The organism is Flavobacterium sp. RHBU_24 (assembly GCF_046613695.1).
Lineage (GTDB): Bacteria > Bacteroidota > Bacteroidia > Flavobacteriales > Flavobacteriaceae > Flavobacterium.
This window is the reverse complement of sequence record NZ_JBKJHD010000003.1, coordinates 115,344-230,686: the sequence shown is the minus strand read 5'-3', so window position 1 is coordinate 230,686 and position 115,343 is coordinate 115,344. Positions and strand designations below refer to the sequence as shown.

General features: G+C 43.5%; 98 protein-coding genes (2 of these 98 cut by a window edge). 55 read left to right on the top strand and 43 right to left on the bottom strand.

From position 1 onward, the window contains the following. From purL to ACLI09_RS05500, 5 genes are all read right to left on the bottom strand, one after another. Window positions 1-2,524 carry the 5' portion of a phosphoribosylformylglycinamidine synthase gene (purL, locus tag ACLI09_RS05520; protein WP_411418600.1) on the bottom strand. Its footprint begins 1,202 nt before the window's first position, so only the first 2,524 of its 3,726 coding nucleotides appear in the window; its start codon is at window positions 2,522-2,524; the stop codon falls past the left edge of the window. A 183-nt stretch (window positions 2,525-2,707) separates the two neighbouring features. Beyond that, window positions 2,708-3,502: a hypothetical protein gene (locus tag ACLI09_RS05515; protein ID WP_411418599.1), complete on the bottom strand. Its 795-nt coding sequence runs from the start codon at window positions 3,500-3,502 to the stop codon at window positions 2,708-2,710. 467 nt (window positions 3,503-3,969) lie between these two features. Further along, window positions 3,970-4,539, bottom strand: coding sequence for a DUF1579 domain-containing protein (locus ACLI09_RS05510; protein WP_411418598.1), 570 nt, complete (start codon window positions 4,537-4,539; stop codon window positions 3,970-3,972). A gap of 101 nt (window positions 4,540-4,640) precedes the next feature. Further along, window positions 4,641-7,010 (bottom strand): glycosyltransferase, encoded by a 2,370-nt coding sequence (locus ACLI09_RS05505; protein WP_411418597.1) that lies wholly within the window; start codon window positions 7,008-7,010, stop codon window positions 4,641-4,643. A gap of 123 nt (window positions 7,011-7,133) precedes the next feature. Then, window positions 7,134-7,397 carry a hypothetical protein gene (locus tag ACLI09_RS05500; protein ID WP_411418596.1) on the bottom strand — a complete coding sequence of 88 codons (264 nt, stop codon included), beginning with the start codon at window positions 7,395-7,397 and terminating at the stop codon, window positions 7,134-7,136. Window positions 7,398-7,746: 349 nt separating this feature from the next. On the opposite strand from ACLI09_RS05500, the gene ACLI09_RS05495 reads away from it, so the two are divergent. Both ACLI09_RS05495 and ACLI09_RS05490 read left to right on the top strand, forming a co-directional pair. Beyond that, window positions 7,747-9,936 (top strand): glutamine synthetase III, encoded by a 2,190-nt coding sequence (locus ACLI09_RS05495; RefSeq protein WP_411418595.1) that lies wholly within the window; start codon window positions 7,747-7,749, stop codon window positions 9,934-9,936. Window positions 9,937-10,053: 117 nt separating this feature from the next. Beyond that, window positions 10,054-10,839 carry an OmpA family protein gene (locus ACLI09_RS05490; protein WP_411418594.1) on the top strand — a complete coding sequence of 262 codons (786 nt, stop codon included), beginning with the start codon at window positions 10,054-10,056 and terminating at the stop codon, window positions 10,837-10,839. Here ACLI09_RS05490 and ACLI09_RS05485 read toward each other — a convergent pair. Then, window positions 10,829-11,398, bottom strand: a complete 570-nt coding sequence (locus tag ACLI09_RS05485; RefSeq protein ID WP_411418593.1) for a thioredoxin family protein — start codon at window positions 11,396-11,398, stop codon at window positions 10,829-10,831. The genes ACLI09_RS05490 and ACLI09_RS05485 overlap by 11 nt on opposite strands. A 53-nt stretch (window positions 11,399-11,451) precedes the next feature. Here ACLI09_RS05485 and ACLI09_RS05480 point away from each other — a divergent pair, with 53 nt between their 5' ends. Beyond that, the gene (locus tag ACLI09_RS05480; protein ID WP_411418592.1) at window positions 11,452-11,787 is read left to right on the top strand and encodes a tRNA-binding protein; all 336 of its coding nucleotides are present in this window, start codon (window positions 11,452-11,454) and stop codon (window positions 11,785-11,787) included. A gap of 36 nt (window positions 11,788-11,823) precedes the next feature. On the opposite strand, the gene ACLI09_RS05475 is transcribed toward ACLI09_RS05480, so the two are convergent. Continuing rightward, window positions 11,824-12,195 (bottom strand): hypothetical protein, encoded by a 372-nt coding sequence (locus ACLI09_RS05475; protein WP_411418591.1) that lies wholly within the window; start codon window positions 12,193-12,195, stop codon window positions 11,824-11,826. A 118-nt stretch (window positions 12,196-12,313) separates the two neighbouring features. On the opposite strand from ACLI09_RS05475, the gene ACLI09_RS05470 reads away from it, so the two are divergent. The 3 genes from ACLI09_RS05470 (at window position 12,314) to ACLI09_RS05460 (ending at window position 14,528) form a co-directional block, all read left to right on the top strand. Further along, window positions 12,314-12,826 (top strand): DUF6155 family protein, encoded by a 513-nt coding sequence (locus ACLI09_RS05470; protein WP_411418590.1) that lies wholly within the window; start codon window positions 12,314-12,316, stop codon window positions 12,824-12,826. A 113-nt stretch (window positions 12,827-12,939) separates the two neighbouring features. Next, window positions 12,940-13,560 carry an L-threonylcarbamoyladenylate synthase gene (locus ACLI09_RS05465; RefSeq protein ID WP_411418589.1) on the top strand — a complete coding sequence of 207 codons (621 nt, stop codon included), beginning with the start codon at window positions 12,940-12,942 and terminating at the stop codon, window positions 13,558-13,560. 113 nt (window positions 13,561-13,673) lie between these two features. After that, on the top strand, window positions 13,674-14,528 hold the full coding sequence (locus tag ACLI09_RS05460; protein ID WP_411418588.1) for an alpha/beta fold hydrolase: 855 nt from the start codon (window positions 13,674-13,676) through the stop codon (window positions 14,526-14,528). Between the two features lie 103 nt (window positions 14,529-14,631). On the opposite strand, the gene ACLI09_RS05455 is transcribed toward ACLI09_RS05460, so the two are convergent. From ACLI09_RS05455 to ACLI09_RS05435, 5 genes are all read right to left on the bottom strand, one after another. Further along, entirely contained in the window at window positions 14,632-16,209 is a 1,578-nt protein-coding gene (locus tag ACLI09_RS05455) for a T9SS type A sorting domain-containing protein (protein WP_411418587.1), read from the bottom strand. 111 nt (window positions 16,210-16,320) lie between these two features. Then, window positions 16,321-18,108: an ABC transporter ATP-binding protein gene (locus ACLI09_RS05450; RefSeq protein WP_411418586.1), complete on the bottom strand. Its 1,788-nt coding sequence runs from the start codon at window positions 18,106-18,108 to the stop codon at window positions 16,321-16,323. Between the two features lie 8 nt (window positions 18,109-18,116). Continuing rightward, window positions 18,117-18,851 (bottom strand): tRNA pseudouridine(38-40) synthase TruA, encoded by a 735-nt coding sequence (truA, locus tag ACLI09_RS05445; RefSeq protein WP_411418585.1) that lies wholly within the window; start codon window positions 18,849-18,851, stop codon window positions 18,117-18,119. Window positions 18,852-18,871: 20 nt separating this feature from the next. Continuing rightward, the gene (locus ACLI09_RS05440) at window positions 18,872-19,282 is read right to left on the bottom strand and encodes a thiol-disulfide oxidoreductase DCC family protein (protein WP_411418584.1); all 411 of its coding nucleotides are present in this window, start codon (window positions 19,280-19,282) and stop codon (window positions 18,872-18,874) included. A gap of 63 nt (window positions 19,283-19,345) precedes the next feature. Next, a complete protein-coding gene (locus ACLI09_RS05435) occupies window positions 19,346-21,514 on the bottom strand; it encodes an endonuclease MutS2 (RefSeq protein ID WP_411418630.1) in 2,169 nt (722 codons plus the stop codon). A 135-nt stretch (window positions 21,515-21,649) separates the two neighbouring features. Between ACLI09_RS05435 and ACLI09_RS05430 the strand changes: the two genes are divergently transcribed. Further along, complete coding sequence (locus tag ACLI09_RS05430) at window positions 21,650-22,315, top strand: uracil-DNA glycosylase (protein WP_411418583.1); 666 nt, start codon at window positions 21,650-21,652, stop codon at window positions 22,313-22,315. A gap of 115 nt (window positions 22,316-22,430) precedes the next feature. On the opposite strand, the gene ACLI09_RS05425 is transcribed toward ACLI09_RS05430, so the two are convergent. From ACLI09_RS05425 to ACLI09_RS05400, 6 genes are all read right to left on the bottom strand, one after another. Continuing rightward, entirely contained in the window at window positions 22,431-23,363 is a 933-nt protein-coding gene (locus tag ACLI09_RS05425) for a transglutaminase (protein WP_411418582.1), read from the bottom strand. Between the two features lie 18 nt (window positions 23,364-23,381). After that, window positions 23,382-24,227: a substrate-binding domain-containing protein gene (locus ACLI09_RS05420; protein WP_411418581.1), complete on the bottom strand. Its 846-nt coding sequence runs from the start codon at window positions 24,225-24,227 to the stop codon at window positions 23,382-23,384. A gap of 148 nt (window positions 24,228-24,375) precedes the next feature. Continuing rightward, window positions 24,376-25,248, bottom strand: coding sequence for a nucleoside phosphorylase (locus ACLI09_RS05415; protein WP_411418580.1), 873 nt, complete (start codon window positions 25,246-25,248; stop codon window positions 24,376-24,378). Between the two features lie 2 nt (window positions 25,249-25,250). Next, window positions 25,251-25,601: a translation initiation factor gene (locus tag ACLI09_RS05410; RefSeq protein WP_411418579.1), complete on the bottom strand. Its 351-nt coding sequence runs from the start codon at window positions 25,599-25,601 to the stop codon at window positions 25,251-25,253. Between the two features lie 54 nt (window positions 25,602-25,655). Beyond that, entirely contained in the window at window positions 25,656-26,036 is a 381-nt protein-coding gene (locus ACLI09_RS05405) for a GxxExxY protein (RefSeq protein WP_411418578.1), read from the bottom strand. Between the two features lie 46 nt (window positions 26,037-26,082). After that, window positions 26,083-27,033, bottom strand: a complete 951-nt coding sequence (locus tag ACLI09_RS05400; protein WP_411418577.1) for an isopenicillin N synthase family dioxygenase — start codon at window positions 27,031-27,033, stop codon at window positions 26,083-26,085. A gap of 157 nt (window positions 27,034-27,190) precedes the next feature. Between ACLI09_RS05400 and ACLI09_RS05395 the strand changes: the two genes are divergently transcribed. Next, entirely contained in the window at window positions 27,191-27,865 is a 675-nt protein-coding gene (locus ACLI09_RS05395) for a hypothetical protein (RefSeq protein WP_411418576.1), read from the top strand. Between the two features lie 70 nt (window positions 27,866-27,935). On the opposite strand, the gene ACLI09_RS05390 is transcribed toward ACLI09_RS05395, so the two are convergent. The 4 genes from ACLI09_RS05390 to ACLI09_RS05375 all read right to left on the bottom strand — a co-directional run bounded on the left by ACLI09_RS05390 (window position 27,936) and on the right by ACLI09_RS05375 (window position 30,189). Further along, window positions 27,936-28,517, bottom strand: coding sequence for a PhnA domain-containing protein (locus ACLI09_RS05390; RefSeq protein ID WP_411418575.1), 582 nt, complete (start codon window positions 28,515-28,517; stop codon window positions 27,936-27,938). A gap of 195 nt (window positions 28,518-28,712) precedes the next feature. Then, window positions 28,713-29,054 carry a nuclear transport factor 2 family protein gene (locus tag ACLI09_RS05385; RefSeq protein ID WP_411418574.1) on the bottom strand — a complete coding sequence of 114 codons (342 nt, stop codon included), beginning with the start codon at window positions 29,052-29,054 and terminating at the stop codon, window positions 28,713-28,715. Window positions 29,055-29,094: 40 nt separating this feature from the next. Beyond that, window positions 29,095-29,286, bottom strand: coding sequence for a hypothetical protein (locus tag ACLI09_RS05380; protein WP_411418573.1), 192 nt, complete (start codon window positions 29,284-29,286; stop codon window positions 29,095-29,097). Window positions 29,287-29,382: 96 nt separating this feature from the next. Continuing rightward, window positions 29,383-30,189: a hypothetical protein gene (locus tag ACLI09_RS05375; protein ID WP_411418572.1), complete on the bottom strand. Its 807-nt coding sequence runs from the start codon at window positions 30,187-30,189 to the stop codon at window positions 29,383-29,385. 511 nt (window positions 30,190-30,700) lie between these two features. Here ACLI09_RS05375 and ACLI09_RS05370 point away from each other — a divergent pair. Further along, window positions 30,701-32,677: a thiamine pyrophosphate-dependent enzyme gene (locus tag ACLI09_RS05370; protein ID WP_411418571.1), complete on the top strand. Its 1,977-nt coding sequence runs from the start codon at window positions 30,701-30,703 to the stop codon at window positions 32,675-32,677. Window positions 32,678-32,689: 12 nt separating this feature from the next. On the opposite strand, the gene ACLI09_RS05365 is transcribed toward ACLI09_RS05370, so the two are convergent. Beyond that, window positions 32,690-33,880: a serine hydrolase domain-containing protein gene (locus tag ACLI09_RS05365; protein WP_411418570.1), complete on the bottom strand. Its 1,191-nt coding sequence runs from the start codon at window positions 33,878-33,880 to the stop codon at window positions 32,690-32,692. A gap of 207 nt (window positions 33,881-34,087) precedes the next feature. On the opposite strand from ACLI09_RS05365, the gene ACLI09_RS05360 reads away from it, so the two are divergent. The 8 genes from ACLI09_RS05360 (at window position 34,088) to ACLI09_RS05325 (ending at window position 45,131) form a co-directional block, all read left to right on the top strand. Further along, window positions 34,088-34,930, top strand: a complete 843-nt coding sequence (locus ACLI09_RS05360) for a 1,4-dihydroxy-2-naphthoyl-CoA synthase (protein ID WP_411418569.1) — start codon at window positions 34,088-34,090, stop codon at window positions 34,928-34,930. 122 nt (window positions 34,931-35,052) lie between these two features. Then, window positions 35,053-35,658, top strand: a complete 606-nt coding sequence (locus tag ACLI09_RS05355) for a PH domain-containing protein (protein WP_411418568.1) — start codon at window positions 35,053-35,055, stop codon at window positions 35,656-35,658. Continuing rightward, a complete protein-coding gene (locus tag ACLI09_RS05350; protein ID WP_411418567.1) occupies window positions 35,648-37,138 on the top strand; it encodes a PH domain-containing protein in 1,491 nt (496 codons plus the stop codon). The genes ACLI09_RS05355 and ACLI09_RS05350 overlap by 11 nt, the downstream gene beginning before the upstream one ends. A gap of 89 nt (window positions 37,139-37,227) precedes the next feature. Beyond that, window positions 37,228-38,127 (top strand): 1,4-dihydroxy-2-naphthoate octaprenyltransferase, encoded by a 900-nt coding sequence (gene menA / locus ACLI09_RS05345; RefSeq protein ID WP_411418566.1) that lies wholly within the window; start codon window positions 37,228-37,230, stop codon window positions 38,125-38,127. Between the two features lie 93 nt (window positions 38,128-38,220). Further along, the gene (locus tag ACLI09_RS05340) at window positions 38,221-38,895 is read left to right on the top strand and encodes a metal-dependent hydrolase (RefSeq protein ID WP_411418565.1); all 675 of its coding nucleotides are present in this window, start codon (window positions 38,221-38,223) and stop codon (window positions 38,893-38,895) included. A 154-nt stretch (window positions 38,896-39,049) separates the two neighbouring features. Then, window positions 39,050-40,090: an o-succinylbenzoate synthase gene (locus ACLI09_RS05335; protein ID WP_411418564.1), complete on the top strand. Its 1,041-nt coding sequence runs from the start codon at window positions 39,050-39,052 to the stop codon at window positions 40,088-40,090. A 212-nt stretch (window positions 40,091-40,302) separates the two neighbouring features. After that, window positions 40,303-42,213 (top strand): acetate--CoA ligase, encoded by a 1,911-nt coding sequence (gene acs, locus ACLI09_RS05330; protein WP_411418563.1) that lies wholly within the window; start codon window positions 40,303-40,305, stop codon window positions 42,211-42,213. A gap of 194 nt (window positions 42,214-42,407) precedes the next feature. Then, the gene (locus ACLI09_RS05325; RefSeq protein ID WP_411418562.1) at window positions 42,408-45,131 is read left to right on the top strand and encodes a PAS domain-containing protein; all 2,724 of its coding nucleotides are present in this window, start codon (window positions 42,408-42,410) and stop codon (window positions 45,129-45,131) included. Here ACLI09_RS05325 and ACLI09_RS05320 read toward each other — a convergent pair. Both ACLI09_RS05320 and ACLI09_RS05315 read right to left on the bottom strand, forming a co-directional pair. Continuing rightward, entirely contained in the window at window positions 45,128-45,727 is a 600-nt protein-coding gene (locus tag ACLI09_RS05320) for a PolC-type DNA polymerase III (protein WP_411418561.1), read from the bottom strand. The two genes, ACLI09_RS05325 and ACLI09_RS05320, sit on opposite strands and share 4 nt — an antisense overlap. A gap of 6 nt (window positions 45,728-45,733) precedes the next feature. Further along, window positions 45,734-47,653 (bottom strand): DUF294 nucleotidyltransferase-like domain-containing protein, encoded by a 1,920-nt coding sequence (locus ACLI09_RS05315; protein ID WP_411418560.1) that lies wholly within the window; start codon window positions 47,651-47,653, stop codon window positions 45,734-45,736. A gap of 147 nt (window positions 47,654-47,800) precedes the next feature. Here ACLI09_RS05315 and ACLI09_RS05310 point away from each other — a divergent pair, with 147 nt between their 5' ends. Next, complete coding sequence (locus ACLI09_RS05310) at window positions 47,801-48,313, top strand: DUF2911 domain-containing protein (protein ID WP_411418559.1); 513 nt, start codon at window positions 47,801-47,803, stop codon at window positions 48,311-48,313. 206 nt (window positions 48,314-48,519) lie between these two features. Here ACLI09_RS05310 and ACLI09_RS05305 read toward each other — a convergent pair whose 3' ends face one another. From ACLI09_RS05305 to ACLI09_RS05290, 4 genes are all read right to left on the bottom strand, one after another. Beyond that, the gene (locus ACLI09_RS05305; protein WP_411418558.1) at window positions 48,520-49,701 is read right to left on the bottom strand and encodes a cytochrome-c peroxidase; all 1,182 of its coding nucleotides are present in this window, start codon (window positions 49,699-49,701) and stop codon (window positions 48,520-48,522) included. Between the two features lie 70 nt (window positions 49,702-49,771). After that, complete coding sequence (locus ACLI09_RS05300; RefSeq protein WP_411418557.1) at window positions 49,772-50,263, bottom strand: hypothetical protein; 492 nt, start codon at window positions 50,261-50,263, stop codon at window positions 49,772-49,774. A 10-nt stretch (window positions 50,264-50,273) separates the two neighbouring features. Continuing rightward, window positions 50,274-50,543 (bottom strand): hypothetical protein, encoded by a 270-nt coding sequence (locus ACLI09_RS05295; protein WP_411418556.1) that lies wholly within the window; start codon window positions 50,541-50,543, stop codon window positions 50,274-50,276. 19 nt (window positions 50,544-50,562) lie between these two features. Next, window positions 50,563-51,108 (bottom strand): RNA polymerase sigma factor, encoded by a 546-nt coding sequence (locus tag ACLI09_RS05290; RefSeq protein WP_411418555.1) that lies wholly within the window; start codon window positions 51,106-51,108, stop codon window positions 50,563-50,565. A gap of 62 nt (window positions 51,109-51,170) precedes the next feature. Between ACLI09_RS05290 and ACLI09_RS05285 the strand changes: the two genes are divergently transcribed. Both ACLI09_RS05285 and ACLI09_RS05280 read left to right on the top strand, forming a co-directional pair. Further along, entirely contained in the window at window positions 51,171-51,737 is a 567-nt protein-coding gene (locus tag ACLI09_RS05285) for a pentapeptide repeat-containing protein (RefSeq protein WP_411418554.1), read from the top strand. Window positions 51,738-51,742: 5 nt separating this feature from the next. Then, on the top strand, window positions 51,743-52,033 hold the full coding sequence (locus ACLI09_RS05280; protein WP_411418553.1) for a hypothetical protein: 291 nt from the start codon (window positions 51,743-51,745) through the stop codon (window positions 52,031-52,033). Window positions 52,034-52,256: 223 nt separating this feature from the next. On the opposite strand, the gene ACLI09_RS05275 is transcribed toward ACLI09_RS05280, so the two are convergent. The 3 genes from ACLI09_RS05275 to glyA form a co-directional block, all read right to left on the bottom strand. Further along, window positions 52,257-52,715, bottom strand: a complete 459-nt coding sequence (locus ACLI09_RS05275) for a hypothetical protein (protein ID WP_411418552.1) — start codon at window positions 52,713-52,715, stop codon at window positions 52,257-52,259. 69 nt (window positions 52,716-52,784) lie between these two features. Further along, window positions 52,785-53,360, bottom strand: a complete 576-nt coding sequence (locus tag ACLI09_RS05270) for a Crp/Fnr family transcriptional regulator (protein WP_411418551.1) — start codon at window positions 53,358-53,360, stop codon at window positions 52,785-52,787. Window positions 53,361-53,429: 69 nt separating this feature from the next. Then, on the bottom strand, window positions 53,430-54,704 hold the full coding sequence (gene glyA / locus ACLI09_RS05265) for a serine hydroxymethyltransferase (RefSeq protein ID WP_411418550.1): 1,275 nt from the start codon (window positions 54,702-54,704) through the stop codon (window positions 53,430-53,432). 119 nt (window positions 54,705-54,823) lie between these two features. On the opposite strand from glyA, the gene fahA reads away from it, so the two are divergent. The 6 genes from fahA (at window position 54,824) to ACLI09_RS05235 (ending at window position 61,936) form a co-directional block, all read left to right on the top strand. After that, window positions 54,824-56,107 (top strand): fumarylacetoacetase, encoded by a 1,284-nt coding sequence (fahA, locus tag ACLI09_RS05260; protein ID WP_411418549.1) that lies wholly within the window; start codon window positions 54,824-54,826, stop codon window positions 56,105-56,107. A gap of 523 nt (window positions 56,108-56,630) precedes the next feature. Then, window positions 56,631-57,341 (top strand): hypothetical protein, encoded by a 711-nt coding sequence (locus tag ACLI09_RS05255; RefSeq protein WP_411418548.1) that lies wholly within the window; start codon window positions 56,631-56,633, stop codon window positions 57,339-57,341. A 473-nt stretch (window positions 57,342-57,814) separates the two neighbouring features. Further along, window positions 57,815-58,510, top strand: coding sequence for an N-acetyltransferase family protein (locus ACLI09_RS05250; RefSeq protein WP_411418547.1), 696 nt, complete (start codon window positions 57,815-57,817; stop codon window positions 58,508-58,510). A gap of 21 nt (window positions 58,511-58,531) precedes the next feature. Next, the gene (locus ACLI09_RS05245; protein ID WP_411418546.1) at window positions 58,532-59,728 is read left to right on the top strand and encodes an argininosuccinate synthase; all 1,197 of its coding nucleotides are present in this window, start codon (window positions 58,532-58,534) and stop codon (window positions 59,726-59,728) included. After that, window positions 59,721-60,698: an N-acetyl-gamma-glutamyl-phosphate reductase gene (gene argC, locus ACLI09_RS05240; RefSeq protein WP_411418545.1), complete on the top strand. Its 978-nt coding sequence runs from the start codon at window positions 59,721-59,723 to the stop codon at window positions 60,696-60,698. Before ACLI09_RS05245 ends, argC begins: the two co-directional genes overlap by 8 nt. 110 nt (window positions 60,699-60,808) lie before the next feature. Beyond that, window positions 60,809-61,936, top strand: a complete 1,128-nt coding sequence (locus tag ACLI09_RS05235; RefSeq protein ID WP_411418544.1) for an aspartate aminotransferase family protein — start codon at window positions 60,809-60,811, stop codon at window positions 61,934-61,936. A gap of 55 nt (window positions 61,937-61,991) precedes the next feature. Here ACLI09_RS05235 and ACLI09_RS05230 read toward each other — a convergent pair whose 3' ends face one another. Then, window positions 61,992-63,809, bottom strand: coding sequence for an acyltransferase family protein (locus ACLI09_RS05230; RefSeq protein ID WP_411418543.1), 1,818 nt, complete (start codon window positions 63,807-63,809; stop codon window positions 61,992-61,994). 184 nt (window positions 63,810-63,993) lie between these two features. Between ACLI09_RS05230 and ACLI09_RS05225 the strand changes: the two genes are divergently transcribed. From ACLI09_RS05225 to ACLI09_RS05195, 7 genes are all read left to right on the top strand, one after another. Then, complete coding sequence (locus ACLI09_RS05225) at window positions 63,994-64,947, top strand: N-acetylornithine carbamoyltransferase (RefSeq protein ID WP_411418542.1); 954 nt, start codon at window positions 63,994-63,996, stop codon at window positions 64,945-64,947. Next, on the top strand, window positions 64,934-65,716 hold the full coding sequence (gene argB / locus ACLI09_RS05220) for an acetylglutamate kinase (protein ID WP_411418541.1): 783 nt from the start codon (window positions 64,934-64,936) through the stop codon (window positions 65,714-65,716). The genes ACLI09_RS05225 and argB overlap by 14 nt, the downstream gene beginning before the upstream one ends. A 14-nt stretch (window positions 65,717-65,730) precedes the next feature. Next, window positions 65,731-66,861, top strand: coding sequence for a M20 family metallo-hydrolase (locus ACLI09_RS05215; RefSeq protein ID WP_411418540.1), 1,131 nt, complete (start codon window positions 65,731-65,733; stop codon window positions 66,859-66,861). 19 nt (window positions 66,862-66,880) lie between these two features. Beyond that, complete coding sequence (gene argH, locus ACLI09_RS05210) at window positions 66,881-68,161, top strand: argininosuccinate lyase (RefSeq protein WP_411418539.1); 1,281 nt, start codon at window positions 66,881-66,883, stop codon at window positions 68,159-68,161. Between the two features lie 386 nt (window positions 68,162-68,547). Next, entirely contained in the window at window positions 68,548-69,225 is a 678-nt protein-coding gene (locus ACLI09_RS05205) for a GldM family protein (RefSeq protein WP_411418538.1), read from the top strand. A gap of 2 nt (window positions 69,226-69,227) precedes the next feature. Further along, window positions 69,228-69,878 carry a GldM family protein gene (locus tag ACLI09_RS05200; protein ID WP_411418537.1) on the top strand — a complete coding sequence of 217 codons (651 nt, stop codon included), beginning with the start codon at window positions 69,228-69,230 and terminating at the stop codon, window positions 69,876-69,878. Between the two features lie 106 nt (window positions 69,879-69,984). Beyond that, window positions 69,985-71,409: an L-serine ammonia-lyase gene (locus tag ACLI09_RS05195; protein WP_411418536.1), complete on the top strand. Its 1,425-nt coding sequence runs from the start codon at window positions 69,985-69,987 to the stop codon at window positions 71,407-71,409. Between the two features lie 98 nt (window positions 71,410-71,507). Here the strand turns inward: ACLI09_RS05195 and ACLI09_RS05190 are convergent, their stop codons facing one another. After that, window positions 71,508-71,885, bottom strand: a complete 378-nt coding sequence (locus tag ACLI09_RS05190) for a four helix bundle protein (RefSeq protein ID WP_411418535.1) — start codon at window positions 71,883-71,885, stop codon at window positions 71,508-71,510. 65 nt (window positions 71,886-71,950) lie between these two features. Beyond that, a complete protein-coding gene (locus ACLI09_RS05185) occupies window positions 71,951-72,385 on the bottom strand; it encodes a nuclear transport factor 2 family protein (RefSeq protein WP_411418534.1) in 435 nt (144 codons plus the stop codon). A gap of 116 nt (window positions 72,386-72,501) precedes the next feature. Here ACLI09_RS05185 and panB point away from each other — a divergent pair, with 116 nt between their 5' ends. Next, window positions 72,502-73,320, top strand: a complete 819-nt coding sequence (panB, locus tag ACLI09_RS05180; RefSeq protein WP_411418533.1) for a 3-methyl-2-oxobutanoate hydroxymethyltransferase — start codon at window positions 72,502-72,504, stop codon at window positions 73,318-73,320. Window positions 73,321-73,410: 90 nt separating this feature from the next. Here panB and ACLI09_RS05175 read toward each other — a convergent pair whose 3' ends face one another. Beyond that, the gene (locus ACLI09_RS05175; protein ID WP_411418532.1) at window positions 73,411-74,757 is read right to left on the bottom strand and encodes a DEAD/DEAH box helicase; all 1,347 of its coding nucleotides are present in this window, start codon (window positions 74,755-74,757) and stop codon (window positions 73,411-73,413) included. 199 nt (window positions 74,758-74,956) lie between these two features. On the opposite strand from ACLI09_RS05175, the gene ACLI09_RS05170 reads away from it, so the two are divergent. The 3 genes from ACLI09_RS05170 (at window position 74,957) to ACLI09_RS05160 (ending at window position 76,071) form a co-directional block, all read left to right on the top strand. Further along, window positions 74,957-75,208 carry a hypothetical protein gene (locus ACLI09_RS05170; RefSeq protein ID WP_411418531.1) on the top strand — a complete coding sequence of 84 codons (252 nt, stop codon included), beginning with the start codon at window positions 74,957-74,959 and terminating at the stop codon, window positions 75,206-75,208. Between the two features lie 84 nt (window positions 75,209-75,292). Further along, window positions 75,293-75,565 carry a hypothetical protein gene (locus ACLI09_RS05165; protein WP_411418530.1) on the top strand — a complete coding sequence of 91 codons (273 nt, stop codon included), beginning with the start codon at window positions 75,293-75,295 and terminating at the stop codon, window positions 75,563-75,565. An 11-nt stretch (window positions 75,566-75,576) separates the two neighbouring features. After that, the gene (locus ACLI09_RS05160) at window positions 75,577-76,071 is read left to right on the top strand and encodes a hypothetical protein (RefSeq protein ID WP_411418529.1); all 495 of its coding nucleotides are present in this window, start codon (window positions 75,577-75,579) and stop codon (window positions 76,069-76,071) included. Window positions 76,072-76,161: 90 nt separating this feature from the next. Here the strand turns inward: ACLI09_RS05160 and ACLI09_RS05155 are convergent, their stop codons facing one another. After that, the gene (locus ACLI09_RS05155) at window positions 76,162-78,549 is read right to left on the bottom strand and encodes a T9SS type A sorting domain-containing protein (RefSeq protein ID WP_411418528.1); all 2,388 of its coding nucleotides are present in this window, start codon (window positions 78,547-78,549) and stop codon (window positions 76,162-76,164) included. 246 nt (window positions 78,550-78,795) lie between these two features. Then, window positions 78,796-81,180 (bottom strand): T9SS type A sorting domain-containing protein, encoded by a 2,385-nt coding sequence (locus ACLI09_RS05150; protein WP_411418527.1) that lies wholly within the window; start codon window positions 81,178-81,180, stop codon window positions 78,796-78,798. Between the two features lie 229 nt (window positions 81,181-81,409). On the opposite strand from ACLI09_RS05150, the gene ACLI09_RS05145 reads away from it, so the two are divergent. Beyond that, a complete protein-coding gene (locus ACLI09_RS05145; RefSeq protein WP_411418526.1) occupies window positions 81,410-82,312 on the top strand; it encodes an NAD(P)H-binding protein in 903 nt (300 codons plus the stop codon). A 15-nt stretch (window positions 82,313-82,327) separates the two neighbouring features. Continuing rightward, window positions 82,328-83,236: a helix-turn-helix domain-containing protein gene (locus ACLI09_RS05140; RefSeq protein WP_411418525.1), complete on the top strand. Its 909-nt coding sequence runs from the start codon at window positions 82,328-82,330 to the stop codon at window positions 83,234-83,236. 49 nt (window positions 83,237-83,285) lie between these two features. Here the strand turns inward: ACLI09_RS05140 and ACLI09_RS05135 are convergent, their stop codons facing one another. Next, window positions 83,286-84,515, bottom strand: a complete 1,230-nt coding sequence (locus ACLI09_RS05135; RefSeq protein ID WP_411418524.1) for an aminotransferase class I/II-fold pyridoxal phosphate-dependent enzyme — start codon at window positions 84,513-84,515, stop codon at window positions 83,286-83,288. Between the two features lie 162 nt (window positions 84,516-84,677). On the opposite strand from ACLI09_RS05135, the gene ACLI09_RS05130 reads away from it, so the two are divergent. Further along, the gene (locus ACLI09_RS05130; RefSeq protein WP_411418523.1) at window positions 84,678-85,130 is read left to right on the top strand and encodes an Lrp/AsnC family transcriptional regulator; all 453 of its coding nucleotides are present in this window, start codon (window positions 84,678-84,680) and stop codon (window positions 85,128-85,130) included. A gap of 50 nt (window positions 85,131-85,180) precedes the next feature. Next, window positions 85,181-86,812, top strand: coding sequence for a carboxylesterase/lipase family protein (locus ACLI09_RS05125; RefSeq protein ID WP_411418522.1), 1,632 nt, complete (start codon window positions 85,181-85,183; stop codon window positions 86,810-86,812). A gap of 47 nt (window positions 86,813-86,859) precedes the next feature. Here the strand turns inward: ACLI09_RS05125 and ACLI09_RS05120 are convergent, their stop codons facing one another. After that, window positions 86,860-87,510, bottom strand: a complete 651-nt coding sequence (locus tag ACLI09_RS05120; RefSeq protein ID WP_411418521.1) for a porin family protein — start codon at window positions 87,508-87,510, stop codon at window positions 86,860-86,862. Between the two features lie 289 nt (window positions 87,511-87,799). Continuing rightward, entirely contained in the window at window positions 87,800-89,434 is a 1,635-nt protein-coding gene (locus ACLI09_RS05115; protein WP_411418520.1) for an NADP-dependent glyceraldehyde-3-phosphate dehydrogenase, read from the bottom strand. Between the two features lie 208 nt (window positions 89,435-89,642). On the opposite strand from ACLI09_RS05115, the gene ACLI09_RS05110 reads away from it, so the two are divergent. The 6 genes from ACLI09_RS05110 to pheT all read left to right on the top strand — a co-directional run bounded on the left by ACLI09_RS05110 (window position 89,643) and on the right by pheT (window position 97,382). Then, entirely contained in the window at window positions 89,643-90,530 is an 888-nt protein-coding gene (locus ACLI09_RS05110) for a sulfite exporter TauE/SafE family protein (protein ID WP_411418519.1), read from the top strand. A gap of 63 nt (window positions 90,531-90,593) precedes the next feature. Beyond that, a complete protein-coding gene (locus tag ACLI09_RS05105; protein WP_411418518.1) occupies window positions 90,594-91,442 on the top strand; it encodes an aldose 1-epimerase family protein in 849 nt (282 codons plus the stop codon). Between the two features lie 63 nt (window positions 91,443-91,505). Then, window positions 91,506-91,904, top strand: a complete 399-nt coding sequence (locus ACLI09_RS05100; protein ID WP_411418517.1) for a hypothetical protein — start codon at window positions 91,506-91,508, stop codon at window positions 91,902-91,904. A gap of 99 nt (window positions 91,905-92,003) precedes the next feature. After that, window positions 92,004-93,161, top strand: coding sequence for an ATP-binding cassette domain-containing protein (locus ACLI09_RS05095; RefSeq protein WP_411418516.1), 1,158 nt, complete (start codon window positions 92,004-92,006; stop codon window positions 93,159-93,161). A 12-nt stretch (window positions 93,162-93,173) separates the two neighbouring features. Further along, window positions 93,174-94,838 (top strand): hypothetical protein, encoded by a 1,665-nt coding sequence (locus tag ACLI09_RS05090; protein WP_411418515.1) that lies wholly within the window; start codon window positions 93,174-93,176, stop codon window positions 94,836-94,838. A gap of 117 nt (window positions 94,839-94,955) precedes the next feature. Then, window positions 94,956-97,382: a phenylalanine--tRNA ligase subunit beta gene (gene pheT / locus ACLI09_RS05085; RefSeq protein ID WP_411418514.1), complete on the top strand. Its 2,427-nt coding sequence runs from the start codon at window positions 94,956-94,958 to the stop codon at window positions 97,380-97,382. A 72-nt stretch (window positions 97,383-97,454) separates the two neighbouring features. Here pheT and ACLI09_RS05080 read toward each other — a convergent pair whose 3' ends face one another. After that, a complete protein-coding gene (locus ACLI09_RS05080; protein ID WP_411418513.1) occupies window positions 97,455-98,753 on the bottom strand; it encodes a tetratricopeptide repeat protein in 1,299 nt (432 codons plus the stop codon). 14 nt (window positions 98,754-98,767) lie between these two features. After that, the gene (gene gyrA, locus ACLI09_RS05075) at window positions 98,768-101,359 is read right to left on the bottom strand and encodes a DNA gyrase subunit A (RefSeq protein WP_411418512.1); all 2,592 of its coding nucleotides are present in this window, start codon (window positions 101,357-101,359) and stop codon (window positions 98,768-98,770) included. 262 nt (window positions 101,360-101,621) lie between these two features. On the opposite strand from gyrA, the gene ACLI09_RS05070 reads away from it, so the two are divergent. The 8 genes from ACLI09_RS05070 to ACLI09_RS05035 form a co-directional block, all read left to right on the top strand. Then, window positions 101,622-104,171 (top strand): ATP-dependent Clp protease ATP-binding subunit, encoded by a 2,550-nt coding sequence (locus tag ACLI09_RS05070; RefSeq protein WP_411418511.1) that lies wholly within the window; start codon window positions 101,622-101,624, stop codon window positions 104,169-104,171. Between the two features lie 445 nt (window positions 104,172-104,616). Next, a complete protein-coding gene (locus ACLI09_RS05065) occupies window positions 104,617-106,842 on the top strand; it encodes an NADP-dependent isocitrate dehydrogenase (RefSeq protein ID WP_411418510.1) in 2,226 nt (741 codons plus the stop codon). 115 nt (window positions 106,843-106,957) lie between these two features. Continuing rightward, window positions 106,958-107,686 carry a hypothetical protein gene (locus tag ACLI09_RS05060; protein WP_411418509.1) on the top strand — a complete coding sequence of 243 codons (729 nt, stop codon included), beginning with the start codon at window positions 106,958-106,960 and terminating at the stop codon, window positions 107,684-107,686. Between the two features lie 253 nt (window positions 107,687-107,939). Next, window positions 107,940-110,318 (top strand): TonB-dependent receptor, encoded by a 2,379-nt coding sequence (locus ACLI09_RS05055; protein ID WP_411418508.1) that lies wholly within the window; start codon window positions 107,940-107,942, stop codon window positions 110,316-110,318. A gap of 4 nt (window positions 110,319-110,322) precedes the next feature. Beyond that, the gene (locus ACLI09_RS05050) at window positions 110,323-111,153 is read left to right on the top strand and encodes a DUF4249 domain-containing protein (RefSeq protein ID WP_411418507.1); all 831 of its coding nucleotides are present in this window, start codon (window positions 110,323-110,325) and stop codon (window positions 111,151-111,153) included. Between the two features lie 91 nt (window positions 111,154-111,244). Further along, window positions 111,245-114,358: a WG repeat-containing protein gene (locus ACLI09_RS05045; RefSeq protein ID WP_411418506.1), complete on the top strand. Its 3,114-nt coding sequence runs from the start codon at window positions 111,245-111,247 to the stop codon at window positions 114,356-114,358. 80 nt (window positions 114,359-114,438) lie between these two features. Continuing rightward, on the top strand, window positions 114,439-115,101 hold the full coding sequence (locus ACLI09_RS05040) for a thiamine diphosphokinase (protein ID WP_411418505.1): 663 nt from the start codon (window positions 114,439-114,441) through the stop codon (window positions 115,099-115,101). 11 nt (window positions 115,102-115,112) lie between these two features. After that, window positions 115,113-115,343, top strand: partial view of an N-acetyltransferase family protein gene (locus ACLI09_RS05035; protein ID WP_411418504.1) — the 5' portion only. It continues 264 nt past the right edge of the window; 231 of the gene's 495 nt are visible here — the first part of the coding sequence; the start codon lies at window positions 115,113-115,115; its stop codon lies off the right edge, out of view.

The following is a 115,343-nucleotide window of genomic DNA, read 5'->3' as shown; positions in this document are numbered from 1 at the left end:
CGCCGCTGCCTATGTCGTGCCCCGCCGCGATTTTGCCTGCTTTTATAAGATCCTGAATGGTATTAAACGATGTTTTAAAACTGGCAGCATCGGTAATCGTAGGTACTTCAGTACCAACTTTATTCAGCACCTGTGCGAATGATGATCCGCCCAGTTTAAAGCTGTCGTTGCTCAGTTTGATGTAGTAAATGTTACCACCGTTGCGTTTCAGTACCGGCTCTACCACTTTAGTAATGTCGTTACAGTTACCCGCGGCAGAGATTATTACCGTACCCGGGGCAATCACGTCGCCCTCAGGGTATTTTTGTTTCATACTAAGCGAATCCTTACCGGTTGGGATGTTGATGCCCAGTTCGATAGCAAATTCACTACAGGCTTCTACGGCTTCGTACAGCCTTGCATCTTCACCCTCGTTTTTACATGCCCACATCCAGTTGGCCGAAAGCGATACACTTTTCAACCCATCCTTAAGCGGAGCGAACACGATGTTACTAAGCGACTCCGCAATAGCGGTGCGGCTTGCGGCAGCAGGGTCTATCAGCGCGGAAACAGGGGAGTGGCCTATGGTGGTGGCAATACCCTCTTTACCGGCATAATCAAGCGCCATAACGCCCACATTGTTCAGCGGAAGCTGTATGGGGCCGGCCGTTTGCTGCTTGGCCACTTTACCACCCACGCAGCGGTCTACCTTGTTGGTTAGCCAGTCTTTACAGGCAACGGCCTCAAGCTGCAGCACCTGGTTAAGGTAGAAGTGTATGTTATTTTGAGAATATTCCAGCGCGCTGTAGTTTGCAGGAACTGTTTTATCAGTCATTATGGTTTTTGGCGATGAACCAAACATATCTTCCAGCGCGAAGTCCATTGGTTTTTCGCCGGTAGTAGCGCTCTTAAACGTAAACCTGTGGTCGCCGGTTACTTCGCCCACGGTGTACATGGGGCTACGCTCACGGTCGGCAATACGCTGTAGCGTGTCAATATCTTTCTGGCCAATGATAAGGCCCATACGTTCCTGGCTTTCGTTGCCAATGATTTCCTTGGCGGATAGGGTAGGGTCACCCACGGGAAGCTTGTCAAGGTCGATAAGCCCTCCGGTTTCTTCAACCAATTCAGAGAGACAATTTAAGTGCCCGCCCGCGCCGTGGTCGTGTATCGAAACAATGGTATTATCATCGCTCTCTACCATACCGCGCACGGCGTTGGCAGCGCGTTTTTGCATTTCAGGGTTAGAACGCTGCACGGCATTAAGTTCAATACCTGAAGCAAACGCCCCGGTATCAGCACTGGATACCGCTGCACCACCCATACCGATGCGGTAGTTTTCGCCACCCAGTATCACGACTTTATCGCCTTCCTGTGGCTTTTGTTTTTTGCTCTGGCTCTCTTTACCGTAGCCTATACCACCCGCAAGCATTATCACTTTGTCGAAACCTAACTTACGTGGCTTTTGTTCTCCCCCTTCGGGGGAGTTAGAGGGGGATTCTTCGTGTTCAAACGTTAATACCGAACCCGTAATAAGCGGCTGGCCGAATTTGTTACCAAAGTCAGAAGCGCCGTTAGAGGCTTTTATGAGGATGTCCATAGGGGTCTGGTACAGCCATTTGCGTTCCCCCATACCGTTTTCCCAAGGCCTGTTTTCTTCTAATCGTGAATAGGCTGTCATGTACACGGCTGTTCCCGCAAGCGGAAGCGAACCCTGGCCACCTGCAAGCCTGTCGCGGATTTCACCTCCTGCACCGGTAGCAGCGCCGTTAAACGGCTCTACCGTGGTGGGGAAATTGTGCGTTTCGGCTTTTATAGAGATAACCGAGTCGAATTCTTTAATATCGTAAAAATCGGGCTTATCAGCCGTTTTTGGGGCGAATTGCTGTACGCGCGGGCCTTTTATAAAGGCGACATTGTCTTTATAGGCCGAAACAATATCGTTAGGATTTTCCTGCGATGTTTTCTTGATGAGCTTGAATAGGGAAGAGGGTTTTTCTTCGCCATCGATAACAAACGTACCGTTGAATATCTTGTGGCGGCAGTGCTCTGAGTTTACCTGGCTAAAGCCGAAAACCTCACTGTCTGTCAGTTTCCTGCCCAGTTTTACAGCAAGTTTGTTAAGGTAGTCTACTTCCTCGTCGCTAAGCGAAAGGCCCTCTTTAGTATTGTACCCCGCGATGTCGTCTATTTCAAGGATAGGCTCGGGCTGTATGTTTATGGTGTAAATGTCCTGGGTAAGGCCGTCGTATTTTTGCGACAGCATCGGGTCAAATTTGGCATCAGCCTCCTCAACCTTTACAAACTCCTCAATGCGGATAATGCCTTCGATGCCCATGTTCTGGGTAATCTCTACGGCATTAGTGCTCCATGGGGTAATCATGGTGGCGCGTGGGCCAACAAAAAAATCCGTGAGTACGGATTTTTCTATTTTATGCGCGTTGCCAAAAAGCCAGTTCAGTTTTGAAATATCCTCTGCCGAAAGTTCGTTTTGCGACTGTACCGCAAAAACCGTAGTGGTCTGGTTTCCGAAGAAATGGATCATTGTATGTGTTGTTGTGTTTAAGGCGCAAAATTAATCTATTTATTTCTTATTATGAAATGGTTTTTTCAGGTAATTCAGTTATGTGGTATAGGGTAACTGATAGCATAGCAATGCCCCGAAATATATAAAAAAGGGTTTAGCTAAAGAAGCTAAACCCTTAGGTAATAAATAATTTAGATGCTGTTATCTTTTAGCCAGGCATTTTATATGTTCCATTATAAGTCGGCCATTTTGAATTTGTTTTTCTTTATTGCCTACAAGTTTTTTTACCATAGGGCTTTCAGTAAGCAATTGTAGTTGTTCGTAGTTAATTTCAACCTCAGTGCGGTAATTATAACTATCCATAGAACTTTCTACAGCTACAGTTGCATCAGGAAACGATACTTCTTTACCATTTTCCAGGGTAAGGGTAAGCCCTTTAAGGCCTGTTTCTTTACGGTCTGACGGCGCGGTTATAAGCACATAGAGCGTGTATCTTCCGGAACTTTGATATAAACATATATCTTCTTTACAAGGGGTATGGCTCACGTAATAGTATTTTACATTTACCGAATCCCATTCTTTATCTACTATAATCTTATCACAGAAAAAACCTTCAGGAAAGGTTAATCCGCCTATAACTTCAAAAGGATAATTCCAGTCACCCTCCTTATTATATTTAAAATAAATTATGCCTGTTTCGGGATTTTCAAGTTTTAAAGCATAATCGTTATAATTAGGCTTATAAGACAATACTTTGAACACTTTGCCTACGAGTGCTTCATATTTAGTAAAAGGGCTTTTTTTCTTGTAAACTTTTGTAAGTGCCTCATCTGTATAGAAACCTTGGTACCCATTTTTCTGAGTAGATTCAGTCCCTGGTTTTACTTTTAGTTCTTTACCCTCAAGCATTTCAATTGATTTTCCGGGATAATCCATAGACTGGGAAAATACCTTAATGCTGATTAGACTTAATAATAAAAAAAAGATGTTTTTCATAGGTTGATTAATTTTGTTGATTAAATAAATGTTATACAGAATTAGGCGCATACAAGCGATTACGTTTTTTGATAGCGCACCACAAAAATATGTTTTTAATGTTATTTTCTTTAAAAAATGTAGTACAATATAAAATCCGCCAGTTTGTCCTGATTCTTTTTCTATTCAGCTGTATTGGGAACACTATAAATCTTCGTTTCATTGCGATTTCCATACTCTTAAATTCGGACCGGCCCTTGCATTCGTCAAAAGTTTCGAGCCTGTGTGTAGTGTCGTCCAAAAAAGTATAAACCTCACGGAATTTTATAACCCAGCCGGTAATCGAATCAATTGAATCGAATTTCATTTTGATGAATTTTTGAGCCTCATCATAGCACTGTATTAATTGCCTGTTTGTTAATCTGTTAAATAAAAAAATCCGGCACTATGGCCGGATTGATAAAATTAAAACATTGCGGTAAATGTTCCTAAGATTTCCTTTTCATTAAAATTTCCATACTTTTCCACTCTTTGCCGTCTTTGGTATCATACATCTCCAGTTTGCGTACGTTATCACTTAATACGGTAAATACCTCGCGGCACGGGTTTACTTTGCCATCAAGAGGGTTTACAACTTCGCCTTTTAACGTAATGGTTTTGCCGGTCTTGTCAGCACTGCCACGCATTATAATAACGCCGGTACCCATATTGTCTATCCAGGTAGAAATATACTCCTTAGTAGCATTGTCAAACGCAAGGGTGCTTTTCCCTTCAAAAGGCATACCCATTACCTGGCCCTTATAATAAATTTCCTGGTAGCGGCCATCAAATATCATCTTAGCTTCAGAGGTGGTAACTGCCTTTGTGGGCTGGCTTTTAGGGTCGTGCCAAAAGGTCATTTCATTATGCCAGATCCCATTTTCTAAAGTTAGCTTTTTGTGTTCCTTACCCGGGGTCATATAATCCATCCATGCTTTTTGTTCGGCTTCTGTTTGTGCGAGTGCTTTACTGCCGGCCATGCAAAGCGCAAGCAATACAATTGCGTACATTTTTTTCATGCTGTTTGCTGTTTAATGTTTGTAGCATAAAGGTAAAAAAATATAGCAAAAGGCCCCCGGTTATGGGAGCCTTTTTTGTTTGTATATGTGGAGGGCGGTAATTATTCGGTTACCCTTAACGCCGCTATTTTTGCAGCACGGTTTTTCCTGCGGAAGTATACACTGTCGCCGTTACCAAAGTACTTGGTTATGGTTAGCCTTGCCATGGCATAGCTTACAGTACTTTCAGCACCCTGGTTAAGGTTTACGCTGTACTGCTCAAGGCCATCAAAACAGCCGCCGGTGCATGGATTGTATATTACATGCTCAAGGTGGTTGTTGCCCAGGAACCAGTTAAAGGCGGTTTCCATCTTATTAAGGTATTCCTCGCTTTTATAAATGTCGTGGAATTTGCGCAGCGCCATGATAGTATATGCAACGTCAATAGGCTGCTCTCCAAAGGTTTCACGCTTTCCTCCTTTAACCAGCCAGCTACGGTTTGAGATAATTTTTATCGAATTTTCATCAAAGGTCTGAGATAGTAAAAAGTTAAAGGATTCTTTGGCCACATCGCCATACACGTCATTACCGGTTACAGCGTAGCATAATAATAAGGCTTCAGGCAATACACTATTTGCATAGGTAAGGTATCCTTCAAACCACTTCCAGTTTTCATCTGCCTCGTGGCGGTACATCTGCACCATCCTGTCGGCAAACATCTTCATAAAAATAAGCGTATCAGCATCTTTAACATGGCGGTTATAGTAGTATAGCCCTTTAATAACAAATGCCATAGCCCTTGTAGAATACATATTCTTGGTAAGCGGCAGTGTTTTTTGGAAAATGGCTTCCGCTTTTTCTATGTAGCTGGCAGGCAATACCCCCGCAAGCGATGTAAGGTACCCCAATGCCCACATGGCACGGCCACAGCTGTCTTCAAGGTTTTCATTAGTATTCTGGTCTGTAAATTCTTTGTTTACATCAGTATAATTAAGGAATGTACCATCTTCCTGCTGGCAGTAGCCAATGTAGTCCAGGTATATCTTTATATACTTAAGGCTGTCTGCCTCGCGGTATTTTTTGTAGTGCATGCACATGGTAATCATTGCGCGTGCGTTGTCGTCAACCGTGTAGCCTGAACCAAGATCCGGTACATTAAGCTTGGCAAACTGCACCATACCAAACTCCGTTGTCATGTTTTTAATATGGTCAAGTTTTATTTTAGGGTTGCGGTACTCTAACTTAATAGCACCCGGACCTGCTGTTTTTTGCAGCACTTTTGCATGGCTCACGGCGCTGTTTTCCCAGGCTGTGTGTACTATTTTGTGCAGGCCGTTAAGTACCATTTTTTCCATCAATGCAGGGTCTGCAAATAAGGTATTTATACGCTCTGCAAGCTGCTCGCTGTTTCCAAAGTCAAACGTAAAACCTGTATCGCCTGCAAGCACTTCTACAGCATGTGGAATAGGGGTAGAGACGATAGGGCAGCCGCAGCTAAGGGCATAGCTAAAGGTGCCACTAACCGCCTGGTTAGGGTCTTTAGATGAAAATACATAAATATCGGTTAGCTGAAGGTATTCTAAAAGCTCGTGAAGCGCTACATATTTATTGATAAACTGCACATGGTTTTGCAGGCCAAGGTCTTCAATTTTTTTAGTCAGGAACTCACGGTATACTTCACCTTCATTAATAACCACAGTAGGGTGGGTTTTGCCAATGATGAGGAACAACACATCAGGGTTTTTAGCCACAATGGCAGGAAGCGCGTCAAGCGTGGTTTCTATACTTTTACCGGAGCTTAACAGCCCGAAGGTAGAAAGTATCCTGCGGCCCTCAAAACCGTGTTGCTTTTTAAGCTCGGCATCGCGGCCGTGGCTTACCAGGTGGGTGCCGTGGGCAATAACCGCAATTTTTTCGCGGTCTACTATATAGTCGCGCACCAGTATATCGGCGGCATTGTTTGTCATTACAATTAGCGAGTCGGCGGCGTTAAGTATATGCTGCACGTTGGCTTTAAATACTTCGTCAGGGTTAGGAAGCACGGTGTGGAACACTACCGATACAGGTTTCTGAACCTCATCAAGGAAGTTGTTAAATTCCTGCACGGTTTCGTGTACCAGGCCAAACTCATGCTGTACGAGTACAATTTTTATATTCTTGTTTTCGTTTATTTCTTTAGAAAGATCCTTGTACGATTGCGGTTCGCTTGTATTAAGTATATATTTTACGGCAGGGTCGGTATAAGTATGCTGTTCTTTATTATTTTCAATAGCGCATATTTTTATGCTGAATGAGTCTACATAGTGGTCGTTAAGGGCTTTAATAAGGTCCTGTGAGTAGGTTGCAATACCACACTGCCTTGGCGGAAATGTAGTTACAACTAATATTTCCGGAAGTGTCTCCTGCTCCAGCGTTATATTGTTTGATGCAATTTTCTCAATTATTTCAAGGTAAGGCTGAAATTTTTTCCCGGTGGTTTTTCTTGTTTTCATGGCGGGGTAAAGTGTGGTATTTATATTATTTTATGCGAATTCAATTTGTTTTATACTGCCTTCAAATTAACCGATTTAAAAAACCGGCTGAAAAAACAACCGGTTTTATATATTCCTTGTAAGTTATACTTTGGCAGTGTTCCCGGCCCATTCACGGGCGCGGTCTGCAGCTACGTTAACGGCATTGCCTGTTTTACCGGCGGCGTTTTTGTATTCTTTCCGGGCTTTCTGCTGTAGTTTATCCAGCTTGTGCTTAAAGTGCTCTTTAGCTTCTTCTACATGAGCACGGTATTTATTGTTAGACCTTTTTTTAGCAAGCAACAGTGCTGCTCCTGCAAGTACGGCTGCTCCCGCTGCGATACCTATAACCAGTTTTTTGTTTGACATTTATTTGGTATTGAAGATTAGTATTTAAATTCTTCAGCCAAATTATAGAAACTTCATATTTCTGGCAATTCGCTTAATAAAAGTTTAACTCAATTAACAAACCTTTGTGAATACTGTAAGTAAAATCGCGTTTGTAAGAATTTTACTGAAAAATATTTAATTGTGATGATAATTTCTATAAAGGTACGATATATAATGGTATCCCATGCCATAGGCGGGACGATTTGCAGGTTTAGCAAAAAGAACAAATTGATACCCTCTAAAAAAGAGGGGTATGCAAAATTTCAAACAATAATTTGTACATTTGTCCGTGTTTTAATTATTCATTAACAATATAAAATTAAGTTTCATGTCAACATTTCGTTTTGAGGCCATCAAAGAAACCACAGGCAGAAAGCCGGTAAAAGTGGAGGAACTGGACAGAAAATCGATTATTTTTGGAAGTAACGTATTCAACGATAAGGCAATGCGTCAGTTTTTAACCCCGGATGCTTACAAAGCGGTGAAAAGCGCCGTACAGCACGGAACAAAAATAGACCGTAAACTTGCCGAATATATAGCCATGGGTATGAAAGAGTGGGCGCTAAGCAAAGGCGTTACACACTATACCCACTGGTTCCAGCCGCTTACAGGCACCACAGCCGAAAAGCATGATGCGTTTTTTGAAACTTCATTTGACGGCTCTGACCCGGTTGAAAAATTTGGCGGCGGCCAGCTGGTGCAGCAGGAGCCTGACGCATCGAGTTTCCCTAACGGTGGTATACGCAACACGTTTGAAGCCCGTGGCTATACCGCATGGGACCCTACATCGCCCGCATTTATATTTGGTACAACGTTATGTATACCTACCGTGTTTATATCCTATACCGGTGAGGCGCTCGATTATAAGACCCCGCTTTTACGCGCCCTTTCGGCAGTAGATGAGGCGGCTACCGAAGTATGTAACTATTTCGATAAAAACGTTAAAAAAGTAACCGCAACCCTTGGATGGGAGCAGGAATACTTCCTTATAGATTCTGCTTTGGCAGCATCAAGGCCCGATATTACACTTACAGGCCGCACACTATTAGGCCACTCATCAGCTAAAGGCCAGCAGCTGGACGACCACTATTTTGGCTCTATCCCTACGCGTGCCCTTAACTATATGCGCGACCTGGAGAACGAGTGTATGCTACTGGGTATACCGGTTAAAACCCGCCACAATGAGGTAGCGCCTAACCAGTTTGAGCTTGCGCCAATATTTGAAGAAGCTAACCTTGCAGTAGACCACAACTCGCTGCTTATGGATGTAATGCAAAAAGTAGGCGAGCGCCACAACTTTAAAGTGTTGCTGCATGAAAAACCATTTGCAGGTGTAAACGGCAGTGGCAAGCACAACAACTGGAGTATGGCTACCGATACGGGCGTTAACCTTCTTGGCCCCGGTAAAACACCTATGAGCAACCTGCAGTTCCTTACATTTTTTATAAATACTATTAAAGCGGTTTATACTAACGAAGAACTGCTAAGGGCATCAATTGCCACAGCAAGTAACGACCACAGGCTGGGTGCCAATGAAGCCCCTCCTGCAATTATATCGGTATTTGTGGGCCAGCAGCTTACAAAAGTACTTGCCGAGCTTGAAGGCGTATCATCAGGTAAACTATCACCGGAGGAAAAAACCGACCTTAAGCTTAACGTAGTAGGTAAAATTCCGGATGTATTGCTTGACAATACCGACAGGAACCGTACCTCGCCATTTGCCTTTACCGGTAATAAGTTTGAGTTCCGTGCGGTGGGTTCATCGGCTAACTGCGCTAACGCAATGACAATCCTTAATGCTATAATAGCCAAGCAGCTTAAAGACTTCAAAAAAGAGGTAGATGCCCTTATTGAAGGAAAAGAGATGAAAAAGGATGATGCTATCTTTAACGTGCTTAGGGAGTACATCAAAGAAACCAAAGCCATTCTATTTGAAGGTGACGGTTATAGCGATGCATGGGCTGAAGAAGCTGCAAAACGAGGCCTGAGCAACCATAAAACAACGCCACAGGCGCTTAAGGCTAAGGTAAGTGAGCAAACGCTTTCATTATTTGAAGAGCTTGGTATAATGAACCACGTTGAGGCTGAGGCACGTTATGAAATTGAGCTTGAAGAGTATGCTAAAAAAATACAGATAGAAGGCCGTGTGCTGGGTGACATAGCCCGTAACCACGTAATACCTACCGCTATCCGTTACCAAAATGTGCTTATTGAAAATGTAAAAGGCCTTAAAGAGATATTTGGCGCTGAATATGAAAACGTAGGTAAAGAGCAAATCTCGATTATCCGCGAAATTTCAGGACATATTTCTGCCATCAACTCTAAAGTGGCTGAAATGACCGAAGCCCGTAAAGCGGCTAACGCACTTGCGACAACAGAGGAGCACGCGCATGCCTACTGCGATACCGTGAAGCCGTTGTTTGATGTAATAAGGAAGCATTGCGATAAGCTTGAGCTCCTTGTTGATGATGAGCTTTGGCCACTAACAAAATACAGGGAACTATTGTTTACCCGATAGTTTATCCCGTACATACTATCATTATAAAACCTGCCGCATTTGTGGCAGGTTTTTTGTTTGCACAAAACTGACACCATACTGTGCGTGTTAAATATAAGCCCGCTCTGCAACCTTATTATGAGAAGATTTATAATTGGTTTACTGTTCATAATATCTTTTTGCGCGAATGCGCAACAGCAGTTTACTGTATATTTTGATACGAATATAGACGTGCCCCAACCTAATTCCATTAGTAAAATTGTAAACTGGACGCAACAAAACCCCGAAGCCGTTGTAACTGCCATAGAAGGCTATGCAGATTACAGGGGTACCGATGGATATAACCAAGCGTTATCTGAAAGGCGTGCCAACGCCGTATTGAAATTGCTTAAAGAAAACGGCGCGCTGCTTTTAGACAGTATTCCGGTTACCGCAAAAGGAGAGGTTGAAGGTAAACGTTCGTTGGGCAAAAACAGGAAGGCTGTAATATATTATTCGGATGCCAAAATTAGGCCTGATAAATCTGGTGAGACTTTAAAATTAAGTGAGTTTACCCAAAAAGTTAGAAAAGCAAAAGTAGGGGAGGTTATTATAATACCCAACCTTAACTTTTATAATAACTCTGATATTGTACTACCGGCATCACTACCTGTGCTTAATGAACTGCTCCAGATAATGAGGGATAACCCAAAGATGGTGATAGATATACAGGGGCATATTTGCTGCCAACCGGTAGATGAAAACCAGGTATCGTTATTGAGGGCTGTTGCCGTGTATAAATTTTTGACCCGTAATGGCATTGCTGCACAGCGCCTGCACTACATCAGTTATAGCAGTACAAAACCAATATATCCGCTACCCGAAAAAACCGAAGAAGAGCGCATGGCTAACCGCCGTGTAGAAATTAAGATACTTAAACGTTAGTATCTGCCTGCCATATAATGTAACACCCCGTACTGGGTTTTTGCACTTCAGGAATCGTCCGGTTGTACAGAAGGCTGTCTATTGCGGTACGCAGGTCTGCTCCGCCTAAGGCAATGCCATTACCAGGCCGGGAGTCATCAAGCTGACCGTGGTATACCAGGGTATCTTCATTATCAAACAGGTAAAAATCAGGCGTGCAGGTGGCATCAAACGCTTTTGCCACATCCTGGGTCTCGTCATATAAATAAGGAAAGTCCATATGCTGGTTGAATGCAAATTCAGTCATATTAGCGGGGCCATCCTGCGGAGAGCGTCCTGCATCGTTGCTGTTTATGCCTGCAAACTCAATGCCCATAACGCGGTAATCGTTATTCATCTTAACCACTTCCGGTAATACATGCGCTGTAAAAGGGCAGGAATTGCCAAGAAAAATTACTACTGTACCCACTTTACCTTTTAGCTGGTTAAATGAATAGTTGTTGTTAGAATTGGTATCCGGCAGCCACAAGTGGGGTGCTTTGGATCCCAATGGCAGTAGGGAAGTAGCTGTACTTGACATTGTATGAATAATAATTTATCTTAGCCAAGATACAACTATTTTAAAAAACAGGAATGATGTTAACATGGGAAGAATTTGAAAAAACCGAAATGCGCGTAGGGACTGTACTGGAAGTAAATGACTTTCCTAATGCCAGAAAGCCCGCTTTTCAGCTAAGTATCGATTTTGGCGACGCCATCGGAATACGCAAGACCTCGGCGCAAATTACAAAACGTTACACTAAAGAGGCGCTCATTGGCCGCCAGGTGGTGGCTGTCGTAAACTTCCCTAAAAAACAGATAGCGAATTTTATGAGCGAATGCCTTGTTTTAGGGGCGGTAGGCAATGATGGCGATGTAGTGCTGCTATCCCCCGATTTTTCTGTAGAAAACGGCTTACGTATAGGGTAATAAAAAAGCCGTGCTTTAAAACACGGCTTTGTACTATTAAAATTCCTGAAGGGCTTTGTTGTATTCCCTAAGGTCAGAAAGGTTGTTTTTATGTGTAAGGTCGCTAAACAGCGATACCAGGTACTCAAGGCTTTCAAGGTTGTTTTCGGTTGCCGCTGCTGTGCTGTCGGTAATCAGCTCTTCGCCTTCAATAGGCTCGTCGTCCGGTATTGGTATCAGGAAAGCGCCGTTGGCTTCAATGTGTTCGTAAGTAAGGCGCAGTGCCTTTGTAAGTACAGGGTTATTTTCCTCCAGCGAATATTCGCGTAGCTTTTTAAGGTCGGCAACAAGCGTTTCGGCCTCAAAACCATTTTTAAAAAGGTTAACCTGGATTTTGTTTATCAGTTTTTGCGCACTAGGGTTCTCCACAATAAAGCGTTTTATGTTTAGGGATATTTTAGAATTGCAAAAATAGCATATTATATATTTTTTTCAATACCTTTTTTAAATTATTAAGAATAAAAAAATAGCGTTAATTTTACAGGGTATGAGTAAACGCGACCTGAAGAAATACCTGGCATCATTACCCAAAGAGGAGCTGGAGGAACAAATGCTGGCATTGTATGAAAAATTTGCCGATGTAAAAACCTATTATAATTTTGTTTTTAACCCAAAAGAAGATAAGCTGGAGCAGGAAGCAAAGGCTAAGATTTTGGCAGAGTATTTTCCTCCGCGCGGTAAACGTGCCAAGCTGCGCAGGGGCACAGCCCAAAAGTATATAAAGCATTTTATAACCCTGGGCGTAGACCCTATGGTTTTAGCCGATGTGATGCTTTACAATTTAGAAGTTGCCCAGAAATATACGGCAAAGCGCGACATTAGCTACGCGAGTTTTTACAAAAGCATGTTTAACTCATACAAGCAGGCGGTAGATTATGTGGCCACTAATGGTGTGGCTGCAGAATTTAAGACCCGCATTGCTAAAGTATATGAAGAGGCAAAGCGGCAGGCCTGGGAAAACTACAAAGAATTTGAGCGTGTGTATGATAACTTTGAGTAGTACTTTTCCTTAAAAATTGTTAAGTTCAGTGTTATCTTGTTCAATGTAAAGTAACTTTACGCTACTATATTATACACAACTTCAAAATAACGTTAACCTGAAAATGCGTAGCCATGGCCCAATACATAAAAATATACCCTGAAAACCCCAACGAGAAGGAGATAGCTAAGGTGGTGAAAATCCTTCGCGATGGCGGCATCATCATTTACCCTACCGATACCGTATACGGCCTGGGCTGCGAAATAACTAACAGTAAAGCCCTGGAGCGTGTAGCACGTATCAAGGGTATAAAGCTGGATAAGGCAAACTTTTCGTTTGTATGCAGCGGCCTGAGCAACCTGAGCGACTATGTAAAGCAGATAGATACCAGTACTTTTAAGATATTAAAGCGTTCACTGCCGGGCCCGTATACTTTTATTTTGCCGGGTAACAACAACCTGCCTAAGGAGTTTAAAAAGAAAACCACTGTGGGAATACGGGTGCCGGATAATAATATCGCGCTCGAAATTGTACGCCAGCTGGGCAACCCTATTGTAAGCACATCCATTCATGATGATGACGAAGTAGTGGAGTACAGCACCGACCCTGAGCTTATTTTTGAGAAATGGCAAAACCTGGTAGATGCCGTTATTGATGGCGGCTACGGCGATAATACCCCTTCAACTATCATAGACCTCTCCGGCCCCGAACCAGAGCTAATACGTGAAGGCAAGGGAGACCCTGATATTTTTTAAGGTCTTTAAAATATATTTACATAAACGTTAACAGCCAACGCTTTCTTAATTAACAGTACAGTACATGTGCAGCTGGCTAAATTTGTGAGTACAACAACAAAAACTTATAAATTATGCCGTTTGTACTATCAAATTCAGTCAGCCTTTCAGGCGTAGAAGAAGAAGTTCACCTTTTTTACCAGGACGTAGGTGCTGGCAAGCCCGTTGTGCTTATACACGGCTGGCCGCTTAACAGCGATATGTGGGAATACCAGTTTAACGAACTGCCCAAACACAACATCAGGGTTATAGCCTATGACCGCCGCGGTTTCGGGAAATCATCCCGCCCGTGGGGAGGATATGACTATGATACCTTTGCATCAGACCTGGACACACTCCTGGAAACCCTTGACGTTACCGATGTAACGCTCGTGGGCTTTAGTATGGGCGGTGGAGAAGTGGCCCGCTACTTAAGTAAATATAACAGTAATAGTAGCCGGGTAACAAAAGCTGTTTTAGTGAGTTCGGTAACGCCTTTTTTACTCAGGACCGATGATAACCCAACCGGCCTGCCACAGGAAGAATTTGACACCATACAAAACCAGCTTGAAGAAGACAGGCCGAAATTTATTGCTACTTTTGGCAAACAGTTTTACGGAGTACATCTATTTAGCAATCCTGTGAGCAGCGAATTTTTGCAGCACAACGCGTCCCTTGCGTTAAATTCGGCAGGGTATGCTACCATAAAAGCGATGCAGGCCTGGTCTTTAACTGATTTCAGGGCCGACCTTGATGCTATTAAAATACCTGTGCTCGTTATACATGGCAAGGCTGATGAAACCGTGCCTATCGACGCTTCGGCAGAAGAAACGGTTAAACACATTCCGCATGCAGAATATGTGGTATATGATGATGCGCCACATGGCCTGTTTTATACCCATAAAGAAAGGTTTACAAAAGAAATAGTAAACTACGTGCACCGCGTTTAACATAAATAGCAGCGTAATTTACATCCCGCTTCATACAATAAACAATCCCCATCTGGTATTACCCAAATGGGGATTTGTTATTATTGTACTGAAAAATTTAGTTTTATATTTTATTGATTTTAATTGACTTGCCGTTATTTACCTGAACAAAATAATTACCTGTGGGCAGTGCGGAAATATCTACTTTTTCATTAGGGAATGCCTTAAAATCAAGTACCGCCTGGCCGATTGTGTTTATTATTTTACCGGATACTTCGCCGGTTATCCCGGCAATAGAAAAGGCATTCACAACCGGGTTAGGATATAGTACAACTGCATTTCCTGATACGTTGTTAATACCCGCAGTAGTTTGCGATAACTTTGTAATAAAAGGGTAGTAGCCCGTAATCTGCCCCGGGTTGTAAGTTATAGCATCAAAGGATGTGGGGCCAAAACCCATACCTGTACCCACTATATATCCATCATTATCCACTGTGATGTTGTCAAATTTTGTAAGCGAAGTCTCTGTATCGCTGCCGCCTATTATTTTAGCCATTTGCACAGTACCCTGTGGGTTATATTTTACAACCGCCCCGCGAAGGTTGTAAGTAAGTATGCTGGTAATAATACCATTACCCCAGTTAGTGGTGCCGGAGGTACGGCCTCCTATAAAAATGTTTCCGTCATTATCCAGTGCAAGATAATTTCGGTTACCCAGTGAGAAACGACTGTTTATTGGGGTTTGGCGCAGCCATTGGTATTCTCCGCCTGAATTAAGCTTTATAAGGAAAAATTGTTCGAAACTAACGCCGCCTTCCTGGGGCACTAAATTGTCAAAAGCGAAAGGGCCGTTCAGGTAAGAGCAAAAATACACGGCATCGGGAGTTTTTGCCACCACAGCAGGCTCAGGACACGTAATATCTTCTACAACCTTTACCCACTGATTTTCGCCTGAAGCGTTATATTTTGCAAGGTAAATACTGTATGTAAAATCAGTGGCTACAGCAGTACCGTTAAAATCAGACCCTATATCCAGGCACGAACCTGCGGCGTATATATTGTTTTCATTATCAACCGCTATAGATGTTACCCTTCGCACATTATCCTGCTCAATAGTTTGCAGCACGCTACCATCGGGCGCAAATTTCTTTACATAGCTCTTAAAAAAGTCTGCATACCCTATATAAACATTGTCCTGTGCATCCATTGCCATCGCGCTAAACTCGGCAATCTCGTTATACCAGCCTTCACCCATATCCTCCGGTATAAGCTCCTGGTACCATATAAGGTTGCCCAGCGGGCTGAATTTTACCAGCAGGTATTGTTCACCCTGGCTGACAGTTATCAGGCCTATGTTATCTAATATAATATCGCCCACATAGCCCAGTGCCATATACACATTGCCATTGCTGTCGGTAACCATATTATACGATTGCACCTGGCCGTTTATGGATTTAGAAAACAGCAATGTTCCGTCAGCACTATATTTATTGAAATACTGGTTGCCCATAATACTGGTATACATATAAGCTGTATCCTTAAAACCGGTGTAGTATATATTGCCATCGGTATCTGTGGCAGTGGAATATCCCACCATATCGGAATTATAGGGCATGACTGTCTCCGGTGTTCTAAGCCATTCAAATTGCTGCGCAATACCGGCAAGGGGCAACAGCAGGGTTAAGAGTAAAATTTTTTTCATAGTCTGGTTTTTTATGTTAAAAATATTTCATAAAAATAAAGCGAATACCATTTTTGTGATATTCGCTTCTAACTATTTAGTATTTTGTTATTTTTATCGAGAATTTGAAATCTACAGGCTTTTTGTATTTTCCTGCGGCTCACTGGCAAACTGGCTGTAATATAAATTTTTATAGTAGCCTGAATCTCTGTTTATCAGTTCGTAATGTGAGCCTGCTTCTACAATCCTGCCCTTATCCATAACGATAATTTTATCGGCATTTACAATAGTAGCCAGCCTGTGCGCTATCACGATAGAGGTGCGCCCCTGGGTAACAGCCTCGGTAGCTATGCGTATCATTTCTTCAGAATGCGTGTCTATGCTTGATGTGGCTTCATCTAAAATTAAAATAGACGGATTGCTCACATAAGCCCGCAAGAATGCGATAAGCTGGCGCTGCCCCGATGACAGCATCACGCCGCGCTCCTTTACGTTATAGTCGTAACCGCCGGGCAGGGTTTCTATAAAATGATCCACACCTATAGCTTTGGCTGCCATAATAACCCTTTCGCGGGTTATTTCAGGGTTGTTTAGTGTAATGTTGTTCAGTATGGTATCGGCAAATAAAAATACATCCTGCAACACAATGGCTATCTGCCTGCGAAGGCTTTCTAATGTAAAATCGTCAATATTGGTGCCGTCAATAGCTATAGTACCGCTGTCTATTTCATAAAAACGGTTCAGCAGGTTAATTATGGTACTTTTGCCGGCACCGGTGGCGCCCACTATGGCTATAGTTTGGCCGGAAGCTACTTCAAGGTTAATGCCCTTAATTACCTCTTCACCTTCCAGGTAGCTAAAACGTACGTCTTTAAAACTAAGGTCGCCCTTAAAGTGCCATGCTTCCTTACTTCCGTTTTTCTGGGTATGGCCCTGCATTTCCAGGAGTTCAAAAACCCGATCTGACGCCACAATGCCCATTTGCATCTCGTTAAATTTATCGGCTATTTGCCTAAGGGGGTTAAACAGCATAGGGATAAACATAATATAGGCAAAAAGGTCGCCCGGGGTGGTAAGGCTACCACTGCCTATAATATCTATACCGCCATACCAAATAACAAAACCCAGTGTAAGCGACGAAATAATATCAGCGATAGGGAAGAAGATGGAGTTATACAATATATTCTTCTTCCAGGCATCATTGTGCTTTTTGTTTATTTCCTTAAACTTTTTATACTCTATTTCCTCACGGTTAAACAGCTGTACAATCTTCATGCCTGTAACACGCTCCTGTACAAATGTATTAAGGTTAGAAATCTGGGCACGTACCTCTTCAAAGGCAACTTTCATTTTCTTTTGGAAAATTCTTGTGGCATATACAAGTACCGGCATTGCCAGCATTACAATAAGGGTAAGCTTCCAGTTCATCCAGAACATAAAGCCTAAAATTACAATCATTTTAAGCAAATCGCTAATAATCATAAACAGGCCCTGGCTGAATATTTTTGAAATGGATTCGATGTCAAAAACGGTACGTGTAACAAGCTTGCCCACTGCCTCGTTATCAAAAAACTTCATACGGAAGCGGGTAATGTGGCTAAAGAGTTTTTCGCGGATGTCTTTTACGATATCCTGCCCAAGCCAGTTTGCCCAGTATACAAAATAAAAGGAGGAGGCTACCTCTATAATGAGTGATATACCCATGAGCCCCACAAAAAGCATAAGGCCGTCCAGGTCTTTTTGCTTAAAATGGTTGTCTATGCTATACTTTAGCAGGTAGGGGCGTAGTGCGGCAAATACCGAGAGCACTATAGAGAATATAATTACCCAGGCAAAGCGCATGCTGTAGGGTTTTGCAAAACGCATTACCTTGGCAAGCGCTGCTGTATTTTTATTTTTAAGGGTAGTTGAGGCTTTCATAATATGTTTCAAAGATACGGATAAATAACTTTTGTAAGGTATAATCCGTGTGCGGGAACCGAAAATCCTGCCGCGCTGCGGTCACGGCTTTCTATAATGTTTTTGAAATCATTGTTACTTATCTTCCCGAGGCCCACATTTATCAGCGTGCCTACAATGGCGCGTACCATATTGCGTAAAAAACGGTCGGCCGTAATGGTAAATACGAGGTGTGTGCCGTTTTGCCGCCAATGGGCTTCGGTAATCCTGCAGTTAAAGGTTTTTACATCGGTATGGGTCTTACTGAAGCACTTAAAGTCGATATAATCAAACAGTACGTTAGCGGCTTCGTTCATTTTATCAACATCCAGCGGGTGAAATTCATACCAGCTGCCTTCGTTCATAAAAGCATCTTTATAGGTATGTATGTGGTACTCGTATGTACGGCTTGTAGCATCAAAGCGTGCGTGGGCATCGGCATGCAGGGGTATAAGGCGGTACACTACAATATCCTTTGGTAAAAAACTGTTCAGCCGCAGCGTAAGTGCATCAGTATCTATATCGCCTTCATGGTCAAAATGGGCAAACATTTGTTTGGCGTGTACCCCGGTATCAGTACGGCCGGCTCCCACCACATCAATTTCGGTACGCAGCAGGGTTGAAACCGCCTTATTAAGCGTTTCCTGCACCGACGGGCTGTGGGGCTGGTATTGCCACCCGCAGTAATTTTTTCCGTTATAGGCAAATTCTATAAAATATCTCAATGTTAAATACTTATCTAATTTTATAAAAACTTAGCCTTAAGTTCAGGCGTGGGTATCATGCAGGCATCTTTTTTTCCGTACCATTTGTAGCGGTTGCGGGCAATGTAGTCATACACGGCATTATTAAGCCCTTTTGGCAGTACCTTAAATATCCCCATTAAGCTGTAGATGCCGCCCAGCGCAATGGCAATATTAAGCGCGGCTTCCGCTTTATAATAATAGGCTACACCGGGTTCGTATAAAATGATTGAATCTGTTTTAGATGTATCTACGCCGATATGCCTTATGATTTCCTGCCCAATTTCTGATTGTATTGCCACAAAACGGAATACGTCTTTCCTGTCGTGCTTTATTAAAAACTGCACGGTGCTGTCGCAGAGGTTACAAACCCCGTCAAACAGTATTATTTTTTTGTCCTGTGGTAAATTCATATCAGATTTCAGAATTTAGAATGGGCTTCACTCAACTGTAAACTGTAAGCCGTAAACTGTAGACTATCTTTTCACTGCCTCCACAAGTTCCAGTTCGTCTATAGATACCTTACTGGTAAAGATGCCGTAGTTAACCGTCGCCTTATTTTTTTCAACCGACTCGAGTGTACCTACCGCCTTGCCGTCTATCATACGCACGCGGTCGCCTATTTTTATGGCTGCTTTAACCTTAGGTTTTTCGGCTTCCTTAATTTTTTTCTCTTTCTTCTCCTGGCGTATTTCTGCCACCTTAACCTGGATTTCGGCTACAACCTGCTTTTGTTGCACCTCGATTTTCTTTTTCTCCTTAGGTTCCAGTTTTTTACGTTTGGAGTTTTCAATCTCTACCAGTTTCAGGAACTCGCCTATCAGGTCTTTTTTATTCTTGTTGTTAAAGTACTTCTCGCTAAGGTCGTCTACTTTTTGCCCGATATAAATAAGGCGCTGGTTAGCATCATACAGCTCCTGGTAGCTTTCCAGCTTTTGCTGTATCCTGGTATTGATGTTTTCCATCTTTTTGCCTTCCTCGCGGGCGCGGTCTTCTTCTTCCTTAAGGTTTTGCGAGGTTTTTTCCAGCTTGGAGCGCTCTTTTTGCAGCGTGGCGATGGTTTTATCAAAGCGTACCTTGCTACCCTCTATTTTCTTCTTCGCTCGGTTTATCAGTCCGTAGGGGATGCCGTTTTTCTGGGCAACCTCAAAGGTAAACGAGCTACCGGCCTGGCCCAGTATCAGCTTATACATTGGCTCCAGCGATTTTTCGTCAAAAAGCATGTTTGCATTGGTAGCAAAAGGCAGCTCGTTAGCCAGTATCTTTAGGTTGGTGTAGTGTGTGGTGATGATACCAAACGCTTCCCTATGGTAAAACTCCTCCAAAAATGTTTCTGCCAATGCGCCACCCAGTTCCGGGTCAGACCCCGTACCGAATTCGTCAATAAGGAACAGCGTTTTATCGTTACACTTCCGCAAAAAGTAATTCATGTTTTTAAGGCGGTAGCTGTAGGTGCTCAGGTGGTTTTCGATACTCTGGTTGTCGCCAATATCGGTCATGATGCGGTCAAACAAAAACGTTTCACTGCGTTCGTGCACCGGTATCAGCAACCCGCTTTGCAGCATCAGTTGCAGCAGCCCGATGGTTTTTAGCGTAATACTCTTACCACCGGCATTAGGCCCGGATATTACTATAATGCGGTTATCTTCCTTAAGTTCTATGGTTTGCGGGTAGGTGGGCTGGTTCTTCTGCCTGTTGTTGCTGAACAAAATAGGGTGGTAGGCTTCACGGAAGTACAACCTTTTTTCCTCATTAATTTTAGGCAGCAGGCCGTTAATACGGCGTGCGTATTTTGCCTTGCCCGATACCACATCAATATCGGTAAGGAACTCCTGGTAGTCAAACAGCACCGGCACAAAAGGGCGTACCATTGCAGACAGCAACTTCAATATGCGCTTAACTTCTTCTCTTTCTTCGTATTCAAAATTGTTCAGCTCACGCGAATGTCGCAATGTGGCCTCGGGTTCTATATAGGCAATGCTGCCCGTTTTAGAGCTGCCCAGTATTGAGCCTTTTACCTTGCGGCGGTACATGGCCGATACAGCCAGTACACGGCGGTTCTCTACTACGCTTTCCTTAATATCATCAAGGTAGCCCAGGCTATTGTAGTGGCTCAGCGCCATGGTAAAGCTCTGGTTGATTTTGGTTTTTACCAAATTCATTTCCCTGCGGATATTAGCCAACTCAAACGACGCATCGTCTTTGACCTCGCCATACTTATCCACAATCTTATCGATGTGCTTCAATATATCTTTTTCAAAAGCCACTTGAAGCGCACGCCTGTTAAGCGCCGGGTAGTAATCGTCAAACTTATCAAGGAATTTTATCAGCGTGCCCACAGTCTCTGCCATGTTAGCGATTTTCCGGAATGCGGCTGAATCTATATAACTGTCTTCGATAGCTAAAAATTTAAGCTCGTTGCTTACCGGCTCAAAGCCATGGTTAGGCAACGCGTTGTTATTATCGTAAGACGACACATATTCTGATGTCTGCTTAAGGGCGTCCATCAGCTGTTCCTTTTCTTTAAAAGGGATTATCTGCAGGGCTTTTTCATGGCCGGGTTCGGTAACGCAGCCCGACGCCACAGCCTCCAGCACAGTGCCAAATTCAAGGTCTTTAAGTGTTTTTTCTGTAATGCTTATCATTAGTGTAGCTAAAGCAATTTTCATGCAAAAATACTACATATTGCGCAAGCCTGCATAATTGTCAGTTAACTTTACCATTGCTTTATAAAATACAATTTAGCCAGATGCTTATATTTGCGTTACAAACAGCATAAAATGGACGTAAACATACACCCATCCTGGAAAGCGGCGCTTTCTTCCGAATTTGAAAAACCTTATTTTGAGCACCTTATACAATTTGTAAAAGAAGAATATAAAAACAATGTTTGCTACCCGCCCGGCAAGCAGATATTTTCTGCCTTTGACCATTGCCCTTTTGATAAAGTAGAGGTAGTAATTTTAGGGCAGGACCCTTACCACGGTCCCGGGCAGGCAAATGGCCTTTGCTTTTCCGTTAATGATACCATACCCATGCCGCCATCGTTGGTCAATATTTTTAGGGAGATACAAACCGATTTAGGTAAACCCTTTCCGCCAACAGGCAACCTTGAACGCTGGGCAAACCAGGGTGTGTTGTTGCTTAACGCGGTGCTTACCGTGCGCCAAAGCGAAGCCAACAGCCACCAGGGGAAAGGGTGGGAGCATTTTACCGATGCGGTTATCCAGAAAATTTCTGATGAAAAAAAAGATGTGGTTTTCCTGCTGTGGGGCGGTTCGGCCAAAAAGAAAGGTGCGCGTGTAAACCGTGCCAACCATTTGGTTTTAGAAAGCGGGCACCCCTCGCCGCTTAGCGCTAATAAGGGGCATTGGTTTGGCAACAAGCATTTTAGTAAAACGAATGCTTTTTTGGAGGGTAAAGGGAAGAGGGTTATTGAATGGTAAAGGGGAACACAGATGACACTGATTAAAGAGATTTTTACAGATTTTTTGATGTTCAATACAAGATTCAATTTAATCAGTGTTGATCAGTTAAATCTGTGTCATCAGTGTTCCAAAATCAATTAAAAGTCAACTGCCCCAGTATCTCCTCGCTCATAAACGGCCCACCGGGATACGTGGCAGTATAATCAAGGTTGAGCCATACCTGCCCGTATTCGTCTATATGGTAATGCACCTCGCGGCCACGGCTTTCTTCAGGAAATAAATGCTCTTTAATCAGGAGGTTGGCCACCTCAAGGTCGGCTTTGGTACCCACCAGCATTTCGGGGTACAGGTGCCCACCGGTATGTATGATGCGGGGCGTACCGCCCACCGCGCGTATACAGGCTGCCATAAGTATGGCATGGTCGTCGCAATCGCCGGCAAAATGAAGCAGCGACTCATCTGCGCTTGCAATATATTCTGCATTACGCGGGTCGTTTACATAAGTCCACTTATTTCGTATATCCTTAAAAACCGAGAAGCATTGTATCATTAAGCGTTGCTTGTGAAACCCCTTTATATCTTTAAAATATCCCGTGGCGGCACCTACGGCATAATTGCGCACACGCGGGTTATTATAATCTACGGCATCAATAATTTTTCCTTTGTTAGGAAAAGGGAGTAGTTTTGAAATGATAACATTTTGCGGGTTAGGGTCGTAAGCCATAGTATATACCATGGCCTCATAATCTTCATAAACCGACCGAAAGCCATAGTTGCCAAAAACCGACCCAAACATCAGCACGATAAGATAGAGCGCAATACACACCATGAGTATTTTTTTAAGGTAATGCAGCACCAGCTGTACCGCTGCGACCATAGTTATGAATATCAAAACACGGTCGATGTGCAGTGGCCATTCCGGGTCGATAAGGCTTTGGTGAAGCAAAATAAACGCGGGGATGGTAACCAGCATATTCAGTACAAAAATGATAACAGAATCCCAGGGCTTCTTTACCTGAAGCCTTTCTCTTATCACTTTTATCTGAGCACGGGTGGGTAGTTTCATTACCTTAAATATACGCGCTTATGGCGTAAGGCTTTCAAACGGTATTGTATTGTTGATTATCGACAGGTTCAGTAATTGATCCTGTATCTTGTCAAACGTAATTTTATCGGGTTTCGTTTGCGACCAGCGGGTTAATTTTAGCCATTCGCTAATATCATCCACTTTTTGCCCGTAACGTTTGGCCAGTATGTTTTCTATGCCCTGAATTTGCTTGAAATTTAAGGTAGTAGCGTTAATTACTTCAAGCATTTTTTCAATTATTTCCCTGTCATGTACTAACACGTCGTTGCGCACTGCGATTACAAAACTGGGCCAGGGAGTGGGGCAGTCGCCCACACGGCGAAAGATGCCCTTATCCACTATAGGCTTGGTCATAAAACGCTCCCACATAAAGTAGTCAGATGTTCCTTCGGTAAGGCTCCTGATGGCGCCGTCAAGCGTATTTACAATCTCAAAGCGCAGGTTAGCCGTATCCCAGCCCTCGTTTTGGGCATTTACAAAGGCCATAAGGTGCGAACCCGATCCGTACCGGCTTATGGCGGTGATTTTATTTTCAAGGTCGCCAACGGTTTGAAAGGGAGATTTTGCTGCTACGTGTATACCCCATATCAGTGGCGACTGTACATATATCTGTACTATTTTAGAGGGGTTTCCGGCTATAATATCTTTTACAATGCCTTCGGTAAGTATTACGGCAATGTCGGTTTCGCCATTTCGCAGCATCTGGCAGAGCTTGCCGGTTCCTTCGGGTACATCGGTCCATTTCAGGTCGATTCCGGCTTTTACAAAGTCGCCGTTTTCTATGGCGGTATGCCACGGAAGGTTAAAATGTTCCGGTACACCGGCTATATTTAGTTGTTTCATTTATCAGCAAGGTTTTAATAAACTGTTACAAACAAATTTACTACCTAAATATGTATTTTAACGATAAAAATTCCCCAAAAAGACATGTTAGTCTAAGGTCAAATGTCGAAAGTCAAAAGGTTTAGGCGAATGCCCAAATTTGTAATTTCTAATTCGTAATTAATTTATCCAGCACGTAGGTAATCAGCTTATTAACTGCTGCATAAGGGTCGGAGCTAAATGTACCCGTGGCACGGTTTGCAATAATAGCATTCATAGACAATGCGTTATGCCCCAGTAGCGCCGAAAGGCCGTAAATAGCGGCAGTTTCCATTTCGAGGTTGGTAATGCGGTTACCGTTGTGGTTAAAGCTATCCATTTTGTGGTTCAGTTCCGCGTCCTGTAAGGCAAGCCTCAGCACGCGCCCCTGCGGGCCGTAAAAACCTCCGGCTGTGGCTGTAATACCTTTGTGTATTTCTGGCGAGTCAATAAGTTTAGCTAATGCATCGCTGCATTTTATGGCATACGGGCGGCCTTTACGGGCATCCCAATTGGTCTGGGCGATGAATGCATCTTCGATAGCGGTATCTGTTACTTCGTTTAAAACATACGACCGCAGCATGTTGTCAAGGCCGAGCCCGTAAGCCGACATCACTATGCTATCCACCGGTATATCAGCATGCAGCGAGCCCGACGTGCCGATGCGGATAATGTTTAGTGAAGTTAATTGCTGTTTTGGCAGGCGGGTTTCAAGGTCGATATTAACCAGGGCGTCGAGCTCGTTTAGTACGATATCAATATTATCCGGGCCAATGCCGGTGGACAGCACCGTGAGGCGTTTGCCCTTGTACACGCCGGTTTCGGTTTTAAATTCACGCTTTTGGGTGCTGAATTCGATACTGTCAAAATGCGCGGTAATTTTAGATACACGGTCCTGGTCGCCCACAAAAATAATATCGTGTGCAATATTATCAGGCTTCAGGTTCAGGTGGTATACGCTGCCGTCAGGGTTTAATATTAATTCAGATTGTTGTATGCCCATAATTATCCGCCCACGCGTTTTACTTTATAGCCTTCTTTTACAAGGAAGTCCATTATTTTATCCCTGAAATTTCCCTGAATGATTATCTCATTATCCTTAGCCGAACCGCCCACGCCGCAAAGCGTTTTAAGCTGTTTGGACAACGCTTTCAGGTCTTCGTCATTACCCACAAAACCTTTTATAACCGTAGCTACTTTGCCACCACGGTTTTTCTTATCCAGGTGGGCTTCCAGTTTCTGTTGCGATGGGGAAGGGGTTTCCTGCTGCTCTTCGTTGTTGTGTAGCTCGAAGTCTTTATTGGTGGAAAATACAAATCCACCGAGGGCGTCGAGACTGTTTATTTTTTTTGCCATATTTTGGAACACTGATGACACAGATTTTACTGATTTACACAGATTCTTCTACTGTCATTTCTTTTGATGGTTATGAAATATCTTTCTCCTGATTTCAGGTTTTTTGCCAAAATTAAGTATTAAACCAATTTCACAATCAGTAGCCTTCAAATAATTTAGTAATTGATACTCACAATCATCTGTTAAGCATTCACATGCTTTTAATTCTAAAATAAGGATATCATTAATAATAAGGTCGGCAATATAAAATCCGACTTCTTGGCCTTTATAATAAACTCTTATCTTCTTTTGTGCCTCTACTTTAAATCCTCTTTGTGTCAATTCAATACATAAGGCATTCTGATATACTTTTTCAAGAAAACCATAGCCAAGTTCATTATATACGTCATAGAATGTCTTTATAACTTCGCCGGTTAATTCTTGAAAATGATACATTATTAAAATTAGTGTAAATCAGTAAAATCTGTGTCATCAGTGTTGCTTACTTCTTAATCAACCCCAAATCCACAAGCCTTTCATACAGGAACTCACCGGCGGTAATGTCTTCATACAATTTAGGGTGATCGGCATCAATACAGTTTTCAAGGCAGTCCAGCTTCATTTCGCTTACCGGGTGCATAAAAAACGGGATAGAGTAGCGCGATGTGCCCCACAGCTCCCTGGGCGGGTTTACCACCTGGTGTATAGTACTTTTAAGTTTATTGTTAGTATGTCGGCTCAGCATATCGCCCACGTTTATTACCAGTTCGTCGGGCTGGGCTATGGCGTCTATCCATTCGCCGTTGTGGTTTTGCACCTGCAGGCCTTTGCCCTGTGCGCCCATAAGCAGCGTAATCAGGTTGATGTCGCCATGGGCTGCGGCACGCACCGCGTTATCCGGTTCGTGGGTTATAGGAGGGTAGTGTATGGGGCGCAGGATGCTGTTGCCTTCCTGCACATAGTTATCAAAATAAAATTCATCAAGGCCTAAATATAATGCCAGCGCACGCAGTACGTAAATACCCGTTTTCTCCAGCATCTGGTAAGCTTCTTTGCCTACTTCGTTAAATTTAGGGAGTTCTTTTACGGCCACATTATCCGGGTATTCGCCAGTGCGGGTGGAACCTTCGGAAAGGTATTGGCCAAAGTGCCAAAACTCTTTAAGGTCGCCTTCTTTACGTCCCTTGGCGTGTTCTTTGCCAAACGATACATAGCCGCGCTGGCCGCCAATACCGGGAATTTCATACTGTTCCTTAACTTCAAGCGGCAGGTTAAAAAAGTTGCGCACTTCGCTATACAAATCGTCTACAAGGCGATCGTCAAGAAAGTGCCCTTTTAATGCCACAAAGCCTATTTCTTCATAAGCCTTACCGATTTCATTTACAAATTTTTGCTTGCGTTCCGGGTCGCCCGAAAGGAAATCACGCAGATCCACACTGGGAATGTTTTGCATAAGAAGGGTTTAATGTTAATAACTTTACAACGCTTAAAGCCTTGTGTTTACAAAGCTAAGATAAAATTTTATTTACGAAAGTGTAAGTTATCAACAACCATAAATACCATGTTGCAGATTAGTATATTGCACAATAAAAATCCAACCAAAACAGATTATGAAGTATGCCCCGGAGATTATTTTCGCCATAGTTGTTGCAACTATTTTAATGGGAGCCTATTTTTTTAGTAAAAAAGCTGTTGTAAAGCGCAACCTTAAGAAAGCGCCCCATAAAAGCCTGCGGCAATTTCGCAGTGGCGAAACGGCCAGGATTATAGGTACGGTAGAATGTGTAGGTGAACCGCTTATTGCACCGCTATCTGGCCGGAATTGCGCGCACTATTACATACATGTGCAACAGCATATATCGAGCGGGAAAAGCGGCCACTGGAAAACCCTGATAGAGGAGGAGGTATCCGGCACATTTGTACTCCGCGATGGCGATAAATGCGCCATAATTAAAGCCAACGACATTAAAAGCTATATAGTTGAGGATAAAAAGTATGCTTCGGGATTTATGAACGACCCAACCGAAAATCTTAAAACCTACCTGAAAAAGCATGGCCACGACAGCGAAACGTATTTGGGTTTCAATAAAAAGATACGGTACCACGAAGGCGTTTTAGAGCCCGGCGAGCAAACCGCGGTACTGGGCAAAGGTAGCTGGAAAAAAGCCTACGAAGCCGGCCTGCCCGACCATTACTACGAAGTGCTGGTTATTACCGGAAATGATAAGGGCAAACTTTACCTGAGCGACGACCCCGATACAGTTAAGAAAGAGTTTAGCGTGTAATCATATACATTAATTTCACAAATTTACACGAATTAATAGTGCAAATTTGTGAAATTAGTGTCTATCAAACCTACTGCTTTTTTACGTACTTTGTAAGTATCACAATCAACTGGCCGTCTATTTTGCCCTCTATCTGTTCGGTATTGTCGTGCACCAGGCGGATGTTGCGCACGGCCGTACCCACCTTTGCGTTAAGCGTAGAGCCCTTAACGTCAAGGTCTTTTATAAGGGTAACGGTATCGCCCTGCTGCAGTATGTTGCCGTTGCTGTCTTTGTGGAATTGTACGCCCGCATCAGCCGTATGGTCGCCGGTAAGCTTGGCATAGTCTAAAAGTTCATCGTCAAGGTACATCATATCCAGCGCGTCGGCGGCCCAGCCTTCCTCACGGAAACGGTTCAGTATCCGCCACGAAACCACCTGTACGGCAGGCACCTCGCTCCACATGCTGTTAGGCAGTATGTTTTGCCAATAGGCCGCGTCCGGTTCTTCTTTCTTGTCTATCTGCGCCAGGCATTTGCCATCGATATAAATAAAACCGTCGGCACCCAAATTTTGCGCGGGCGGTACTTCGTAAGCCGAAAGGTTAGCGGTTGCACCACATAGTTCGCACTGGTTGCCGCTGCGTTGCTGCAGCTGTTGTTCTGTTGTCATAGGTGTGTTTTAAGGGCGCAAAGATAGTTTTTTTTAGGGTTATAGCACAGAGATTCACGGAGGTTTCACAGAGATTCACGGAGAAGGAATTTTAAAACCTTAGGTAGGAGAACATGGGGCATTGCAGAATTTTTAAACACTCTGTGCGCCTCTGTGCAACCTCTGTGAGACTCTGTGTAACAAACTATACAACGTTTAACCCCCAATCTCCATCGCCTGTATCAGCCCATCGGTAAGGGTATAAATATGGGTGACCGTACCATCAAACAGCACAGTGCCCGATAAATCTTTTACTACCTGGTGCACCGCAACCTCCAGGCGGCCGTCGGGCAGGGTGGTAATGGTTACAGGATCAACTTTGGGATTGATTTCGCTCCACTGGCGGGTCCAGTAGGCGCGTATTTCGTCATGGCCGGTTACAAAGTCGCCTTCAAAGGCTTTTGGCCAGCGCACATCGGGGCGCATGGTGGTAAGGGCAGAATCTATATCGCGGGCATTAAAAGCGGCGTAGGCGGTGTGGATTAGGGCGTGGGGCATGGGGTTTGTTTTTTGGCTAAAGTATGAAATTTTGGTTTTATTAGAAATAAAGCAGTTCTCCCTCTTTAGCTTCTTTTATTGCCTTTATAATTTCTTCACCGTGTTCCGTAGAGCGACACTCAATAATAATCTTGTTTGGTGAACTTGTAACATCGTTAATCACAGCAAGATTACCCGCCATCATGGTCTTGATGCTAAGTGTACCGATTACTTTGGGTCGAATGAATTTCATGGGGAAGGTTAGTCAGGTTTGTTTCTTGTTGGATATGAAATAAATATCGCTATGGGCGCGAGCCAGAGGCTCGCGCTAGCGGGGGGGGGGTGCACTTTATAAACTATTGAAGTATTTAATACCTGTTTCCGCCATTTTGTCTATTCGCTTTCCAGATATGGAGTGCGTGTAGATATTATTAATTACCAATTTAGTTGATATTGCAGCTAAACTACGCAAAATGATTACAGTTTTCTTTACATATTCTTTGTCACTTAAGGGTTGTTGGCCAATGGTCAAAGCACAATTTTTCACCTCTCTAATGTATTTAGAGTCAACTTTATTATCATTATGTATTATTATATTTCTTCTTGCAACAATTTCAGTATAAAGATCGATAGCAGTAACATAGTTTTGGAAAGCGATACCAAAACCAATTTGTGCTTTATCTTTAAGAAAAAAATCAACAGGATTGCCATAAAAAATTCCCCGTATTTTTTCCTCAATTAACTTATCAATAATTTCTTCTCGACTATTAGAACTTACAATCAAGTGTGTTAATTTTAATTGTGATTGCGGACTATCTGGATTTTGATGAGTAACTTTTAACGGATAATCTTGATATACAAAAGCAATTAAATCTTGTAAATATGTCTCTGTTACCGCAATAGCTTCAGTTAAGGATTTTTGAGGCATTTTTTGCTTAGTTAACCTATCAATAAACAAATGTATGTCATAATCCTTGTACGGATATTTATCACTAGCCAACAGTAATTCTCGCTCAAATGGCTCAGTAAAACTTTTATTTTTTTGAAGATTTTTTACTTCTAACAGACTGTAATTTATTAGATTATATTCTTCCCAAACATTTTTAATGTCTCTTTTATATACATAAAATCTCTTTATGATATTGCCTAAATTCATTACTATTGATTATAATTAATTTTAGACTAACCTACAAAATTTTTCCTTACAAAAATCCCTTACAAAATAAATTTTCCTACCCCTTAACCACCGCCACAAAATTACAACGCTTATCCACCTAAAGTACTGAAGGCGTTTGTTCAGTAAAATCCCAAAATATCTATTCGTAAAAACGTTGATTGTTGCCGAACGGGATATTGCACAATGCTCTACACCAAAGTGTAACACTGTGAAGGTAAAAGTGGAGGATAATCTGATTGTGAATTTAAAATTTATTTATACATTTGATTACCATATGTTTATGATTTTGTAAAAATACGAATTTGGGGTAAAAACAGGTGGTTTTTGTATTTTTATTACACAAAGTGGAACACTGTGGAATATAAATATTGTAAGATATATCTGTAATCTTTAGAGTTTTTTACTGACTCAAAAATAAATTTTCATAACGTTATAGTGGCATTCTGTTATTTTCTTACTTTTGAACACTACAGATAATTCAAAAAAACCGATGAATTTCGATAGAAAACAACTAAGTAACGAACAATTACTTGATTTATATAAAAAATTACTAAAACCGCGCCTCATAGAGGAGAAGATGCTCATCCTTATCCGCCAGGGCAAGGTGAGCAAATGGTTTAGCGGCATAGGGCAGGAGGCCATTTCGGTGGGGGTTACCGCCGTGCTGCAACCCGATGAGTACATCCTGCCCATGCACCGCAACCTGGGCGTGTTTACCGGGCGTAACATACCGCTGTACCGGCTTTTTAGCCAGTGGCAGGGCAAGGCAAACGGCTTTACTAAGGGCCGTGACCGCTCGTTTCACTTTGGTACACAGGAATTTAAGATCATCGGGATGATATCGCACCTTGGCCCGCAGCTTGGCGTCGCCGACGGCATTGCCCTGGCTAACACCCTGAAACAGAACGGAAAAGTCACTGCCGTGTTCACCGGTGAGGGTGCTACCAGCGAGGGCGATTTCCATGAGGCGCTTAACGTTGCCGCCGTTTGGGAGCTGCCCGTGCTGTTCATTATCGAGAACAACGGCTACGGACTCAGTACGCCCACCAACGAGCAATACCGCTGTACTAACCTGGCCGACAAGGGTATAGGCTACGGCATGGAAGCCCATATTATAGATGGCAACAACATACTTGAGGTATATACAAAGTTAGAAACTATAGTGGCCTCAATGCGTGAGAACCCGCGTCCCATCTTGCTGGAATTCAAGACCTTCAGGATGCGCGGGCATGAGGAGGCGAGCGGTACCAAGTATGTGCCGCAGGAGCTGATGGATGCCTGGGCATTAAAAGACCCGGTTGAAAATTACCACAATTACCTGAAAAATGAAGGGATTCTGACCGACGAAACTGACGATATGTTCCGTGCTGAATTAAAGGCCGAAATAGATGAAAACTACCAGCGTGCCTCGGCTGAGCCAAATATTGAAGCGTCAGAAACTGATGAATTAAATGACGTATATAAGCCGTATGAGTTTGAAAATATAGAACCAAATTCGGCTACCGAAAATATACGCTTTATCGATGCCATTTCACAGGGGCTTGCCCAAAGTATGGAGCGACACAATAACCTGGTAATCATGGGGCAGGACATTGCCGAATACGGCGGCGCCTTTAAAATAACCGATGGTTTTGTGGCGAAGTTCGGTAAGGACAGGGTACGCAACACCCCCATCTGTGAGTCGGCCATAGTATCGGCCGGGATGGGACTTTCAATTAACGGCTATAAGGCGGTAATTGAAATGCAATTCGCTGATTTTGTGTCCACTGGATTTAACCCAATCGTGAATTACCTCGCTAAAGTGCACTACCGCTGGCAGGAAAATGCTGATGTGGTGGTGCGTATGCCGTGCGGGGCAGGGGTGCAGGCGGGGCCGTTCCACAGCCAGACCAACGAAGCGTGGTTTACCAAAACACCCGGGCTCAAGGTGGTGTACCCGGCGTTTCCGTATGATGCTAAAGGCCTATTGGCGACGGCCATAAACGACCCTAACCCGGTAATGTTCTTTGAGCATAAAGCCCTGTACCGCAGCAGTTACCAAGAGGTGCCGACAGATTATTATACGCTGCCATTTGGTAAAGCGAGCCTGCTCAGGGAAGGGGAGGATGTAACAATCATTTCCTTTGGTGCAGGTGTGCACTGGGCACTTGAAACACTGGACAAAAACCCTGGTATCAAAGCCGACCTGCTCGACCTCCGCACGCTGCAACCCCTTGATAACGAAGCTATTTTTGCCTCAGTTAAAAAGACAGGGAAGGCGATAATACTTCAGGAAGACACACTCTTCGGCGGCATCGCCAGCGATATTTCGGCCATGATTATGGAGCAGTGTTTTGAGTATTTAGACGGCCCTGTGAAACGCATTGGCAGCCTGGAGAGTGCCATCCCGTTTACCAAAGCATTGGAAGACCAGTATTTAGGGAAAGGGCGCTTTGAGAGCGCGTTGCGTGAGCTACTTGCTTATTAATTGTAATGGGTTTTATTCTTCGTCGTTTTCGTCCTGTTTTATAGGATATTGTCCAAACTCGGTAGACAGTTTCCAAATCTTATAGGGCTTATAAGAGAATTTATTACTAAGGGCAATCATGGTTACCGTATCCTTTTTAAGCGTAACGTATGATGTGGTATTGCCGTGCCACCAGCCGTTGTGGTAAAACAGCTTTTCGCCGGTTTCCCATTCGTGCATGCGGATGCCCAGGCCGTAATTTCGTTCACCTTTATGCTCATAGCTATAACCCTGGAACACCTGTTTCACCAGCTTAGGGTCGAGAAATTTTTTAGAATAGGTAGCCAGGTCAAACTTAAGCATATCGCGCGGGGTAGAGTAGATGTTCTTATCGCCATAGATATTATCAAGGAAATCATAGCCATATAGCACACCATTACCTTTATAGGATAACGATGCCGTTTCCCTGTTTTTATCAATATCAAAAACATAAGTGTTTTTCATACCCAGCGGATCAAAAATAATATCCTTCATCGCCTGGCGGTAATTTTTGCCCGTAAGCTTTTCTATTACAAGCGCCAGCATGGTATAATTGGTATTACAGTAGCCAAACTTTTTATCGGGTTTAAAATACAGCTCAAATTTATGTACAGCCAGCAAGTTCAGCACATCCTGGTTGGTCATCATGCTGCGGTCCCATATCGTGCGGTCGTCACTAAAATAGGCATAATTAGGCAGCCCGCTACGGTGGTTAAGCAGCATTTTTATGGTAATATCCTCATAGGGAAATTCCGGCAGTATGGTGCTCACTTTTTGGTCAAGCTCCAGTTTACCGAGGTCTACCAGTTTTAAGATGACAGCCGCGGTAAGCACTTTACTTACCGATGCCAGGTGCAGGGGGGTATCGGCAGTAATCTTAATCTTCTCGCGGCTATTGGCAAAGCCACCGTAATGCTCAAAAATTATCTGGCCATTTTTAGCAATCAGCATACCGCCGCTAAGGTCGTTTTTGGGCCATATTTTATTATAATATTTTTGTACCACACCTTTTTTATGACTTTTATATCGGGCAGAAAGCTTGTCAAATTTGGTGTCAAATGGCGTTATGTGCAGTACGGTGTCTTTAACTTCCGGGGCATTTGTGGCGGCTAAATCTTTAGCCTTTTCTTTACACGCGCCAAGCGAAAGCAACAGTATATAGGGTGTATATCGTAGAAATTTCATGTATGTTATGTCCGGGTCGAAACGCAAATATAGCTAAGTGACTATTTTTAACAATCCTTTTTAAATAGGTTTAACACTTAAAATTTAAATTTATTGTGCCAGTTTTATTTAACTTTTTGATAGATAGCGGCTTTCGCCAAACGATGCTTTTTTATGTTTTGCCAACGTAAAAATTCGCTATTTTTACGGTAAAATAGTACAATAAAGATGAGTGAAATTAACTGGCAGACCGTAAGGGAGTTTGAAGATATAACCTATAAAAAAAGCAACGGCGTAGCCCGCATCGCCTTTAACAGGCCCGATGTGCGTAATGCTTTCCGCCCTAAGACCACATCCGAATTATACCAGGCGTTTTATGATGCACAGGAAGATACTTCAATAGGTGTTGTGCTGCTTAGCGCCGAAGGCCCGTCAAGTAAAGACGGCGTGTATTCATTTTGCAGCGGCGGCGACCAGAAAGCCCGAGGCCACCAGGGCTATGTGGGCGAAGACGGCATGCACCGGCTGAACATACTTGAGGTGCAGCGCCTTATCCGGTTTATGCCAAAGGTGGTTATTGCCGTGGTACCGGGCTGGGCAGTGGGCGGGGGGCACAGCCTGCACGTGGTGTGCGACCTTACATTGGCCAGTAAAGAGCATGCTATTTTTAAACAGACTGATGCTGATGTTACCAGCTTCGACGGTGGTTATGGTTCGGCGTACCTTGCCAAAATGGTAGGGCAGAAGCGTGCCCGCGAAATTTTCTTTCTGGGACGCAACTACACCGCGCAGGACGCTTATGAAATGGGGATGGTAAACGCCGTTATCCCACACGACGAACTTGAGGCTACGGCCTACCAATGGGCACAGGAAATACTTGATAAATCGCCTACCTCTATAAAAATGCTTAAGTTTGCCTTTAACCTTACTGACGACGGAATGGTGGGCCAGCAGGTATTTGCCGGTGAGGCCACCCGCCTTACCTATATGACTGATGAGGCCAAGGAAGGGCGTGATGCATTCCTTGAAAAGAGGAAGCCTAACTTCAGGGATATTAAGTGGATACCTTAATGGTTGATGGTTGTTGGTTGCTGGTTATTGGAAGCTTCACTCACGGATTAAACCTGATGAATGCAATTTCATATAACTATCTTAGTAAGGCCGACAACCAACAACTAACAACCGACAACTAAATGGAAGATTTCAGCAACGAAACTATAGATACGCTAGCCTTACCTCAATATGAGGATGCCGAACTTACGCCGCTGCATCCGTCATACCTGTATATTATAGGGCTAAATATCGCGCTTGTTTTTGGCTTTATCGCTGTAGGGGCCGGGTTCGGTTTTTATTTTATTGAAGAACTTCGCTCATACTGGCTGTATATAACGCTGGGTTATGCTGGTCTGCTCGTAGCTACGGGTTTGCTGTATTATATCAGTTTCCGTAATAAGGGCTTTGCATTTCGTACGCACGATGTTATTTACCGCACCGGCGCCATTGGCACTACCACAAGCATTATTCCCTACAGCCGTGTCCAGCACGTGGCAGAGCATGAAAGCCTTATAGCGCGCTGGCTGGGCCTCGCATCGGTGGAGATTTTTACCGCGGGAGGCTCGGGCGGCGACATTACCATTCCCGGGCTAGAAAAAATACACGCCATTGCTATAAAGCAACTTCTTATTGGCAAAATAGAAAATAAGGCTAACGAGGAAAATAAAGTCCACGAGTTTGATCCCGCTGAGGACATTTCCGGTAATGAAACGCCCGTAGAAAACAACCCTGCTGATGAAGTATGATTTTAGCCGGCCGCAACGGCAATCGCTCCTGGGTATACTCGTTATGTCGGCCGATTCGTTGCAAAGTACGGCACGGGCATTATTCCCTATACTTATCATCACGCTTTTAAAAGGCGACAAGAGCAAGATGTATTTTGGCATGGTAGCCGCGGCTGCCCTTGTTTTTGCAGTGATAACAGGTTATCTTAAATTTCGCAATTTTACTTTTTTTATTGATGAAGAAAACGGGGAATTTGTGGTACGGAAAGGCATATTGAGCAAAACCCGCATTGCTATCCCCCTTAATAAAATACAGCAGGTAAACATCAGCCAGAACCTCGTGCAAAAGTTACTAAAAGTACACGCCCTTGAGGTAGATACCGCCGGTAGCTCTAAAACCGAAGTTGCCATTAAGGCCATTACCCAAACCTATGCCATTGCCCTTAAAGAACGCCTGCTGGAAGAAGGTTTACAAAACAATACTATTTCTGAAGAGTTTACCGAAAACCGCGACCGTCCGCCGTTTATCAGGGTAAGCCTTATGAGCCTCTTAAAAACGGGTATTACCAGCAATTATATACGCAGTTTTGGTATACTGCTGGCGTTTTTCCTATCTACTTTCCAGCACCTTGACGATTATTTTACCTATACCGGTACCGATAGCGGATTTATAGACAACTATTTTAATACCGCATTTTTACTGCGGTTTATAGCATTTATAGTATTGCTTATTTTGGTGCTTACATTACTTGTTAACCTGGGCAGGACGGTTTTGCGCTTTTATGACTTTAAAGTAACCAAACAGGGCAACTCCTTACTGCTTTCTCACGGGTTAATCAATACCCGGAATACCATTATCCGTCCGGAAAAGGTGCAAACCGTAACGGTGGGGCGTAATTTTTTCCAGAAGAAATTCGATATTAACGACCTTAAGATCAGCCAGGCATCGGACGTGGAACACAGCCGCGAACGCCAAAAAATGGCGATGGAAATTCCCGGGGTAAACGAAGCCGAAAAGAACGCACTGCTGACTTTTTTGCTGGGCGAAGTCCCGCAGCGTGGTTTTGCGGTAAAGCCAAATTTCAGGAAGCTGATATTCCAGGTGTTTAAAAAGATACTTATTCCTGTAGGCTTATTTTACTGTTACGTTTTGCTCTCACCCGAAACTGCCGAAATGTGGCCGGTGCTGCCGGTATACGTGTTGTTTGTAGGCATACTGATATACTTTGGGTTTCGAAACAACAGGCTTTTTATTTCGCCGGAATTTGTCATATACCAGCGTGGCGCCTGGGATGTTGATACTACGTTTGTGGCACCTCATAAAATACAGGGTATTGCATTGCACCAGTTTTTCTGGCAAAAAATGGGCGATGTGGGTACCATAAAAATTTACACCGCAGGCGGGGCGGTTAGCTTCGGATTGGCTAACTTTACACAACTGAAAAAACTGGCTAATTACTGGCTGTACCGGGTAGAAGCGAGTCAGCAGGGGTGGATGTGATTTTTAGATTGAAGATTGAAAAATTCGGTTGAGTGGCAACACGTAACTATGAACTCAAAACAATAAACTATAAACAACAAAAAATAGTAATGAACGCAAAGGCATGGCTTGAGGCCGCACGTTTACGCACACTGCCGCTATCGGTATCGGGGATACTGGTGGGCAGTTTTTATGCATTTTCCCAAGGATATATCAACTGGGCAATACTCGCACTGGCGCTGGTTACCACGCTGGGCTTGCAGGTACTTTCTAATTTTGCGAATGACTACGGCGACGGTGTTAAAGGCACTGACAACGAGCACCGTATAGGGCCGCAGCGTGCCATTCAAAAGGGTGCGATTACCATACCGGCCATGAAAAAGGGAATAATAATCACATCGGTACTTACTTTAATTGCTGCCGTGGTGCTTATATATGTGTCATTTGGCAGGGAAAATTTTGGTTATTCGGTGTTCTTTTTTGTATTAGGATTATCGGCTGTAGCGGCTGCCATAAAATATACCGTTGGCAGTAATGCTTATGGTTACAGGGGATTGGGCGATGTATTCGTCTTTATATTCTTTGGGTTGGTGAGTGTTATAGGCTGTTATTTTTTGTTTGCACAAAAAGTAGATATGCTGGTAATACTCCCTGCCATATCTGTTGGGCTGCTTAGTGTGGCGGTACTCAACCTTAATAACATGCGCGATGTGGTAAGCGATACCATGAGCGGTAAAAATACCATTGTTGTAAAAATGGGGGCTAAGGCCGCCAAGACCTACCACTATACGGTTATCTGCCTTGCACTGGCGCTTACGCTGGCTTTTGCAGTGCTTAGCCATTTCAGGCCCGTGCAGTATATTTTTTTAATCGCTTACATACCGTTTTTCATCCACCTTAAAACCGTAGCTAAAAATACCGTACCGCGCGACCTTGACCCTGAATTGAAGAAAGTGGCGCTTGGGACATTTTTCTTATCGGTACTGCTGTGCATCGCGTTGCAACTGTAAAGCTATTTTAAATTGTAAATTGGGGATTACAAATTACGAATTTTCACCATCATCGAATAACCGAATTACCGCATAACAAATAAACCAAAAACTATGAAAATTACTTTTTACGGACACGCCAGCCTGGGCATTGAAGTTAACGGAAAACACATTATTGTTGACCCGTATATTACCGCTAATGAACTTGCTTCGCACATAAAAATTGAAGACCTTAAGGCCGATTATATACTGCTTACCCATGCGCACGGCGACCATGTGCTCGACGTGGATGCCATAGCCGAAAATACGGGTGCAACCATAGTATCTAACGCAGAGATTGCGGGGTACTATGAGAAAAAAGGCTTTAAATCGCACCCCATGAACCACGGCGGCAGCTGGCAGTTTGACTTTGGGAAGGTAAAATATGTAAATGCCATACATTCAAGCCAGTTCCCCGATGGGAGTTATGGCGGCAACCAGGGCGGTTTTGTTATCGAAGCTGATAAAAACATTTACATTGCCGGCGATACTGCGCTTACGTATGACATGAAACTGATTCCGTTACGCACCAAACTGGACCTTGCCATCCTGCCTATTGGGTCTAACTTTACCATGGATGCCGAGGATGCCGTTATTGCTTCTGATTTTGTGGAGTGCGATAATGTGCTAGGCTACCACTATGATACGTTTGGCTATATTAAGATTGACCATGAAGCGACTAAAAAGCTTTTTGAAAATAAAGGGAAGAAGATTACGCTTCTTGAAATAGGAACTTCTATCGAACTTTAATAAATTGGCCTCACCCCAGCCCTGTCCAAAGGAGAGGGGAAGCTACACTCGGATGTAAACCAAAATGCTTATATGCATACTACAGGTTTGAGTGAAGCTATTCCCTCTCCTTTGGAGAGGGTTAGGGAGAGGCCTTTCTAATTCTTAATTAAAGATGGCCGCTTCCTATATAAAATACATCCTCAACTTCAAGCGCCCAAGCGGTACGTCGCGCGGTGTTATGACCGAGAAAGAAACCTGGTTTATCATCCTTGAAGAGAATGGTAAAAAGGGGATAGGGGAGTGTGGCATATTGCGTGGGCTCAGCATTGACGACCGGCCGGATTATGAAGAAAAGCTGCAATGGGCGTGTGACAACATCCATTTGGGTGAGGCGCGCCTGTGGGAAGCATTGAAGGAATTCCCGTCGATACAATTTGGGGTGGAAACCGCTTTCAGGTCGCTTACCGCTGAAGACCCTTTTGTTTTATATCCGTCGGGCTTTACAAAAGGGAAGGCCCGGATACCAATTAACGGCTTGGTGTGGATGGGTGATGAGGCCTACATGAAGCAGCAGATAGAGGAAAAACTCGAGCAGGGGTTCAACTGTATAAAGCTGAAAATTGGCGCTATCGATTTTGAGAAAGAAACTGGGCTTTTAGCCTTTATCCGTGAACATTTTACTGCCGGACAAATTGAAATTCGCGTAGATGCTAACGGTGCGTTTTCTGTAACTGATGCTTTAAATAAATTAGAGCAACTGTCAAAATTTGAACTACATAGCATAGAGCAGCCTATAAAGGCAGGACAAGCGGACGCTATGCAACGACTCTGTTTAGAAACGCCGTTGCCCATAGCCTTAGACGAAGAGCTTATAGGTGTTTTTGAATATGACGACAAGGAAGCGCTGCTTCAACAAATACAGCCGCAGTACATCATTTTAAAGCCAAGTTTAATAGGCGGATTTAAAGGCAGCAACGAATGGATACAGCTTGCCGAAAAATACAACATCGGGTGGTGGATAACCTCGGCGCTGGAAAGCAATTTAGGGCTTAACGCTATTGCGCAATATACGTTTACAAAGAACAATCCCATGCCACAAGGCTTGGGTACCGGGGCATTATATACAAATAATTTTGACGCGCCACTGGTAGTTTTAAAGGGCGAATTGCGGTATCATACTTCAATGCACTGGGATGTAAAAGAGCTGTTATAAATTTTTTATATCGTAATAATAGTGCTTTACTTTGCAATTGTGACAACGTAATAAAACCGTATTAGGTTAAAATAAAGGTTTTATAAATTTATAATATTGTTTATTAGGCATTATTATTTTTAGCAGGAAATTAGCCAGTTTTTACTGTATAGCTAATAAAATCTCAAAAAACCTTAATATATTTACATAGCATTTAAAAACACACACATATAATGAGTTATTATAAGGTAGAAAACCTGGAGCAGTACTTTAAGCACTATAACAAATCGGTTAGGGAACCCCGTAAATTTTGGGACCGTATAGCCGACGAAAATTTTACCTGGTACCAAAAATGGGATAAGGTTGTAGAATTTGATATGCAGGAGGCCGAGGTAAAATGGTTTACCAACGCCAAGGTTAATATTACAAAAAACTGTATTGACCGCCACCTTGCAAAGCGCGGCAATAAGACCGCTATACTTTTTGAACCAAACGACCCCAAAGAAGAAGCCCAGCATATAACCTATAATGAGCTGTATGATCGTGTTACTAAAATGGCAAATGTATTGCGCAGCCAGGGCATTAAAAAAGGCGACAGGGTGTGCATTTACCTGCCCATGATTCCGGAGCTTGCTGTAAGCGTGCTTGCCTGCGCCCGTATAGGGGCAGTGCACTCTGTAGTGTTTGCAGGATTTTCGGCGTCGGCAGTAGCGGCACGTATTAACGATAGCGGCTGCCGGATGGTAATAACGTCAGACGGAGGTTATAGGGGCAATAAAACCATAGACCTTAAAGGTATTGTAGACGAAGCCCTGAAAACCTGCCCCACAATAGAAAACGTACTGGTAGTAAAACGCACCAACGCCGATATACAAATGAAGGAAGGCCGCGACCAGTGGCTACAACCCCTTGTTGATGCTGAAGAGCCAAACAACGTAGCCGCCATAATGGATGCTGAAGACCCGCTGTTTATACTATATACATCAGGCTCTACGGGTAAACCAAAAGGCATGCTGCATACTACGGCCGGCTATATGGTATATACTGCCTACACATTTAAAAATATATTTGCTTACGAAGAAAATGATGTGTACTGGTGTACTGCCGACATAGGCTGGATTACCGGGCACTCTTACATACTTTACGGGCCGCTGCTTAATGGCGCTACTACAGTAATCTTTGAAGGCGTACCGTCATATCCTGATTTTGGACGGTTCTGGGAAATTATTGACAAGCATAAAATTACCCAGTTTTATACCGCGCCCACGGCCATACGTTCGCTGGCCAAGGAAGACTGGGCATGGGTAGACAAGCACGACCTTACCTCGTTAAAGGTGATAGGATCTGTAGGGGAGCCGATAAACGAGGAAGCATGGCACTGGTATAACGACCATGTGGGCAAAAAGAAATCGCCCATTGTAGATACATGGTGGCAAACCGAAACCGGTGGCATCATGATATCGCCGCTGCCGTTTGTAACGCCTACCAAACCTACCTATGCCACACTGCCGTTGCCTGGGGTACAGCCGGTACTTATGGACGACAAGCGCAACGAGATAGAGGGCAACCAGGTAGTAGGTAGCCTTTGCATTAAATTTCCGTGGCCGGGTATGGCACGCACCATCTGGGGCGACCACCAGCGCTTTAAAGACACTTATTTTTCTACCTTCCCGGGCAAATATTTTACCGGAGATGGCGCGCTGCGTGACGAGGTGGGCTACTACCGCATTACCGGCCGTGTAGATGATGTTGTTATTGTTTCAGGCCACAACCTGGGCACCGCGCCTATAGAAGATGCCATTAACGAGCACCCATCAGTAGCAGAATCGGCTATTGTAGGCTTTCCGCACGATGTTAAGGGCAATGCCCTTTATGGCTTTATAATACTAAAAGAAGCCGGCGCATGGCGCGACCATACTAACCTTGTAAAAGAAATTAACGAGCACATATCAAGCCACATAGGCCCCATAGCCAAGCTCGATAAGATACAGTTTGTAAGCGGGCTGCCAAAAACACGTTCGGGAAAAATTATGAGGCGCATACTTCGCAAAATTGCCGAAGGCGACTACTCAAACTTTGGCGACACCAGTACGCTCTTAAACCCCGAAATTGTTGAAGAAATTAAAAAAGACAGAATAGAATAACCTAAGATAGTATATAAGCCTGAAGGCGGCACCTGTAAGTGCCGCCTTTTTTAATAATATTTAGTTAATTTATTTATATAATTAATTTTATGTAGCTAAATTCGTATTATAACAATATTAAGCTGCCTTGCAATTTAGCTGTAAATAAATATATTTGTTGGGCTTGTTTACTCACATTATTACCTTACTATAACATGGATACTTCCGGCCCGGGTCTATCGCCTACAGAATTTGCCCTAAAGGCTTCAGGTATTGGTGTATGGCAATTTAATGTGCGTACAAAAAAAATGATTTTAGACAATTTGTCTCAAAAGCTTTTTTGCTACCCCGAAGCGGAAGGACACTATCCGGTAATTTTTGCTTTTACAGACGGCGATAGCCAGCAATACATAAACCGCTGTATAGAGCAAGCACTGCTTACCGGCACATTAAATTGTAGCTACCTGCCTCTAAACAGCAACGATTATATACAGGTAAAGGGCAAAGCAGTTGCCACACCCGATGGCGATATATTTTACGGTACAGTACAACCCTTTTATAAAAGTCTGGAGCAGCCGGAACAGAGCCGCGATATACTATCATCTATCATTGCAGAGTCGCCCATAGCAATAGGGCTGTATGTAGGACGTGAACTGGTAATAGGTATGGCTAATGATGTTTTGCTAAGCTATTGGGGTAAAACAAAAAAGGTAATTGGCAAGCGCCTCGGCGAAGCCATCCCGGAACTGGAAGGCCAGCCTTTTTTAGAAATACTCGACAACGTTTTTACAACAGGAGATATATATAATGTTACCGAAGCGCCCGTATTCCTTGCGCTTAACGGCGTTCCTGATACTTATTATTTTGATTTTACCTATAAGCCACTTTTTGATAATAACGGGCAGGTATATGCAATATTAAATACCGCTGTTAACGTTACCGACAGGGTAATTGGCAAAAAGAAACTGCTTGAAAGCGACTCGCGGTTCAGGGATATTACCGAGCAAAGCCCTATGGCGATATGCCTGCTGATGGGCCGGGAAATGGTTGTAAAAGTTGCAAACAATCCTATGTTAAAAATATGGGGTAAGGATGAAACGATTATGGGCCTGCCGTTAATAGAGGCATTGCCTGAAATTAAAGGCCAGGAATTTATTGAATTGCTTGACAAGTTGTATACTACCGGTGTTACCATCAGGGCAAATGAGGCATTAGTAAAACTGGAGCATGAAAATGTGTTGACAGATGTGTATGTTGATTTTAGTTACTCTGCCTTACGGGACGAAGCCGGTACTATAAACGGTGTACTTGTATTGGCATCTGATGCGACCGACCGTGTTATGGCAATGCGGGAAATTGCGGCGAGCGAAGAGAAATTCAGGTCGGTTATATATTCCGCTCAGGCGGCTGTGGCTGTTTTTAAAGGCTACGATTTAATTGGCGACATCGTAAACGACGAATTTTTGCGTTTTGTAAGCCGCACTAAGGAAGAATTTATAGGTAAGCCATTATTAGAATCGATGCCCGAGCTCCACGGCCAGCCCTCTATAGGTTTAATGCGGGAGGTACTTGAGAAAGGGATTAAAACACACCACTACGGCAGGAGGGTAGACATAATGAGGGACGGGATACTTACTACAAATTATTATAATGTAAGCTATTCGCCCTTATATGATGCTACCGGTTCTGTCTATGGTGTTCTGGATATAGCCATAGATGTAACCGAAACGATAAAGGCACAGGAAGCACAGCGCGAGGCAGAAGCATCATTAAGGGGCGCGATAGAACTTGCCGACCTGGGCACGTGGAGCCTAAACCCTGTTACCGGAAAAGTTACCTACTCTAAAAGGATGCAGGAATGGTTTGGCCTGGACGGCAATCCTGTAAGCCTTGAAGAAGTAATTGCTGTAATAGCCCCTGCAGATCGTGAAAGGGTAGTTGCGGCGGTACAAAAATCGACGTTACCTGAATCTGACGGTCATTATGATGAGGAATATACCGTAATTAACCGTATAAATAATACCGAGCGTGTGCTGCACGCCCAGGGCCGTACGTTTTTTGACAGCGATGGCACCCCTTACCTTATGAGCGGTACTGCCCAGGATATTACAGTATCTAAAAAAATACAGCAGGCCCTTGAAAATGAAGTTAAAGAGCGTACCGAAGCACTACTTAAAGCAAACCTGGAGCTTGAGGAAATTAACCAAAAGCTAACCAACACTAACCAGGAGCTGGAACAGTATGCCTATGTGGCAAGCCATGACCTTCAGGAACCCCTGCGCAAGATAACTATGTTTAGCAACCTTTTAAAAGAGCGCGATACACAAAACACCCATGCGTTTACCATTGACAAGATTGTAAAGGCGTCAGACCGTATGTCGATGCTTATAAAAGACCTGCTTGAATTCTCAAGGCTGTTAAATCCCGATACACATTTTGTAAGTACGAACCTGGAAACCATTGTTAAAAACATAACCCATGATTTTGACCTGCTTATTGAAGAAAAAGGGGCAGAATTAATTATTGGAGACCTGCCTGTTATAGAGGCAGTGCCCTTACAGATGAGCCAGCTTTTTTATAACCTTACAGGAAACGCCCTAAAATTTGTAAGCGCCGATAAAAAGCCCGTTATTACAATATCAGCGGAAAGGATAACCTTTGCCGAGGCTTCATTGTATGTGAAAAACCCATCGGTTTCGGCATATTATAAAATTATGGTTCAGGACAACGGCATAGGCATTGAAGACCAATATAAAAAGCAGATATTTGAAGTTTTCAAGAGGCTGCATACCCGGTCTGAATACAGTGGCTCAGGCATAGGGCTTGCTATTTGCAAGCGTATTGTAAACCACCACAATGGCAGTATTTATGTAGAGTCAGTACCGGGAGAAGGTACACGTTTTTTTATCCTGCTGCCCGAAGTACAACCGGAGAATTAAATTTTTAAGCGCTGTTTCAGCTTTAAAAATATCAGCGCCGTAGTATACGCATTGCCCCAAGAGGTATGGCGGTTAGGCTTTTCTATTTTTAGGGCTTCGCAAATTTCATCAACTGTATAGGGGTTTTCTTCGCTAACGCCCCTCCAGCGCTGAAAAAGCACGTTAGTATCCATAACATCATTTTTAAGCCTGCCCAGTTCCAGCCTTTTTAAGGCCTGGTTTATCATCTCTATATCCAGGTTTACGTTATGGCCCACCAGCACCGCGTCCTTTACAAAATTGAGGAACTGTATCATGGCTTCCGCTTCAACAACAGTATCATTTTCGGTATCCAGGCTGTCGCCTAAGGCAACTGACTTTGTTTTAGCATTTTTATCATTAAGGCTTACCATAAAAAAATCGCCTATGGCAATGCCATTATCGTGTAGCGCTATCGCGCCAATTGATAGTATGGTGTCATTTTTCCAGTCGAGGCCCGTTGCTTCTATATCAAAAACAACATAGCGTTTATACCCCGCCGTGTTTTCTGATTCAAACAGCGTGAGGTAATTTTTCCAGAACTGTGGGGTACTGCCGGTAAGCCATTCAAACGCCATAAATTTTTAACTTAAATAGGTTAATGAAAAGCGGTTTTTTATAAGGTCGTGCATATCGCTTATGGGTTGGAAACAATTTTTAAGCTTTACCTTATCCGTTTTTGTAAGCCCGTTAAGGTTAAGGTACCGGCCATTGCTATCGTTTATAAGCCCTTCCTCAGTGCGGAACTTTTGCAGTGTATTAAAGGCTTCAGCACATTCTTCAAAGAGGTCGGCATTTTGCGGTTCCAGTTCGGCCATTTTTTTAAAACGCTGGTAGGTGTTAGTAATTGTTACCAGCCCCTGGCTGAGCGCTAACAGGCGGGCAGCGTCTATAAGCGGCTCTAAGGCACGGGCTTTTATATCAAAGCTGTCTTTGTGCTCGCCGTCGCTTTCCAGCAAAAACTGCCTGAAAAAACCAAGCGGCGCCGGGTTTTTAAGGGTATCTGAAGCAAGGAACGCAAAGAATTTTTTATTACGCGTTATGTTTTGCTGCACCGTGTCTATAATTACATCTTCAATAGCCGGAAAACCATATATAAAATCAAAGTCAAAAAAGAGGGTATTCAATTCAATATCCTTTTCACGGGGGGTATTTATCCACTCATTGTATTGCTTAACCCAGTCCGTTAACGATTTGCACCATTTTGGGTTACGGGCAACGATATTGTGGGGCGAAAGCTCATAGCCTACTTTAAGCATCGAATCGGTTACGAGTTCAGAGAGTTCCATAAAATAACGTTTTACGCCGTCATACTGCTCGGGGGCTACGTCTTCAAATATCAGGGCATTATCCTGGTCTGTACGCAGCAGTTGCTCTTTACGGCCCTGGCTGCCCACGTTCATCCACACAAACCGGACAGGGGGGTGGGTGCCTATTTTTTCCACAGCCAGTTCTATGGCGCGTTTTACAAGGGCTATGTTTATTTCGGCAACAATGTTAGAAATATGCGATACCGGTATGTTTTTATCTATCGAATTCTGTATAAGGTCGGTCAGCTTTTCCCTTACGTACTTAAGTTCCTTGTTATTAGCGGCCCTGCGCGTTTGCTTAAGCAGCACGCCGGGTGTATTAGCCTGGGCGGCAACCACGTCATGCTCTGATATTATACCACTTACCGATGTGCTGTCGGTACCGTCTTTAGTTACACACAGGTGGCCCACATTGTGCTTAAGCATCAGCATTTGTGCTTCGGCAACCGAAATGTTTTCGGGTACCGAAATAACCGGGGCCGACATTACATCTTCGGCAAGGGCAGTAATAGGGAAGAGGCCGGTAGCAATTTTAGACCTCAGGTCCTTATCGGTAATTATACCCACCGGGAGCGTATCTTTTTGAATAATTACACTGCCAATAGCACTGTTGGCCATTGTTTTTGCAATATACATCAGTACATCGTCAGGGTTTGCCGTAATAGGGGTCCGGTTGTACTTAAGCGGCTGGAAATACTGCAGGTCAACCTCCTGGTCGTTATAAATGGTATTTTCGGAAAGCAGGCGGCCGCTGCGTTCCTTATCAAGGGGGTTACGTGTTTGTGAGGCAAAACTTTCGAGCATAAAGTTTAAAACCTGCCTGTTAGCAGCGATATAAGGCTCAAAAACCGAAATGGGTATAGCATAAAGCACGGCCTCTTCGCGCGCGCGCGCAGTCATAAGGTAGTCATTTTTAGCAAAAAAAGGCCGTAGCCCTAGGATATCGCCCTCATCGCATTTATCAATCAGTGTTTCTTCAGCATCAGAGGTTAGCGATAAACCTACAGCACCGCTTTTTACCACATAAAAATGGGCATGGACTGCCTCGCCTCCTTTAAACAGCGTCTGGTTCTTATCAAGGTACAGCAGTTTTGAAGCATGTGCAACATGCAGCAAATCAACAGTTGAGAGGCTGCTGAAAGGAGGGAAATATTTTAAAAAATCGGCAACGCCTTGTGCCACGGGGTTTTTCATGAAACCTTAAATTTTAAGGCTAAAAATACTGATTTTTTATCAGATAACTGAAAAAAATACTTAGTGGGAGATTAATAAAGGTTTGTTAAAATTTTAAAAACTCAACCTTTGTCATTAACTTTACGTCGAACAATAAAAACTTATACAATGAAATTTATTACCAAAGCGGCTATACTATTTGTAATGGCTTTTTCAGTTAATCTTGCCTCAGCCCAGGACAAGAAACCGGCCAGCCCGCCGGCAGAAGCAAAAGGGACCATTAATGGTGCAAACATTACTATTAAATACAGCAGCCCATTTGTAAAAGGCCGTACCGTATGGGGCGAACTTGTACCTTACGGCCAGGTATGGCGCGCAGGCGCTAATGATGCCACAACGTTTGAAACCAGCAAAGCTATTAAAGTTGAAGGCAAAGAATTAGCAGCCGGTACATACGCTTTTTTTGTAATTCCTGAAAAAGATGGTACCGCAACTTTAATATTTAATACTGAGGCAAAACAATGGGGCGCTTATAAATATGATGTTGCTAAAGACGCGCTGCGCGTTACCGTAAAAACTAAAAAAGCTGAAGAACTAGCAGAAAGCCTTGTTTATAAAGTAGGCAAGAAAGATGTAACACTGGCATGGGAATATGTAGAGATACCGTTTTCAGTAAAATAATTATTAGGGCCATAGGTAATACTGTGGCTTTATTTTTTACTATGTTTTATTTTACATAATGTAAATTATGTGTCATTATAATAATATTTGTATAACAGCGCCACTAAAGGACGCTGTTTTATAATAATTACATCAAAGACTTCATTAAACTAATTACTTATCGTGTCGCTTAATATTGCCTACCAGGTATTTATGATAAGTAGTTATCAAAATGGATCGGACCATTTTACATCTGTATAAACGTTGCTGCCTGACAACGTTTTTATAAATGCGGTAACCGAATTTATTTCGGCCTGTGTCAGGTTTAAGTGCACTCCATTTCCTGTAGGATTTAATCGCGGATCAAGGTTTGTATTTACAGCCGATACATTAATTACATTATAATGGCCTAAAACAGCTTCAATTGAATTAAATTCTCCCGTATGCATAAACGTCCCGTTTGACGATCCGTCGGGTTTTAAAGCATTCCTCAGGCTTGGCGAACGCGTATTTAAAATATCAAACCCTGCAACGCCCAGCTTTGTTATTACACCGTTATTGAGCGAATTGGGGTCTATATCAAACTCCGGCGCTTTATGACAGCCGGCGCAGCCTAAGCCCCCGGCTGTCCTGTTTCCGGATGCATCAAAAACGGGCGGTGCCATAAAGAGCTGTTTACCCGCATTTTCCTGTTGTGTAAAATTTGCAAACGGAGCGCCATCGTTGGGTGCTGCTGCGCGACCTGCATCATATTTAGAATCAAACGATTGTATACTCCTTATAAACTGTGCCAGGCATGACTGTATCTTTGCCTCGGTAATTTCTTCCGAACCATAAACAAACGAAAACAATTCTTTATAATAGCCTATTTCGCTTAGTTTATCTAGAAGGTTACTAAATGAAGCGTCGCCATTTTCTCCGCTAAACCCCATTTCCCCGTGGTTTTTTACGGGCATAGTGGTTTGCAGTTCAAGCGTTGCCGCACGCTCATCCCAAAAAAACTTTTGCTCTGTACCAAAGCGTTCGTTTACCAGCCTCATAGCATGCCGTTCTGTGGTGCCGTTTATACCTTCGCTGGCAATTTTAGCATCGCTAAACGCATTAGCCTGATTGTGGCAGCTTGCGCACGAAACCGTGTTATTTGCCGATAAATTTTTATCATAAAACAATACCCGGCCAAGCATTGCGCCTTTATCTGTAACCGGGTTCCCGGCCGTATTATCCCTTGTTATATATGCGGGAATGGCCTGTGCTTCATAATTAGCAAGGTTATCGGGGTCTATGGCATTGCCAAAGGTAGCCTTAATGTTCGCGTAAGGGTCTACCGGAACGTACTCCTGGCTTTCGTCATTATTACAACTGATAAGACCGGCAGTGGACACGGCGAATAGTAAATAGCGCAACTTCATATTATATCTTTTTGGTTATATAAGGTTTAGACGTACAAAAAGAAAAATTCCTGCGCTGCATATAAAAAAATTACGGCCTCTCTTCCGGCTGTCCATTTAGGCCGGGCGGCATTGGTGGCCTTGGGCTAAAAAGGCGTGACAAATCCGGCAATAACTGCTCAAAAAGTACCTTCTGTTTATCCGTGCAAAGCATTTTTATATCTTTAAAATGTTTAAAATGAACATACTCTATCTCTTTTTGGTAACCGTTTATTATTTCAATAAGGCTATCTCTTTCGCGCTGTTTTTCGTTTTTAGATAACAGGCTGTACAGTTCTTTTTTAGTGGTTCTTATTTCAAAATCAAGATGGTTTATACTCCTTCGGTGGCCTTTTATAAGTTCTTCATATTTTAAAACCTGCTGCGGGGTAAATTCTAACCTATCAATTATTATATACTTAGGCTCAGTGCGCGGCAAACCCGGCTGCAATTTTGCAGGCGTATAATACAGCAGAAACAGCAGTAAGCAGTTTAATACCATCATTATAATTACAGCAGTTGCCAATAAAGTTGTCTTTCTCATAATTGCTTATTTAATACAACTGATTATTGCTTATAAAAGGGTTATCCTTATCTTCTGTAACTGTCTGTATATCATAATTTTGACTGTAGTAACCTATTACTGCCACATTTACAGCTAAGAGTACTGCTACTGATGCCGCTACCATCCACACTGTTTTTGCGTCTTTTTTTTCGGCACGTGCTTTATGTTCAATGGCTTCCAGCAAGCTTTCCCGGGGCGTTACCCTACCCATATTTTGTGTGCTGTTAAGCACGTCTTCTATCCATTTATCCTTTTCCATATACATTAGACTGTTTATATCATTTTTTCCTGTGGTTTACTTCAAATTTTTCAGCAAGTTTTTCTTTAAGCGATTTTTTAGCACGTACTAAAAGAGATTCAACGGCACCGACACTAAGCTGCATTATTTGTGAAACTTCCGGGTTGCTTAGCCCCTCAAGCTTAGAAAGCAGAAATGCGGTGCGCTGGTTTTCCGGCAGTGTGTTGATCACACCAAACAGTATGGCAGACTGCTCTTTATGTTCAAGGGCAACGCCGGGGTACTCAAAATCAGCTACTTTAGTGTATCTGTTATCATATGTCTCCCTTTTACCAAAGATAAAAAAACGCTTTTTACTTTTCTTTTTCGTGATTAAATCAAGCGAAGCATTAACGGTTATACGGTATATCCAGGTTTTTACCGATGCATTATTTTTAAAAGTGTGTATACTTTGATATACCTTTACAAACACGTCCTGGGTAATTTCCTCAGCGTCTTCTACATTTTGCACATAATGCAGTGCCAGGCTGTACACTAAAGCCCGGTACTCAAAATAAAGCTGGTTAAAATTGTAGTTTTGGGCCATTAACAAAACGTGTTTAGGAGCTAAATTATTAAGAAAAGGTGTAATAAACTATTAAATTTTCTATGTCGTATAAAATTGATAAACAGTATTCCGGTAATATTTTCTTTGAGAAGGAAATTATGTATCATGATTTTGAGCGCTGTACTTTTGAAGACTGCGATTTTACTGCCAGCGACTTTACTGGCGTGGCATTCATAGACTGTGTGTTTATGTATTGCAGTTTTGCGCGGGCAAAAATAAATTACGTTTCACTGCGTGATGTGCAGTTTACCGGGTGCGATTTTAGCAATGTAAACTTTTCTATGATTGATACGCTATTGTTTAAATTTAGCTTTAAAGACTGTACGCTTGATTATGCTAAATTTTATACGCTGAAGTTCCGAAATACAATTTTTGAGAATTGCAGCATTGTAGCGGCCGATTTTATGAATGCTGATATTACCGGCGTGATGTTTAATAACTGCAACCTTCATAAAAGTGTTTTTACCGATACTGTTGCTAACAAAACCGATTTTAGCACCAGCTATAATTTTACCATAGACCCTGAAAAAAATAAGATAAAAAAGGCTGTTTTTTCTGAAGCCGGGCTTAAAGGCTTACTTACCAAGTATGAAATTGTTATAAAATAAGCGACGTGAAAAAAAGAATTTTAAAAAATATCTTAGCATTCGGCCTGCTTACCACACTTATTTTTTGGCTCGGCAAATTATATTCTTACCAAAATGGATTGCCTGTTGACGGTAGCCTTACCTATGGATTTCCGCTCACGTACTATGAAATAGGTTCCGGTATGGACCAGGATATCCGTTATGAAGATTTACAGCATACTGATTATGGTAACCTTACTATAGATATACTTTTCGCAATGCTTACCGCAGCAGTTTTACTTTGGATTTATTCATCTATTAAAAAAAGATTGTTTTAAGCCATTGTATATCAACCAAACGTAAATTATTTACAAATAATATCCTCCTACGTTAGGAAATTGTAAACCTGTACCCTACTTTTGCAGCTCATTATTAACCATGTTATGGGTTGGTAATGGTAAGACCCAGGGGCTTCCACCCTCGGGTCTTCGCTTTTTATAAGGGTTTTTAACCTGTTAAATCTCTTGTTTAAAGCCCTAACGCTGTTGGTTACCTACCCCATTATATATGTGCTAAAAGGCAAAAAATCCATACCCACAACAGCAGCAGCAGCTGGAACGGTATACGGAACCAAAGGTATTTAAGGCCCGGGCCGTTGTAGTTTGCTTCTTCTATATTTACAGTGTTAAATGAAGCATGAATATTTGCGGGAAATATTAGTATTAAGAAAATAAGTAAGCCTATTCCGGCCATATACCTGGTTTCCGGTATCATAATAGTAACTGCAAAAGCTATCTCCATTATCCCTGTTACATACACCAGTGCTTTTTTTGCGGGGATAAAATCGGGCATCATCAGCACCATGCCCTCCGGGAATTTAAAATGGCCAAACGCGGTAAACAACAGCATAACCGCTAACGCCAGCCTGCCACTGAATGAAAAATTCCAGTTAGCGTACAGGATAAAGCTTGTTATAAGGGCTATAAAAAATACAGCCAGTAACACTATAAGAGGTTTCATGTATGAGAGGTTGCGTTCCGCCTGCAAAAGTGGTTAATTTGAACATTTTAAAAAATGATGTATGTCAGTTTATAAAAATTTCTTACGTATGCGGCTCAGGCTCTCCGGGTGGATGCCCAGGTAGGATGAAATATGCTTTACTGATATTTTTTCTACCAGCCCCGGCCTGGAGTCAACCAGTTTTGCATAGCGCTCTTCGGCAGTGAGCGACATGAGGTCCATTTCTTTAAGCAGCCGCACCACATACTGCCTTTCGGCAATGAGCCTTCCAAAGTTTGCCGCTTTTGCCGATAGATCATATAACGATGTTATTAAGCCGTATGGAAAAACAACTATAACGGCATCGGTTAAAAGCTCTACGGTAAGTATGCTGGGCGCGCCGGTTATAAGGGAATAAAAGCCGGTAACAAAATCGCCCTCAAAATGAAAGTCTATGGTAAATTCCTTATCATTCCGCAAAAAGTAATTACGCGATACCCCGCTGCCCAGAAAAAATATACGGTCTTCAATATCGCCTTCTTTTACCAGCAAGTCTCCTTTTTTACAGTGTTTTACAACAAGGTTAGGTTCCAGTATTTCCCACGCCTGTTCGTCAAGCGGGTAAAAACGTATTATCGCGTTTTTAATTTTTTCTAATAAATCCATGGCATAATAACTAAAAACCCCTTAAGCTAAGGAACTTAAGGGGTTGTGTTTATTTTTTTAATACTATTATCAAAAAACAAATATCGGCCTCTCGCTCATCATTTCGTTTACCGCTTCTGCTACTTCATCAATAACGCCCTCATTGGTATGGTTGGTTATTACACGGTCTATAAAGGCAACAATGGTTTCCATATCTGCCTCCACGAGGCCGCGGGTGGTAATTGCCGCTGTACCCACCCTAATTCCTGATGTTACAAACGGGCTTTTATCATCAAACGGAACCATATTTTTGTTAACCGTTATCTCTGCTTTTACAAGGGCGTTTTCTGCTTCTTTACCGCTAATGCCTTTGTTGCGCAGGTCGATAAGCATCATGTGGTTATCGGTACCGCCGCTAATAATATTGTAGCCGCGCTTTACAAAGGCCTCGGCCATAACTTTGGCATTCTTTTGCAGCTGCCTTGCGTAGGTAAAGAACTCATCGCTTAACGCTTCGCCAAAGGCAACGGCTTTAGCAGCTATAATATGCTCTAACGGCCCGCCCTGGTTACCCGGGAAAACCGCAAGGTCAAGCAATGCCGACATCATCCTGATTTCGCCTTTAGGCGTTTTGTGGCCCCATGGGTTCTCAAAATCCTTACCCATAAGTATAAGCCCTCCCCTTGGCCCGCGCAGGGTTTTGTGGGTAGTGGTGGTTACTATATGGCAGTGTGGTATAGGGTCGTTCATTAAGCCTTTGGCGATAAGCCCGGCGGGGTGTGATATATCTGCAAGCAGTATAGCGCCCACGCTGTCTGCTATTTCACGGAAACGTGCAAAATCCATATCGCGGCTGTATGCCGAAGCGCCTGCAATAATAAGCTGTGGCTTTTCAGCTGTTGCTATTTCCTGTATCTTATCGTAGTTTAAACGGCCCGTCTCCTTCTCTACCCCATAAAACACGGGATTGTATAAACGGCCCGAAAAGTTTACGGGCGAACCGTGCGTAAGGTGCCCGCCGTGCGAAAGGTCGAAACCCAGTATTTTATCGCCAGGTTTAAGGCATGCATGAAAAACAGAAGCATTAGCCTGCGAGCCGCTGTGCGGCTGCACATTGGCATACTCGGCGCCAAAAAGCGCTTTTGCCCTGTCTATGGCAATTTGCTCTATAACATCTACCACTTCGCAGCCGCCGTAATATCTTTTACCCGGATAGCCTTCGGCATATTTGTTAGTCAGCACACTGCCAGCGGCTTCCATTACCTGGTCGCTTACAAAGTTTTCAGATGCTATAAGCTCAAGGCCGTGTATTTGCCTGTCCTGTTCTTCAAGGATTAAGTCAAAAATTTGTTCGTCGCGTTGCATTGTATAAATTTTCGTTAATTTGCTGCCAAAAGTACAAAAAACGTTTGGTAAAAAACCTAACAAAAGTATATTTGGCAAGCAGATAAAACAGTACATTTACTAAAAACACAAACATAAATATGCCCTTAACCGCAAACGACCCCTCAAGAAAATCGTGGCTTACCGTGCCTGAAAACAGCGATTTTCCTATACAAAACATCCCTTTTGGCGTGTTTATAACAAAAGACGATGTAGTAACCATAGGTACCCGCATAGGCGATTATGCCATAGACCTTGGCGCGTTGCAGCAACTAAACTATTTTGAAGGCATAGAGCTTACCGACGATATGTTTATGCAGGACACGCTAAACGACTTTATAAGCGACGGCAAGAAAACCTGGCGTCTGGTACGCAACCGCATTGCCGACATATTTGATGAGAACAACACCACCCTTAAAGATAACGATGCCCATAAAGAAGTAGTTATTTTTAATATGGAAGATGTAGAGATGCAGCTGCCGGTGCTTATAGGCGACTATACCGATTTTTACAGCAGTAAGGAGCATGCTACAAACGTAGGCATGATGTTCCGCGACCCGGAGAATGCGTTGTTGCCCAACTGGCTACACCTGCCGGTAGGCTATCACGGGCGCTCCAGCACCATCGTGCCTTCAGGGATACCGGTACACAGGCCAAACGGGCAAACCTTGCCAAACGGTGAAACACAACCCGTGTTTGGACCGAGCAAACTGGTTGATTTTGAGCTTGAAATGGCCTTTATCACCACCGATGCCAATATTATGGGTGAATCGATTCCCGTGGAGGAAGCTGAGGAGCACATCTTTGGTATGGTGCTGTTTAACGACTGGAGCGCACGCGACATACAGAAATGGGAGTACGTGCCGCTGGGCCCCTTCCTGGCTAAGAACTTTGCCTCATCTATGTCGCCATGGATAGTAACGCTTGATGCGCTGGAACCCTTCCGTACCACAGGCCCTGAGCAGGAACCTAAGCCGTTAGAATATTTGCAATTAGAAGGCGCACATGCGTATGACATTAACCTGCAGGTGGCTATACAGCCCGAAGACGCAGGGGAAACCGTTATTTCAAATTCTAATTTTAAGTACATGTACTGGAGCATGGCGCAACAGCTTGCCCACCATACCGTTAACGGCTGCCGTGTAAACAGTGGCGACCTTATGGGCAGCGGCACAATAAGCGGCCCTACGCCCGATAGCTTTGGCTCGATGCTGGAGCTTACCTGGGGCGGTAAAAACCCCATAACCCTTAACGACGGCACCGAACGCAAGTTTATTAACGATGGCGACAGCGTGATTATGCGCGGCTACTGCCAGAATGATGAAGTGCGTATAGGCTTTGGCGAGGTATGCAGTAAGCTGCTGCCGGCTTTTGATAAAAAGTAGGTTTTTTCTTATATTTTTACCGCAGTTTTCTGTCATTCTGAGCGGAGTCGAAGAATCTCTTTTTTAAAATAAAAAAGTCTTTATCATATTTCACAATATGTTCCACTTTTTGGTTTACAGCATCCAAAAACCAACGGACTATATTGTGGAATATTTTTAGTTTATACTATTGACTATAGGATGTTTATAAAAATATATCAGGTTTTCCCATATTTCACACACTTTACACACACATTCCACAAAGTGTAACATAAAGTACACTGAACAAACGCCTTCAGTACGTTGCGCAAAATAATTTCCTAAACAGGCGTTTGCCTCCTCCCTACTAAAAATTTCGTTAGCAAAAATGCAAATCTACCATTGGCACTAAAAGTTTTTACTGAACAAATGCCTTCAGTACTTTGTGTGGGGTTGTATTGTAATTTTGTGGCGGTGGTTTAATTGTAATGATAAAATTTTTTAAGAAAGGAATTTTTGTAAGAGAAAAATTTGTAGGTTTAATTTATTTTAAAATTGAAAAATAATGAATAAAGATAGTTGTGCGGTAAATATCTTAGAATTATCTAAAAAAGTTTTGCATCGTCTCGCTAAGATGGATTTTGAAAAGCGAGAGGGTAATTCAGATGAAAAATTAATCTTTCCGTCAAAATTTCAAGCTAATGGTGAAGAAGATGAAAGAATATCAGAACAGGAGCTTCGTTTCATTTTCGTAGAAGAGTTTAGAAATGCATATCCCAATCTATATTATTCAATTGAAACCCCAACAAAAAAGAAATATAAATTAGCAAAAAATACTAAAGATCATAAAACGGAGGATGGTCGTTCAGCCTCACATGATTTAAGTATTTACAAGCGAGATTCAAATAAATATTCTCGTATTCTCAATATAGAATTTAAGTATAAAAATTCAAGCGAACAATATACTTCCAAAGATATTCTAAAATTGATTTATGAAGATCAAGATGCTGCATTTATATATCTTGTCAAAAATACCAGTAAAAGAACATTACCTAGTATGTTCGAAAAACTTAAGGGAGCTTTTTTAGAATATAAAGCAACAAAATGGATTAATAAGAATAAAACTATAATGTTAGTTATCCTTTCTCTGGAGCAAAAGAAGTTGGTTCATTTTAGTATAAATGACCTTGCCGATTTGGATGCAGTTTTTAAAATTGAAAAAGTCAATATAAATGATTTTATTGGAAGTGATGGTTGGGGATCTTATATTATATAAATTACTAATATGCTCTAAAAAATATCAGCCACAATGTACCATTTTCAATTCACTTATATCAAATTTCAACCCCCACTTCACTTTTGGAGCGTTTTTTGTACAGCATATTTTGCAAAATATTTTATACAGGGGGTATTTTTATGGGGTATCTGTAATTTTACTATTTTTTGAGGGAAAATTAACGGAACTTGTTTTTATATAAATTACATTTGCACCTGTAAATAAAGCTGGATTGCAATTTGCACTAACTGTTCATTTTTATTTTTTATTTAAATTGAAAAACACAACTGTTTTTATAGCGACCGTAATTGGGGACCTTGCTTACATCAGCAACCTTAATTCATTCCTGAGCCCCAGGCGCTTCAGGCCGTAATGGTCTGCAATTTTTTTGGGCCGGTCCGCCCGGCTCGTTTCCACGACACTACACCCATTTTAATTTATTGAATTTTTACCATTTATTTCTGTTAGCTGAAATGAATATATCCATAGTAATAGCCGGCGAAGAGCACTATAAATTTGCACAGGAAATCGTAGATACCATGTACGAGAGCGCCATACAGCGCGGTACGGGCATTGCGAAGCGCACACCCGAATATATAGTGGCCAAGATGGAACACAAGGATGCCGTTATTGCCATTGCCGACGGTAAGTTTGCGGGCTTTTGCTACATAGAGAGCTGGAGCCACGGCAAGTTTGTGGCTAATTCCGGACTTATAGTACACCCCGACTTCCGCCAGCATGGCCTTGCCAAAAAGATCAAGGAGCGCGTGTTTAACTACTCCCAGGAGAAATATCCGGGGGCTAAGATATTTGGAATCACCACGGGATTGGCAGTGATGAAAATCAACTCCGACCTGGGTTACAAGCCCGTGCCTTTTAGCGAACTTACTGACGACCCATCCTTTTGGAAGGGCTGCAGCGGCTGTAATAATTATGACATATTGCAGCGCAAAGACTATAAAATGTGCCTCTGCACCGGTATGCTCTACGACCCTGCCGAAAAGAAAAACGAAAAGGAAGAAGACCAGTATGATTTTAACCAAAAGGTAATGGCCCGCCTAAAAAGCATTAAGCAGGCGCTGTTCCTCAAAAAGGATGAAACCCCTGCAAAAAAGGATGGCGATAAAAACGTATTCCTGTTTATAAATTTTTTCAAAAGCTTTTTATAACACACAAATAAACAACTGAACATGAGTAAAAAAGTGGTTTTGGCATACAGCGGGGGGCTTGATACCTCTTACTGCCTTAAGTACCTAAAGAACGAACTGGGGTATGAGGTTCATACCATACTAATTAATACCGGTGGCTTTGGCGAAGAAGAATTAACGGCCATAGAAAAGCGTGCTTACGAACTGGGCAGCGCTAACCACCTTAACCTCGACATTATAGACAAGTACTACGAGAAAGCCATTAAATACCTGGTGTATGGCAACGTGCTTAAAAACAATACCTATCCCCTTTCGGTAAGTGCGGAGCGGGTTTTCCAGGCGCTGGAAACCGTGCGCTATGCCAAAAAAGTAGGCGCTGAAGCCATATCGCACGGCAGTACCGGCGCGGGCAACGACCAGATTCGTTTTGACCTGGTATTCCAGACCATAGCGCCTGAAATGACAATCATTACCCCCATACGCGACCTTAAGCTTACCCGCCAGCAGGAAGTGGAATACCTGCAACAAAACGGCGTGGAGTACAGTTGGGAAAAAGCGCAATACTCTATCAATAAAGGCATTTGGGGTACGAGCGTAGGCGGTAAAGAGACCCTGACTTCAGGCCAGCCCCTACCCGACTCTGCTTACCCGTCGCAACTGCAAAAAACGGAAGCCGAGAAGGTAGTACTGCACTTTGAAAAAGGCCAACTTACAGGCATCAATGGCGCATTTGATAAGCCGTCGGCTAACATACAAAAGCTTGAGGCATTAGCTTCGGCGTTTGCCATAGGCCGCGACATCCACGTGGGCGACACCATTATAGGTATTAAGGGCCGTGTGGGATTTGAGGCTGCGGCACCGCTTATTATTATTAAGGCACACCACCTGCTTGAAAAGCACACGCTGGGCAAATGGCAACAGTACTGGAAAGAGCAGCTGGGCAACTGGTACGGTATGCTGTTTCACGAAGGGCAGTACCTTGACCCGGTGATGCGTAACATAGAAACCTTTTTAGAAGATACCCAGAAAACAGTAACCGGTACCGTTACCGTTAGCCTTAAGCCCTACCATTTCTCGCTTGATGGCATTGAGTCAGAACATGATTTAATGAACAGCGGCTTTGGCCAGTACGGCGAAGTTAACAATGCCTGGACAGCAGATGATGCCAAGGGCTTTATTAAGATAGTGGGCAACGCGCAGAACATTTACGCCCACGTAAACAACGAAAAATATGATTAATATAGGCATCATAGGAGGATCGGGCTATACGGCGGGCGAATTGTTGCGTTTGCTTGCCAATCACCCTGAAGCGCATATCGATTTTGTATACAGCACTACTAATGCCGGCAGCCCTGTGGCTTCGGTACACGAAGACCTGTATGGCACACTCGATGTTAACTTTACCGATACGCTTAACCCCGATGTTGACGTTGTGTTTTTATGCTTAGGCCACGGCAAGTCGCTGGCGTTTCTTCAAGCCAATGCCTTTTCTACTGTTACTAAAATTATCGATTTAGGTAATGATTTCCGCCTGACAAAGGATGCTGAATTCAACGGAAAAACGTTCATTTACGGCCTGCCGGAACTGAACCGTGACGCGATAAAATCGGCACAATATATTGCCAATCCCGGCTGTTTTGCTACGGCGATACAGTTGGCCCTTTTGCCTTTAGCAAAAAATAATCTTCTGAATGACACCGTACACATTAACGCCACAACAGGCAGTACGGGTGCGGGTGTAATGCCATCGGCTACGTCGCACCACCCGTGGCGCATGGGTAACATGAGCCACTATAAAGCATTCGGGCACCAGCACTTAGGCGAAATTACCCAAAGCTTACAGTTAACCCAACAAGGCTTTAACCAGGAGTTATTGTTCATACCTAACCGCGGCGATTTCCCGCGAGGGATATTCGCAACACTGTATACTAAATTACCTGCTGATTTTGATTCGGTTGTAAAATTATATAACGAGTATTATGCTGTTGAGCCGTTTGTAAAAGTTACCACCAACAGCATCAATATGAAGTTGGTTTTGCAGACTAACAACTGCTTTATCAGCCTGGAGCAGCACGGCAATTACCTGCTGATAACATCGGTAATAGACAACCTTGTAAAAGGTGCTTCGGGACAGGCCATTGAGAACATGAACCTGATGTTTGGCCTTGAGGAAACCACGGGGTTGAAACTGAAGGCACAGGGGTTTTAAACTACTCCTGTATCCTGCAAGGTTTCCAAAACCTTGTAGGTATAGAAATATTGATTAACCAAACCTACAAGGTTTTGGAAAACTTGCAGGTTATCACATACTAAAAGAAAATGAGTTTATTCAACGTATACCCTATATATAACATTACCCCGGTAAGAGCGCTGGGTGCCAAGGTATGGGACGACAAAGGTACTGAGTACCTTGACTTCTACGGCGGCCATGGCGTAATTTCAGCCGGGCACTCCCACCCCGCTTATGTAAAAGCGGTGAGCGAACAGGTCGCCAAAATAGGTTTTTACTCTAACTCTATCCAGAACCCTATACAGGAGGCTCTGGGCAAAAAACTTCCTGAGTTTTCCCGCTATCCTGATTTTACCTTATTCCTTTGTAATTCGGGTGCAGAAGCCAATGAGAACGCGCTAAAGCTGGCATCCTTCCACAACGGGAAAAAGAAGGTCATTGCCTTTAAAAAAGCCTTCCACGGGCGTACCTCGGCGGCGGTTGCAGCTACTGATAACCCATCTATTGTTGCCCCGTTAAACGCCGGGCATGAAGTGGTTTTCCTTCACTTAAATGACGAAGCTGCATTTACGGCAGAGATTGCCAAAGGCGATGTTACCTGCGTAATTATTGAAGGCATACAGGGTGTAGGCGGGCTTGACCAGGCTACTACGGAATTCTTTAAACTGATAGAAAAAGCCTGCACAGATAATGATGTAGTGCTGATACTGGACGAAATACAAAGCGGTTACGGGCGTTCGGGCAAGTTCTTCGCGCACCAGCACCATGGCATTACGCCTGATGTTATTTCGCTGGCAAAAGGCATGGGCAACGGCTTCCCTATTGGCGGTATTTTGATATCTCCTAAGTTCGAGGCAAAGTATGGCCTGCTGGGTACTACCTTTGGCGGTAACCATTTGGCGTGCGCGGCTGCACTATCGGTACTTGAAGTTATTGAAAATGAAAACCTTATTGAAAATGTAAACACTATTAGCGCTTATTTTCAGGAAAAAGCAGCTGAAATCCCGAAAGTCAAAAACATCAAAGGGCGTGGCCTGATGCTGGGCCTGGAGTTTGATTTTGATGTGACTGAGCTTCGTAAAAAGCTTATTTATAACGAGCATATATTTACGGGCAACGCTTCCCAAAAGAACCTGCTGCGCATACTGCCGCCGCTTTCTATTACAAAATCCGATGTAGATGTATTTTTTGAAGGGCTTAAAAAGGCGTTGGCATAACAAAAAAAGCCAATTCTGGTTAAAACAGAATTGGCTTTTTTTCTTTAAGAGTACTCTATTTCCTTATAGAATTAAGGAACTTCATGAAGCGTTTTTCGTCATCTTTGGCAAGTACGGTGGAACCAAAGTCGTTTAGGTGTTTCCTGTCATAATACATTATGGTATCGTGGTGAAAAGGAACTTCCTTAAATACGGCACTGACCGCAACATCATAAAAATGAACATTTTTATATTTTTTTGTCAGCTGCAGTATCTCCTTAGGGGTTTGCCTGTACCTCAGTTTGTACTCCTGACGAATATTGTTATTTTTAACTCCCCCCCTATTTGCTTTAATAGGGTTTTTACTTAAGGATGGGAAAGTGCCTATAATTACCAGGTGCTGGCCATCGTTAAGGCCGGCAGCCAGTTTTTCAACTGCCTGGGGCAACGAAGGCACAAGTTTCCACGAGCTCATAACCAAAAAAATAATCTTACTTTTTTTAATTTCCCTATTCGTTGCCGGGATCAGCTCTTTTGCAATCTTATAGTCGTTATAATATTTTTTCTTGACCTCTTCAATATTCAATCCACTTATAGGCATGTAGGTATTGCTGGTTATTGTAGTAAACGAAAAGTGATTTCGTTTACCAATGTAATCCAGGTAAGGCTTTAGTGAAAGGGCATTGCTGTTGCCGGTTAAAAATATTTGCGGACTGCCCGATTCCGGGTCTCCCATTGTTTCCACAACATCAGTATTGTGGGATTTTAGGCCTATAGAGGGGCCGCAATATTCTTTTGGTATTTGGTTTACGGTTTCGTTTATAATTATTAGCCCGTAAAAGCAACCGGCTAAGGCAACCAGGCTTGTTAATGTACCTATAGTAAGTACTTTAAAATTATTCTTCCTGAAATAATTTTCAATAAAATAATACGACAGTAAAGAGCATACAAGCGTGGCGGATATAATCCATAAAACCTGTATGAAGTTAAATGTGTCGGCATCATAATAATAGCGGGTTAAAGCTATAATTGGCCAGTGCCACAAATAAATAGAGTACGACCATGCACCAACTGTTTCGAATGGCTTTAATGATATTACTTTATTTATTACTCCAGTGCCTGATATAAGTAATAACGCCGTGGCTACACAGGGAAGTAACGCGTAAACTCCGGGAAAAAGAGTGTTTTTATCAATAAAAAATATACAACATATCAAAACAATTATACCGGTTAGCCCGGAAAAATTCTTATTAATTCTGCCAACGCGCGGCAGCAGCAGGTAAGCTATCAGCCCTATTAAAAATTCCGGTATGCGGATAAGCAACGAATAATAAGCTGAAGGCTGGTGTACAATGTGTGTTTTATAAATGCTATAACCCAATAAGCCTAAAGTAATAACGATAAGAAATTTAAGCAAATATTTTCGTTTTATAAAAAGCAATAAAAAAGGCATCAGTAAGTAAAACTTCATTTCTATGGCTATTGACCAGGCATGCTTAAAAATATATTCATCGGCCTGGATGCCAAAATAAGAGTTCAGCTTCGAATACAAATGATTTGAATTAAATAGTATGGCGTGCATCAGCTCTCGCCTTATAATGCCGGTATCTGAAGTACTTATCATTATAAAGGCACCCACTAGTGCGCCACATATAAGCATAGCATAATAAGCCGGCACAATACGCCTTATGCGGCCAATATAAAAATCGATAAAGCTAAACGAGTTGTCCTGCAGTTTGTTAAGAATAATACCGCCTATCAAAAACCCGGATATTACAAAGAACACATCAACCCCTATAAATCCTCCCGGTAGCCATGAAGGATTAAGGTGGAATATAAAAACAAATAGTACCGCCAGTGCCCGCAAGCCCTGAATATCTTTTCTGTAGTGCATGGTAAATTTTATCCTGTTAAAGGCATTTGGCGCAAAGCTACAAATTAAACTTTTTTAACTGTAAAATACCGTTAAAATAACAGGATTTACTCACAATTACTTCCGCTTTTAAGTATCTTTGACGGCGTAAAATTTATATCATCAACTGCTGTTTTCACCGTAAGGCTCAACTCAAAAAACAAGAATGAAAAACTTCACTTCGGTAGACGATATACAGGACCTTAATGGCCTTGTATCTTTGGCGAAAGCCATAAAAGCGGCTCCCTTTGCCCACCAGGAGCTGGGGAAAAACAAAACCCTGGGCCTGTTGTTTTTTAACCCCAGCCTGCGCACAAGGCTCAGCACCCAAAAGGCTGCCCTTAACCTGGGGATGCACCCTATTGTGATGAACCTGAATACCGAGGGCTGGACGCTGGAATTTGAAGACGGCGTAGTGATGGACGGTGCCAGCAGTGAGCACATTAAGGAGGCCGCGCAGGTGGTTTCGCAATACTGCGACATTATTGCCATACGCAGTTTCCCTACCCTTACCGATAAGGAAAAAGACGAAGCAGAATATGTAATAAGTGCATTTAAAAAGTATGCCCTCGTGCCGGTTATAAGCCTTGAAGGCAGTACAGAGCATCCGCTACAGGCTGTAGCCGACGCACTTACCATTGAAGAATATAAGACCAAAGCCCGCCCTAAAGTAGTACTTACATGGGCGCCACACCCGAAAGCGCTGCCGCACGCCGTGCCAAACTCGTTTGTAAAAGTGATGAAAAAGGCCGATGTGGATTTTATAATTACCCACCCTGAAGGTTATGAGCTTAATCCGCAATTTACAGAAGGTGTTGCAATTACACACAACCAGGATGAGGCGTTTAAAAATGCCGATTTTATCTACGCCAAAAACTGGAGCAGCTATATCGACTACGGAAAAATAACCAGTAAAGACCCGTCGTGGACGGTAACTCCCGAAAAGATGGCGCTTACCGATAATGGCAAATTTATGCACTGCCTGCCCGTACGCCGCAACATGATTGTTACGGACGCCTTGCTTGACAGCGATGCTTCTATCGTGATTCCGCAGGCCAATAACCGAACCTATTCGGCGCAGGCCATATTGACTAAAATACTGGAAGATGCCGGAAAATAAGCTAAAACTTACGATTATAAAAATAGGCGGCAACGTGATTGATAACCCGATAGCCCTTAAGAGTTTCCTGTCGGATTTTGCAGCATATGAAGGTTTTAAAGTACTGGTGCACGGTGGCGGAAAAATTGCAACCAAAACCGCTGAAAGCCTGGGCATAACTGCCGTTTTCCACGAAGGCCGCCGCGTAACTGATAAGCCCATGCTTGATGTGGCGGTAATGACCTACGCAGGGCTCATTAACAAAGATATTACGGCTCACCTACAGGCGCTCGGCAGCAATGCCATGGGCTTTACCGGCGCAGATGGTAACCTTATTTTATCTGAAAAGCGAAAAATTGCCACGGTAGATTTCGGTTTTGTGGGCGACGTAGTTGACGTAAATGCTGATTTACTGAAGGTTATAATCCAGCAAAATATTGTACCTGTTTTTTGCGCCATAACGCATGATGGTGCGGGTCAACTGCTTAATACCAATGCCGATACCATAGCAAGCACGCTGGCAGTTGGCTGTTCCGCCCATTTTGACGTAGAATTGATGTACTGCTTCGAGAAAAAAGGCGTATTAATGGACATCGAAAATGAGGATTCGGTTATAAAAAACCTTACTTTTGGGGCATACGAAACACTAAAGGCACAAGGTATAATACACAGCGGTATGCTGCCGAAACTCGAAAATTGCTTTAACGCTATAAACCAGGGCGTTACGCAAATAGGCATCGGCAGCACAGACATGCTCAAAGGGAGTGATTATACCCTTGTAACCGCCTGACGAAAACACGATGCATGAGTGATAAAACGATACATACACTAACACAGGACGCTATTGCATTGCTTAAGCAACTCATTGCAGTCCAGTCTTTTTCGTCGGAGGAAGAAGGTACTGCCCTGCTTATCGAGGCATGGTTTAACAACAATAATATTCCGTTTTTAAGGGAAAATAATAACATCTGGGCTTACAATAAAAACTTTGTTGCGGGCAAGCCCTTGCTGTTGCTTAATTCGCATCACGATACGGTTAAGCCAAACCAGGGATATACGCGCAACCCGCTAGAGCCCACTGTTGAAGACGGCAAGCTTTATGGACTGGGCAGTAACGATGCCGGCGGTTGCCTGGTATCGCTAATGGCTTCATTCACCTATTTATACGAGGCTGAAAACCTGCCGTATAACGTGGTAATGGTAGCTTCTGCCGAGGAAGAAAGCAGCGGTCCAAAAGGGCTAAACAGCGTGCTGAAACATCTGCCTAACCTGGAACTTGCCATAGTAGGCGAACCTACCGAAATGCACCTTGCCATAGCCGAAAAAGGCTTGTTGGTACTGGATGTTACCGTTACCGGAACAGCCGGCCATGCTGCCCATCCTAATGATAATGTGAGTATCTATAACGCTATCCCGGTTATAGAGTGGTTCCGCGATTACCGTTTTGATCTTGTAAGTGAGGTACTTGGGCCCATGAAAATGACTGTTACCGGTATTAATGCGGGTAAGCAGCACAACGTAATTCCGGCTGAATGCAGCCTTGTGATAGACGTTCGCGTTAATGATAAATATACTAATACTGAGGTACTTGAGATAATCCGCAGGGAGATGGCAGCAAAATTTGGTGATAACGTGCGTGTAAACCCACGTTCACTGCACTTAAATTCTTCATCAATTCGTAAGGAACACCCTCTGGTTCAGGCCGGTATAGCGCTGGGCAGGACTACCTATGGTTCGCCAACGCTTAGCGACCAGTCGGTTTTAAGCTGTGAATCGCTTAAGCTGGGGCCTGGATTATCTACCCGTTCGCACAGTGCCGATGAGTATATTTTTTTACACGAAATTGAAGATGGTATTGCATTGTATATCAAAATATTAAAGGCTTTTTTAAAATTAGAAGAAGTCGTAATAGATACCGCTAACCTGCAACTTTAAACCTGAAACAAAACCTTTAATGAAACTCTGGGAAAAAGGCATACCTACCGATAAGAAAACCGACCTGTTTACTGTGGGTAACGACCGCGAACTCGACCTGGTACTGGCTGAGTATGACGTAATTGGATCGATGGCGCAGGCAAAAATGCTGGCTAAAGTTGGCCTGCTTACCCATGCTGAAAGTGCTGATTTAGTAGCTGCTTTACAGGACATATTAGCTGATATTCAGGCTGGTAACTTTACCATAGAAGATTCATTTGAAGACGTGCACAGTAAAGTTGAGTACCTGCTGATTGAAAAACTGGGCGATACAGGTAAGAAAATACATACAGCTCGCTCACGAAACGACCAGGTTTTAACTGATGTACATCTGTATTTAAAGGCTGAAATTCTTACTATTAAAGCCCAGGTAAAGGAACTTTTTGATTTACTCATTACTTTAGGTAAGCAGTATCAAAATGTTCTGCTTCCGGGATATACGCATTTTCAGGTTGCGATGCCGTCGTCATTCGGGATGTGGTTTTCGGCCTATGCTGAAACGCTGATTGATGATGTGACGATGCTAAATGCCGCCTTGACCGTGGCCGACCAAAACCCACTCGGTTCTGCCGCCGGGTATGGCAGCTCCTTCCCTATCGACCGCAGTTTTACAACCAAAGAAATGGGGTTTAAAACACTGAAATACAATTCGGTAGCCGCGCAAATGAGCCGCGGCAAGGTAGAGAAAACCACCGCTTTTGCCATGGCATCAGTGGCGGGTACGCTGTCTAAACTCGCAATGGATATCACGTTGTATTTGAGCCAAAACTTTAGCTTTATCGCTCTGCCACAGCACCTTACAACTGGCAGCAGCATCATGCCGCACAAAAAGAACCCGGATATTTTTGAGCTGATTCGTGGCAAATGCAACAAAATACAGGCGCTTCCTTATGAAATTACCTTGATTACCAACAACTTACCGAGCGGTTACCACCGTGAATTCCAGTTGCTTAAAGAGGGTTTATTCCCCGCATTGCAATCGCTTAAGGCCTGCCTGGAGATGGCGCACTACTCCATAAAAGAAATTAAAGTGAATGAGAGCATCCTCGATGATAAAAAATACGACTACCTCTTTACGGTAGATGCTCTAAATGAGTTGGTTAACTCAGGTATCCCCTTCCGTGATGCCTATAAAATCGTGGGCGAACAGGTGGATAACGGCACCTTTGTTTCGCCAAAAGCGACCAAACATATCCACGAGGGCAGCATCAATAATTTGTGCCTGGATGAGATTGTCGCCAAAATGGAAGATGCTTTTTAATTGTAAGAAACTTCGTTCTTAAAAATAAAAATATGTCGGTTTGTTGTACAATCGGTATATTTTTTTCAAAAACACATTTTGCAATCCGTTGATTATCAATGGAAAATTTTTAGCGTTTTTTTAATATTTTATAACTAAAACGTTTTAATTGTGCAATCGGTATATATTTTTTTCAGGTACGTTTACTGAAGGGATGGCTTCAGTACTTTTTAAGGTGATGTGGTGTAATTTTGCAGAGATTTTTACCACAAAGGCTACAAAGAATTTCTCACAAAGGCCACAAAGAATTTTTCACAAGGTTCACAAAGCTGTTTTAAAAATTTCTGGTATACGCAAAACAAATTCCAAAATTTTTGGTTATTATAGCATACCCCAATCCTGCAACCATGAAATTTATATGTGCCCTACTCTTTTGCACCCTCACCGCTTTCGCCCAAAACGACAGCGTCGCTCCGCAAAACATTTCGGTAATTTCTGCTGAAAAGCTAAACGTGGTTTACAGGGGTATTGACAATCCTATTAAAATTGCCGTGCCGGGAGCCAAATCATTTACCGCTACTGCCCCTGGGTTAAGCCCTGACGAATCAAAAGGAACTGGGAACTACATTTTGAATCCGGGTGCGGGTACAGAAGTCATTGTTACCTTAGTTGCTCAAATGCCTGATGGTACATCAAAAGTTGAGAAAAAGGCTTTTAGGATATTAAGCGGGATACCTGTTCCCAATGGCGTTTTGAGTAACGAGCATTCAAGTTACTATTTAAAAACCCGTGATGAACTTTGCAATGATAGCTTAAGTGTTTACTACGAAAACGTTTTGATTAAAAATCCAAATGAGCATTGTATAGTCAGAGAATTTGAAGTGCGGTTTCTTTCAAAGAATAGAGAAAGACGGAAAAAGTTTACAATCCATGGGAATAAATTTACTGACGATATTAAAAAGGAAATACAACAATTAAAACCTGGCGACGAAGTACTTATGCACAACATAAAATGTCAGGTAAATATAGGATTAAACGGCCTTTTTTGTAAAATGCCATTAATTTTAGTCGAAATAACAGATTAGCGATGCTAAAATACATTTTTATATTCCTCTTTACCCTCTCCGCTTTCGCCCAAAACGACAGCGTTGCCCCGCAAAACATTTCGGTAATTTCTGCTGAAAAGCTAAACGTGGTTTACAGGGGCGTTGATAATCCCATCAAGATAGCCGTGCCGGGAGCCAAATCATTTACCGCTACCGCCCCCGGGTTAAGCCCTGACGAATCAAAAGGAACCGGGAACTACATTTTGAATCCGGGTGCGGGTACTGAAGTCATTGTTACCTTAGTTGCTCAAATGCCTGATAGTACATCAAAAGTTGAGAAAAAGGCTTTTAGGATAATGGGATTGCCTCCGCCAGACGGAACAATAGAAGGATTCGAAAACGAGGGCCTACATTTAAAAATGACTAAGGAAGAACTAAAAAATGCAGTAATTAGCATCCATTTGCCAAATTTTTTATTTGAAGTTAAAATTCCTGTCGTTGAATTTGCTGTTAAAATTCCGAGGCATAAGATAATTACGGTGGAAGGAAATACTTTTCCGGAAGAAATTAAAAAAGTGTTAGCTAAGGTAAAAAAGAAGTCTGTCATTTCAATCACACATATTAGATATCCATCGTCACCCAATGCCATGCCGAAACGCGTTACCCCGTTTACAGTTGAAATAACGGATTAATTACCCCATTAACAATTTCCTACCTACATCGTTATAGCATCGCTAAAATAATTACATTTGCGCGCCGCAATTGCGTTATATTTGCAGCAGTTGCCTAATCATTGCTATGACTGAATGTATTTCTGTATTTGATATGCTAAAGATAGGCGTTGGCCCGTCGAGCTCCCACACCCTGGGGCCGTGGCGCGGCGCCGAACGCTTTCTTAACGAACTTCGCACCGGGGGTATTTTCCATAAAGTAACCCGTGTGCGTGTAGACCTCTACGGCTCGCTTTCCCTTACGGGGAAAGGCCACGCTACCGACCTCGCCGTGATGCTGGGCCTTAGCGGCGCCGACCCTGAGTACCTGCCTATAGACAGTATTTCGGGCACAATCCATACCATAAATACAAGCCACAAACTACTGCTGGGCAACGAGCGTGAAATAGATTTCAGCTTTTTTACTGACATCATTTTCAACCGCAATTTCCTGCCCTTCCATGCAAATGGCTTTACTTTTACCGCCTATTATGAAGACGGCGACTATACATCAACTTTTTATTCAATAGGAGGTGGCTTTGTGGTTAAGGAAGAGCGTATTATAGCGCAACAAAAAGAAGTTACGCGCCGTGCCTTCCCCTACCCGGTTGATAAGGCCGACGAACTTTTGGCCTACACCCGCAACCTGAACAAAAGCATATCGGAAGTGGTATTGGAAAACGAAAAATCCATCCGCACCGAAGCCGAAATAGACCACGAATTGATGCGCATCTGGAACACCATGCTGGAGTGCATGTACACCGGCTGCCATACTCCGGGGATCCTTCCCGGAGGCCTCAACGTGCGCCGCCGCGCCTTTGATATGCACAATAAAATGATAGGCGAACTGCCCTACTCCACTCCCCAAGAATGGCTACAGGTTATACGGCAAACGGAGGTTAAGTTCAGGCAGATATTAAAATGGGTAAGCTGTTTTGCTCTTGCGGTTAACGAGGTTAACGCGGCACTGGGCCGTGTGGTTACCGCGCCTACTAATGGCAGTGCCGGGGTAATTCCCGCTGTGTTAATGTATTATATGGTTATAGAAAACCACCAGGCCGACGAGCGCCACATAAAACAGTTCCTTTTAGTGGCCGGCGAAATAGGCAGTATCTTTAAAAAAGGTGCTACCATAAGTGCGGCTATGGGGGGCTGCCAGGCAGAAATAGGCGTATCGAGCGCTATGGCTGCCGCTGCGCTGTGCGAACTTATGGGTGGTACGCCGGAGCAATGCCTTATGGCGGCCGAAATTGCCATGGAACACCATCTGGGCATGACGTGCGACCCTATAGGGGGGCTTGTGCAGGTACCGTGTATTGAGCGCAACACCATGGGCGCCATTAAGGCTATTAATGCCGCCGAGCTTGCCCTGGAAACCGACCCTGCCCATGCTAAAGTGCCCCTTGACAAGGTGGTAAACACCATGTGGCAAACCGCCCAGGATATGAATAATAAGTACAAGGAAACCAGCGAAGGCGGCCTTGCCGTAACGGTTAATAATGCTGACTGTTAATATTCAGTGGTCAGTGGTCAGTTTGCAGTAGCTTCACTCTTAATACTTTAATAGTAGTATTCAGTGGTCAGTGTGCATTTGCTTTATTAGGATTGATTTTAGTGTTCAGAATCTTTTACGCCAAACCGTGCCGGATTTAATATCATATAATTAATAAGCTTGCCCACCTCGATACTTTCTGCCATCAATTCATTAAAAGTCTGTTCCGTAACATAGTTGCAGGAAAAGCAGAATGTTAACCAAACCTGCGTTTCGGAATTTTCGGCATCACAATCGGTTAGCTTACTATAAAAATGTTTTGGAAAAACACGCTTCCTGTAAGCTTCAGCCATGTTAGCGCATACACTACGGGATGCACGACGAACCTGGTCGGTCAGCGAATATTTTTCTTCAGGAGGAAATGATTTTGAAATTTCAAAAATCTTCATCGAAAGCGCAAATGCCTTTTGATATGCGAGTAAATCCTGAAATTTCATAAAGTTTTTTATTATTTGTACAATATTTTTTTACAAACGTCATTGCCCTTACTGACCACTGACCACTAATTCACCCCCCTTGTATCAATAATATACACTACCTTCCAGCCTTCTTTAAACTTTACCAGCTCAAAAGAGTTTACGCCCTTGTGGCTCAGTTTGCCTTCAATAAAAAATTCGTAAGGCGCCCATACGTGTGCTATGGTACCATCTGTCAGTATTTTATAGTCTGATACTTTTTCCTCAAACTTCACTTTTGAAGCTGTTTCGGCTATCGATTTATAAAAACCCTCCGCCGATTCTTCACTAAATTTGTTGGCTGCCGTGTGCAGCTCAACCGACTGCAGTATCAACTTGTCACTGCAAACCGATTTTATCTTCGCCACGTCGGCACTGTTTAATCCGGCGAAAAATCTTTCCACGGTTTTTTTAACCTGGGCTTCCTGGGCCATTATAATCTGGGCAAAGCCCATAGCGGCAATCAATAAGAACTTTTTCATGTTTTATTCTGTTATATTGTTTTAAGTTTTAACTATTGGCGGCCTGCCAATAAAAGGGCGGCTCCCACCGTATTGTAAACGCAATTTACTACATTTACGCCAAAATTTTTCAAAACATGTCCGTCGCAAAAAAAGATTATAAAAGAATAACTACCAAGTCGTTAATAGAGATGAAGGCCAATGGCGAAAAAATATCGATGCTCACGGCATACGATTTTACCATGGCAAAAATTGTAGATTCGTCTGGTATTGATGTTATTTTGGTAGGCGACTCGGCCAGTAATGTTATGGCGGGGCATGAAACCACGCTACCCATAACGCTTGACCATATGATATACCACGCCTCATCGGTAGTGCGTGGCGTAGAGCGTGCCCTTGTGGTGGTAGACCTGCCCTTTGGTACCTACCAGAGCGACCCTAAGGAGGCGCTGCGGTCTGCCATCCGCATCATGAAAGAAAGCGGTGGCCATGCCGTAAAGCTGGAGGGTGGCGCGGAGATTAAAGATTCTGTTAAAAAACTGCTGCACGCGGGCATCCCGGTTATGGGGCACCTGGGGCTCACCCCGCAGTCGATTTATAAATTTGGTTCATATACGGTGCGTGCCAAGGAAGATGCCGAAGCCGAAAAGCTTATTGAAGATGCCAGGCTGCTGGAGCGCCTGGGCTGCTTTGCCATAGTATTAGAAAAAATACCGGCCAGCCTTGCGCAAAAAGTTGCCGAAAGCCTTACCATACCCGTTATAGGTATTGGGGCCGGCGGCGGTGTAGACGGCCAGGTACTGGTAATACACGATATGCTGGGTATGAATAACGAATTTAGCCCAAGGTTTTTAAGGCGCTACCTGAACCTGTATGAAGAGATGACGGCTGCAATTGCGCAGTATTCTAAAGATGTAAAGGCAAAGGATTTCCCTAATGAGCGAGAGCAATATTAGGCCAAAATTTTAGAATAGAAAGGTTTAGGCTAAAAGCATTGACAGATTTAAAAACCTAATCACTGCACACTGATTACTGACCACTGCCTACTATTTCCCCTTCTTCTTTTTAGCGGCACGCTTGGCCTCAACGCCACGGTTGCGGGGCTCAGTTTTGCGTGGCTTGGTACGTCCGGGGCCGCCCAGGTTTACTTTTTTATTCTTTTCTTTTTTATCGTGAAACGCGCCGCCACCGTCAAGCTTTACGCGCTTCAGCAGGAACTTGGTTTTCTTGCGGTCTTTTTCAAATTCCAGCAGGCGCTCCTCTATTTTCACTGCTTCCGGTATGGGGAGTATTTCCAGTTCCTTTTCCATAAGCACTTCGGCCTCCACATGAATTTCCTCTTCGTGCGGCGCTATAAAGCTTATGGCAATACCCTCTTTATCGGCACGGCCAGTACGCCCTATACGGTGAATGTACTGCTCAGGCACTTCTGGGAATTCCATATTGATAACATGGCTGATGTCTGAAATATCAAGGCCGCGCGCCATTACATCGGTAGTGATAATACCCCGCAGCGCACCACCCTGAAAATTATCCATGGTGGTAAGCCTGTAGTTTTGCGACTTGTTAGAGTGTATCACGCCAAATTGCTCCGGGTATTCCTCTTCAACGGCGGCGCTAACCATGTCGGCTATCTTTTTATTGTTTACAAATACTAAAACGCGCTCCAGGCTTTCGTCCTGCAACAGCTGTTTTAACAGGTTTAGCTTGGTAAGGAAGTTAGGCACGGTATAGCCATATTGCGTTATCTGCTCCAGTGGCGTACCGCTTGCCGCCAGCGATACCTCTTCGGGGAAATCAAAAAAGTCGTTCAGCAACTCATCCACTTCATCGGTCATGGTAGCAGAGAACAGTATGTTTTGCTTCTTTTGCTTCATCATGGCGAGTATGGAGGTAACCTGCACCCGGAAACCTAGGTTCAGTATTTCGTCAAACTCGTCTATTACCAGTTTTTGCAGCGAATCAAAGCGTACCACATTGTCCAGCGCCAGGTCCATAAGGCGGCCAGGGGTGCCCACAAGTATGTCTACACCGCCGTATACAGCTTTTTTTTGCGTATTGATGTTCACGCCACCAAACACGCCCAGCACACGTACCGACATGTATTTGGTAAGTTTTTCGGCCTCTTCGGCTACCTGCACTACAAGTTCGCGGGTTGGCACTAATATTACCACGCGCGGGGTATCGGTAGCTACAAACTTCCATTGCTTAAGTATGGGCAGCAGGTAAGCAAAGGTTTTACCGGTTCCCGTCTGTGCGATCCCCATCATATCGCGGCCGCTTAGTATTACCGGCATGGCACGCTCCTGTATGGGCGTGGGGGTAGTAAACCCAAGGTCGTCAATGGCTTTTTGAAGTGATTTTGGCAGGCCGAAGTCTAAAAATGTGGACATTATCAATCAATTAAGCCGCAAAGATAGGCTTTTTTAGTAGAATGTCTTAAAGTCATAACGTCTAAAGTCCTGTATGTACAAACACCCTCTGACTTTCTGACTTTTGACTTTAAGGCGTGATGACTTCATTGACTTTAACAAAACCTTGCATAAAATTGAATATGCAATTGGTAATTTAGGTGATATAAAACATATCACTATGCCAGAATTTGTAACTGTTGGTGCTATAAACACCGCGTCTATACGAGCCTATTTATTTGCAAAAACAATAAACGAGGGCGATACCCTGCTGCTTAACGCACAGGATTTTGAACACATAACCGATGAGATAAAAGAGTCTGAAGAAGGGATAGACATACCCCTGCGTGTGCTGGGTGTGCACCTTGTAAAAGACACAACAGGCGATGTGCCTGCTGGTAAAGTGCAGGTTATAAAAAATGAGCAGGCATAAAAACACGATGCTGATATATAATAAGCCCTGCAAAAACTGCGGGGCTTTACTATAACCCACCACACTAACTTTATAAAATTAACTATGGACGGCAATTTTGAAACACTTAAACAGGCTTTTGCTACCGCGGGTATAACCATTAAAGATGCCGGATACAGCATTACGCCCTATTCCCTTAATACCCCGCTGAGCTTTAAGTTTAATAACCTGAACGAGTTATTACACTTTCTTGAGCTTTCACCTGATGCTGATACCCATAAAACCGAGGCCATAAATAAAATGGTGCTGGATGCGGGGTTAGATGCCAACAGCTTTTTTTACGTGAATTTTTTTAAAGAAAAAATCGCCGAATTATAAAACCAACAACTATGGATGCAGCTTTTTTAAAAATAAAAATAGATATTATTGCTGAACACGAAGAGCTTGCAAAGCAGTATAAGTACAAACGGAAAGAAATAAAGAAAGCCGAAATAAAAAAAATATTTGAGAGTTTTAAAGATTTTTTTAAAACCGACGGCAACTTTAAGTTTAAGGAAAACGAACACAGCATTACTGCCGAATATAAGGGCCGCAGCGTAAAGCTGGAAATGGATGTGTATAACACCGCAGACAGTGAAGACTTTTTACTAAACGGCACGATAGCAACTTTTGAAGAAAAAACCTTTGAGTTTACTGCCGAAGGTTCTTATGAGGGCCAGTCGATATTACCCCCTGCCCATATAAACCACGACGAGCAGCTGGCCTATGAGGCTAAGTATTACCGTGATTTTTTTGCAGATGACCCCGGGCACAGCTTTAGCTACACCGTAAAAGGGCATGATGCCACCTACCTGAGCATGACCGAGCTGCTGCAGGCAATATAACCGTTTACAATATAAAATGCCCCCATGGGCTGGTTTACCATGAGGGCATTAAGGATGAAAACTAAAACTATATGGGGTAACTAACTCTCGCTACTTGATGATGAGTTTCTGGGTACTCTGGGTGGCATCATTTTGTACGGTCACAAAATAAACCCCACCGGTAAGGCCGGAAATATTTACTGCTGCGTTTTCAGACTGTAGCGGCATGCTCATAACCGTTTTGCCTAACACATCGGTAATGGTTACACTGGCATTTGCTGCCACTACCCCATTTACCTTAACGTTTACTATGCCCGAAGCAGGGTTAGGATACAGGGCCGCATTAGCTTTTGTAAACCCTTCAGTTACTAACGCGCCTACCGTGGTGGTAACAGTATTGGTAACTATAGCCTCATTAAAGTCGAAGTAAATATAAGCAGTTTCGCTCATGCTGTCGCCCAGTGCAATATCAGCAACCGGTTTTATACGGAAGGTTACAAATCCGTTACTACCTGCCGCATCAGCATCTTCAAAAGGCAGTTGTATGTTATTAAACATAAAGTTTACAATACCTCCTTCACGGTTTGTCTCGAAGGTGTGGCTGGCCGTTACGGGTTGAAAAGTACTCCAGTCAAGGTTTTCATCAAGCGGCAGGTTTACCCTTACATTCTGCGCGTTAGCCGTACCCGTGTTCTGGAAACGTATGGTATAGTGCAGGAATCCGTCGGCCTGCGCCTCGGTAATAAATTCGCCTTCGCGTACGGCGATGTCGTTAGGGTCGAACGAATTCACTGCATATTGACTGTATACATAAGCGTTGTTGCTGCCGTTAACATCGGTACCCGATACCGATGCCGCTACGCTGAATATAAGCTGGGTACCGCTTACTACGGTAGGTGGGGTACTAACATTAAGCAACACATAGTAGGTTGCTGACTGGTAAGGCGCCAGGTCGCTGTAAGCCCAGGTTAATATATTGCCCGATGCCACACCACCGCCCGCATTTGCAAGGCTTAGCAATGTATTATCATAACTAAAGGAGATGGAGCCCGTGGCGGCTTCAGTACCGTAGTTAACAACTGTAATGGCATAGCCTGCCGAAAAGCCCGGCACTGCCTGGGAATATGGTGTAAGGTAAGCAGCAACATCGGTATACGGCTGTGGTACGCTTATGCAAAAATCATTTATAGTATCCCCGCCTGGCAGGTCTATCGTAATATCACCCGGGGATGTTGTAAAGCTCTGCCCGTTTATGTTTTGCAGCCATAGTGTTACTACACCTTCGGGCACATTAGTAAAGGTATAGTTACCGTTAACATCGGTATAGGCATTAAAAACGTAGTTGCCATAGTTATAGCTTACCTGTATACCGGCAGCAGGGCCATCTCCTTCCCCGCAGCCGTTACCGTCTGCATCAAGCGTTACCGTACCTGTAAGGGTAGATGTGGTGCCGCAGGGTATTACCACGAGTTCCAGCGGCAGCGCTGCCACGCAGTCGCCTACGGTGACTGCAAGGTAAATGGTTTGCTGAAACGGCGAAAGGTTCATGAAAGACTCGGCAAAAGGGATAGCGTTTACACCGTCCTGGACATCGGCCTGAGACATATAAAAGCCGGCAACAAGGATGTTAGGATTGTTGGCTTCAAATTCTGCCTGGGCGGTTAAAAGGTTAAAAACCCCAAAGCCACTGGCATCAGTATCGCACGTTATCAGCGGATTAGGCGGAATTATATTGGCGCCACCGCCATTAATGGTAACCGTAAAACTGGTTTCGCTAAAACACCAGTCGTTTCCTGTATAAACATAAATTGTCTGGCTTGTGGTAATGGCAGTACCGGGTGCAAGTTCGGTACCACCGCCATTTGGCTGAGTGGTATAATATGAATTTGGTGTTGTAAGAGCAGGTAAAATATAAGCGCCACAAACTAACACATCAGGCAGCGAGGGCGATTCAGGCGTAGGAGTTACCGTTACCGTAAAGCTTTCCTCTGAGGTACAGATGCCGTTAGTATAGTACACGTAAATTGTCTGAGTAGTGGTAATTACAGTGCCCGTAAATATTGCTGTACCCGTACCACCGGGTCCTGTATAGTAATTACCTACCGTAAGTGGTGGCAACGTATATACATCGCAAACAGTCACATCTTCAAAAAAACCTACAAAACCACCGGACGAAACAATTACATTAAAGTCGGTAATATCAAATTCGCTCGTTTCTGTGTTGGTTACCCTTAAAAATATATGTGAGCCAAAATCCGGAACATAAGCGGTTGGGTTTACTATAGCGTTTGTTCCGGCTGTAGCATCAGCTGCCGACAGGAAAAACGCAACTTGAAAATTCTCCGGATCCTGGTTGCCCAGGGCAATCGGTATTTGGGCGGTAAGGTCAAAAACTTCGTTGCCACACTGGTTAAGGTCCGGGACTTCATAAGCCGTAGCCTGCGCATTAGAGGCTAATGATATGAAAAGGAATAAAACAGGGAGTAATAATCGTTTCATTTGTTGTTATTTAAAATTTGTATTGGTGATTCTTGCAAGTACATAATAAACAGCCCATCTTATAAATACCCTACCACTAATTTATCCCTGTTTTAACATTTTACCACATGATATCAAAAATTTACACTGCAATTAGTCCTAAAAATATAAATCTTTATGTATCAATAAAAAAACACCCCCACTGGCTGGCTTTCCATGGCGGTGTTAAGAATGAAAAAAACTAAAACTATTGGGTAACTAACTATACTATTTAATAATGAGTTTCTGGGTACTCTGGGTGGCATCATTTTGTACGGTTACAAAATAAACCCCACCGGTAAGCCCGGAAATATTTACTGCTGCGTTTTCAGATTTTACGGGCGTATTCATAACCGTTTTACCTAACACATCGGTAATGGTTACACTTGCATTTGCTGCCACTACCCCATTTACCTTAACGTTTACTATGCCCGAAGCAGGGTTAGGATACAGGGCCGCATTAGCTTTTGTAAACCCTTCGGTTGCTAACGCTCCTACTGTGGTGGTTACAGTATTGGTAACTATAGCCTCATTAAAGTCGAAGTAAATATAGGCGGTTTCGCTCATTTCATCGCCCAGTGCAATATCAGCAACCGGTTTTATACGGAAGGTTACAAAACCATTGCTCCCTGCTACATCAGCATCTTCAAACGGGAGCATTATATTATTAAACATAAAGTTTACAACACCTCCTGCACGGTTTGTCTCGAAGGTGTGGCTGGCGGTTACGGGTTGAAAAGTACTCCAGTCAAGGTTTTCGTCAAGCGGCAGGTTTACCCTTACATTCTGCGCGTTTGCCGTACCCGTGTTCTGGAAACGTATGGTATAGTGCAGGAAGCCGTCGGCCTGTGCCTCGGTAATAAATTCGCCTTCGCGCACGGCAATGTCGTTAGGGTCGAACGAATTCACTGCATATTGGCTGTATACATAAGCGTTGTTGTCGCTGTTAACATCGGTGGCACCCGATACCGAAGCCACTACACTAAATATGAGTTGTGTACCGCTTACCACCGTAGGCGGGGTATTTACATTAAAAACCACATAATACGTTAGTGACTGATAAGGTGCCAGGTCGCTGTAGCCCCACGCTAATATGTTACCCGATACTATACCCCCACCCGCGTTTGAAAGGCTCAGCAGCGTGTTATCATAACTAAAAGAGACAGATCCGTTAGCGGTTTGGGTGCCGTAGTTAACAACCGTAATGGCATAGCCTGCTGAAAATCCGGGCACAGCTTGGGAATATGGGGTAAAGTAAGCCGCAACATCGGTAAATGGCTGCGGTACGCTTATGCAAAAATCATTTACGGTGCTACCGTCCGGCAGTTCTACCGTAACGGCGTCGGGTAATGCTGTAAAATCCTGCCCGTTTATATTTTGCAGCCATAATGAAACAACACCTTCGGGCACATTAGTAAAGGTATAGTTACCGTTAACATCTGTATACGCATTAAAAACGAGGTTGCCATAGTTATAGCTTACCTGTATACCGGCGGCAGGGCCATCTCCCACGCCGCAGCCGTTACCGTCTGCATCAAGCGTTACCGTACCTGTAAGGGTAGATGTGGTGCCGCAGGGTATTACCACAAGTTCCAGCGGCAGCGCTGCCACACACTCACCCACCGTAGCGGCAAGGTAAATGGTTTGCTGCCCGGCAACTATGTTCGCATAAAAAGGGCCTATAGGGTTAATATCGTTCACCGCGTCCTGCTGTGTGGTATAAAAGCCGGCAACAAGAATATTTGGGTTATTTGCCTCAAATTCGGCCTGGGCAATGGTAAGGTCAAATGCAGCATAGCCCGTCATATTCACGTCACAGCCAATAAGAGGGTTGGGCATAATTATATTGGCGCCGCCGCCGTTAATGGTAACTGTAAAACTGGTTTCATTAAAACACCAGCCATTTTCTATATATACATAAAGGGTTTGACTCGTCGTAATTATATCACCTGCAAAATATGCTGAACCGGTTCCGTTAGGCCCGGTACTATAATATGCATTAGGGTTTGGTAGTTCAGGTAAAATATAAGCGCCGCAAACTACAACATCAGGCAGCGGGGGCGATTCAGGCGTAGGATTTATTGTTACCGTAAAGTTTTCCTCCAGGCTACAGCTACCGTTAGTGTAGTACACATAAAGGGTTTGCGTTGAAACAATAATTGTGCCCGCCGGAACGATAGCCCCCTGACCATTTGGCAGGGTATAAACGTTTCCAAATTGTAACGCAGGTATAGTGTACGAATCACATACCGTAACATCAGGAACCATTATCGACTCACTTTGCATCATATCAACCAAAAAGTTTGTAATATCAAAGTCTCCATTACCGGTGTTTGTTACCCTGAGATATAGCATCTGCGGCCAGCTCTGGGGTATAAAAGTGGTTGGGTTCGCTATCGCGTTTGTACCTGTGGTAGCATTAACCTGCGATGGAAAGAAAGTAACCTCAAAATTTTCCGGGTCCTGGTTACCCAGGGCAATGGGGATTTGCGTAGTAAGGTCAAAAACTTCATTGTTGCACTGCATCAGGTCGGGTACATCATAAGCCGTAGCCTGGGCACCTGATGCTAACGACATGAGAAGGAATAATGCCGAGAGTAATAGTTGTTTCATTTGTTACTGTTTAAGATTATTATTGGTGATTTTCTGTAAGTAATAGTTAAACATGCCACATATTAAAAACCCTACCACGTTGTAGTAATAATTGCGGGAGTTGTAAAGAACACGCCACTTGTGCGGGTGCTTTTAGCCACATAGAGAATTTTTTGAACACAACAATAGTTGATTCGGACACGCCCGCGGCTGCCCTTTTGCTGAATTTTGTATAAATAAAATAAAAGTAATGAAAATTATTGTAACAGGTTCTTTAGGCAACATTAGTAAGCCACTTACACAGGAATTAGTAAAAAATGGCCACCAGGTAACCGTGGTAAGCAGCAAACCCGAAAAGGAAAAAGCCATACAGGCGTTAGGCGCTACAGCCGCCATCGGATCGCTGGAAGACGCAGGTTTTTTAGTAACAACCTTTGCCGGCGCAGATGTGGTATATTCTATGGTGCCACCGGCAAATTATTTTAACCACAGCCTTGATTTTCTGGAGTATTACCGCAGTATTGGCAGCAATTATGCATACGCCATCGGGCAGGCAAAAGTTAAACGTGTAATTAACCTCAGTTCTATCGGCGCTCACTTAGATAAAGAAAACGGCATTTTGCGGGGCGCAAACCGTGTAGAAAATATTTTAAATGAGCTACCGGCAGATGTTGTAATAACCCACATCCGCCCTACTGAGTTTTACTACAATTTACTCCCACACGCCCGTTCTGCTAAAAATAATGGGTATATTGCATTTAATATTGGCAATGAGGTGGTAAATTCATGGGTGTCGCCGGTAGATATTGCAGCCGCTATTGCTGAAGAAATTTCCGTTGCGCCCGCTACAGAAAGAAATGTGCGCTATGTGGCCAGCGAGGAACTAACCTATGACGAACTGGTAGCTGTTTTAGGGATAGCTGTGGGCAACCCTGAACTGAAATGGAAACAACTTACCGATGAACAAATGGAAAATGGTTTAATTGCTAAGGGCATGAACCCTAAAATTGCAAACCAGATGGCCGAAATGTATGCTGCTATAAACAGCGGTTTACTTTATGAAGACTATAACAGCAATAAGCCAAAAGTAATGGGGAATGTAAAAGTTGCCGATTTTTCAAAGGATTTTGCCCAGGCATACAATGAACTATAATAAAAAACAGGTAGTATGCAGCCTTATAAGTTTAACACCATAAGCGAATATCATCAGTTCAGGGGGTTGCCTAAACCGGAACATCCGCTGGTTAGTGTTGTAAATTTTGAATCTATAAAGCGGCTTAGCAACGATGAGCCTAAAAGTATCGTACAGAATTTTTATGCTGTTGCATTTAAAAAGAACGTGAATTGTAAAATGAACTATGGCCAGCTGGAATATGATTTTGACGAGGGCACAATGTTTTTTATTGCACCCGGCCAGGTGTTTTCTATAGAAGCCAATACTGCTACGTTAACACATTCGGGATGGCTGTTGCTCATCCATCCTGATTTTCTATGGAATACCCCCCTGATAAAGACGATAAAACAGTACGAATACTTTAGCTATTCGGTAAATGAGGCATTGTTCCTTTCAGAAAAAGAAGAGCTTACCATTATATCTATTTTTGAAAACATAGCACAGGAGTACCGGTCTAACATAGATAAGTTTAGCCAAAAAATTATCATATCTCAAATTGAAACCCTGCTTAATTTTTCAGAGCGTTTTTATCAGCGGCAGTTTATAACAAGGGAAAAAAACAATAGCCACATACTGGACCGTTTAGAAGAAGTGCTGAACGGGTATTTTACCACGAAATCAATGGCTAAAGGCGAATTTCCCACGGTTAAGCTAATAGCCGAACGGCTTAATGTATCCCCTAATTATCTTAACGGCGTTTTAAAAACAGTAACAGGCCAAAGCACACAGCAGCACATACATGAAAAGCTGATTGAAAAAGCTAAGGAAGTTTTATCTACAACAAACCTTTCAGTAAGCGAAATTGCCTACGGCCTGGGCTTTGAATACCCGCAGTCGTTCAGCAAGCTTTTCAGGCAGAAAACAAGCATGACACCGTTAGAATTCCGGAAATCGTTTAATTAAACGCTTTACATTCTACTGTAAAATAAAGATTTTTTATATGAAGCCGCCTTTAGTAAGCGGCTTCATGTTTTTTTAATATCCCCACCTCTTCCATACATTTTTTCATCATGTGGTAGGTGCGGTTTATATCATTGTCAAGCCCTACAGAAAAACGTATAAGCCCATCGCCCAGCCCCATTTCCTTTTGCTCTTCAGCGGGTATTTCGCTCGATGTAGAACTGCCGGGGGTGCTAAACAACGTTTTATAAAAACCAAGGCTCACAGCTAAATAGCCCAGGTTGCGGTGCTGCATGAGCTCCATAAGGTCGTTTGCCTTGTGCGCATTTCCTGCATCAAGGGTAAGCAGCCCTCCAAAGCCATATTCCCGGTTCATCATGGTTTTATAGAGTTCATGCCCCGGGTGGCTTTCAAGCCCCGGGTATACCACTTTAAGGCCGTCCTGTTCAAAACGTTCCGCCAGATACAGCGCGTTGCTGCTGTGCTGTTTCATACGGATGTGCAGGGTACGCAGGTTTTTTAATATGCTGGCGGCGCGCAGGCTGTCCATAGTAGGGCCTAGCAGCATAGCGGCGCCGTTGTTTACATTGCGCATATCATCAATAAACTGCTGGGTTCCGCAGGCTACCCCACCCACGGTATCGCTGCTGCCGTTTATAAATTTAGTCAGGCTGTGAATAACCACATCTGCACCCAGCTTCGCCGGGGAAACCGTTAACGGCGAAAAAGTATTATCTACCACCAACTTCAGGTTGTGCTTTTTAGCAATAGCGGCGAGTGCCTGTATGTCGGCAATTTCAAGCAGCGGGTTGCTCACGCTTTCGCAATACAGCACTTTAGTATTTGGCTTAATTGCTGCTTCTACCACGCTGTGTTTTGTTATATCTGCAAAGGTTGTTGTAATACCCAGTTTTGGTAAAAAATTCTTCATAAAGGCGTAGGTACCGCCATATATCGTCCGGCTCGAAACAATTTCATCGCCCTGCCCGCACAGCTGCAACAGCACCGATGTTATGGCACCCATACCCGATGCCGCCACATTTGCGGTTTCAGTACCCTCCATGGCAGCAAGCGCCTGCCCCAGGTATAAGTTACTGGGCGAAGAATGCCTGCTGTACAGGTAACAGCCGTCGGCATTGCCTTCAAAGGTATCAAACATGGTCTTTGCAGAAAGAAACGTGTAGGTAGACGAATCGGATATTGACGGGTTTACACCGCCAAATTCGCCAAAGTACTGCAAATCCTGTATGTTATCGGCGGGATTGAATTCGTTAGTTTTCATAAGATGTATTGTTTTGTAGTTATTGCCTAACAAAGTGAGGGATTTGCCAACTAAAAATCAATACTATATTTTATTATTAGTTTTATAATCTATATTTTTAAATATATGTAGATTATATTAGCCTCAAATAAAAAATAGAATATATAAAATAGAAAATCATTCATGGACGCTACAGACAAACAGCTGCTGCACCTGTTGCAGGAAGACAGCTCCCCTACTACAAAGGCATTATCAGTAAAACTGGGCCTCTCGGTAACTGCTGTATACGAACGCATAAAAAAACTGGAGCGCGAGGGCGTGATCGAAAAATATGTGGCACTCGTAAACCGAAAAAAAATACAGCGGGGCTTTGTGGTATTTTGCCACCTTAAGCTCCTGCAACATTCTAAAGAATACCTTACCGCCTTTGAGCGGCAGGTGGTAAAGCTTGACGAGGTAATGGAATGCTACCACGTAAGCGGCGACTATGATTACATACTTAAGATACTGGTTTCGGGCATGGAAGAATACCGTGAGTTTTTAGTTGCCAAGCTCACTACACTGCAATACATAGGCAGTACCCACAGCACGTTTATGATTAGTGAGGTTAAGAATACTAACATCATTGCCCTGTAAATAAGCAATAATATTTGCTACATTTGTTACAGTCCAAAAACGATGTAGTTATGATAAAACATTTTTTGATAGCGGTAGCAGCCCTTAGCTTTGGCTGGGGCGCTGAAGCCCAAAAAGCCCCACAGGCTGTTGTAGCACAGGGCACCCTTGAGGGCCTTAGCCTTAAAAGCGGCATTACAACTTACAGGGGCATACCTTTTGCCCTGCCACCCGTAGGCAATTTACGCTGGCGCGAACCACAGCCCCCTGCAAAATGGACGGGCGTACGCAAGGCAACAGAGTTTAGCGCTAACCCCATGCAAAAAAATGTGTTTGGCGACATGATGTTCCGTGCGCCGAAGATGAGCGAAGACTGCCTCTACCTAAATGTATGGACACCCGCTAAGAACGCCGGTGAAAAGCTGCCCGTACTCGTTTATTTTTACGGTGGAGGATATGTGGCCGGAGATGGCTCTGAAAACAGGTACGATGGCGAAAGCCTTGCCACCAAAGGCATTGTAGCGGTAACACTTAACTACAGGCTGGGTATTTTCGGGTTCTTTTCGCATCCTGAGCTTACTAAAGAGTCGCCTCACCATGCCTCGGGTAATTACGGCCTGCTGGACCAGAATGCCGCGCTTAAATGGGTAAGGGAAAATATAAAGGCCTTTGGCGGCGACCCCGATAAAATAACCATAGCCGGGGAATCGGCGGGATCCATATCGGTATGCGCGCAAATGGCCTCTCCCCTCTCCGCAGGCTTATTTGCCGGTGCCATAGGGCAAAGCGGTGGCATGATTAACCCCACAATGAATGCGATACCCATGGCCGATAACGAAAAACAGGGCAAATCCTTTGCAGGCAAAGTAAGCGCGGCCTCGCTTGTGGAACTCAGGGCCCTGCCTGCCGATAAACTGCTGGATGAGGCTGCCAAACCCGGCGCATATGCCACTAAAGCTGTAGTTGACGGTTATTTTTTAACCCAATTGCCATCGGAAGTATTTGCTACCGGCAAACAGGCAAAAGTGCCGTTGCTTGCCGGATGGACATCGGCCGAGATCCCGTACCAGTCATTTATGGCGGGGCAATATCCTTCTCCTGAAAATTATATTAAAATGGTGAAGCAAAAGTATAATGATAAGGCAAATGAGGTACTTAAACTATATCCAGGAAACAACGAGGCGGAAGTAATAGCATCTGCCACGGCCCTTGCCAGCGATAACTTTATAGTATACAGCACCTGGAAATGGCTCGACCTGCACCGCAAAACTTCGGGCCAGCCGGTATATGCCTATATCTTCAGCCAGGCAAGGCCGCCGCTTAAGGCGGAACTGGGTAATGCAAAAGCTGGGCTTGCCGGCGGTATTATTAAAGACGACGGTAAAAAGCAGGAAAATAAAATGCCCGAAGCCCTGAAAGGCGCCAGCCATGCCAGCGATATTGAATACCTGCTGGGCAACCTTGCTACAAACACAGTTTATATCTGGACGCCACAGGACTATACCGCCAGCCGAAAGGGCGAACAGTATATTGCCAATTTTATAAAAACAGGAAATCCTAACGGTATCCGCCTGCCGCAGTGGCCGGTAAGCCGTAACGAACCTGAAATGACACTTATGGAGCTAAACGATAACCCAAGGGCATACAAAGAACCCCACCGGGACAGGTACTTATTTTTAGATAAGCTTTACATGCAGAAATAAAAAAAGGGAAGCCGCTGCTTCCCTTTTTTTATTCGTTATTTCCAATGCTATTTAAGCAGGAAGTTAAGCCCTACGTTAAAAGCGCCCCTACTTGTAGTATAGTTGTTATTTTCGCTGCCGTAATAGCCATAATAATCAATATCATTTTTAAATACATCGGCAAAACCACCCTGGTAATCATATTCAATAAACAACCTTAGCTTATTGTTTAAAGGTATTTTTACGCCTACGCCAAATGCAAGCCCGGCATCAACATTATTAAATTCATCTGTAAGGTCAACGCCAAACCGGGTTTCATTAACGCCCGCCAGGAAGCCAACGTAAGGGCCAAAGTTAAGGTACCAGTTTCTTTTCCTGCCAAAGTGCCAGTTAGCGGTTACGGGTATGGTGATATAGTTAAGCTCAACATTAGTACTGAAAATAAACCCGTCAGCGTCTGTAAGCTGCTCGTTGTTATAACCCTTACGGTCATAAAACACACGCCCCCTGAAGCTCCACCGGTCATTTATATAAAAATCGGCAAAAGCGCTGACATTGTATGAGCTGCGGTAATCGTAATTCAGGTTGGAATTGGCTGTGGCATCAAGGTTCGATGTGCTGTAGCCGGTGCCAATGCCAAATTCGATATTGCCTTTTGCCTGCGCATAAGCGCCAAACGAGGAAATCAGCAGTAACAGCAGTGTAATTTTGTTTTTCATAGGATGGTTTTTAAAAAACAAACTTAATTAAATCGTTACACAGCACAAAAACATTGATAAAATAATCTTTATAAAAAAATGTCCCGTAACAAGTGTCACGGGACATTTACAAAACCAATCAAAACCAATTTATGAAAAACACTCTTCCTGTGTTCCATCCCTGCAAATGTAAGGCGGTTCTTTATGTGTATCATTATAATTTAGCCCAACATCATTTATGTATAGATGAATAACTAATTTGTGCAGTTGAATTGTAACAACCCACTTAAAAAAATCAGTTAGGCTATTTTTATATTATATAGTCTGTAGATAAAAAGTTTGAATCATGGTTATGTACTATACTGTTTAACAGCGCCTTATTGCTATCAGTAACTTTTGCGGCCACTAATGAGCGAATAGAGAACGAGCGCAGCGCGTCAAAAACCGAAAGCGTGCCCTCGGCGCTGTCTTTACGCCCGGTGAACGGGAACACGTCCGGCCCGCGCTGTGCCTGGCAGTTAATATTAACACGGCTTACCAGGTTTACAAACGGGTCTATAAGGCTCGCAACCTCTTTAGCATCTTCGCTAAAAATGCTGACCTGCATGCCATGGTCGGCGTTTATCTGGTAGTTTATCGGCTCATCAATGCTATCAAAAGGCACTACCGGTATCACGGGGCCAAATTGCTCTTCGTGGTACAGCCTCATCTGGTCGTTAACCGGGTACACCACCGCCGGGAATACAAACGAAGCATCGGTAAAGCCGCCGTTTTCATTGATAACCGCGGCGCCTTTTGCCACCGCGTCTTCAATAATGCCTTTAAGGTATGCCGGTTTGTCCTGCTCCGGCAGCGGGGTAATTTTTACATCTTTTTCCCACGGCAGCCCCGGTTTTAATGCAGAAACCGCGGCACTCAGCTTTTCGGTAAATTCAGCTGCAACCTCTTTCTGTACGAAAATAAGTTTAAGCGCGGTGCAACGCTGGCCGTTGAATGACAACGCGCCCAGTAAACACTCGCTTACGGCCACATCAAGGTTGGCATTTTTAGTAACAATAGCAGCGTTCTTTGCATCAAGGCTTAGTATGGCACGCAGGCGGTTAACCTTTGGGTGCTGTTTTTTAAGCCCGTTTGCTACCTTGCTCGACCCTATAAAGGCCAGCACGTTTACTTTGCCGCTCTCCATTACAGGGGTAATAATCTCAGCGCCTTTGCCGTACAGCGTATTAACAGTACCCTTAGGGAACGCCTCTTTAAAGGCATTAAGCAGCGGGTAATGTGCCAGCACACCATGTTTAGGCAGCTTAAACAGTATGGTATTACCCATAATAAGCGCCGGTATAAGCGTGGTAAATATCTCGTTAAGCGGATAATTAAACGGCCCCATACTCAGCACTACCCCAAGCGGCGCGCGCCTTATCTTGGCAATAGTGCCCTCGGCCTGCTGAAAACCGGACGATTCCCTGTCAAGGTCCTTAAGCGCGCCCATGGTGTCGTTTATATAATCAACAGTACGGTCAAACTCTTTAGTGGCATCGGCAAGGGTTTTGCCTATTTCCCACATTAGCAGTTTTATAACCAGTTCACGCTGCTGTTTCATTAGTACCACAAACTTTTCCATGCAGTTAAGGCGCTCCTCCACTGCCATGGTAGGCCAGTCGCCCAGCCCGTTATTATAAGCCGCTACGGCAGCGTCAAGGGCCTCCATAGCCTCTGCCGGCGACGTGTGCGGAATGCTGCCCACCAGCTTGCGCTCCGGCCCGTCAGGCCCGGGTATACACACCGGCGAATAAATATTTTGCACGGGCCCGTTCCAGGCTACGCATTCGCCATTAAGCAAATATTCACGCTGGTGTATTTCGGGTATCTTATATTCTTCGGGTATCGTGTTTTCGCCTTTAAAAATATGCTGTAGCAATTCAGCATTTTGGTTACCTACTTCCATAATGTACAATGTTGTGTTTTAAAGTGTGTATATTTTTGTACTAAATTACGCAACAATCTACAATTGGCAATCCTGTTACAGCGTCATTTTTCATAATAATAACATTAATACGCATTAGCATATTGTTATATCATTCGTTTGATTATATTTGCAACTATTACTCTATAGGATTTGTATACTATACTTAACCTGTACAAATAAAATTTTGATGACACGCATTATCCTCAGCATAGAACGGGCTACTGACCAGATAACCTTCCGGCAGATAGCTATAACCATGCTCCTGCTTAAATTATTGATAATTATATACTTCGGCTACCTTATAACCCTTGAGATACTGGATGGTACGCTGCTTTTTGACAGCACGTTTTTTATATTTATGGGCATTGGCTTTGTAGCCCAGATGGTAGACGGCGCCCTGGGCATGGCGTATGGCGTAAGCTGCACTACCCTGCTTATGACTTTTGGCGTACCACCCAGCCTTGCTACAGCCAGCGTGCATACCTCAGAGATTTTTACAACGGGCATTTCAGGGCTCTCACATATTAAGTTTAAGAATATCGATAAAAAACTCTTCTTTAAAATTGTCATAACGGGTACCCTGGGCGCTATGGTGGGCGCCTACCTCATAAGCGATTTTTTTGACGGAAAGGTTATAAGGCCGTATGTATCGGGGTACCTCATAGTTTTAGGCGCCTATATTATATATAAGGGCATTGCCAATAAAAAACAACCCGACGGCGCGGTAAAGCGCGCGCCGCTGCTCGCCCTTATTGGCGGATTTTTAGACACTATAGGTGGTGGTGGCTGGGGGCCTATTGTAACCAGTAACCTGGTAAGCCAGGGCAAAGACCCGCGCCAGGCCATAGGCACCGTTAATACCGCCGAATTTTTCGTAACCTACTTTGCAACGGCGCTTTTTGTAGCCTTACTGGGTGTAAAACACTGGCAGATAATTTTAGGGCTCATAACGGGTGGCGCTATAGCTGCACCGTTTGGGGCATACTTTGCCTCTAAAATTAATAAGCGCCTGCTGTTTTTTATGGTGGGTATACTTATTATCCTAATTTCTTCTTATTCCTTTTATAAAAGTTAATTAATACTGTTTGTTATAAAATGTTAAATTGGTACTTTAGCCCTTTATTTTAAAAAAAGATAAATGGAAATAAGTATTACCAACGGGACACTTACCGCTACTATAAACGCTAAGGGTGCCGAACTAATTTCGCTCACTAAAGCCGGTACAGAATATATGTGGGAGGGCAACCCTGAATTTTGGGGCAAGCATTCGCCGGTGCTGTTCCCTATAGTGGGGACGCTTAAAAACAATTCTTATAATTATAACGGCAATACCTACTCCCTTTCGCGCCACGGCTTTGCAAGGGATAATGATTTTGCCGTAATAAATAAAGATGCCAATACCGCCACATTTTTATTAGCCGCTACCGATGCCTCACAAGAAAAATATCCGTTTGATTTTGAGTTAGCGCTGGTGTACACGCTGCACGAGAGCGAGCTTACTATAGAATACCATGTTACAAACAAAGGTACTGCGCCCATGCCTTTTTCAATAGGCGCGCACCCGGCCTTTGCCCTGCCGGGGAAGTTTGAAGGCTACAGCCTGAAATTTGAAAAACACGAACCCCTGGTAAGCACACAGCTAACAAACGACCTGCTTAGTGATATTTCGCAGGAACTGCCTGCTGATCATGGAGAGTTGCCCCTTGCCTACAACCTGTTTGAAAGAGATGCACTTATTTTTAAATCGCTTGAAAGCAAAAGCATTACAATAAAGAAAGAAGGTAAAGAATATCTTGCGGTACGCTTTTTTGATTTCCCGCACCTGGGTATATGGACGAAAACAGGCGCGCCGTTTTTATGCATAGAGCCGTGGCAGGGTTATAGCGATACTGAAACCTCAAATGGCGATATTGTAACTAAGGAAGGCATTATAAACCTGGAGGCAGCAAACACCTATAAGGCCGCTTTTACCATTACAATTTTTTAATTTAACATACTGTAACGCAACCTTTTTATAAAAACCACATCTTAAAACTAAATACGTAAAAACATGAAACTTAAATTATTATCACTTTTACTTGTTATGGCCATGCTGTCCGGCTGTAGCGTAGACTCTACACCTTCTTCGTGCTATAACCAGTTAGCCATGACCACCACCCAGGTAACAGGCCCGGCAACTGTAGTTGTTAATACCCAGGCCACATTTAACGTTTCGTTTTATGTAGCAAATGCCTGCGGCGAATTTAATAACTTCCAGCAAACACCGGATTTTCCTAAGTCGGTTGTGGCTTTTGTAGACTACGATGGCTGCAATTGTGAACAGATTGGCTGGTATGACACTCAGCCCTTTACCTTTACCCCAACGACTGTAGGCACATACGAGTTCAGGTTTTTAACTGACAATCCGGACACACCTATAGTAAAGACGCTTGTAGTTACTGCTGAATAAGCACCTCACCTAAAATATTATTTGTCTCTCCCCTATTGGGAGAGATTTTTTTTTACAATAGGTTAATGTTTACTACATTTGGGCATAACCTACTAACCAATGAGCAAATTTCAGAAACAGTTTGATGAGGTGCAGGATTTACTGCATTTTGATGATATTGCCCTCGTGGTAAAACGTATTATCGATTTTACAATTGATACCGGGCAATTAGCATTTTACAAAAAGACCAACGCCCTGCTCGACTGGCTGGACACCCAGCCGCAGCCGGAAGAGACCAAGCCGCGCCTGGAAGCCCTGTTGCAGGAGCTACATGCTGAGCTAATAAAAAAGCCCGAAATACTACCGCAAAAAATAATTATTGCAGAGCAGGTAAAAAAAGCCTACGGGCCGCACTCCTTTGCCCTTGGGCCCGTAAACCTGGTGCTGCATGAAGGCGACATTGTAGGGCTGGTGGGCGAAAACGGCAACGGCAAAACCACGTTGCTGCGTTTGCTGTGCGGCGAGCTTACACCATCGGGAGGTAAATTAGAGTACAGCTTTAAGTATGATAACTTATATGACCTGAGAACCAAACTGGTATATATACCACAACGTACCGATACCTGGTACGGCAGCATGTTTGATAACCTTGTTTTTACCGCCTCAAGCTACGGCTATAAACCGGAAGAAAACAACCTTATTGTAGAGCTTATTATTGCCCGCCTGGGCTTACGCAGGTTCCGCAAACACAGCTGGAAAAGCCTCTCATCGGGCTACAAAATGCGTTTTGAACTGGCGCGAATGCTGCTGCGTAAGCCCAAGATATTACTGATAGACGAGCCGCTGGCAAACCTTGATATACTGGCACAGCAAACCGTACTCGAAGATTTCAGGGCCATAGCCAAGTCACCGTTCAGGCCCATTGGTATCGTATTGAGTTCGCAGCAATTGTATGAGGTAGAAAAAACATCAGACCAGGTTATATTCCTGAAACAGGGCGTACAGAAAAACCTTCACGATACTACTGCAGCACAGGGCGGCAATGTTCCCAACCCACTGGTTATAGAGTTTGAAAGCCCGTGGGCACAGGGCGCTTTAAATGCTGCATTTGCAGGGTTAAACCTTATATCGCTAACCTACAACGGCGGTACCTATATTATAACCCTGCCGGGCACTGTAACGGTTAATGCATTTTTAAAGGAGGTTATTGCACAGGATATCCCATTAGGTTACTTCCGTGATATCTCTAACTCAACCCGCCGCTTTTTTGTATCTTAAAACCTAACCACCATGTTCAAGAAATTACAAAACCACCTGTTGCTGCACCATCCACTGCTGTGGAATTTAAAAATAGTGCCGGTACTGGCAATTGGCATAGCCCTGCACTTCATATTTTTTATGGTAGGCTATATAGACGGAGCCGTAGATTTTACACGTAATTACGGCGATTACCTTTATGATATTACCCCCGCAATAGCAGTCTTTTTTAGCATTATAACCGGGCTGTTCCTGTTTATTATCTGGATTGTATTTTATTTCCGTAATAATGCGTTTAAGGCATTTTATCCTAAAGGCCGCAATGACCTCTACAAAGAATGGCTGCTTATCCTTGTAGTATGCGCACTAAACTGCACCTATGCCCTTACGTTTACCTATGCCTGCGACCTTAAAAAGCGTAATTATTTTACCGAGGAAGAATTTTCGCGACGGATAGATATAATCAGCATGGCCTCTGTTTTTGCCGATGGCAGTTTCCTGAAAGGCGAATATTATGAGGAATATAGTAAAGAGCTGGATTCTACCCTACAAAAGCACCGCACCACTTACCCTTATTTTGGTAAAGAGTACCCGCTAAACTCACTGCTTAACAAATCAAACAGCAACTTTACCTACCAGAGTAGTGAAAAAGATTCGTTAAATGAAACGCGTGTAAAAGGCTGGCTGCACAACAACCAGCGCGACTCGGTAGCATGGCTTTTACACGAAATGGATAAGATTGTAAAATACCATACACTTAAATCATCAATAACCCCTCATGAATGGCTAAGCCGGGTTTATAACCCGCCTTTATACACGAAATATACTACCATAGGGCGTGTAGAGCGCTACGAGCTAACGGGGTATGACCACCCCACGAACACGCGTACCTATAATTATGATGAAATGGATACCGTACCTGTAGACGATGCCCCATTTAAACCGGCCCAGGATACCGCAATAATCCCGAAAGGCAGGTTTTATGTTTATAACGGGCCAAACGGCCGGGAAACCATAGACCTTACCGAAAATACCGTACGGACGATAGATAGCACTATTTATGTATTCCCTAAATACTACGTGCCTTTTTCACAGCTGGAAGAATCATACACCATATTATCCGAAGCCTGGGTAAACCCCGATGCCGATATATATATGGTTATCCTGTATGGATGCTTTTGCGTCGCTCTTTCGCTTATAGTATTTTCATTCCGGGTAACCTCGGGGCGCAACTGGCTTATCGCGCTGGTGGCTTATGGCCTCGCTTCATTGGTTACAGGCATTTTTTGCCTTATAATAGGTAACTCACACATTTTAGGATATCACTCATCATTTATAAGAAACTATCTTTATTTTATGCTCTGGCTGGTAATTGTTACAGTGCTGCTCATCTATTTCTTTACAAAAAAAGATAAAAAAGGTATATCAGGCGTAGTGGTTAATGTCCTGTTGTGGCTTACCCCCGCTGTGCTGCCCGTTATCATTCTCCTTGTAACAGAATGGTACGACGATTGGTATGACCGGTATTACAACAGCTTTGTAAAGCCTGAAGCCATGGCCGAACCTAAAAATGCAATTTTTGTGTTTATATACGATAATCCCGGGTATATATTTTTACTATGCCTTGGCGCCTTTATAGTATACATGTACTTTTTTACTAACAGCATACGCAAATGGAAAGGCCTTGCCGAGGCATAGCAACCCCTAATCTATACTAATAAAATGGCTATAACCAACGGTATTTACACCGCAGTTTATAGCCATTCTTTTTGGGGTATTTTGTATATTTGCGTGCTTTAAAAAATAGATTCCACAATGCGTATATCATACAACTGGTTAAGACAATTTATTAAACTCGACTGGAAATCAGAAGAAACAGCTGCCCTGCTTACTGACCTGGGCCTTGAGGTAGAAGGTGTTGAAAAATATGAATCGCTTAAAGGCGGCCTTGAGGGTGTGGTAGTGGGCCATGTGCTTACCTGCGTGCAGCACCCCAACGCCGACAGGCTCCGCATCACAACAGTAGACCTGGGCGACGGCAACGCCCCCGTGCAGATAGTGTGCGGCGCGCCAAATGTAGCTGCGGGCCAAAAGGTTCCGGTTGCCACCATAGGCACCACGCTGTATGATAAAGAAGGTAACGCCTTCCAGATAAAAAAAGGCAAAATACGCGGCGAAGAAAGCCACGGCATGATTTGCGCCGAAGATGAACTGGGACTTGGCGAAGGCCACGATGGTATTATGGTACTGAAGGAGGACCTTGCCCCCGGCACCCCCGCCGCAAAAATATTCAACATCGTAACCGACGAGGTTTTTGAAATAGGCTTAACGCCAAACCGTGCCGATGCCATGAGCCACCTGGGCGTGGCCCGCGATCTTAAGGCCGGCCTTAACCAAAAAAATGTACATACTGAATTGATTACGCCTTCAGTAAGTAATTTCAGGGTAGATAAGCGCATCCTTAAAATGGATATCCGTGTGGAAGATACCAAGCTGGCGCCACGCTACTGCGGGGTTACCATATCGGGCATTACGGTAAAACCGTCTCCGGCATGGCTGCAAAACCGCCTTAAAGCAATAGGCATCACGCCAAAAAACAATGTGGTAGACGTTACCAATTATGTATTGCACGAACTTGGCCAGCCCTTGCATGCCTTTGACGCTGCAAAAATTAAAGGCAATAAGGTAATTGTAAAAACGGCTATCGCTGGCACAAAGTTTACCACCCTTGATGATGTAGAGCGCACACTGCATGAGGAAGACCTGATGATATGCAACGAAAACGGCCCTATGTGCATTGCCGGTGTACTGGGCGGAAAAGATTCGGGTGTAACGGATTCTACCTCTAGCATATTTTTAGAGAGTGCCTATTTTAACCCGGTATCTATCCGAAAAACTGCAAAGCGCCACGGTATCAGTACCGATGCTTCGTTCCGTTTTGAAAGGGGTATCGACCCTAACATCCCGCAGTATGCCCTTAAGCGTGCCGCACTGCTTATACAGGAAACCGCCGGTGGCGAAATTACCAGCGACCTGGAAGACCAGTACCCACGCAAAATAGAAGACCATTCGGTTTTCCTTAATTTTGAGAACGTAACCCGCACCATAGGCCAGGATATTGGCAAAGAAACCATCAAGAAAATACTGGTTTCGCTTGAGGTAAAAATAAGCAACATGTCAGAAAAAGGCCTGGGGCTTATCATACCAAGCTACCGTGTAGACGTGGAGCGTGAAATTGATGTTATCGAAGAAATTCTGCGTGTATACGGCTATAACAACATCGGCTTTACCCAAAAACTGAATGCCAGTATATCTAACTCATCGCGCACCGAAGATTATAAGCTGCAAAACATTGTTGCTACCCAGCTTACATCACTGGGCTTTAACGAGATGATGGCAAACAGCCTTACCACGCCGGAATACATTAAGCTATCAGAAAACCTGAAAGAAGAATTTAATGTACTGATGCTTAACCCCCTTAGTAACGACCTTTCGGCCATGCGGCAGTCGCTGCTGTTTAGCGCGCTTGAGGCGGTATCGTTTAACATTAACCGCCGCAGGGCCGACCTTAAGCTGTTTGAATTTGGCAAAACCTACCACAAGATGCCTTCAGGCTATGACGAGAACAAACACCTGTCGCTTACGGTAACGGGTAACCGCCAGCCTGAAAGCTGGGCACAGCCACAAAACGCGTCAGGCTTTTTTATGTTTAAGGGGTATGTAACACAAATTTTAGAGAGGCTCGGCATCACAAAGTACAGTAGTGAGCCTTTAGTGAATGATATATTTGCCGAAGGTATTACGTTTATGGTGGGCAATGAAATACTTGTAGAATTTGGTACCGTTAAAAAATCGATACTAAAGCACTTTGACATTAAACAGGAAGTATTGTTTGCCGACTTTAACTGGGCGGCGGTTACAAAACTGGTATCGGGTAAAATAAAATATACTGAAATTACCAAGTTCCCCGAAGTACGCCGCGACCTTGCGCTGCTTGTAGATGGTGCTGTTTCATTTGAAACCATTTACAACACTGCACGCCAGGCCGAAAAGGCATTGCTAAAAGACATCAGCCTTTTTGATGTTTATGAAGGCAAAAACCTGCCGGAAGGTAAAAAATCGTACGCGGTTAGCTTTACGCTGCAGGACAGCACAAAAACCCTTACCGACGAACAGATTGATAAGATAATGAGCAAAATAAGGCAAAACCTTGAAAAAGAAACCGGGGCACAGCTGCGATAATTTTCACCGTTTAACTAAAAATAAAAAATGCCACCCGTATAAGGTGGCATTTTTTATATCGCTCAAAACTGATTAGTTCTTACGCTTTGCTTTCATGGCATTATACTCGGCTGTTTTTTCAAGCGCCTGGTACATACCCATCAGCGTTTGTATAACATACTGGTCGTCCGGTTTTGCCTTATGTGCTTTTTCAAGATACGGTATGGCCCTGTTGTACATCTCTTTACGCTGCTTTTGCAGTACTTCATAGCGGGCATTGTCTTTAGCGGAATTGCCCAGGCTGTTCATTTCCTTTACAAGTTTTTCTTCGCCGCTAAGCTGCACCACACCTACGTTAACTAAGGCGTCAAAATTATTGGGTTGTAGCTCCAGCGATTTTTTAAAGTATTTATCGGCCTCCTCCATATTGCCTACTTCCATATTCACCGCGCCCAGGTTATACAGCAGGTTAGGGTCATTCGGATTTTTTTGCAGTGCTTCATTAATAAGTTTTGCAAACTCCTCTTTTTTACCGGCCTTATACATAAGGTTAGCCTGGCCTATAATAAGGGTTACATCTTCAGGGTTTTCTTTACGGGCATTGGCAAAATACTCTAATGCTTTATCAGACTGGCCCTTAAGGTTATAAATAACCGCAATATTTTTTACAATGTCCGGCCTTACCGATTTTTGTACTATATCCCTCGGCTTTTCATAAACAATACCCAGCTTTACGGCATCATCCCTTTTTTGTTTGCTTTCAAAACCTTCTTCATTTCCACTCGCCTTATTTACCGCAACATAGCTGGTGCTCTCCCCGGTAAATTTCCGTTTGTCAAGCTCAAGGTAATATTCAAGCGCTTTGTCATAATCCTCTGCGTTTAACGATACAGCCGCTGCATAATATAAATTATAAGCATCGGTAGGATCTAACTTATAAGCAAGAGAAAATGCCTCGGCAGCTTCCTTATACTTTTTCTCGTCGTTTAACTGGCCACCCGCGTCGGCAACTATACTTTTTGCTAATGGTAAAGTTTGTTTCTGAAGTTCGTCAGTATACTTCTTTTTTACCGCTGCCTTTTCAAGTTCTATAACCTTATTAACATCCTCAAGGCCTTTATTTGCAGTAGCTACCGCTGTAGCCGGGTTGCTTTTTGCCTCAACTTTTAATAAGTAAGTGGCACGGTAGTAGTAAAAATCCCTTTTTTGCTCATCGGTAGCGCTGCCCATTTTAGACTCAAACGCATCAAAGGCAGAGTTAAACTCCTGTGCCTGCGCGGCAGTGGGCGCTTCAACAGCGTTAAGCTTTTTAAGGGCTTTAAGCTCATCTTTTTGTGCAAAAGCACTTAATGATATCAGTAGCGATGCCGCTACAACATAGCGAATTTTCATAATCTTTATATTATTTATTCTTCATTTGTTTGTTCGTCGCCAGAAAAATCATCCGGGCCTATATCCAGGCCATCATCAGATTTACCTTCATGGATAATAATACCGCCTACCCCATTTTCAGCACCTTCGCCATCAAGCACTTCATTAATGGCTTCATCAACAGCGTCTTCTTCACGAAGCACTTTGGCAACCGCCGCTATAGAGTCATTCCCTTTAATGTTGATAAGGCGTACGCCCTGTGTGGCACGGCCCATAACCCTAAGGTCGCTTACAGCCAGGCGGATGGTAAGCCCCGATTTGTTGATGATCATAAGGTCATCGGCATCGGTAACGCTGTTTATAGATACCAATGCACCGGTTTTTTCGGTAATGCTAAGGGTTTTAACCCCTTTACCGCCACGGTTTGTAATACGGTAATCTTCAAGGCTACTACGCTTGCCGTATCCTTTTTCAGATACCACAAGGATTTCGCTGTTCATATCGTTTACAGATACCATGCCAATTACCTCGTCGTTATCATCGGCAAGGGTAATACCACGAACCCCCGAAGCGCTGCGGCCCATTGGTCGGGTCTTGCCTTCCTCAAAACGAACGAGTTTACCGCTTTTAACCGCTATAAGCACCTGGCTTTCGCCGGTAGTCAGCTTAGCTTCAAGCAGCTCATCATCTTCGCGGATGGTAATTGCGGCAATACCGTTTAGCCTTGGGCGAGAATATTGCTCTAACAAGGTTTTCTTAACGATACCTTTTTTAGTAGCCATAATCACATAGTGGCTGTTAACATACTCCTCATTTTTAAGGTCCTGCGTACAGATAAAGGCTTTAACCTTATCGTCATTCTCTATATTAATAAGGTTTTGTATGGCGCGGCCCTTACTGGTTTTACTGCCTTCAGGAATTTCGTAAACACGCATCCAGAAACATTTACCCTTTTGGGTAAAGAACAGCATATAGTTGTGGTTTGTGGCCACAAACAGGTGCTCAAGGAAGTCGGCATCGCGGGTGGTAACGCCTTTCTGGCCTACCCCGCCCCTGTTTTGCGTTTTATATTCGCTAAGCGGCGTGCGCTTAATATAGCCCGCGTGCGATATGGTTATTACCACACTTTCATCGGCAATAAGGTCTTCAATGCTTACGTCGCCGCCGGCATATTCTATCTGGCTGCGGCGCTCATCGCCATATTTATCTTTTATCTCTGCAAGCTCTTCCTTAATAAGCTGCATCCTTAGCTCTTTGCTTTCAAGGAGCGCTTTTAACTCGCCTATTAATTTCATGATGTCGCTGTATTCCGCACGAAGCTTGTCCTGCTCCAGGCCGGTTAGCTGGCGCAGCCTCATCTCTACAATGGCACGTGCCTGTATTTCGCTAAGGCTAAAGCGTTCCATCAACCTGCCACGGGCTTCTTCACCGTCTTTAGAACCACGTATTATAGCAATAACTTCGTCTATATTATCTGATGCTATAATAAGCCCTTCTAATATGTGTGCACGCTCTTCTGCTTTGCGCAATTCATATTTTGTGCGGCGCACCACTACATCGTGCCTGTGCTCCACAAAATGGTGAATCATATCCTTAAGGTTCAGCATCTCCGGCCTGCCGTTTACAAGCGCGATGTTGTTTACACTAAAAGATGATTGCAGCTGCGTAAATTTAAACAGGGTATTAAGTACCACATTTGGCACCGCGTCCTTCTTTAATATATATACAATACGCATACCGTTACGGTCACTCTCATCGCGTATGTTGGCAATGCCTTCAATACGTTTTTCGTTAACCATGTCAGCCGTTTTCTTAATCATGTCGGCCTTGTTCACCTGGTAAGGAATCTCGGTAACAATAATGCATTCACGGCCCTCCACCTCTTCAAAGTTGGTCTTGGCGCGCATTACGATACGGCCGCGGCCGGTTTTAAAGGCTTCACGCACGCCCTCATACCCATATATAATACCACCGGTTGGGAAATCTGGGGCTTTAATATGGTGCATAAGCTCATCTATCTCTATATCGGTATTGTCTATATAGGCAAGGGTACCATCAATAACCTCAGTAAGGTTGTGTGGTGGCATATTAGTAGCCATACCCACGGCTATACCGCTGGCGCCGTTTATAAGCAGGTTAGGCACGCGCGTAGGCATTACCGTAGGCTCCTGCAATGTATCGTCAAAGTTTAACTGAAAATCTACCGTTTCTTTGTCAAGGTCGCTCATTATATCTTCCGATATCTTTTTAAGCCTCGCCTCAGTATATCGCATGGCGGCCGGGCTGTCGCCGTCTACAGAGCCAAAGTTACCCTGTCCGTCTACAAGCAGGTAGCGCAGGCTCCATTCCTGGGCCATACGCACCATGGCGTCGTATACTGATGAGTCGCCGTGCGGGTGAAATTTACCCAGCACTTCCCCTACTATCCTTGCTGATTTTTTGTGGGCCCTGTTACTCAGTACGCCCAGTTCATACATTCCGTATAATACCCTTCTGTGCACGGGTTTCAAGCCATCCCTAACATCCGGAAGCGCCCTGGAAACAATAACGGACATCGAATAATCGATGTAAGCCGATTTCATCTGGTCTTCAATATTAATGGGAATTAACTTTTCTCCTTCTGCCATAAACACTTAAGATTAAATTTATAGTTAATATAAAACGTGCCAATATACATAATTTTATTAGCATTTAATTAGTTTCGGGCAACATTTTTAACCGATTTATCAACACGGTACCACCCGCCATACTTAATAAAGTACTATTAAAATCCTTTTATTATTGCAATATTTTTTGTCTCTTAGCATGACAGTGTTTCTTAGGTATAGTTTTTGCAAAATTCTTAAGAAATAGTTACATTTACATTTAGTAAAGAAAGGGCATATATTTATGGATGATAATTTTTCACCAAGGGTCAAGGATGTAATTACCTACAGCAAGGAAGAAGCCCTTCGCTTAGGCCACGACTTTATTGGTACAGAACACCTGATGTTAGGCATTTTACGTGACGGGAACGGCAAAGCCATCTCTATACTGAACAGCATAGCGATAGATTTAGACCACCTGCGCAGGAAAGTAGAGATACTAAGCCCCGCAAACCCGGGAGCCGAACGCAATAATGAGAAGAAAAACCTTCACCTTACGCGGCAGGCAGAGCGGGCTTTAAGGACTACCTTCCTGGAGGCCAAGGTTTTTCAGAGCACCAGCATAAGCACGGCACATCTGTTGCTCTGCATATTGCGTAATGAAAACGACCCCACCACCAAATTGCTTAACAAACTGAAAATTGATTACGAAACAGTTAAAGAACAATTCATCAACATGACTCAGAACGAAGATGACTTTATGGAAAACCTGCCAAAAGCAGAATCCTACAACGACGATACAGGACAGGATGACAGTTTAAGGGGCGAAAGCTTTAACAATCCTGCCGCTGGCAACAAGGCCAACAAAAAATCAAAAACCCCGGTTCTTGATAATTTTGGCCGCGACCTTACCGAACTTGCCGAAGAAGGCAAACTCGACCCTGTAGTGGGCCGTGAGAAAGAAATAGAGCGCGTAAGCCAGATACTTAGCCGCCGTAAAAAGAACAACCCGCTGCTTATAGGGGAGCCGGGTGTAGGTAAATCGGCCATTGCCGAAGGGCTTGCACTACGCATCATCCAGAAAAAAGTGTCGCGCATATTGTTTAATAAACGCGTGGTAACACTGGACCTTGCCAGCCTTGTGGCCGGTACTAAATACCGTGGCCAGTTTGAAGAACGTATGAAAGCCGTGATGAACGAGCTTGAAAAGAACGACGACATCATTCTTTTTATAGACGAGATACACACTATAGTAGGTGCAGGCGGCGCTACAGGCTCACTTGATGCCAGCAATATGTTTAAGCCCGCGCTTGCCCGTGGCGAAATTCAATGCATCGGCGCTACCACCCTTGATGAGTACCGCCAGTACATAGAGAAAGACGGCGCGCTTGAAAGGCGTTTCCAAAAGGTAATTGTAGAGCCTACTACCGTACCTGAAACCATAATTATACTTAATAACATTAAGAATAAATATGAAGACCACCACAACGTTATCTATACCGATGAGGCTATTGAGGCGTGTGTGAAGCTTACCGACAGGTATATGAGCGAGCGTTTCCTTCCGGACAAGGCTATTGATGCCCTTGACGAGGCGGGAAGCCGGGTGCATATTACAAATATCGATGTACCTAAGCAGATACTTGACCTGGAGCGACAGCTTGAAGAAGTGCGTGAACTTAAGAACAGCGTAGTTAAAAAACAAAAATACGAAGAGGCTGCAAGGCTTCGCGACGACGAAAAACGTATTGAAAAAGAGCTTGCCATAGCCCAGGAACAGTGGGAGGAAGATTCTAAAAACAACCGCGTTACCGTTACCGAAGATAACGTGGCCGATGTAGTAAGCATGATGACCGGCATACCGGTAAACCGTATTGCACAGACTGAAAGTAATAAGTTAGCTAAACTACCAGAACTTATTAAAGGCAAGGTAATTGGACAGGACGAAGCTGTACAAAAAATTGCACGTTCCATCCAGCGTAACCGTGCCGGCCTTAAGGACCCGAACAAGCCTATTGGTTCGTTCATTTTCCTTGGGCAAACCGGTGTTGGTAAAACCCAGCTGGCTAAGGTTATCGCTAAAGAACTGTTTGACAGCGAGGATGCGCTTATCCGTATCGACATGAGCGAGTATATGGAGAAATTTGCCATATCACGACTTGTGGGTGCGCCTCCGGGATACGTAGGTTATGAAGAAGGCGGACAACTTACTGAAAAAGTGCGCCGTAAACCGTACTGCGTGGTGCTGCTGGACGAGATTGAAAAAGCCCACCCTGATGTATTTAACATGATGCTTCAGGTGCTGGATGACGGATTCCTGACTGACAGCCTTGGCCGTAAAATCGACTTCAAGAACACTATTATAGTAATGACTTCAAATGTGGGTGCCAGGCAGATTAAGGACTTTGGCCAGGGCGTAGGCTTTGGCACATCGGCTAAAAAACTGCAGGCAGACGAGCATACCAAAGGTGTTATTGAAGCCGCGCTTAAGAAAACATTCGCGCCGGAATTCATTAACCGTATAGATGACATCATCGTGTTTAATGCCCTTGAAAAAGAGGATATTGACAAGATTATCACTATTGAGCTTGAAAAGCTGTACTCACGTATTAAAGACCTTGGCTACACCATCGCGCTAAGCGAAAAAGCCAAAGCATTTATTGCCGAAAAAGGCTTTGACAAGCAATATGGCGCGAGGCCGTTGAAACGTGCGATACAGAAATATGTAGAGGATGTTTTAGCCGAAGAAATCATTACCTCTAAAATATCAAGCGGCGATGAGATTTTTATGGACCTTGAAGAAAACGGTACTGAACTGGCCGTTACCATCAGGAAAGCCGAAAACCCCGCGAGTTAAGAGTTAAAATACTTTATATAATCCCCATCGGTTTTGCCGGTGGGGATTTTTTTATTCAGGGAACACTTATGACGCAGATTTAAGGGATTTTAATAGAAGATTTTTGAAACGAATTCCACTAATTTCCACTAATCTGTTCGTATAAATTTTTGAAATTCGTGTCAAAAAAAACTACACATTATATAAACTGTCTAAATCCCTTAAATCTGTGTCGTCGGTGTTCCAAAATTTAAACAAAATCAATAATCCCTATCAATTTTTGCGAAATTATTCCCCCTTATTTAGAATGAGTTTTCCTATATTTGCGAGCCTTACTGTATAATTTTGGATATATCCGGGTTAACCGTTTTCGATTATATGAAAAGGCACAAACAAACATTAAATAAAAGATTAATAATCAGCCTTTTCGACTCCCTTTAGCCGGATGGGTTAAAACAAACAGAAAATGTCCGATACATCAAAAATCTATTACACGATAACTGATGAGGCCCCCATGCTGGCCACCCACTCTTTTTTACCTATCGTGCAGGCGTTTGCCGCCCCTGCCGGAATAGTAGTTGAAACAAGGGATATATCACTTGCCGGAAGGATACTTGCCAATTTCCCTGAAAACCTTACCGAAGAGCAAAAAGTAGGCGACGCGCTTACTGAGCTTGGCGAACTTGCCAATACACCGGAAGCAAATATTATAAAACTGCCTAACATCTCTGCTTCGGTACCACAGCTTAAGGCCGCCATTAAAGAGCTACAATCTCAGGGGTATAACATACCTGATTTTCCTGAAGACGCTAAAACAGAAGAGGAAAAAGCAACTAAGGCCAAATATGCCAAAGTATTAGGCTCTGCGGTAAACCCGGTGCTTCGCGAGGGCAACTCAGACCGCCGCGCGCCAAGGGCCGTTAAAAATTATGCCAAAGCACATCCGCACTCCATGGGTGCATGGAGCGCCGACAGCAAAACACACGTTGCCAGCATGAGCGACGGCGACTTTTACGGCAGTGAAACATCGGTTACCGTTACTGAGGCGACCGACGTTAAAATAGAATTCACCGCCCAGGATGGTACAGTTACCGTACTTAAAGCATCTACCCCGCTTAAAGCCGGTGAGATAATCGATAGTTCTGCGCTTAATATAAGTAAGCTTAAGGCATTTATTGCTAAAGAAATAGCCGATGCCAAAGAGCAGGGCGTTTTGTTCTCGGTACACCTTAAGGCAACCATGATGAAGGTGTCTGACCCTATCATCTTTGGCGCTATTGTAGAGGTTTTCTACAAGGATGTTTTTGAAAAATACGCTGAGTTATTTAAAACATTGGGCGTTGATACCCGCAACGGCCTTGGCGATGTATATGCTAAAATAGCAGGTACCCCTGAAGAAGCCGAAGTTAAAGCGGCTATTGATGCGGTATATGCTACATCCCCTGCCCTTGCCTACGTAAATTCAGACAACGGTATTACTAACCTGCACGTGCCAAGCGACGTTATTGTAGATGCTTCTATGCCTGCTATGATACGCACCAGCGGCCAGATGTGGGACGTAAATGGTAAACAGCAGGATACTAAAGCCATTATCCCGGACAGGAGTTATAGTGGTGTTTATACGGCTACAATAGATTTTTGTAAAAAACATGGCGCGTTTAACCCTGCCACTATGGGCAGCGTACCAAACGTAGGCCTTATGGCGCAAAAAGCCGAAGAGTACGGAAGCCACGATAAAACCTTCCAGGTGGCTGCAAACGGCGTGGTAAAAGTGGTTGACAACAACAACGGTACCGTATATATGGAGCAGGCTGTTGAGGCCGGCGACATCTTCAGGATGTGCCAGACTAAAGATGCGCCAATACAAGACTGGGTTAAGCTTGCCGTAAACCGCGCAAGGCTTAGCGACACCCCGGCGGTGTTCTGGCTGGATGAAAACCGCGCGCACGATGTGCAGCTTATTGCTAAAGTTGAAAAATACCTTCAGGACCACAATACTGACGGACTTGACATACAGATACTTGACCCGGTTGAAGCCACACAATTCTCACTTGAGAGGATTAAAGACGGTAAAGACACTATATCAGTAACGGGTAACGTACTGCGTGACTACCTGACTGACCTGTTCCCTATCCTGGAGCTGGGCACCTCGGCAAAAATGCTCTCCATTGTACCGCTTATGAACGGTGGCGGGCTGTTTGAAACCGGCGCCGGTGGTTCTGCCCCTAAGCACGTACAGCAGTTTGTCGAAGAAGGCTACCTGCGTTGGGATTCGCTTGGTGAGTTCCTTGCCCTTGGCGTATCGTTAGAACACCTTGGCCAGAGCCTTAACAACAGCAAAGCGCTGGTACTTAGCGAAACACTTGATGCCGCTAATGAGAAATTCCTTGAAAACGACAAAGGCCCGGCACGTAAAGTAGGCCAGATAGACAACCGTGGCTCACACTTTTACCTTGCGCTGTACTGGGCACAGGCCCTTGCCGCACAGGATAATGACGCTGAGCTAAAAGCTAAGTTTACTGAAATAGCCAAAGACCTTACTGAAAACGAGGCTAAGATTGACGCTGAACTTATAGGCGCGCAGGGTAAAGCAGAAGAAATAGGCGGTTACTACCACCCTGATTTTGCTAAGACCGATGCTGCCATGAGGCCAAGCGCAACGCTTAACGCGATACTTGCCAAATTGAAATAAATTGGAACGCGGATAACGCTGATTAAGCTGATTTTCGCTGATAAATATTTGAAAGCTGTCCTGTAAAAGGGACAGCTTTTTTGTTTAGATTTATTCCTGAAATTAGCCACCAGCCATGAAACCAGCCCTGCCCCGTTTAGGATTATTTTTACTGCTTACATTTTTCATTTCCTGCAAGCATCCCATTGGTAAAACCGTAGAAGCCAATTTTGGTTTTACAGGCGATTCAGGTTACATAAGCGATGCTGAACTGTTTAAAAAAATAAAGTTTGACACCATTAGTGGTAAGGATACGCTGTATCAGGCTTTAAATATCCACACAAGCGATACCATAGGAAAGTACTATAAAGGCAGCAACGGGCATTATTTTTCGTGCCTTAATGCTTCACAAGGCCATATGGGCTGCCTGTTGGTTGAGACACTGGCAGACGGCAGCATTGTAAACCAACAAATATTTGGTGTAGGTGTACACGATTGCTGCTGGAATGGCAGTTTTGACGGCTTCAGGAAATATGGCGATTATATAAGCTTCAGGAGCTGTACGACAGGCACTGCAGTATGCGGCGGTGCCGTAAGCCTGTTCAAAACACTTAAGCCGCAGGATGATATAGGATACATCAGTGAAAGCCTTTGGTACGCAGGGGTAAGCGATACATTCCACGACCTTACATCAACATTGGTAATAAAAAACGATACAGTTTATATGCGCTATACCAATGAACTGTATACAGAGCAGGAAGAAAAAAGAACCGTTGAAAGCACTGCACAGTTTACCATCAGGTATGCAAACCGCGATAGTAGGTGGATACAGTTAGACAGCACTACGGTTTCATTAGGAATGTGATGATTACTCATTCGTAACCATATCCAGTTTCTTTAAAATGTGCGGGATGCGGTAAGGGCCGCGAGTAACCTGTATGCGATTGCGGCCCATTACAATCTTCAAAAAAAACAACTAAAACGTAATAGTTTATAAGACAGTATTTTTTATGTGGTAAAATTGGCACTTTCAGGTTAATTTATAGTAATTTTCTGTAACAAGAGGCAATTAAAATCGTCTCACGGGCGTTAGAAAGACATCAATCAAAAAAACTATCATGAAACAAACCACCAGGAATTACCTGACGGTATTCTTTTTATTTATTTGCAGCGCAATCTTCGCGCAGGATAAATTTACGCTAAGCGGCAGCATTGCCGACAGCGGAAGCAACGAAACCCTAATTGGCGCAAGCGTTTACATTAAAGAACTGCAAATTGCCACTACCACAAACCAGTACGGTTTTTATTCTATTTCGCTCCCTGCGGGTACGTATACCGTGCAGGTTAGCTATGTAAGCTTTGGCACTATCGAAGAAACCGTAGAGCTTCAGGCCAATGTCCGCAAAAATTTTGGGCTTACATCAGGTACCGAAGAATTGCAGGAGGTAATTATAGAAGGCAACAAGCCTAAAGCTGATATCCGTACCCCGCAAATGAGTGTGAACAGGCTAACGGCTGCCGAAATTAAAAAGATGCCGGTAGTACTGGGCGAGGTAGACGTGCTTAAGTCGATACTACAGCTGCCGGGCGTTACTAACGCCGGCGAGGGCGCATCAGGCTTTAACGTGCGTGGTGGGGCTTCTGACCAAAACCTTATCCTGCTGGACGAAGCCACCATATACAACTCCTCCCACCTTTTTGGGTTTTTCTCGGTATTTAATTCTGATGCCATTAAAGATTTAAAGCTGTACAAAGGCGGCATACCGGCGCGCTATGGCGGCAGGGTAGCCTCTGTTTTAGATATTTACCAAAAAGAGGGCAACAGCAAAGAGTTTCACATGAATGGCGGCATAGGGCTTATATCAAGCCGCTTACTGGCCGAGGGGCCCATTGTTAAAGACCGTGGCTCTTTCCTGATTGGCGGGCGTACCAGCTATGCGCACCTGTTCCTTAAACTTACCGACAATAACAACTCGGCTTCTTTTTACGACCTTAATACCAAGATTAGCTACAAGCTTACCGATAATAATAACCTCTACCTTTCAGGATATTTTGGGCGCGACCTGTTTAACATTAACGACAATTTTAAAAATACCTACGGCAATACGCTGGTTAACCTGCGCTGGAACCACCTGTTCAGCAATAAGCTGTTTAGTAACCTCAGTATGATTTACAGCGATTATTATTATGGGCTAACGCTCGATTTTATAGGCTTTAACTGGGATAGCGGTATTAAAAACTACAATTTTAAATACGATTTTAAGCACTACATCAGCAACAATACAAAGCTTGACTATGGTATGAACCTGGTGTACTACGATTTTAACCCCGGGAAAATTACCCCTATTGACGATGAATCATCCATCAATGAAGACCAGCTGGACAAAAAGTACGCCTTTGAACCTGCTTTTTATATAGATGCCGAGCAAAAGTTAACCGATAAGCTTAGTGTAAGCTACGGCCTGCGCTACAGCCTGTTTTACCGCCTGGGCAGCCAGACGCTAAACACCTACGCTAACAACCAGGCAGTAACCTGGAACAACAACCTGAAGATATATGAAGAAGCGGTACCCACCGGCACGGTAAGTTATGGCAGCGGTGAAACCATAGCCGACTTCAATAACCTGGAGCCGCGTGCGGCTGTATCATACCAGCTTACTGAAGACCAAAGCATAAAGGCAAGTTACAACCGCATGGCACAGTACCTTCACCTGATAAGCAATACGGCTTCGGCTACCCCGCTTGATGTGTGGGCACCCAGCGACAATTTTATAAAACCACAGCTGTTAGACCAGTATGCCTTAGGATATTTCCGTAATTTTAAGGAGGATGCCTACTCCCTTGAAGCAGAGGTGTATTACAAGAAAGTAAAAAACCGTATAGATTATATAGATGGCGCCGACCTTATAGCAAACAACGCCATAGAACAGGTAGTACTTAATGGCCGCAGCCGTGCCTACGGCTTAGAGCTTTTACTTAGAAAGAATGAGGGCAAGTTTACCGGCTGGATATCCTATACCCTTTCACGCTCTGAACAGCAAACGCCAGGGCGCACCCCTGAAGAGCTGGGTATTAATGACGGGCAATGGTACAAAACCGGTTATGATAAGCTGCACAACCTCTCTGTAACAAGCGCCTACAATTTAAGCGATAAGTGGCAGTTTGGGGCGATATTTACACTGCAAAGCGGCCGCCCGGTAACCTACCCCGACGGGCAGTACCAGTATGGCGATATTATAGTGCCCAGCTATGGCCTTCGCAACGCAAACAGGCTTACCGCTTACCACCACCTTGATGTATCGGCCACCTACGTGCCAAAACCTGAAAAGAAAAAAGGCTGGCAGGGCGAATGGGTATTTAGCATATACAACCTGTACAACCGCCAGAATGCCGCGTCTATTACCTTCCGCCAAAATGAAGATAATGGCAATAACGAGGCGGTGCGGCTCTCAATTTTTGGGGTGATACCCAGTGTAACCTATAATTTTAAATTTTAAAGCTATGAAAAAGATACTATATATACTATTGGCATGTAGCGGATTACTATTTGCAGGGTGCGAAGAAGTTATAGATGTAGACCTTGCCACCGGGACTAAAAGGCTGGTAGTTGATGCTTCTATAAACTGGGTAAAAGGCACACCCGGCAATGAGCAAATTATAAAGCTTACCACCACCACCGGCTATTATGATGCCGAGATACCCGTAGCAACTGGCGCTACCGTAACGGTAGTAAACAGTACAGGTACACTATATGAGTTTACCGAGGTACCGGGCACGGGGCAGTACGTTTGCCAATACTTTGTACCGCAAATTAATGAAGCCTATACACTCACTATTATATATAACGGACAAACCTATACCGGTAGCGAAACCTTATATGATGTACCCGATATAACATCGATAACACAAAGTGAAGACGGAGGGTTTGAAGGGGATGAAACTGAAATACGCTTCTTTTTTAATGATAATGCCGCCGAAGAAAATTACTACCTATCCCGATTTGATGCGGAGTTCCTGACAATACCGGAATATGGTGTAAATGAAGACCGCTTTACTAACGGCAACGAAATGTTTGATTTTATATCAGATGAAGATGTTGAACCACAAGATGTTATTGATATTAAGCTGTATGGTATTTCAAAGCAATACTATAATTATATGGCAAAACTGCTTGAAGTGGCGGGCGGCGGTGGCGGCGGGCCATTTACTACCCCTCCGGCTACCGTGCGCGGCAATGTTGTAAACCAAACCGATGAGGCTAACTATCCCTTAGGTTATTTCAGGTTGAGCAGGGTTTCAGCAGTGTCTTATGAGGTACAGCCCACCGAATAAAGACGATAATACTTAAATCATGCATGGATATAGCACAAATCAGCTACGGCTAATTTGTGCTATATTTGTTATAACCAAACCATGCCGAGTGATGAAAAATTTTATACCACTACACTTTTTACTCCTGCTGTTTTTTGCGGGAAGCCTTTATGCGCAGGAAACTGCACTATCGGATGTTTTTACTGGAGATTATAAAGGTGCTATTTCTGAACTTATAAACCGTAAGCTTAATTACAATCCGGCGCACCCCGATAAGGAGTATGAGGACTACCAGGTAGAATACGATTATTTTGTAGCCAAACAAAATGGTAAGTACGGCATTTACAATGTGTCGAAAAAAGAATGGTTTGCACCCGCCGTATACGACACTATTAACTTTATAGGTAATACTCTAATAAATGGCAAATGGCAAAATTTGCTATATGGCGATGAAGTTGCACCACTTTTCCCGGAACATTATCTGGCTATCATAACCGTAAAAAACGGCAAATACGGCCTTAAAGATATTGCCGGAAACACCATATTAGAACCAAAATATGACGAAGTGCGGGCAAATGAATCTTCTTTAAATATTTATTTTTACCGTAAGGGCGCTAAGTGGGGTTTTGCAAGTACTATTAAAGAAGGTTTTGTTATAAAGCCCGATTATGATTATGCCGTAATCAATACTGATTTTGATACTCAAAGTACTGTTATAACGGCTTACCGGAATAAAAAGGCAAGAAATTTTAGTGTGTGGAAAGCGCCCAAAGGGAGTAAAAAGATGCTGAAGCCTGCTGCTGCTTCTAACCGGGACTACGTTGCTTTTGACAACTCTTACTGCTATGACAACTACAAGCCGAAAGGTATTTTTTATACCGAAGGCGGTAAAAACGGCATTAAGGATTCGGCGGGCATTATAATAGTCCCGGCTAAGTACAACAGGATTATGCCCCTTTTAAACGGTAATTATATTGTTAATGAGGGCAACCTGTACGGCCTTGTAAATGCCACGGGAAGTGTTATCATACCGGTACAGTATACAAGCATTGACCCGGCTGATGGAAGGCCTCCATATAACAATTTATATATTATTTATAGAGACAAGCTCATGGCGTTTTTTGGCGCTGACGGCACACAGCTTACCCCTTTTGAATTCCGCTCTTCAGAAGGCCTGATGTATGGTTACAGCGATAAATGGGAAGGGCTCTATCTTAATGCAACCGAAAAAAAAGTATTAGAAAGAAGCCGTAGTGAAATCGACACAACAGGTATTGACACTGTTTACAGTAAAAGCGTACTGCTTTATAAAAATAACCAAATAGAAAAGGTACTACAGGGCTGTACACAAACAGGATATGCAAATGAAAAGATACTATTCTACAAAAAACCGGGAAGCCCGCTTTACGGTTTTTTAAGCCTTACCACCTTAAATAAAACGGAGCCGCTTTACAATACTAAGTATACCCTTATGGATAACGGAAAAATTTGGGTAAAAAAGGGCGAAGAAGATATAGTAATTAATGAAAACGGAATAGAAGAATCACTGCATAAAAAGATTGTAACTTACGCAAACGACTATTTTATATACACTGAAAATGGAAAAATGGGCGCGATGGGTAGTAACTATACTCCACTTCCCTTTACATATAACCGGGTGGAGCCACTGGTGCTTCTTCCTAAATATACCTTAATAGATAAACAACTGGTAGAAAAGTATTCAGGGCTTTTTCGTTATTATGATGAAACCGGTAAAATGGGGGTTATAGATGCGGCTGGCAAAATACTGTTCACTGCGGGAGAATATGATGCGATATCCCTTGCGTTAAGTACAGGCCAGGATGAATACTCCGCCATTGGCAACAAAGAATATTTTTATAAAAAAGCTCCCTACTTAAAAGAATACCTGTATAAAATATTTGTATGCAAAAAAATTAACGGTAACTACTGCGATGTAACGTTATACGTTAACGGCAACGTAATATCACGTTTTACTGCATACGCATCGTGGAACCTTCAATATAACCTTATATCAAAGGCAGGATACCTGGTTGTATGGTATAATGACGATATCAGGTTTATTGACTTAAAAACAGGAAAAACAATAATAATTCCAGCAACCGATACCCAATTTTTTAAAGAAGATGGAGACGGTGGCTATACGAAGTTTCATTATAAGGGCAAATCGAAAACAGTAAAATATACACCATCAGGCGAGAAACTTAGCGAGAATATGTACCATGATTATGCCGGGGGCATCGCTAATAATGCACGACCGCAATATATTAGCCAGAAAAATGGAAAGTATGGGCTTGCCGACGTTTATGGCCATGAGGTGATGCCCTATATAAATGATACGCTTTTTAGTGTAAACGATGTGATTTACGCGGCACTGCGTGGAAAACGTTATGGTTTTGTCAACAGCAGCAATGCCACAGTACTCCCTTTTGATTATGACGGTATCTCTATAACTTGCAACCCATTAAGCGGTAATACTAAATCATACTATAGCATCAAACAAAACGGGCAAAATGGCCTTGCAAATGCTTCGGGTAAAATTATAGTACCACCCACATATACAACCATAGATATAAAGACATTTATTTTTGCTGAAAAAGAGGGAGTAATATCGGTTTACGATGCTGAAGGAAAACTCCTTTTCAGCCTTGAATGCAGCAACATTTCTAAATTTACTGTCAATACATTCAAATACACTAAAAATGGTAAGCAGGGCATTGCAGGCTTTGACGGCAAAATAGTAATGCAACCCCTGTTTGACACTATTAACTTTATTGAAAACGATATATACAGTGTAACCGATAGCGGGAAAACCTACATTACTGATGCAGGCGGGAACAAATTGTTACCCTTTCCGCTAAAGTCGGCAGTCAGGCTGGATTCTGATTATGACCTCTATAATACCGGGGCTAAGTACTTTGTGTTGCAAAATGAATTGGGTAACTATGCAGTGTATGACGTTACCTTACGGCAAATCACTCCCTTTGAATATGATGGAATAAATGAAATTGAAATATGCCGGTACATTATTGCCAGAAAAAACGGGCTGTATGGTGTAACGGGGACTGATGGAAAACAAGTACTCCCGTATATTTATAAAGAAATTGATTTTGATGAGGATAGGCATCTTTTCCTGGCGCGAACCCCACAAACGGATTATACCATTTCACCCGAAGGTATAGTGCTTGCAGAAGAAAAGAATGATTAAATTTGCGTGGTCAGTAATTCAGTGTTCAGTGTTCAGTGGACATCGGGATGGGAATTCTGACTAAACCTTAAAACAAAAACATGTCTTCACACCATATAGTACGCGACGACCAGGAGCCCGCACTAATAATAGCCAATGGCGCTGCCTGCAGCAAAGAACTGATGGGCCAGTTGCTGGAATGGTCGCCCCTGGTAATAGTGCTTGACAGCGCCATGAAACGCGTTGCAGAACTTGGCATTAAGGTAGATGTATTGCTGGGAGATTTTGACCGCGGTTTTGACCCTGAATATTACAAAGGCCTGCAATACCCCCTGGAAATTGTGCACACGCCCGACCAGGAAAAAACCGACCTTGAAAAGGCGTTTGATTACCTTATAGGCAGGGGTTTCCCAGCGGTGAATGTTATCTGGGCCACAGGACGCAGGGCAGACCATACCATTACGAATATTACTAACATCGTGCGCTTTCGCGATACGTTGAAAATTGTAATTTTAGACGACCACAGCAAGATATTTTTACTGCCATATAAATTTGAAAAATGGTACCCTGCCGCAACACCTATATCATTGATACCTATAGGTAAAGCAGCCGGTATCTCAACTAAAAATTTAAAATACCCTTTAAATAATGAACCCCTTACCATAGGCTACCGCAACGGCAGCAGCAACGAGGTAGAAACGGATGGCATTGTAGTAATAGAACACCGTGAAGGGAATTTACTGATGATGGAATGTTTTGATTAATTTTGAAAGATATGCACACAATACGTAAGGCTACCGCTTCAGACCTGGGAATGATTAAAGATATTACCAACCATAACATACTGCATACCACGGCAAACTATGACTACGAACCAAAAACCGATGCCGAGATAGCGCTATGGTTTGCCGATAAGCAAAACGGCGGCTGGCCGGTTATAGTGGCCGAAGAAAACGGTGTCCCGGTAGGTTTTGCCAGTTATGGAACGTTCAGGGTAAAAATAGGT

Bases quoted from the DNA above. Each gene is read 5' to 3' on its own strand.
- ACLI09_RS05320 (WP_411418561.1), bottom strand. From the start codon at position 45,727: ATGGCGTTTGAATGGCTTACCGGCAGTACCCCACAGTTCTGGAAAAAT.
- ACLI09_RS05110 (WP_411418519.1), top strand. From the start codon at position 89,643: ATGACACGCATTATCCTCAGCATAGAACGGGCTACTGACCAGATAACC.
- ACLI09_RS05335 (WP_411418564.1), top strand. From the start codon at position 39,050: ATGGCCGCTTCCTATATAAAATACATCCTCAACTTCAAGCGCCCAAGC.
- ACLI09_RS05425 (WP_411418582.1), bottom strand. From the start codon at position 23,363: ATGAAACTACCCACCCGTGCTCAGATAAAAGTGATAAGAGAAAGGCTT.
- ACLI09_RS05070 (WP_411418511.1), top strand. From the start codon at position 101,622: ATGGATGATAATTTTTCACCAAGGGTCAAGGATGTAATTACCTACAGC.
- ACLI09_RS05430 (WP_411418583.1), top strand. From the start codon at position 21,650: ATGGACGTAAACATACACCCATCCTGGAAAGCGGCGCTTTCTTCCGAA.
- ACLI09_RS05495 (WP_411418595.1), top strand. From the start codon at position 7,747: ATGTCAACATTTCGTTTTGAGGCCATCAAAGAAACCACAGGCAGAAAG.
- ACLI09_RS05145 (WP_411418526.1), top strand. From the start codon at position 81,410: ATGAAAATTATTGTAACAGGTTCTTTAGGCAACATTAGTAAGCCACTT.
- ACLI09_RS05390 (WP_411418575.1), bottom strand. From the start codon at position 28,517: ATGACAACAGAACAACAGCTGCAGCAACGCAGCGGCAACCAGTGCGAA.
- ACLI09_RS05225 (WP_411418542.1), top strand. From the start codon at position 63,994: ATGAAAAACTTCACTTCGGTAGACGATATACAGGACCTTAATGGCCTT.
- ACLI09_RS05500 (WP_411418596.1), bottom strand. From the start codon at position 7,397: ATGTCAAACAAAAAACTGGTTATAGGTATCGCAGCGGGAGCAGCCGTA.
- ACLI09_RS05375 (WP_411418572.1), bottom strand. From the start codon at position 30,189: ATGAATTTAGGCAATATCATAAAGAGATTTTATGTATATAAAAGAGAC.
- ACLI09_RS05515 (WP_411418599.1), bottom strand. From the start codon at position 3,502: ATGAAAAACATCTTTTTTTTATTATTAAGTCTAATCAGCATTAAGGTA.
- ACLI09_RS05055 (WP_411418508.1), top strand. From the start codon at position 107,940: ATGAAACAAACCACCAGGAATTACCTGACGGTATTCTTTTTATTTATT.
- ACLI09_RS05050 (WP_411418507.1), top strand. From the start codon at position 110,323: ATGAAAAAGATACTATATATACTATTGGCATGTAGCGGATTACTATTT.
- ACLI09_RS05105 (WP_411418518.1), top strand. From the start codon at position 90,594: ATGGAAATAAGTATTACCAACGGGACACTTACCGCTACTATAAACGCT.
- ACLI09_RS05270 (WP_411418551.1), bottom strand. From the start codon at position 53,360: ATGGATTTATTAGAAAAAATTAAAAACGCGATAATACGTTTTTACCCG.
- ACLI09_RS05410 (WP_411418579.1), bottom strand. From the start codon at position 25,601: ATGGCAAAAAAAATAAACAGTCTCGACGCCCTCGGTGGATTTGTATTT.
- pheT (WP_411418514.1), top strand. From the start codon at position 94,956: ATGCGTATATCATACAACTGGTTAAGACAATTTATTAAACTCGACTGG.
- ACLI09_RS05285 (WP_411418554.1), top strand. From the start codon at position 51,171: ATGTCGTATAAAATTGATAAACAGTATTCCGGTAATATTTTCTTTGAG.
- fahA (WP_411418549.1), top strand. From the start codon at position 54,824: ATGCCCTTAACCGCAAACGACCCCTCAAGAAAATCGTGGCTTACCGTG.
- ACLI09_RS05440 (WP_411418584.1), bottom strand. From the start codon at position 19,282: ATGAATTTACCACAGGACAAAAAAATAATACTGTTTGACGGGGTTTGT.
- acs (WP_411418563.1), top strand. From the start codon at position 40,303: ATGAGTTATTATAAGGTAGAAAACCTGGAGCAGTACTTTAAGCACTAT.
- argC (WP_411418545.1), top strand. From the start codon at position 59,721: ATGATTAATATAGGCATCATAGGAGGATCGGGCTATACGGCGGGCGAA.
- ACLI09_RS05115 (WP_411418520.1), bottom strand. From the start codon at position 89,434: ATGGAAGTAGGTAACCAAAATGCTGAATTGCTACAGCATATTTTTAAA.
- ACLI09_RS05340 (WP_411418565.1), top strand. From the start codon at position 38,221: ATGAAAATTACTTTTTACGGACACGCCAGCCTGGGCATTGAAGTTAAC.
- ACLI09_RS05125 (WP_411418522.1), top strand. From the start codon at position 85,181: ATGATAAAACATTTTTTGATAGCGGTAGCAGCCCTTAGCTTTGGCTGG.
- ACLI09_RS05400 (WP_411418577.1), bottom strand. From the start codon at position 27,033: ATGCAAAACATTCCCAGTGTGGATCTGCGTGATTTCCTTTCGGGCGAC.
- ACLI09_RS05040 (WP_411418505.1), top strand. From the start codon at position 114,439: ATGTCTTCACACCATATAGTACGCGACGACCAGGAGCCCGCACTAATA.
- ACLI09_RS05155 (WP_411418528.1), bottom strand. From the start codon at position 78,549: ATGAAACGATTATTACTCCCTGTTTTATTCCTTTTCATATCATTAGCC.
- ACLI09_RS05385 (WP_411418574.1), bottom strand. From the start codon at position 29,054: ATGCCCCACGCCCTAATCCACACCGCCTACGCCGCTTTTAATGCCCGC.
- ACLI09_RS05435 (WP_411418630.1), bottom strand. From the start codon at position 21,514: ATGATAAGCATTACAGAAAAAACACTTAAAGACCTTGAATTTGGCACT.
- ACLI09_RS05350 (WP_411418567.1), top strand. From the start codon at position 35,648: ATGAAGTATGATTTTAGCCGGCCGCAACGGCAATCGCTCCTGGGTATA.
- ACLI09_RS05455 (WP_411418587.1), bottom strand. From the start codon at position 16,209: ATGAAAAAAATTTTACTCTTAACCCTGCTGTTGCCCCTTGCCGGTATT.
- ACLI09_RS05150 (WP_411418527.1), bottom strand. From the start codon at position 81,180: ATGAAACAACTATTACTCTCGGCATTATTCCTTCTCATGTCGTTAGCA.
- ACLI09_RS05175 (WP_411418532.1), bottom strand. From the start codon at position 74,757: ATGTCCACATTTTTAGACTTCGGCCTGCCAAAATCACTTCAAAAAGCC.
- ACLI09_RS05275 (WP_411418552.1), bottom strand. From the start codon at position 52,715: ATGAAACCTCTTATAGTGTTACTGGCTGTATTTTTTATAGCCCTTATA.
- ACLI09_RS05200 (WP_411418537.1), top strand. From the start codon at position 69,228: ATGCTAAAATACATTTTTATATTCCTCTTTACCCTCTCCGCTTTCGCC.
- gyrA (WP_411418512.1), bottom strand. From the start codon at position 101,359: ATGGCAGAAGGAGAAAAGTTAATTCCCATTAATATTGAAGACCAGATG.
- ACLI09_RS05505 (WP_411418597.1), bottom strand. From the start codon at position 7,010: ATGAAAACAAGAAAAACCACCGGGAAAAAATTTCAGCCTTACCTTGAA.
- ACLI09_RS05165 (WP_411418530.1), top strand. From the start codon at position 75,293: ATGGACGGCAATTTTGAAACACTTAAACAGGCTTTTGCTACCGCGGGT.
- menA (WP_411418566.1), top strand. From the start codon at position 37,228: ATGAACGCAAAGGCATGGCTTGAGGCCGCACGTTTACGCACACTGCCG.
- ACLI09_RS05490 (WP_411418594.1), top strand. From the start codon at position 10,054: ATGAGAAGATTTATAATTGGTTTACTGTTCATAATATCTTTTTGCGCG.
- ACLI09_RS05405 (WP_411418578.1), bottom strand. From the start codon at position 26,036: ATGTATCATTTTCAAGAATTAACCGGCGAAGTTATAAAGACATTCTAT.
- ACLI09_RS05380 (WP_411418573.1), bottom strand. From the start codon at position 29,286: ATGAAATTCATTCGACCCAAAGTAATCGGTACACTTAGCATCAAGACC.
- ACLI09_RS05325 (WP_411418562.1), top strand. From the start codon at position 42,408: ATGGATACTTCCGGCCCGGGTCTATCGCCTACAGAATTTGCCCTAAAG.
- ACLI09_RS05080 (WP_411418513.1), bottom strand. From the start codon at position 98,753: ATGAAAATTCGCTATGTTGTAGCGGCATCGCTACTGATATCATTAAGT.
- ACLI09_RS05095 (WP_411418516.1), top strand. From the start codon at position 92,004: ATGAGCAAATTTCAGAAACAGTTTGATGAGGTGCAGGATTTACTGCAT.
- ACLI09_RS05205 (WP_411418538.1), top strand. From the start codon at position 68,548: ATGAAATTTATATGTGCCCTACTCTTTTGCACCCTCACCGCTTTCGCC.
- ACLI09_RS05120 (WP_411418521.1), bottom strand. From the start codon at position 87,510: ATGAAAAACAAAATTACACTGCTGTTACTGCTGATTTCCTCGTTTGGC.
- ACLI09_RS05415 (WP_411418580.1), bottom strand. From the start codon at position 25,248: ATGGGCATACAACAATCTGAATTAATATTAAACCCTGACGGCAGCGTA.
- ACLI09_RS05315 (WP_411418560.1), bottom strand. From the start codon at position 47,653: ATGAAAAACCCCGTGGCACAAGGCGTTGCCGATTTTTTAAAATATTTC.
- argH (WP_411418539.1), top strand. From the start codon at position 66,881: ATGAAACTCTGGGAAAAAGGCATACCTACCGATAAGAAAACCGACCTG.
- ACLI09_RS05295 (WP_411418556.1), bottom strand. From the start codon at position 50,543: ATGGAAAAGGATAAATGGATAGAAGACGTGCTTAACAGCACACAAAAT.
- ACLI09_RS05305 (WP_411418558.1), bottom strand. From the start codon at position 49,701: ATGAAGTTGCGCTATTTACTATTCGCCGTGTCCACTGCCGGTCTTATC.
- ACLI09_RS05290 (WP_411418555.1), bottom strand. From the start codon at position 51,108: ATGGCCCAAAACTACAATTTTAACCAGCTTTATTTTGAGTACCGGGCT.
- ACLI09_RS05065 (WP_411418510.1), top strand. From the start codon at position 104,617: ATGTCCGATACATCAAAAATCTATTACACGATAACTGATGAGGCCCCC.
- ACLI09_RS05130 (WP_411418523.1), top strand. From the start codon at position 84,678: ATGGACGCTACAGACAAACAGCTGCTGCACCTGTTGCAGGAAGACAGC.
- ACLI09_RS05485 (WP_411418593.1), bottom strand. From the start codon at position 11,398: ATGTCAAGTACAGCTACTTCCCTACTGCCATTGGGATCCAAAGCACCC.
- glyA (WP_411418550.1), bottom strand. From the start codon at position 54,704: ATGCAACGCGACGAACAAATTTTTGACTTAATCCTTGAAGAACAGGAC.
- ACLI09_RS05365 (WP_411418570.1), bottom strand. From the start codon at position 33,880: ATGAAATTTCTACGATATACACCCTATATACTGTTGCTTTCGCTTGGC.
- ACLI09_RS05215 (WP_411418540.1), top strand. From the start codon at position 65,731: ATGAGTGATAAAACGATACATACACTAACACAGGACGCTATTGCATTG.
- ACLI09_RS05140 (WP_411418525.1), top strand. From the start codon at position 82,328: ATGCAGCCTTATAAGTTTAACACCATAAGCGAATATCATCAGTTCAGG.
- ACLI09_RS05395 (WP_411418576.1), top strand. From the start codon at position 27,191: ATGAAGTATGCCCCGGAGATTATTTTCGCCATAGTTGTTGCAACTATT.
- ACLI09_RS05480 (WP_411418592.1), top strand. From the start codon at position 11,452: ATGATGTTAACATGGGAAGAATTTGAAAAAACCGAAATGCGCGTAGGG.
- ACLI09_RS05450 (WP_411418586.1), bottom strand. From the start codon at position 18,108: ATGAAAGCCTCAACTACCCTTAAAAATAAAAATACAGCAGCGCTTGCC.
- ACLI09_RS05420 (WP_411418581.1), bottom strand. From the start codon at position 24,227: ATGAAACAACTAAATATAGCCGGTGTACCGGAACATTTTAACCTTCCG.
- ACLI09_RS05460 (WP_411418588.1), top strand. From the start codon at position 13,674: ATGCCGTTTGTACTATCAAATTCAGTCAGCCTTTCAGGCGTAGAAGAA.
- ACLI09_RS05300 (WP_411418557.1), bottom strand. From the start codon at position 50,263: ATGAGAAAGACAACTTTATTGGCAACTGCTGTAATTATAATGATGGTA.
- ACLI09_RS05170 (WP_411418531.1), top strand. From the start codon at position 74,957: ATGCCAGAATTTGTAACTGTTGGTGCTATAAACACCGCGTCTATACGA.
- ACLI09_RS05255 (WP_411418548.1), top strand. From the start codon at position 56,631: ATGAATAAAGATAGTTGTGCGGTAAATATCTTAGAATTATCTAAAAAA.
- ACLI09_RS05360 (WP_411418569.1), top strand. From the start codon at position 34,088: ATGAGTGAAATTAACTGGCAGACCGTAAGGGAGTTTGAAGATATAACC.
- ACLI09_RS05135 (WP_411418524.1), bottom strand. From the start codon at position 84,515: ATGAAAACTAACGAATTCAATCCCGCCGATAACATACAGGATTTGCAG.
- argB (WP_411418541.1), top strand. From the start codon at position 64,934: ATGCCGGAAAATAAGCTAAAACTTACGATTATAAAAATAGGCGGCAAC.
- ACLI09_RS05045 (WP_411418506.1), top strand. From the start codon at position 111,245: ATGAAAAATTTTATACCACTACACTTTTTACTCCTGCTGTTTTTTGCG.
- ACLI09_RS05355 (WP_411418568.1), top strand. From the start codon at position 35,053: ATGGAAGATTTCAGCAACGAAACTATAGATACGCTAGCCTTACCTCAA.
- ACLI09_RS05465 (WP_411418589.1), top strand. From the start codon at position 12,940: ATGGCCCAATACATAAAAATATACCCTGAAAACCCCAACGAGAAGGAG.
- ACLI09_RS05230 (WP_411418543.1), bottom strand. From the start codon at position 63,809: ATGCACTACAGAAAAGATATTCAGGGCTTGCGGGCACTGGCGGTACTA.
- ACLI09_RS05060 (WP_411418509.1), top strand. From the start codon at position 106,958: ATGAAACCAGCCCTGCCCCGTTTAGGATTATTTTTACTGCTTACATTT.
- panB (WP_411418533.1), top strand. From the start codon at position 72,502: ATGTCCGTCGCAAAAAAAGATTATAAAAGAATAACTACCAAGTCGTTA.
- ACLI09_RS05250 (WP_411418547.1), top strand. From the start codon at position 57,815: ATGAATATATCCATAGTAATAGCCGGCGAAGAGCACTATAAATTTGCA.
- ACLI09_RS05245 (WP_411418546.1), top strand. From the start codon at position 58,532: ATGAGTAAAAAAGTGGTTTTGGCATACAGCGGGGGGCTTGATACCTCT.
- ACLI09_RS05310 (WP_411418559.1), top strand. From the start codon at position 47,801: ATGAAATTTATTACCAAAGCGGCTATACTATTTGTAATGGCTTTTTCA.
- ACLI09_RS05470 (WP_411418590.1), top strand. From the start codon at position 12,314: ATGAGTAAACGCGACCTGAAGAAATACCTGGCATCATTACCCAAAGAG.
- ACLI09_RS05160 (WP_411418529.1), top strand. From the start codon at position 75,577: ATGGATGCAGCTTTTTTAAAAATAAAAATAGATATTATTGCTGAACAC.
- ACLI09_RS05185 (WP_411418534.1), bottom strand. From the start codon at position 72,385: ATGAAAAAGTTCTTATTGATTGCCGCTATGGGCTTTGCCCAGATTATA.
- ACLI09_RS05190 (WP_411418535.1), bottom strand. From the start codon at position 71,885: ATGAAATTTCAGGATTTACTCGCATATCAAAAGGCATTTGCGCTTTCG.
- ACLI09_RS05090 (WP_411418515.1), top strand. From the start codon at position 93,174: ATGTTCAAGAAATTACAAAACCACCTGTTGCTGCACCATCCACTGCTG.
- ACLI09_RS05195 (WP_411418536.1), top strand. From the start codon at position 69,985: ATGACTGAATGTATTTCTGTATTTGATATGCTAAAGATAGGCGTTGGC.
- ACLI09_RS05100 (WP_411418517.1), top strand. From the start codon at position 91,506: ATGAAACTTAAATTATTATCACTTTTACTTGTTATGGCCATGCTGTCC.
- ACLI09_RS05235 (WP_411418544.1), top strand. From the start codon at position 60,809: ATGAGTTTATTCAACGTATACCCTATATATAACATTACCCCGGTAAGA.
- ACLI09_RS05370 (WP_411418571.1), top strand. From the start codon at position 30,701: ATGAATTTCGATAGAAAACAACTAAGTAACGAACAATTACTTGATTTA.
- ACLI09_RS05510 (WP_411418598.1), bottom strand. From the start codon at position 4,539: ATGAAAAAAATGTACGCAATTGTATTGCTTGCGCTTTGCATGGCCGGC.